Below are 109,824 nucleotides of genomic sequence, written 5' to 3'. Positions count from 1 at the left end.
TTTACCAAGGAGTTTTCCGTTTCGACTGCGCCGGAAGTGGGGCGAATTATAGACACATTAAATCGGCCGTCAACCCTTAATTACAGCTTTGTTGCAGAAGACTCACTTTTAGCCCGAAACCGCGGGATTCGGCGAGCAATGCCAGGCACGCGCAATAGCAATAGAAGCGCACCAACAGTTGCATAGATTACCCACTCCTTAAGGTCTGCCCGAACAATCCATAACATGTGCAGCAAACCCAGCCCGAGAACGCCATAAACCAGCCGATGCAATTTTTTCCAACGAGGCCCCAGGCGCCGCTGACTGTATCGATTGGACGTCAGCGCCAAGGCCAGTAAACCGATGAAACCCAAGCTGCCGACAATAATGTACGGACGCTTGCTCAACTCCACACCCAACTGCGACCAATCCAGGCCCAGGATGAACACCAGGTACGCGCTCACGTGCAGCACGACATAAGTGAAACACCACAACCCCAACTGCCGACGCACCGCGATCCATCCAGGCCAGCCACTGAGCTTTTGCAACGGCGTCATGCCCAAGGTGATCAATAGCAGCACCAGCGTGCCCAAACCCAATCGATCGACCAGCACTTTTCCCGGATCCGGCCCAAGGGCAGAACTCCAGGCTTGATAAAGCCAGAGCAACGGCCACACCGCCGCGACAGCGAACACAGCCGTTCGCCAAAGCGTAAAACGCATCAGTAGTTTTTCCTCAGGTCCATACCTGTATATAAAGAGGCGACCTGCCCTTCGTAGCCGTTGAACATTAGGGTCTCTCGCACATTGGGCTTGAATAGACCGCTCGGCAGCCGCCGCTCGCGCGCCTGGGTCCAGCGCGGATGATCCACACTCGGGTTAACGTTGGCATAAAAGCCGTACTCATCGGCGGCAATGCTCTGCCAGGTGGTTTTCGGCTGCTCGCTGACCAGACTGATGCGCACGATGGACTTCACACTTTTGAAGCCATACTTCCACGGTACGACGAGGCGCAATGGCGCGCCGTTCTGATTGGGCAACTCCCGCCCATACATCCCGACCGCAAGAATCGCCAGCGGATGCATGGCCTCGTCCAATCGAAGCCCTTCCACATAAGGCCAGTCGATCAACGCAAAGCCCGAGCGTTGCCCCGACATGCTCTTGGGATCCTGCAAGGTTTCAAAACGAATGTATTTGGCCTTGGAAGTGGGCTCGACCTGCGTCAGCAACGCCGATATCGGAAAACCGATCCAGGGGATGACCATTGACCAGGCCTCCACGCAACGCAGACGGTAGATACGCTCCTCCAACTGATAGGGCTTGATGAAGTCCTCCAACGCATAGCGCCCCGGCTTACCCACCTCCCCGTCCACCACCACGCTCCAGGGGGCGGTTTTCAGCGTGCCAGCATTCGCCGCAGGATCGCCCTTGTCGGCGCCGAACTCGTAGAAGTTGTTGTAGTGAGTCGCGTCGGTGTAAGGCGTGATTGCTTCATCTTCGACCTTGACCGCGCCCCATCGAGTCGCCGCCAGTTTTTGCGCCAGCCAGTCAGGCGCCGCACCCGGCTCGACGCCCGGGTAGCGTGCAAGATCGTCAGCACTCGCCCAGCCCGGCAGACTGCTGACCGCCATTGCTGTGGCAGCACCCGCCAACACGCGGCGACGAGAAAGATAGAGGGATTCAGGCGTGACGTCCGACTCGTGGCAGTCGGACGACTGAGGGAATTTGAATAACATGACAACTCCGCAGCATTGGAGGACTGATGCACCAATAGACTGCGGAGTATGGGGGAAATTACCTCATTCGGCTTTTTTGTGCCGACGAAGGTGTAACAAGTATTGCGCCGGCCCGGAGGCGGCGTAGGCGAGGAATACCAGCAGCAGAATACGCGGCGGATCACTGAACACCACCGCAAACACCAGCACCACGGCCAGGATCGCCACGAACGGTACGCGCCCTTTCAGGTCCAGCTCCTTGAAGCTGTTGTACTTGATGTTACTGACCATCAGCATGCCGGCCGCAGCCACCATCAGCGCAACCAGGAAGGACATCTTCGAACCTTGGATGCCGTAGTCGCTGAACGCCCAGACGATACCCGCAACCACACCCGCCGCCGCCGGGCTGGCGAGGCCGATGAAGTAGCGCTTGTCGGCGGTACCGACCTGAGTATTGAAACGCGCCAGACGCAAGGCCGCACCGGCGACATAAATGAAGGCGACCATCCAGCCGACCTTGCCCATGTCGCCCAATGCCCAGCCAAAAGCCAACAAGGCCGGCGCGACACCGAAGGCCACCATGTCTGACAAGGAGTCGTACTCGGCACCGAAGGCGCTCTGGGTATTGGTCATGCGCGCCACGCGGCCATCAAGCCCGTCGAGGACCATGGCGACAAAGATGGCGATTGCCGCGAAAGCAAAGTATTTGCTGGCGCCGGCAGCATCACCGGCACTCAAGGCGCTCTGTGCACTCATCGAGTTGATGATGGAGTAGAACCCTGCGAACAGGTTCGCAGTGGTGAACAGATTCGGCAGAAGATAGATACCACGATGCCGGACTTTTCGGCCTTCAGCGTCATGCCCTTCCTCGACGTGCTCATCGATGGGCAGCAGGCTTTCGGCGTCGGAAGCCTGGTTTGGCTCTTCGGGACGTTCGCTCATGGAGAGTACCTTGCAACGGTGTGGAAAGTTTGGACAGGTGTCTGCGACAACGGTTCGCGCCGCAAACGATGCAGCTTTATACCAGAACCAGTCAGCCAAACGAAAAAACGCGGCCTAAGCCGCGTTTTTCAGACAGGATCGTGACTTAGTTTTTGGCTTTGTCGACGATCTTGTTGGCACCGATCCACGGCATCATCGAACGCAGTTGCTCGCCGATGACTTCGATACCGTGCGCCGCGTTGTTGCGACGCTTGGCGGTCATCGATGGGTAGCCAGTAGCGCCTTCGCTGATGAACATCTTCGCGTATTCGCCGTCCTGGATGCGCTTCAGAGCGTTGCGCATGGCCTGGCGGGATTCAGCGTTGATGACTTCAGGGCCAGTCACGTACTCGCCGTATTCGGCGTTGTTGGAGATCGAGTAGTTCATGTTGGCGATACCGCCTTCGTACATGAGGTCAACGATCAGCTTCAGTTCGTGCAGGCACTCGAAGTAAGCCATTTCTGGCGCGTAGCCAGCTTCAACCAGGGTTTCGAAACCGGCTTTAACCAGTTCAACGGTACCGCCGCACAGAACGGCTTGTTCGCCGAACAGGTCGGTTTCAGTCTCGTCCTTGAAGGTGGTTTCGATGATGCCGGTACGACCGCCACCAACGCCAGCTGCGTAGGACAGCGCAACGTTCTTGGCATTGCCCGAGGCGTCCTGGTAGATAGCGATCAGGTCAGGGATACCGCCGCCCTTCACGAACTCGGAACGTACGGTGTGGCCTGGAGCCTTCGGCGCGATCATGATCACGTCGAGGTCAGCGCGCGGCACAACCTGGTTGTAGTGGATCGCGAAACCGTGGGAGAAGGCCAGGGTGGCGCCTTTCTTGATGTTCGGCTCGATTTCGTTCTTGTACAGGGAGGACTGGAACTCGTCCGGGGTCAGGATCATGACCAGGTCGGCAGCCGCGACAGCGGACGCAACGTCGGTCACTTTCAGGCCGTGAGCTTCAGCCTTGGCAACGGTGGCCGAGCCTTTACGCAGGCCAACGGTAACGTCAACGCCGGAGTCTTTCAGGTTGCACGCTTGAGCGTGGCCTTGGGAACCGTAACCGATGATGGCAACTTTCTTGCCCTGGATGATCGACAGGTCGCAGTCTTTATCGTAGAAAACTTTCATGAATTTCCCCTATATCAGGCCGTTCAGGCCGTTCGCTAATTTGGTTTAGATGCTGAGTACTTTGTCGCCGCGGGCAATGCCGGTCACGCCACTACGGACGGTTTCCAGAATCGATGCGGTGCCGATGGACTGAATGAAGCTGTCGAGCTTGTCGCTGGTACCGGTCAGTTGAACGGTATAAACGCTGGCGCTGACATCGACAATCTGTCCACGGTAAATATCGGTAGTGCGTTTGATCTCGGCGCGCTGGGCGCCGGTGGCCTTAACCTTGACCAGCATCAGTTCGCGTTCGATGTGAGCGCTCTCCGACAGGTCGACCAGCTTGACCACTTCGATCAGCTTGTTCAGGTTCTTGGTGATCTGCTCGATGATTTCATCATGACCCACGGTGGTCAGCGTCAGACGCGACAGAGTCGGGTCTTCGGTTGGCGCCACGGTCAGGCTTTCAATGTTGTAGTTGCGCTGCGAAAACAGCCCTACTACACGAGACAGAGCGCCGGGTTCGTTTTCCAGAAGCAAGGAAATAATGTGCCGCATGATTAAGTACGCTCCGTCTTGCTCAGCCACATATCGCGCATGGAGCCGTCTTTGATCTGCATCGGGTAGACGTGCTCGCTGGTGTCGACCGAAATATCGAGCACCACCAGGCGATCCTTCATGGCAAACGCTTCTTCCATCTTCGACTTCAAGTCTTTCGAGTCGGTGATGCGCATGCCGACGTGACCATAGGCCTCGGCCAGCTTGACGAAGTCAGGCAGCGACTCCATGTAAGAATGCGAGTGACGGCTGCCGTAGCTCATGTCCTGCCACTGGCGAACCATGCCCAGCACACCATTGTTCAGGATCACGATCTTGACCGGCAAACCGTACTGCAGGCAGGTCGACAGCTCCTGAATGTTCATCTGGATACTGCCTTCGCCGGTCACGCAGACAACGTCTGCATCCGGGAAGCTCAGGCTAATGCCCATGGCCGCCGGAAAACCGAAGCCCATGGTGCCCAGGCCGCCGGAGTTGATCCAACGGTTCGGTTTGTTGAACTTGTAGTACTGCGCGGCGAACATCTGGTGCTGGCCCACGTCGGACGCAACATACGCATCGCCCTTGGTCACTTCGCACAGGGTCTCGACCACGGTTTGCGGCTTGATGACGCTACCGTCGCCCTTGTCATAAGGGAACAGGCCACGGTCACCGCGCCACTCGTCGACTTGTTTCCACCAACTGGCAACCGCTTCCTTGTTCGGGGTCTCGCCGATTTCCTTGAGGATCGTGACCATTTCGGTCAGGACACTCTCCACCGGACCCACGATTGGCACGTCGGCCTTGATGGTCTTGGAGATCGATGCCGGGTCGATGTCGATGTGAATGATCTTGGCATTCGGGCAGAACTTCGCCGGGCCGTTGATCACACGGTCATCAAAACGCGCACCGACGGCGAGGATCACGTCGGCATGGTGCATGGTCAGGTTGGCGGTGTAGCTGCCGTGCATGCCGAGCATGCCGATGAACTGACGGTCAGTTCCCGGATAGGCGCCCAGGCCCATCAAGGTATTGGTCACTGGCAGGTTGAGCATTTGGGCCAGTTCGGTCAGCGGCGCGGAGCCACCACCGAGGATCACGCCGCCACCTGCGTACAACACAGGACGCTTGGCCGCCAGGAGCATTTCGGCTGCCTTGCGGATTTGCCCGGAGTGACCACGAACCGCTGGGCTGTAGGAACGCAGCTTGGCTTTTTTCGGGAAGATGTATTCGAACTTCTCGGCCGGGTTGGTCATGTCTTTCGGGATATCGACAACGACAGGACCAGGACGACCGGATTGCGCCAGGTAGAAGGCTTTCTTCATGACTTCCGGGATTTCCGACGCATGCTTGATCATGAAGCTGTGTTTCACGATCGGCCGGGAGATACCGATCATGTCGGTTTCCTGGAATGCATCGGTGCCGACCATGGTGCTGGGCACCTGACCGGAAATGATCACCATCGGAATGGAGTCCATGTAGGCCGTGGCGATACCGGTGATGGCGTTGGTTGCGCCCGGGCCGGAAGTCACCAGTACTACGCCGGCTTTACCGGTAGCACGGGCATAGCCGTCAGCCATATGGGTCGCAGCCTGCTCGTGACGAACCAGGATGTGAGTCACTTCCGGTTCTTTGAACAGGGCATCGTATACATGAAGGAGAGCACCACCCGGGTACCCGTAAATATATTTGACGCCTTCGTCACGCAAAAAGCGGACGAGCATCTCACCGCCAGATAAAAGCTCCACGTTGTTCACCTCTAAAACGCCAGAATACCGCCCACATCGGGGACGGGTCTTAATAGGTTTACTTCTCAGCAGAGCATGAGCGACGGTGGTCGCCGACTACGTCAGCACTGACTGAGCAAGTATTGGGAGCGTCCCAAGTGTTGCGGGACTTTCCCACCCAGCGCGAGGTAACGCGTTGCGGGTGTAACAGGTCGGCGCGGATATGCGCCTCATGATCTGCTGAGCGGGCCTGCTTCTGGCAGTCCCTCTACAGCGGACTTTGGATTCTTCTGTTTCGCCCTCTGCAAGTCAAGCTGTCAATGTGCCTAATTCGAACTAAGCACATGAGAACGCAAGAAAAAATCGCCAAACGCGAGGTCAGATCAGTTGGATTGCGCAGTTTTGGCAAGAAATTGGCATGCGAACGCAGCGCCAGCTGTCAGCAGAGGGGATTTTTGGGGAGACGAACGGTCACTGCCGGCCTGCACCGGCAGTGTTCGCATCAACGGGAGGCGCTGATGAGCAGGTCAAATTCTTTGAGCAGCACCTGCAGTTGACGATCCTTGCCGCCAAGGTTGCGACTGGCGAAGACCATTTCGGCCATCTCCTGAATCCCCGAGGCATTCGGCAGCGGCAGATCCTGCTCCAGAATCATCTTCATGCGGGGCAGGAAGATCCACTGCAGCCACTGCTCGAAGTCCAGGGTATCGACCGAGAACGGTTCGACACTGGACAAGGCCTCGGCGCTGGGCGAAACCTCGTCCCACCAGCCTTGGACACGCAATTCACGCTCGATCAACAGCAATTGATCGGCGATCTTCGGAAAACGGTCGTTCATCACAAGGTAACCTTGGCCTTCTGGCGGGCCTGGGCAGCACCAGCAGCATCACCCTGCTGCTCGCGAGCCTGGGCGATCAAACCCCACAGGCTCGCCTGCAGGTCAGGACGGCCGTTGGCCAGCGTCAGGCCACGACGGGCGAACTGCTCGGCCTGGGGCGCGTCGCCCTGAGCCATGCGCACTTGCGCCAGGCGGTAGAGCACCTGCGGTTCACGCGGGGCCACACGCTGGGCACGCTCAAGACTGGACGACGCCCCATTGAGGTCGCCGCCGGCCTGCTGCTGTTGTGCAGTCGTAAGCAACGCCAGGACCGGGCCATCCAGTTGCTCATCGGCGGACAACCCGCCACTTGCATTGCTGGCCGACGGGATGCCGCTTGGCGTCGACGGCATGCTGTAACTGGTGCTCGGGGTCAGTGGGCCGCTATCGACCGGACCCGGGGTAATCGGACCTGAGCTGATCGGACCCGGCGTGATCGGCTGGGTGCTGATCGGCGTCGACGTGGTCGCCCCTGCGCCAGGAATCATCACCACGACACCGCTATCGCCCTGGGGAATCGCCTGGGTCTGTGCCTGCGCGGGACGGGTCACCGTGGTTTTACGGAAGCCGCCATTGGCAGAGAGCCGCTCGCTGTTGGACACCGCGGTACCGGAGTCGACCACCGGAATCGAACCTTGCTGCACAGTGGAACAGCCGCTGAGCAACGCCAGGGCGGTCACCGTCATCGCTGGAATAAACCACTTGTTCACTTGAAACCCTCTTTGCTTAATTCATCCAGCCCTTGACCCAATCCATCACCGATTCGCCAGTGGCGGGCTCAGAGCCGCCGCAGGCGGTGCCGGGAGGCGGCTCGCTGCCGCGAATATACGGCATCTGCACCGCGCCCGGGCAACTCGCATCCGAGCCCTGCCCGGTCCGCGAATCGACCCAGGCCTGAACGATGTTGTCCGGCTGCGGCATATCCAGCGGCAACGGGTCGGCCTTGCGCATGAAACTGGTCCAGACCTGCAGCGCACCGGTGGCACCGGTGAACGGCGTCTTGCCATTGTCGTCACGCCCCAGCCACACCACCGCCAGCAGATCCTGGCTGAAGCCGGCGAACCAACTGTCCCGAGAATCGTTACTGGTACCGGTCTTGCCCGCCAGGGTCAGGGTCTTGGGCAGCACGTTATAAACCGAACTACCGGTGCCTTCACGCATAACCCGCTGCATGGCGCTCTGGATCAGATAGATGGACGCCGGGTCGAAACGCTGCTGAATCTGGAACGGATAACGCTTGAGCGGCTCACCTTCTGCAGTCAGCACGCTGCGAATCCCGCGCATCGGCGTATTGAAACCACCGTTGGCCAGGGTCTGGTACATGGTTGCCACTTCAATCGGGGTCAGCCCACCCGCACCCAGCAACATCGACGGGAACGCCGGGAACTCACGGGTGACACCCAGTCGACCGAGGGTCTTCAAGACGTTCGGCACACCCACTTCCAGACCCAGGCGCGCGGTCGAGAGGTTGTAGGAATGAGCCAGGCCCTGATACAGGAATACAGTGCCGTGGGAGCGGCGATCATAGTTCTGCGGCTTCCACACCTGCCCATCAGCGCCCTTCACCGAGAAGGCTTCGTCCGACAACCAGCTGGTCAAGGTGTACTGGCTCGGCTTCTCCAGTGCGGTCAGATACACCGCCGGCTTGATCAACGAGCCAATCGGCCGCACCGCATCCAGCGCCCGGTTGAACCCGGCAAAACCGGCCTGTCGGCTGCCAATCATCGCCTGGACTTCACCGGTTTCCGGATTGGTCACCACCATGGCCGCTTCAACTTCCTCGGAACCCTTGCGCCCGGCAAGACGCTTGAAGGTGTCGTTGACCGACGCCTCGGCCTTCATCTGCAGGATCGGATCGAAGCTGGTGAAGATCCGCAGCCCCTCTTCGGTCAAGTCTTCGTCGCGATAATCCTCGCGCAGTTGGCGCTTGACCAGATCAAGGAAGCCGGGGAACGAGCTGTCCGCCAGGCTGCCGCGCTTGGTCACGCCCAGTGGCATTTTCTTCGCCGCCGCGACCTGTTCGGCCGTGGCCACGCCTTGCTGCTCCAGCAGGTCGAGGACCAGGTTGCGCCGCTCAAGCGCGCGCTCCGGGTAGCGCCGCGGGTTGTAGTAGGACGGCCCCTTGACCATGCCCACCAGCAGCGCCACCTGATGCAGCTTGAGTTCGGACAATGGCTGGCTGAAGAAGAACTGGCTGGCGAGGCCGAAACCGTGCACCGCCCGCTGGCCATCCTGACCGACAAACACCTCGTTGAGGTAAGCCTCGAGGATTTCGCGCTTGTCGTAATGCAGCTCAAGCAGCAAGGCCATCATCGCTTCCGTCAGCTTGCGGCTGAGGCTGCGCTCGTTGGTCAGGTAGAAGTTCTTCACCAGTTGCTGGGTCAGGGTACTGCCGCCCTGGCGCATCTGTCCGGCCGAGGTGTTGACCCACACTGCCCGCGCAATCGATTTCGGTGATACGCCGAAGTGGCTGTAGAAATCGCGGTCTTCCACGGCCACCAGGGTTTCCAGGAGGAACGGTGGCACCTGATCGATCTTGATCAGGATCCGGTCCTCGAGGTTTTTCGGGTACAGGCCGCCGATCAGCAGGGGTTCAAGGCGTACCACCGAGAGCTTCGAGCCGTTGGTCGCCGTCAGCCCGGCTACGTAATCACCAGAGAAGCGCACGCGCACCGGTTGCGCCTGCTCCATGCCTTCATAGAACTGGAAGCCGCGGGTGTTCAAGTCGACGGTATTACCGTTGACCGAAGCCGCGCCAGGACCATTGGCCACGCTTTCACGGCGATAGCCCAGGGCATCGAGCTCGGTGAGAAAGTCGTCCTTGCTCAGCTTCTGTCCGACGAACAGTTCCAGCGGGCGGGCGTAAACCTTGGCCGGGATGGTCCAGCGCTTGCCGGAGAACTTCTCCTGCACCACGGCATCGAGATAAACGGCAAAGCCTGCCAGCACCACGAGGCCGACCAAACCGAGCTTCAGAGCCCAGCCTAGCCAAGGCCGCAGGCCATTGGAGGGACGTTTTTTTGCAGTACGGGGAGATCGGGTACGAGTCATGGCGGCGGATTATACGCACTTTATTCCTGATCAACATGAGCCCGGCGAGGTTTGCGTTGGCCCCGCATGCGGCCATAATGGCGCCCTTGAATTTTTCCAGACTCTGAAGGATCGCCCGTGAGCCAATCCCTGATCGCTGCCCTGCAAAACCCGGCCCTATACCCTCATCCGGTAGAGGGATTCCAGGTCATCGAGACGCACATCTCCTGGGTGCTGCTCACCGGCCCCTATGCTTATAAAGTGAAGAAGCCGGTGAATTTCGGCTTCCTCGACTTCACCGCCCTCGACGCCCGCGAGCATTTCTGTGGCGAAGAGTTGCGCCTCAACCAGCGCCTGACCCAGGACCTGTACCTGGAAGTGCTGCCGATCACCGGCAGTGTCGAGGCGCCACAACTCGGCGGCAACGGTCCGGTGCTCGACTATGCCCTGAAAATGCGCCAGTTCCCTCAGAGCCAGTTGCTCAGCACCTTGCAAGCCAACGGCGAATTGACCACCGCACACATCGATGCGATGGCCGAGCAAATCGCCCGCTTCCACCTCGAGGCGCCTCGTGTTCCCGCCGAACACGAAGCGGGAACCCCGGACAGCGTCATGGCGCCAGTGCGGCAAAATTTCGAACAGATTCGTCCATTCCTCAACGACAAGACCGATCTGCTGCAACTCGACGCCCTGCAAGCCTGGGCAGAAAGCAGCTTCGAGCGCCTGAAGCCGTTGCTGGCCCAGCGCAAGGCGGAAGGCTTCATTCGCGAATGCCACGGTGACATCCACTTGGGCAACGCCACCCTGATCGATGGCAACGTGGTGATTTTCGACTGCATCGAGTTCAACGAGCCGTTTCGCTTCACCGATGTCTACGCCGACACCGGCTTCCTCGCCATGGACCTGGAAGACCGAGGCCTGAAGAGCCTCGCTCGACGCTTCATGAGCCAGTACCTGGAACTGACCGGCGACTACCAGGGCCTGGAACTGCTGAATTTCTATAAAGCCTACCGTGCCCTGGTACGTGCCAAAGTCAGCCTGTTCAGCATGCCGGCGGAAGCCAGTGCCGTGCAGCGCGCCACTACCCTGCGCCAGTACCGCAACTACGCCAACCTGGCGGAAAGCTACAGCACCATTCCGTCGCGCTTCATGGCGATTACCCACGGTGTCTCTGCCGTTGGCAAAAGCCACGTCGCCATGCGCCTGGTTGAAGCCCTGGGTGCCATTCGCCTGCGCTCCGATGTCGAACGCAAGCGTTTGTTCGGCGTACAGCAAGTCGCCAACGAGCCACACGCTGGCATCTACAGTGCAGACGCCAGCGCCGCTACCTATGCGCACCTGCATGAAATCGCCGGGGTCATCCTGCACGCCGGTTTCCCGGTAGTGATCGATGCGACTTACCTGAAACGCGATCAACGCGACAGCGCTGCGCAAATCGCCGAGGCCAAGGGCGCGCCATTCCTGATCCTCGATTGCAATGCGCCGCAAGCGGTGATCGAGAGCTGGCTGGCCCAGCGCCGGGCCGAGCAGAACGATCCATCCGATGCCACGCTGGCCGTGATTGCCGACCAACAAGCCAACCGCGAGGCCCTGACGCCAGCAGAGATTCTCTGCAGCAAGCGCGTACAGACCAATGAAAGCGGAACCCTGGACACCGTCGTGGCGCAGATTCGCCAGCGCCTGCCGGGGCTGTAAGTTCGAGGAGCGGCGTGAGGTCGCGACAGACCTCACGCCCACCAGACAGTGGCACTATACTGGCGTCATAAAATCAACGGATGACGCCCCATGAGCCAGCCCAAACTGCTCGATACCCCCCTCTACGCCCTGCTGCACAAAGACGATATCGATGGATTTAACCGCGAACGTCCACCGCAAGGCCCCATCGACATGGTCGGCGGTGACTTCCGCGGCCTTGATCTACGCACATTGAACGCCGAAGGCATCGACTTTCGCGACGCCTACTTCCGCTCTGCCGATCTGCGCGGCATCGATTTTCGCGGCGCATCCCTTGAGGGCGCCAGCCTGGCTCATGCGCAAATCTCCGGTGCGTTTTTCCCGGCAGAACTTTCAGCCGACGAGATTCTCATGTCGATGAATTTCGGCACCCGCCTGCGCTACCGCACCCGCTAACCCCTTCCCCAAGCAGCGTCCGGCGCCACCCTAGTCGCCGGACCCATTGCATCTCACCGACGTCCTGCGCAGCACCATCTGGCACATCGCCTTAGAAGCATTTGCGTTCGATTCGCCCAAAGAACCACGCTTTTCCTGCTGACCGCTACACTCCTCAAAGGTCCGCCCCAACGCACTCTTCGCCCGTCGCAAGGAGGCTTGATGAATGACGAACTGCAACATCTGAAAAACCTTGGCAAGACATCTGCGCAATGGCTGCATGCCGTCGGCATTCACAGCGCCTCGGATTTGCGCCGTCTGGGGGCGGTGGATGCTTACAGGGCAGTACGCACGCGCGGATTTCGCGCGTCGAAGGTGCTGCTGTACGCCATTGAGGGTGCATTGATGGACGTGCACTGGAATGACATACCGGCCGAGCGCAAGGATGCCTTGAACAAACAACTTGAGGCTATTTCAGCGCGCCACAAGAACTGATCAAGGCTGCGGTTAATCGGGGCTTCCAGCGGTGATTCAAACAAACGTTTGGCGAAATCAAAAGAATTTTGAAAAGACTCGTTGACATGGAAATGAGAATCGTTATGATTATCACAACTGGTCGCGAGATCAGTCGATCTTCTGAAAGGCCCTTGGTTCGGACTCTCAGATTATCTCCTCATCAGGCTAATCACGGTTATTTGACCCGGCTCTTGCCGGGTCTTTTTTTGCCTGAAATTTGATCTGTACACTGATATCACTGGCGCATTTGCGCGCAATAGTCGGGGGCTGGCCGGGCAGCCGTGTACCACGCGTAATCCGCCGAACCAGAGTCGAGTACGTCGCCCTTCTGCGCCAGGATCAGCACCAGCGGCGCCTGTGCCCCGAGGTCCTGTACATGCAGAGGCACGCCAATATCCAGGCGAGCGTGATAGGCCCCGGCCAACAGCATCGCCGGGGCGGGTGCTGCCAGCAAGCGCTCGGCCATATGCCGATCACGCTGCTGCTGTACAGCGAGCATCGGGGCCATCTGGCTTTCGGGCAACATTGCGCAGTGCGACTGGCGAATTTGCGTCAATAACCTCTCGCTGACGGCGGGCGCAGTCGATCGCTCCCCCTCCATAACTGGCGGCTGACGGTAGATTTGTCCGATCTGGACCCTGGTCAGGTTGGCTGCCAGCAACGGATAAGGTTGCGTCAGGGCGTAGCGAATAATCGGTCCATAGAGGCTCCAGTCCCACCCTGACTGCCAGGCCAGCGCCTGCGGCAAGTCCTCCGGCCATTGCCGAGTGTCCGTTGCGTGCACGCCATCGACAGCGGCCTGTTGATCTTCAGTGAGCATTTCCAGCAGCAGGCTGCCTTGCGACCGTCGTTCAGCCAACGCCTGCAACAACCACAGTTGCACTTGATGATGCTCGGGATTGTCATGTTGCTCACCGACGATCACCCGGGGTGCGCCCGCCAGACGCTCGAGCAGTTCGTGCGCGCTCATTACCTGACCGCTGCGCAAATCGACAATCTCGCCGCCAGGCTGGTTCTCGACAGGCGCTATCACGCTTTGGCAAGCGGACAGCAGCAAACCCACGACAAATACGAATGCACGCATAAAATCACCTCAACGAGCAATGATCAGCGGATGCCCACGCTCCGGGTGCGCCTGCACCAACACATCCAGCCCGAACACCGCCTTGAGCGATTCGGGACGCAGCACTTGCTGCGGTGTATCCAGTGCATGGGGACGTCCGTTATCCAGGAGCAGAATGCGATCACAGTAGCGCGCCGCCAGATTCAGATCGTGCAGAATCACGAGCACGGCAGCACCGTGATCGGCAAAGGCACGCACCGCTTGCAGGGTCGTGTGCTGGTGTAGCGGGTCGAGCATTGAGGTCGGTTCATCCAGCAGTAACGTCTGCCCTGCCTCTCCAGGCCAAAGCTGCGCCAGCACTCGCGCCAGGTGCACCCGCTGACGCTCACCGCCCGACAACGCGGTGTAGCGGCGCCCCGTCAGATGCCCGACATCGGCAGCGTGCAAAGCCGCTGCAATGACTTCTTCATCCCTCTGGCGCCCGGTTTGGTGTGGCAAACGGCCCATGCCGACGACTTCTTCGACGCTGAAGGCGAAGTCCAGGGTCGAGGTCTGCGGCAGCACGGCCAGGCGCTGAGCCCGATGCGCCCCTTCCCACTCACCAATCTGCCGCTGATCCAGCAGGACCTTTCCCTGGTCGGCACGCAACTCGCCGCACAACGCGCCGAGCAAAGTACTTTTGCCGGCACCATTGGGCCCAAGCACCCCCAGGACCTCGCCTGGGCGTAATTCCAGGTTGAGATCGGCCAGGACAATCTTGCGCCCACGGCTGATCTGCAGATTTTCTACCCGAAGCATCAGGCGCGACCTCTGAGTAGTAAAAACAGAAAGAACGGTGCGCCGATAAAGGCGGTGACGATACCGATCGGCAACTCGGCCGGGGCCAGCGCCAAACGTGCCAGCAAATCGGCGAACAGCAGCAGACTGCCGCCAGCAAGAATCGAGGCTGGCAACAGCACCCGATGATCAGGCCCGGCCAGCAGGCGCACCAAGTGCGGCACCACCAACCCGACAAAACCGATCATCCCCGCCGCCGCAACGGCTGCCCCCACTCCCAGCGCCGTGCAGAACACGAGCTCACGCTTGAGCCGCTCGACGTTAATGCCCAAGTGGCTAGCCTCCGACTCGCCGAGCAACAGGGCGTTCAGCGCCTTCGCTCGACGCGGCAACCACAACGCCACCCCGGCAGTCACCAGCAGCAACGGCCACAGGCGCTCATAACTGGCGCCGTTCAGACTGCCGAGATTCCAGAAGGTCAAGGTGCGTAACGTGGCATCGTCCGCCAGGTACGTAAACAAACCCACCGCAGAGCCGGCCAGGGCCGTCAGGGCGATGCCTGCAAGCAACATCGTTGCAACGTTGGTCTGGCCGTTGCGCCGCCCCAATCGATAGACCAGCGCCGTCACTGCCAGGCCACCAAGGAAAGCACAGATCGACAGTAGATAGGGGCCGAGCGCCTCAGGCAGGCCACCCAACAACGAGCCACCGACAATCGCAATGGCTGCACCCAAGGCGGCGCCACTGGATACACCCACCAGACCGGGATCCGCCAGCGGGTTACGAAACAGCCCCTGCATGGCCACGCCGGAAAGCGCCAACACACCGCCGACCGCCAGCCCGAGCAAGGTGCGCGGCAGGCGAATCTGGCCAAGGATCAATTCCGCCTGCTCCAGGCCTTGAGCGGCAATCGGCAGACCCACCAGGCGCAAGGCCGCGCGCATCGTGTCCATCAGCGGTAGGCTGACCGGGCCGAGAGCCAGCGATAACCAGATCGCCAGCAACCACAGCAGGCTGAGCCCGATAAACAGCGAACGTGGTTTCACCAGAGTGGTCATTGAGTGGCGGCGGCCTTGACGGGCTCAGCCGGATAGAAGCCTGCAGACAGCTTGACCAGGCTCTGCGGCAGTCGCGGTCCAAGTCCACCAACCAACAATGTCGGATCCAGCTCCAGCACCCGCCCTGCCTTGGCCGCTGGCGTCGAGGCGAGGATCGGATTCTGTTTGAACAACGCCGCGCGCGCGGCATCGCCGGTCAGCGCCCGGTCGGAAAACACCAGCACATCCGGCGCCAAACCGGCCAGGGATTCGACGGAGAACGGCTTGTAGCCGCTATGGGTTGCCAGGTTATGACCACCCGCCTGCTGCAGTAGCCAATCGGCAGCGGTGTCCTTGCCAGCAATCAATGGCTTACCCCCGGCGTGACCCAGCAATAGCAGGACACCTGGGGCTTTCTGACGAGCCTGAGCCTGACTGACCCAGGCCTTGCGCTCCTCGAGTTGCTGTTGATAACGCTGGAACAGGGTCATGGCCTGCGCCTCGTTACCGAGCAAACGGCCCAAGTGCTTCAGGGTGTTTTCCAGGGTTGGCAGGTCCGCTTGCGCCGAGAACAACTCGACCTGAACTCCTGCGGTACGAATCTGCGATACCACGGGCGGCGGGCCCATTTCTTCGGTGCCGATCAGAATTTGCGGGCGCAAACTCAATACGCCTTCAGCCGAGAGTTGTCGTTGATAACCAATGCTCGGCAAGGCCTTAATCGATTCAGGGTGCTGGCTCGTAGTATCGACGCCCACCAGTTTAGATTCGCCGCCCAAGGCGCTGACCCATTCCGACAGCGCGCCCCCGGCACTGACCCAGCGTTGCGGCAATTCGGCGGCTGCGGCCACATGATTGACCAGAAGTCCGACACAGAGCGCAATAGCGCTGGTACTCAGGCGCATAACAGGGTTTCCTTTAAGGAGATTTCCCACACAATGACCGGCGTCGTTTGTACGCCCGGGCGAATCCGGCATTTGATAATTGTTAGCATTTGAACGTCAAGCACAGACACATTTGCTAACCAGCGCACTCGCCATTGGCCCACGCCTTCGGCACTTGAGGATAGACATGAAGTTTCTTTGCAGCAGCGCGGAACTGGCTGATACCAGCAGTCGCGGCTTTAAGATTGGCGAGAAGAACGTCTTCGCCGTGCGCCGTGAAGGACAGATCTACGCCTATGAAAACCGTTGTCCGCATCGCGGCATCAGCCTGGAGTGGCACCCGGACCAGTTCCTCGACGCCAGCGCCAGTCTGATCCAGTGCGCCAGCCACGGCGCACTGTTCCTGATCGAAAGCGGTGAATGCGTCGCGGGGCCTTGCGCTGGCCAATCACTTACGGCCCTGAAGTGCCGCGAAGACGCCGCCGGCATCTGGGTCCAACCCTAGACGTCGAGCAGCACCTGCAGGCGCCGGTCGACGCGAACCTCTTCGGCATTCAGGCTCACCCCGTACGCCAGCACTTCAACCCCTGCCGCCTTGGCCTCGCGCAGGGCTGCCGCATAACCCGGATCGATTTCCACGGCCGGTCGCACCGCCTCGATGCCAGTCAGGTTGACGCAATACAGTTGCACCGCGCGCACCCCGCTGCGGGCCAGGCAAGCCAATTCGCGCAGGTGCTTGGCCCCACGCTGAGTCACCGCATCCGGAAACGCTGCAATCGCTACGCCATCGAAGCCCAGTGTGACGCTTTTGACTTCAACGAACGCCGGCCCCTGCGGATAGTCGAGGCGAAAATCGATGCGACTGTTTTCCTGGCCGTAGGGCACTTCACGCTTGAGCCCGGTAAAGCCATCAAGTTCGCTGATCACCCCGGCCCTCAGGGCTTCCTCGATCAGGGTGTTGGCCCGTGCAGTATTGACGCAGGCCAGTCGCCCTTGCGGGGTTTCGCTGATTTCCCAGGTCCCGGGCAACTTGCGCTTGGGGTCGTTGGAGCGGCTGAACCAGACCTGCCCGCCCTCGACCATGCAATTGAACATCGAGCCGGTATTGGGGCAGTGAATGGTCATCATCTCGCCGCCAACGGTTTCGATATCGGCGAGAAAACGCTTGTAACGTCGGATCAACCGACCTTCTTCCAAGGGGGGATCGAAGCGCATCAGCCTTGCCAACTCCGCAGACCACGGGCAATCCGTTCCACCGCTTCGCGCAAGCGCGGCAGGCTCTGGGTATAGGCGAAGCGCACATGGTGTCCGGCCTGATACCGACCAAAATCCAGGCCCGGGGTGAAGGCAATGTGTTCGGTTTCCAGAAAGTGCCGGCAAAAGGCAAAAGCGTCGCCGCCAAAGGCACTGATGTCCGCATACAGGTAGAACGCGCCCTCCGGCTCCACGGCAATGCCAAAGCCCAGTTCGCGCAAGGCCGGCAGCAGGAAATCGCGACGCCGGCCGAATTCGGCGCGCCGCTCTTCCAGGATGCTCAGGGTCGCCGGCTCAAAGCAGGCCAATGCGGCCTGCTGGGCCATGCTCGGCGCGCTGATGTAGAGGTTCTGCGCCAGCTTCTCCAGTTCGCTGACCGCACCTTGCGGCGCCACCAGCCAACCAAGGCGCCAGCCGGTCATGCCGAAATACTTGGAAAAACTATTCAGGACAAAAGCACTGTCGTCGACTTCCAGCACGCTGGCCGCATCGGTGCCGTAGGTCAGGCCATGATAGATCTCGTCCACCACCAGATGGCCGTTACGGCCCTTGATCGCCGTGGACAGGCCGGCCAGTTCATCCCGGGTGAGGATGGTTCCGGTCGGGTTGGCTGGCGACGCCACCAGTGCGCCGACACTGTCGTGATCCCAGTAGCGCTCCACCAGGTCCGGAGTCAGTTGGTAACGCACGTCCGGACCGACCGGCACCAGTTGCGCCGCGCCTTCTACCAGCCGCAGGAAATGCCGATTGCACGGATAGCCCGGGTCAGCCAGCAGCCAGTGCTTGCCCGGATCCACCAGCAAGGCGCTGGCCAGCAACAGCGCGCCTGAGCCACCAGGGGTGATGAGAATGCGCTGCGGATCGATGTTCAGGCCGTAGCGCTGCTGGTAGAACCCGGAAATTGCTTCACGCAGCTCGGGAATGCCACGCGCCGCGGTGTAACGGGTTTTCCCCGCCGCGAGGGCGGCCTGACCGGCCTTGATGATCGGCTCGGCGGTGGTGAAGTCCGGCTCGCCGATTTCCAGGTGAATCACGTCGTGGCCGGCCGCCTGCAGCTCATTGGCGCGCGCCAGCAAAGCCATGACATGGAAAGGTTCGATAGCGCGGCTGCGCGCACTGTAGGGCTGAGCCATTAGCCTTCCTTCAACGGGGTAAAAGAAACGATTCTACCCAAGCACAGGAACGAGCGAGAACCTATTGCGGTCACAACACCAAGGTTCAGCGTCATGGAGCCCAAACGCAAGGCGCAGGATTGACTAAAATCATTATTTGATCAGGTCTCCAGAACCACCAGACCAGGCTTTGCAACCCTTTGCAAGGCTTGTGGACCGCAGCCTCGACATGAGGGAGTAGCGCGGCCGGATTTGATCTGGTAAGTTCGCCCGCTTGCAGTCGCAGGGCCGGCAGGTGTCGGTGATGGAGCAATCCTGCGCAATGGATTACAAGAGTAGAGGCGGTCCATTTCATGCCCACCCAAGCAAAGCAACAGCAGAATCAGGTAATCAGCGGCTTCGAACCTTACGTGCCGAAGGCTGGTGAAGAGTACATGGGCGCACCGATGCGCGCGCACTTCACCAAGATCCTGAACAAGTGGAAACAGGACTTGATGCAGGAAGTCGACCGTACCGTTGACCACATGAAAGATGAGGCAGCCAACTTCCCCGACCCGGCCGACCGTGCCAGCCAGGAAGAAGAATTCGCCCTTGAGCTGCGCGCCCGCGATCGCGAGCGCAAGTTGATCAAGAAGATCGACAAGACGCTGGAGCTGATCCAGAACGAAGAGTACGGCTGGTGCGAGTCCTGCGGCATCGAGATCGGCGTCAAGCGCCTCGAAGCCCGCCCAACTGCCGATCTGTGCATCGACTGCAAGACCCTGGCTGAAATCAAGGAAAAACAGGTCGGCAAGTAATTCTCGACTTGAATGAAGAACGGAGCGTGCGAACGCTCCGTTTTTGTTTCTGCCGTCCTGCAAACCCCGAAAAGTAGCTTCGCCGCCATGACCGCCAAAACCTCCCCCGCCTACATCGGACGCTTCGCCCCAACGCCCAGCGGCCATCTGCATTTCGGATCGCTGGTCGCGGCGCTGGCCTCCTACCTGGATGCTCGCTCGGTCGGCGGGCGCTGGCTGCTGCGCATGGAGGACCTCGATCCGCCGCGCGAAGAGCCTGGTGCGCAGGCGGCGATCCTCAAGGCCCTGGAAAGTTACGGCTTCGAGTGGGACGGTGAAATGATTCGCCAGAGCGATCGCCACGAGGCCTACGCCCAAGTCCTCGGTCGACTGTTCAACCTCGGACTGGCCTACGCCTGCACCTGCTCGCGCAAGCAACTGGAGCCCTACCACGGGATTTACCCGGGCTTGTGCCGCAACGCAGGGCATGCCTGCGAAGACGCGGCGATCCGCTTGCGCGTCCCGGAGCTGGAATACCATTTCATCGACCGCGTGCAGGGCGAATACCGCCAGCACCTGGCCCGTGAAGTGGGTGATTTTGTGATTCGCCGCCGCGACGGTCTCTATGCCTATCAACTGGCGGTGGTGCTCGACGATGCCTGGCAAGGCATCACCGACATCGTCCGTGGCGCCGACCTGCTCGACTCCACGCCCCGCCAGTTGTACCTGCAGGAGTTGCTCGGCTTGTCACAACCGCGTTACCTGCATCTGCCCCTGATCACCCAGCCGGATGGCAACAAACTGGGTAAATCCTATCGCTCACCGCCGTTGACCGAAGATCAGGCTACGCCTTTGTTACTCCGCGCCTTGCGCGCCCTGGGGCAGAAACCCGGCGTGGAACTAGCGGATGCCGCACCCGCCGAACTGCTCAAGTGGGGCACTGCCCATTGGGACGCCGGACTGATTCCTCGCACTCTGACCCTGCCCGAAGCGCAATTACGCTGACTAAGCTTGCAGGTTGGCGCCCATCCGTTACCATCGCCGCACGTTTTCGGGCACGCACACAATAAAGAGAGGCCGGGATGTACATCTATCGCTTGGTCCTGCTGCTGGTAGTGGGGATCTATCTATTCTCCCCCGCCATCATGGACTGGTGGATCGACGCCACTGGCGCCTGGTATCGCCCGTATCTGCTGTGGCTGATCCTGATCGTCGTGACCTTCATCCTGCAGAGCCAAAAAGATGCCGATGAGCTTTAGCCTGACCCAGATGATCCTGATCAGCGCCGCGTACCTGGCGGTGCTGTTCGGCGTCGCCTGGATCAGTGAACGCGGAATGATCCCGCGGGCGATCATTCGCCACCCGCTGACCTACACCCTGTCCCTGGGTGTCTACGCCAGCGCCTGGGCGTTCTACGGCACGGTCGGCCTGGCCTATCAATATGGCTACGGCTTTCTCTCCAGCTACCTCGGAGTGTCCGGCGCCTTCCTGCTCGCGCCGGTGCTGTTGTATCCGATCCTGAAGATCACCCGGACCTACCAGCTTTCATCTCTGGCCGACCTGTTTGCCTTTCGCTTTCGCAGCACCTGGGCCGGCGCACTGACCACCATCTTCATGCTGATCGGCGTCTTGCCGCTGCTGGCGCTGCAGATCCAGGCCGTGGCCGATTCGATCGGCATCCTGACCCGCGAACCGGTCCAGCATCGGGTGGCCCTGAGCTTCTGCGCGCTGATCACCCTGTTCACGATTTTCTTTGGCTCGCGGCACATTGCGACCCGGGAAAAACACGAAGGGCTGGTGTTCGCCATTGCCTTTGAATCGGTGATCAAGCTGATCGCCATCGGCGGCGTCGGCCTGTATGCCCTGTATGGCGTGTTCGACGGCCCGCAACAGCTGGAACTCTGGCTGCTGCAGAACCAGACCGCCCTCGCCGCCCTGCACACGCCACTGCAGGAAGGTCCATGGCGCACCTTGTTGCTGGTGTTCTTCGCCTCGGCCATCGTGATGCCGCACATGTATCACATGACCTTCACCGAAAACCTCAATCCGCGCTCCCTCGTCAGTGCAAGCTGGGGCCTGCCGCTGTTCCTTCTGCTAATGAGTCTGGCGGTTCCGCTGATTCTCTGGGCCGGTCTGAAACTGGGCGCCAGCACCAACCCCGAATACTTCACCCTCGGCATCGGCATTGCCGCCAACAGTAAGGCCCTGGCCTTGCTGGCCTACATCGGCGGCTTGTCTGCGGCCAGCGGCCTGATCATCGTCACCACCCTGGCGCTGTCCGGAATGGCCTTGAACCATCTGGTCCTGCCGCTGTACCAACCACCCGCCGAAGGCAACATCTACCGCTGGCTGAAATGGACCCGTCGAGCGCTGATCGTCGCGATCATCATGGCTGGCTACGGCTTCTACCTGATGCTCGGCGCCGAACAGGACCTGGCCAACCTCGGCATCGTCGCCTTTGTCGCGACCCTGCAATTCCTGCCGGGTGTGCTGTCCGTGTTGTATTGGCCGACAGCTAACCGCCGCGGCTTCATTGCGGGCTTGCTGGCGGGGATCCTGGTCTGGCTGGTGACCATGCTGTTGCCGCTGGTGGGCAATCTGCAAGGCTTCTATATTCCGCTGCTGAACATGATCTACGTGCTCGACGACACCAGTTGGCACATGGCGGCCATCGCCTCGCTGGCGGCCAACGTGCTGATGTTCACCCTGATCTCGCTGTTCACCAACGCCAGCAGTGAAGAAGCCAGCGCGGCCGAGGCGTGCGCGGTGGATAACGTGCGCCGTCCGCAACGACGCGAACTGCATGCCGCCTCGCCTCAGGAGTTCGCCACACAGCTGGCAAAACCACTGGGCGCAAAGGCGGCGCAAAAAGAAGTAGAGCAGGCACTGCGCGATCTCTACCTGCCGTTCGATGAGCGCCGTCCTTACGCCTTGCGCCGCCTGCGTGACCGGATCGAAGCCAACCTCTCCGGCCTGATGGGCCCCAGTGTCGCGCAGGACATGGTCGAAACCTTCCTGCCGTACAAGGCCGGCGGCGAAAACTACGTCACTGAAGACATTCACTTCATCGAAAGCCGTCTCGAGGACTATCACTCGCGCCTGACCGGCCTGGCCGCTGAACTCGACGCCCTGCGCCGATACCACCGCCAGACCCTGCAGGAACTGCCGATGGGTGTCTGTTCCCTGGCCAAGGATCAGGAGATCCTGATGTGGAACAAAGCCATGGAGGAACTGACCGGTATCGCCGCACAGCGAGTGGTCGGCTCGCGCCTGAGCACTCTGGGCGAGCCATGGAAGGAATTACTGCAAGGCTTCATTAATCTGCCCGATGAACACTTGCACAAACAGCACCTGACCCTCGAAGGCCAGACCCGCTGGCTCAACCTGCACAAGGCAGCCATTGACGAACCGCTGGCCCCGGGCAATAGCGGCCTGGTCCTGCTGGTGGAAGACCTGACCGAAACCCAGATGCTCGAAGACAAGCTGGTGCACTCCGAACGCTTGGCGAGTATTGGGCGCCTGGCCGCCGGGGTGGCTCACGAAATTGGCAACCCGATTACCGGCATCGCCTGTCTGGCGCAAAACCTGCGCGAAGAGCGCGAGGACGACGGCGAGCTGACCGAAATCAGCGGGCAGATTCTTGAGCAGACCAAACGCGTGTCACGCATCGTGCAATCGTTGATGAGTTTCGCCCACGCGGGCAGCCACCAGCACAACGACGAACCGGTGTGCCTGGCTGAGGTAGCCCAGGACGCGATTGGCCTGCTGGCCCTGAATCGACGCAATTTCGAAGTGCAATTCTATAACCTGTGCGATCCCGAGCATTGGGTCGATGGCGACCCACAGCGTCTGGCCCAAGTGCTGATCAACCTGCTGTCCAACGCCCGCGACGCATCGCCAGCCGGCAGTGCGGTACGGGTAAAAAGCGAAGCCAGCGAACACACGATCGATCTGATCGTCGAAGACGAAGGCAGCGGCATCCCCTCGAGCATCATGGACCGATTGTTCGAACCCTTCTTCACCACCAAGGATCCTGGCGAAGGCACCGGTCTGGGCCTTGCACTGGTCTATTCCATCGTTGAAGAGCATTATGGACAAATCACCATCGACAGCCCGGCTGACATTCAAAGCCAACGCGGCACCCGTATCCGGGTGACCTTACCGCGTCATGTCGAAGCGACGTCCGCTGTGAACTGAGACCGTCGAGAGAATTGAATCAATGCCGCACATTTTGATCGTCGAAGACGAAACCATTATCCGCTCCGCCTTGCGCCGCCTGCTGGAACGCAACCAGTACCAGGTCAGCGAAGCCGGTTCAGTGCAGGAAGCACAAGAACGCTTCAGCATTCCAACGTTCGACCTGATTGTCAGTGACCTGCGCCTGCCCGGCGCACCGGGAACCGAACTGATCAAGCTGAGCCAGGGCACGCCGGTGCTGATCATGACCAGCTATGCCAGCCTGCGCTCGGCGGTCGACTCGATGAAAATGGGCGCGGTGGACTACATCGCCAAACCCTTTGACCACGACGAAATGCTCCAGGCCGTTGCGCGAATCCTGCGCGACCGACAAACGGCGCAAAGCGTGGCCAGCGAACGTCCCGCCGGCAAGGCGAGCAATGGCAGTGACAAACCAGGGGTCGATAACAGCAATGGCGAAATCGGCATCATCGGCTCTTGCCCGCCGATGCAGGACCTGTACGGCAAAATTCGTAAAGTCGCGCCCACCGACTCCAATGTGCTGGTGCAGGGCGAGTCCGGCACCGGTAAAGAGCTGGTAGCCCGCGCGCTGCATAATCTGTCGCGACGCGCCAAGGCGCCGATGATTTCGGTGAACTGTGCGGCGATCCCGGAAAGTCTGATCGAGTCGGAGCTGTTCGGCCACGAAAAAGGCGCATTTACCGGCGCCAGTGCTGGCCGCGCCGGACTGGTGGAAGCGGCGGATGGAGGCACGCTGTTCCTTGACGAAATTGGCGAGCTGCCACTCGAGGCCCAGGCCCGACTGCTGCGCGTACTCCAGGAAGGCGAAATCCGTCGCGTGGGTTCGGTGCAGTCGCAAAAGGTCGACGTGCGCCTGATCGCTGCGACCCACCGTGACTTGAAGAGCCTGGCAAAAATCGGCCAGTTCCGTGAAGACTTGTATTATCGCCTGCACGTGATCGCCCTCAAGCTTCCAGCCTTGCGTGAGCGCGGCACGGACGTCAACGAGATCGCCAACGCCTTCCTCGCTCGTCAGAGCGCACGAATCAATCGCACCGACCTGAAGTTCGCCCCCGATGCCGAGCAGGCAATCCGTCACTACAGTTGGCCGGGTAACGTGCGCGAACTGGAAAACGCCGTCGAGCGTGCCGTAATTCTCTCCGAGAGCCCGGAAATTTCCGCCGACCTGCTGGGTATCGACATCGAACTCAGTGACCTGGAAGAAGACGAATTCATCGGCCTGGCCCCGCAACAGGGCAGCACCAGCAATGCCAGCCACGAACCGACCGAAGACCTTTCCCTGGAAGACTACTTCCAGCATTTCGTCCTCGAACATCAGGATCACATGACCGAAACCGAGCTTGCCCGCAAGCTGGGCGTCAGTCGCAAGTGCCTATGGGAACGCCGTCAGCGCCTGGGCATTCCTCGGCGAAAGACCGGGGTTACGAGCGAAAGCTGAACGTTACCTGCCAAATGTGTGGGTAACAGCTGAAATGGTGAAAAAACTGTTACCGCAGTTTTTTCCGTAACAAAAGCCGGGGTTTACGGTAACGAAACCCCGGCTTTTTTTTGCCCTAAAAAAGCCACCCACCCCGCCTAACCCCCTGTTTTACTGGGGATCGAAAAAGTTGGCACGGCTTCTGCTATATGTTTGGTACAAGAACAATAACAAGCAACGTACAAGACAATAAAAATAAGACGAATCGACTCACGCACAATAAAAACAAGACGGCGAGAGGCGCAGCTAACTGATTCTTTTGGAGAAGCGTTGTATTTGGGGCTTGCCCCGCGACCAGGCCGAGAACAACAAAAACTGCCCTAAGGCAGCGCCTGAACTGGTTGGATCGAGAGATCATTGCAACACAGCGATCAAAGCAATCCGTTTGCTCTTGGCTCCCGATTGGGAGGGTCATGAAGGGAAAACCTCGTGACATGGGCGTTACACAAAAACAAGAAGCCCGAAACCATAATAAAAATAGAGCACGCAACTACTTCTGGGGGAGCTTCGGCTCCCCTTGTAGTTTCTGCGGTTTACCTACAATTCCGGTCTCCCACTCCGCTCAAAGCTCGAAACCTGGCGCTTGCAGCTTGCTCCTACACCATCCCTCGACTAAATGCTAGAATCCCCGCCCATCATGCGGTCATTCTTCGTTTTGGCCGAACATTCCTTCAAACAGTGCATCCCATGCTGAAGAAGCTGTTCCAGTCATTCCGTTCTCCCGCGCGTCGTACGCAACACATTCGCAGCACGCCTGAAGTGCTCAACAGCGGCCAACATTCGCTGCAGCGGGCCCAGTTCAGCCGTTATGCGGTCAACATCGTCGAACGCCTGCAGAACGCCGGTTACCAGGCCTACCTGGTCGGCGGATGCGTGCGCGACATGTTGCTCAACATCACGCCCAAGGATTTCGACGTAGCCACCAGCGCCACGCCGGAACAGGTTCGCGCCGAGTTTCGCAATGCGCGAATCATTGGCCGACGCTTTAAATTGGTCCACATCCATTTTGGTCGCGAAATCATCGAAGTCGCGACCTTCCGTGCCAATCACCCGCAAAACGACGAAGAGGAAGACAGCAACCAGTCCTCGCGTAACGAAAGCGGGCGTATTCTGCGCGACAACGTCTACGGCACCCTGGAAGAGGACGCGCAACGCCGCGACTTCACCATTAATGCGTTGTATTACGATCCGGTCAGCGAACGCATTCTCGATTACGCCAATGGCGTGCACGACATCCGCAATCACCTGATCCGCCTGATTGGCGATCCGACCCAGCGTTACCAGGAAGACCCGGTGCGGATGCTGCGTGCCGTGCGTTTCGCTGCCAAGCTGAACTTCGGCATCGAAAAGCACACCGCCGCGCCGATCCGCGACCTGGCGCCCATGTTGCGGGAAATTCCTGCCGCTCGTCTGTTCGAAGAAGTGTTGAAGCTGTTCCTTTCCGGGCATGCCGCCGACACTTTCGAAATGCTGGTCGACTTGCAACTGTTCGATCCGCTGTTCCCGGCCAGCGCCGAAGCACTGGAACACAACCCGACCTACACCCACACCCTGATCAGCGAAGCACTGATCAACACCGACCTGCGGATCAAGCAGAACAAGCCGGTGACCCCGGCGTTCCTGTTCGCCGCCCTGCTGTGGCCGGCGCTGCCAGCCCGGGTTTTGCGTTTGCAGGATCGTGGCATGCCACCGATCCCAGCCATGCAGGAAGCCGCTCACGAGTTGATCGCCGAACAGTGCCAACGAATCGCCATTCCCAAGCGCTTCACCATGCCGATCCGCGAGATCTGGGACATGCAGGAGCGCCTGCCGCGCCGCAGCGGCAAACGCGCCGACCTGTTGCTGGACAACCCGCGTTTCCGTGCCGGCTACGACTTCCTGCTACTGCGTGAAAGCGCTGGCGAACAGACTGATGGCCTGGGCGAGTGGTGGACCGACTATCAGGACGCCAACGACAGCGAACGCCGCGACATGATTCGCGACCTCAGCGGCAAGGAAGACGGTGCTGGCGGCGGGCCACGCAAACGTCGTCGTACCAGTGGCGCCAAACGTAAACGTGCCGCCGGGGCACCGAGCGCGTCGGGCGAATAAGTTCATGGAACGTATCTACATCGGCATGGGCAGCAACCTGGCAGCCCCCGCTGAGCAACTGCGCAACGCCGTCGGCGCGTTGGCGCAGTTGCCTCGCACCACCCTGATCGGCGTCTCGGCGTTCTACCAGAGCGACTCCCTGCTGCCGGGCCAGCCCCGCTACACCAACGCCGTTGCAGCCCTGGACAGCGCTCTGGCGCCGCTGGAGTTGCTCGACGCGCTGCAGGCCATTGAAAACGACCAGGGCCGCGAACGCCTTGAGCGCTGGGGTCCACGCACGCTGGACCTGGATATCCTGCTGTTCGGCGACCAACTCATCGATGAACCTCGCCTCAAGGTCCCGCATTACCACATGCAGGAACGCGCGTTCGTGCTCTACCCCCTGGCCGAACTGGCCCCTGCGGAACTGCAACTGGCTGACGGGCGACTGTTACGCGACCTGCTGAACGCATGCCCGTTCGTCGGGTTGGAACGCTTGCCAGCGGTTTAAAAGGGCCCGGCCACCGAGGCCGTGGTCCCCTTCGCCCTGCTGAATCGCATCAGTAACGCCGGTAACACCTTCGCTGTCACCTGGCGGTAACACATCCAATTGACTTCCCGAGTTCTCCTCACGACTATAGGCGTCCCGCTGCCGCCAACACGGCACCAAAGGGCGCAATCCAGGCTTTTCAAGCACGACAAAAGAACGTGCGCCTGAGTAAATGAAGAATCACGCGCGTTACTCGCAGTAGTTTTCCAAGCGCCTGAACGAGGAACCATTTCATGCCAGCTATTACTCTCACCACCCTGCAGACCCTCAAGCAGAAAGGTGAAAAAATCACCATGCTGACCTGCTACGACGCCACTTTTGCCCACGCCTGCAATGAGGCCGGTGTTGAAGTGTTACTGGTGGGCGATTCCCTGGGCATGGTGCTGCAAGGTCATGACAGTACCCTGCCGGTCACCACCGCCGAGATGGCGTATCACGTCGCCTGCGTCAAACGCGGTAACAGCGACGCCCTGATCCTCGCCGACCTGCCATTCATGGCCAATGCCACCGTCGAACAAACCCTGATCAACAGCGCGACCCTGATGCAGGCAGGCGCACACATGGTCAAGGTTGAAGGCGCACTGTGGCTGGCCGAGTCGATTCGCCTGCTGGCCGAACGCGGCGTGCCGGTCTGCGCCCACATGGGCCTGACGCCTCAGGCGGTGAATATTCTGGGCGGCTACAAAGTTCAGGGCCGCAATGAAAACCAGGCCCGCCAGATGCGCGCCGATGCTATCGCCCTGGAGCAGGCCGGCGCCGCAATGTTGCTGCTCGAGTGCGTTCCGAGCGAACTGGCCCATGAAATCACCCAGGCGGTAAAGATCCCGGTGATTGGTATCGGTGCCGGTAATGCCACCGACGGCCAGGTGCTGGTCCTGCACGATATGCTCGGTCTGTCCCTGACCGGTCGCGCCCCCAAGTTCGTGAAGAACTTCATGGCTGGCCAGGAAAGCGTGCAAGCGGCTTTGAGCGCTTATGTCCGCGAAGTCAAAGCGGTGACCTTCCCGGGTGCTGAACACGGATTTTCCGCATGAACACCGTAAAGACCGTACGCGAACTGCGCGCAGCGGTAGCCCGCGCCCGCAGCGAAGGCAAGCGCATCGGCTTCGTGCCGACCATGGGCAACCTGCACAGCGGCCATATGGCCCTGGTGACCAAGGCCGCCCAACGGGTGGACTTCGTGGTCGCGAGTATTTTCGTCAATCCGCTGCAGTTTGGCGCCGGCGAAGACCTGGACAAGTACCCTCGGACCCTGGCGGCGGATCAGGAAAAACTCCTGCAAGCCGGTTGCCACTTGCTGTTCGCACCGAGTGCCGAGGAGATGTATCCCGATGGCATGGCCGGCCAGACCCGCGTCAGCGTTCCGCACTTGTCCGAAGGCCTGTGCGGCGCCAGTCGCCCTGGGCACTTCGAAGGCGTGGCGACCGTGGTCAGCAAGCTGTTCAATATGGTTCAGCCTGATCTGGCCGTGTTCGGCCAGAAAGACTTCCAGCAATTGGCCGTCATCCGCGCCCTGGTGCATGACCTGAACATGCCGATCCAGATCATCGGTGAACCGACTGTGCGCGCCGCCGATGGCCTCGCCTTGTCGTCACGCAATGGCTTCCTCGATGAAGAACAACGGGCAGTTGCGCCAGTGGTGTATCGCACCCTGAGCAACATTGCCGAGTCCATCCGCCAGGGATCACGCGACTTCCCTTCGCTGATCAACGAGCAGTTGCAACTTCTGGAAGGCGCGGGCCTGCGCCCTGACTATCTGGAAGTGCGCCACGCACGGACCCTGCGCCCGGCAACCGCGCAGGATCGTGATCTGGTGATTCTGGTGGCCGCGTTCCTCGGTACTACGCGGTTGATCGACAACCTGCACCTGAATCTCGACACCTCGGCCTGATCAGCTCCGGCTCCATGGGGGAGCCTCGCTCCCCCTTGAAGTTTGCCGCCCTCAATCGATCGCACCTGCGCCATATTGCCGCCTCCCTGACCTTCGGGCACACTGCCCGCCGCTCGATTTCGACCAGGGAAAACACTCATGCACGCCATCATGCTCAAAGCCAAGCTGCACCGCGCCGAAGTCACTCACGCCGTGCTCGACTATGAAGGCTCCTGCGCCATCGACGGCGAATGGCTGGACTTGTCCGGGATCCGTGAATACGAACAGATCCAGATTTATAACGTCGACAACGGCGAGCGCTTCACCACCTATGCCATTCGTGGCGAAGAAGGCTCGCGCATGATCTCGGTCAACGGAGCCGCCGCCCACAAGGCCAAGGTTGGTGACCGCGTGATCATTTGTGCCTACGCGCACTACAGCGAAGCCGAGTTGCTCAACTTCAAACCCCGCATGCTGTACATGGCACCGGGTAACGAGCTGAGCCATACCAGCAACGCCATTCCGGTGCAGGTCGCCTGATCCCACCCTAACTCTTCCGTTCGTCGGGCTATTTCTAACTTCAACGTTAAAAAAGAGCCGGAAACGGGTCAGACAAAGTCAAGACAGATCATTGCGCGGGGTTTACTGTATTCGCCCTGCGCAATGAAAGTGTGTCGGCGCAGCAGACCGGAATGCCCACCATGGCGCTCCGGGATTTTTGTGTTCAAAAGGCCGTTCAAGTAAGGAAACCCGCAGCGATGGCGTACTACCGCACCCCTCAAGACGTTACCGCTCTGCCAGCCTGGCAGGCGCTGAATGATCACCGCCAAGCCATGCAGGATTTCAGCATGCGCGAAGCGTTCAATGCCGACCCGCAGCGTTTCAACCAATTCACCCTAAGCAGCTGTGGTCTGTTCCTGGACTATTCGAAAAACCTGATCAGCGCTGAAACCCGCAACCTGCTGGTGGGCCTGGCGAATGAAGTCGGGCTGAAGGATGCAATCAAGGCGCTGTTCAGCGGCGAAATCGTCAACGCCTCCGAAGGCCGCCCGGCCCTGCATACCGCCCTGCGCCGCCCGGTGGGCGACAAGCTGCAGGTTAATGGCGTCAACGTGATGCCGGACGTGCACAAAGTGTTGAACCAGATCACTGACCTGGTCGGCCGCATCCATGACGGCCTGTGGCGTGGCTACACCGAAAAACCTATTACCGATGTGGTGAACATCGGCATCGGCGGTTCGTTCCTCGGCCCTGAACTGGTTTCCGAAGCGCTGCTGTCCTACGCCCAGAAGGGCGTGCGCTGCCATTACCTGGCGAACATCGATGGCAGTGAGTTCCACGAGCTGACCATGAAACTGCGCGCCGAGACCACACTGTTCATCGTCTCGTCGAAATCCTTCAACACCCTGGAAACCCTGAAGAATGCCCAGGCCGCTCGCGCCTGGTACCTGGCCCAGGGTGGCTCGGAAGCGGAGCTGTATCGCCACTTCATTGCGGTGTCGAGCAACAATGCCGCGGCAGTTGCCTTCGGTATCCGCGAAGAGAACATTTTCCCGATGTGGGACTGGGTCGGCGGCCGCTACTCACTGTGGTCAGCCATCGGCCTGCCAATTGCCCTGGCCATCGGCATGTCCAACTTCAAGGAACTGCTGTCGGGTGCCTACACCATGGACCAGCACTTCCAGAGCGCCCCTTTCGAGCAGAACATGCCGGTGCTGCTGGCCCTTCTCGGCGTGTGGTACGGCAACTTCTGGGGCGCGCAAAGTCACGCGATCCTGCCGTACGACCATTACCTGCGAAACATCACCAAGCACTTGCAACAACTGGACATGGAATCCAACGGCAAGAGCGTGCGCCAGGACGGTACCCCAGTGTCCACCGACACCGGTCCGGTGATCTGGGGTGGCGTGGGTTGCAACGGCCAGCATGCGTATCACCAACTGCTGCACCAGGGCACCCAACTGATCCCGGCCGATTTTATCGTGCCGATCGTCAGCTTCAACCCGGTTTCCGACCACCACCAGTGGCTGTACGCCAACTGCCTGTCACAAAGCCAGGCGCTGATGCTGGGCAAAACCCTCAGCGAAGCAGAGACCGAACTGCGCGACAAGGGCATGTCGGAAGAGCAGGTGCAGAAGCTGGCGGCGCACAAAGTGATTCCGGGCAACCGTCCGAGCAACACCCTGGTCGTCGAACGCATCAGCCCGCGTCGCCTCGGCGCACTGGTTGCGCTGTACGAACACAAAGTCTTCGTGCAGAGCGTGGTCTGGGGCATCAACGCCTTCGACCAGTGGGGCGTGGAGTTGGGCAAGGAACTGGGCAAAGGCGTCTACAATCGCCTTGTCGGCAGCGAAGAAGCACCGGCCGACGACGCATCCACCCAGGGCCTGATCAACTACTTCCGCGGGCGTCACCGCGGTTGATTTGACGGTAGTCCTGTAGCGAGTTTCAGGAGCTGGCAATGGCGCCAGCTCCTGCAACCACCCTGCTAACCAGGAGCCGTCATGTTCGATATCAGCACATTCCCCAAAGCCGACGCCGTACGCCGGGCCGCACAACTGAGCCAGGACGACTATCGGCGTCTGTACCGCGAATCCATCGAACACCCCAGTCAGTTCTGGGCCGAACAGGCCAATCGTTTCATAGACTTCAGTACCCCCTGGCAAACCGTCCAGCGCTACAACCTGAAGACCGGCGAAGCCAGTTGGTTCTCCGGCGCAAAGCTCAACGTCAGCTACAACTGCATCGACCGCCACCTCCCGCAACGCGCAACCCAGACCGCAATCATCTGGGAAGGCGACGATCCCGCCGACTCACTGCCTATCACTTATCAACAGTTGCATGATCACGTCTGCCGCCTGGCCAACGTGCTGAAAAGCCGTGGGGTGAAAAAAGGCGACCGGGTCTGCATCTACATGCCGATGATTGCCGAAGCCGCCTACGCCATGCTGGCCTGCTCGCGCATTGGCGCCGTGCATTCGGTGGTATTTGGCGGGTTTTCCCCGGATTCCCTGCGCGACCGCATCCTCGATGCCGATTGCCGCACCGTGATCACCGCCGATGAAGGGGTACGCGGCGGCAAAAAAATCCCGCTCAAGCACAACGTCGACCAGGCACTGCTCAGTTGCCCTGCGGTCAGCACCGTGCTGGTCGTCCAGCGCACCCAGGCCGAGATCAACCGGGTCGAGGGCCGCGACCTCTGTTATCACCAGGCCACTGCGGCAGCCAGTGCCCAGTGTCCGCCAGAGCCGATGGACGCCGAAGACCCGCTGTTTATCCTCTACACCTCCGGCAGCACCGGCAAACCCAAGGGCGTGTTGCACACCACTGCAGGCTACTTGCTGCAGGCGGCGATGACGTTCAAGTACGTGCTCGACTACCGTGACGGTGAAGTGTTCTGGTGCACCGCCGACGTCGGCTGGGTCACCGGTCACAGCTATATCGTCTACGGTCCCCTGGCCAACGGCGCCACCACCCTGATCTTCGAAGGCGTGCCTAACTACCCCAGCAGCTCACGCTTCTGGCAAGTAATCGACAAGCATCAGGTCAACATCTTCTACACCGCCCCGACTGCATTACGCGCATTGATGCGTGAAGGCGCCGCCCCCTTGCAGAACAGTTCACGCAGCAGCCTGCGGCTATTGGGCAGTGTCGGCGAGCCGATCAATCCGGAAGCCTGGGAGTGGTATTTCAATGTGGTGGGCGAGCAGCGCTGCCCCATCGTCGATACCTGGTGGCAAACCGAAACCGGCGGCATCATGATCAGCCCGTTGGTCAGCGCGCAACGGATCAAGCCCGGCTGCGCGACTCGGCCCATGTTCGGCGTGCAACCGGTGCTGCTCGATGAGCAAGGTAAGGAAATCAGCGGACCGGGCAGCGGCGTACTGGCGATCAAAGCCAGTTGGCCGGCCCAGATCCGCACGGTCTACGGTGATCCGCAACGGATGGTCGACACCTACTTCAAACTCTACCCTGGGTATTATTTCACCGGAGACGGTGCACGCCGCGACGAGGATGGTGATTACTGGATAACCGGGCGCATCGACGACGTGATGAATGTTTCCGGGCACCGCATCGGAACTGCCGAGGTCGAAAGCGCACTGGTGCTGCATGACAGCATCGCCGAGGCCGCCGTGGTCGGTTACCCCCACGACGTCAAGGGCCAGGGTATCTATGCCTTCGTCACCCCCATGAATGGCGTCGAGCCCGATGAGCCCCTGAAGCAACAATTGCTGGCACTGGTCAGTAAGGAAATCGGCAGCTTCGCCAAGCCGGATTTAATCCAGTGGACGCCAGCCTTGCCGAAAACCCGCTCAGGCAAGATCATGCGACGCATTCTGCGCAAGATTGCCTGTAATGAGCTGGACAGCCTCGGCGATACCTCGACCCTGGCTGATCCCAGCGTGGTCGAGGATCTGATCGACAAGCGCCTGAACCTGTAAACCGGCGCGGCCAGACACCGCGCCATGACGCCTGTTGTCGCTATCGAGTTGTCATGGAATTCATTCGTACCCGCATAGAAACCCAGATCATGAGCCTGACCGGCCTGTCCCTGGGCAAGCTCGATCTGGAAAACCCCAAGGGCGATCCCGGGCTGTTCGGCCCCGACTCGATCAGTTGGCAAGTCCATGGCGATTTCAGCAGCATGTTAATCGGCGGCATCAGCGCCCTGATGCTGCAAGCCCTGCACCCGCTGGCGCTGGCCGGGGTCTGGGATCATTCGAACTTTCGCCAGGACATGCTTGGACGCCTGCGCCGCACCGGACAATTCATTTCCGGCACCACCTTCGGCTCACGCCAGGATGCCGACTGGCTGATCGAAAAAGTCCGCACTATCCATCTGCAGGTGGTCGGCACCGCACCCGACGGCCGCACCTACGCCGCCAGCGACCCGGACTTGCTGACCTGGGTCCATGTGGCCGAAGTCAGCAGCTTTCTGGCGGCCCATCTGCGCTACCGCAACCCGCACCTCGCGCCCAGCGACCAGGACCGTTACTACGCGGAGATCGCCCTGATCGCCGAACGCCTGGGCGCCCGCGAAGTGCCTCGCTCGCGCCAGGAAATTGCTGATTACCTTGAGCGAATTCGCCCACAACTGCTGTGTGACGAACGTAGTCGCGAGGTGCTGCGCCTGCTGCTGAATGCACCCGCTCCCAGTCGCATGGCCAAACCTTTTGGCGGCTTGATGATGCAGGCCGGTATCGACCTGCTGCCCGACTGGGCCAGTGCCATGCTTGACGTCAGCCAGAGCGCGTTGCAACGCCAACTGATACGCGCCAGCGTCAGGCGCAGCACGCCGATGCTGCGCTGGGCGGTGCGCAATGGTTCGGTGCAGCGGGCCAGGCGCCGGATGGGTTTGTTGAAATGAATCTGTGCGCAATCCTGTTAAACTCGCGCGCCAAATTCCCAGCAAGGCGCGCACCATGTCTTCCTTGAACCAGGCGCTGCGCGCCGCACTCGATCATCGCCAGGACCTGCTTGCCGAGCTGCACCAGCAGGGCACCGACTGCTATCGCCTGTTTCATGGCAGCCAGGAAGGTGCCGGCGGCCTGACCGTCGACCGTTACGGCCCGCAATTGCTGGTACAGAGCTTCCACCAGACGCTGCAGCGCGAAGACCTGCTGGCGCTGCACGCCAGCATCAATCAACACCTGCAACTGGACACTTTACTGGTCTACAACGACCGTTCCCGGGGCAACTCGCGCATCGACCGTGAAGACAGCGTGTACCGCGCTGATGATGCCGCGCTCGCCGATCTGGTGGGCCATGAGTGGGGCCTGAACTACCGGGTCCGCGGCCGCCACGCCGGGCAGGATCCGCTGTTGTTCCTCGACCTGCGCAACGCCCGTGGCTGGGTCAAGGCGCACAGCAAGAACAAGAGCGTGCTCAACCTGTTTGCCTACACCTGTGGCGTCGGCCTCAGTGCCGCGGCCGGTGGCGCGCGGGAAGTGTGCAATCTGGACTTTGCCGAGGGTAACCTGGCAGTCGGCCGGGAAAATGGCCAGCTCAATCCGCAGTTGCCGGAAATGCAATTCGTGCAGTCCGACTACTTCCCGGCCATTCGCCAATTGGCCGGCCTGCCCATCAGCCAGCGCCGCGGGCAAAAGCTGCCGAGCTATCCACGTCTGGAGCAGCGTCAGTACGACCTGGTCCTGCTCGACCCGCCCGCCTGGGCAAAGAGTGCATTTGGCACCGTCGACCTGCTGCGCGACTACCAAAGCCTGTTGAAACCGGCCCTGCTGAGTACCGCCGAGAATGGCGTGCTAATCTGCTGCAACAACCTGGCGAAAGTCAGCATGGATGACTGGCGCGAGCAGGTGCTGCGCTGCGCGGAGAAAGCCGGTCGCCCGGTACGCGAGTGGCAAGCGCTGCCTCCTGCCGTTGATTTCCCCTCGATGGACCAGCAGCCACCGCTGAAAACCCTGATTTTGCAGCTCTAAGGCTTGTAGGAAGATTCCGAACAATCCTGATTGAGGTCATTGCTTCGGAACCAGAATCGCGTGCCATACTCCAAGGCACTTCCGATTCAGATAGATGAAGCCGCACATGTCCAAAGGATTGATTCGCGCCGTCGGCGCCTTGTTGACTGCTCTCGCCCTGTACAGCTTGCTGGGGTTTCTGATTTTGCCGGGCATCGCCCTGCGGATCGCCAATCAACAATTGGTCAATTACGCGGCGGTGCCGGCGAGCATCCAGCGCATCGAGCTCAATCCCTTCAGCCTGGAACTCACGGTGTGGGGCCTGAATATCGGCGAACCAGGCAAGGAGCACGTCGCTTTCGAGCGTCTCTATGCCGACCTGCAGATCGACAGCCTGTGGACCCACGCCCTGCACCTGGCCGATGTGCAACTGGACAAGCCGAAAACCGAGATCCTCTTCAGCAAGGACGGCAGCCTCAATCTCACTCAACTGTTCAAACTACCCGCCAGCGAACCCGCTCCCGCCGATCCGCAGGCCAAGCCGTTCCCGCTGCGCATCGATCGCATCAACCTGGCCGGCGGCAACCTGCATTTTCAGGATTTGCGTCCCAGCGAGCCCATCGAATTTCTATACGACAAGCTCAACTTCGAGCTGAAAAACCTCAGCACCCTGCCCGACGACAACGCCGAAATGAACCTGGTGGCCATCGGTCCCAACGGCGGTCAGATCGATTGGAGCGGTAAAGTCAGCCTGTTGCCCATTACCTCGGAAGGCACCCTGAAGGTCACCGAAGGCAAGATGAAAGCCTTTTGGCCCTACGTCCGCGACGCGGTGCCATTGGTGCTTGAAGACGGCACCGTCAGCCTCAGCACTGACTACAAACTGAATCTGAGCAAGGAAACCGAGTTGCTGCTGAACAACACCTCGGTGAGTATCGCGCCTTTTGCCATCAAGGCCCCGGATGGCCGGCCGCTGGCTCGCCTGGAGCGCCTGGACGTCAGCGAGACCACACTCGACCTGGCCAAGCAGCAAGTGATTGTTGGCAAGATCCGCAGCCAGAAACTTGAAACCTGGGCCGCCCGCGAAGCAGATGGTCAGCTCGACTGGCAAAAACTCTTCGCCAGCCAACCGGCCAAGCCAGCCGCCAAAAAGGAAACAGCCACGGCACCGGCGGCCGCCGACTCACCCAAGCCTGAGCCCGCTGCCCCGAGCAAACCCTGGCAAGTGCTGCTCAAGGACGTCGAACTGCGCAATTACCAGGTGCACCTGGCTGACCGCCAGGTAAAACCGGCCGTGGCCCTGGAACTCGGACCGCTGAACCTGGACCTGAAAAACTTCGACAGCCTCAACGGTTCGCCTTTCAGCCTCAAGCTCGACAGCGGCCTGGGCAAGCAGGGCAAGATCCTCGCCGAGGGCGAGGTCAACCTGGCACCGGTCAGCGCCAAACTCAACGTGCAGACCCGCGATATCGATCTGCGGGTGGCCCAGTCGTACATCAGTCCGTTCATTCTCCTGGAGCTGCGCTCCGGCATGCTCGGCAGCGACCTGGCCGTGAACCTGAAAAGCACCGAACCGCTGGCGTTCACCGTCACCGGCAAGGCCCAGGTCGATCAGTTGCACACGCTCGACACACTGAAGTCCCGAGATCTTCTCAAGTGGCAGAAGGTCATGGTCGAAGGACTGAATTATCAGCATGGCGACAGCCTGTCGATTGACCGGATAAACCTGCAACAGCCCTACGTGCGCTTCATGATCAACGATGATCGCACCACCAACATTGATGATTTGCTGATCCCGCAACCAGCCGATTCCGCCAGCAAGACAACCGCAACAACGCAACCGGCGGCTGGTAAAGACAAGCCATTGGGCATTCATATTGGCGCGATTGCGATCAACGACGGCTCGGCGAACTTCGCCGACTTCAGCCTGACGCCAAACTTCGCCACCGCCATCCAGCAACTCAACGGCCAGATCGGCACCATCGACAGTCGCCAGCAAAAACCCGCCAGCGTTGACGTCAAGGGTAAGGTCGACCGTTACGCTCCCGTGACCATCAAGGGCAGCGTCAATCCATTCGACCCGATGGCTGCGCTGGACATCGCCACCAGCTTCAAGCGGGTCGAATTGACGACCCTGACCCCCTATTCCGGCAAGTTCGCCGGCTATCGGATCCGCAAAGGCCGGCTCAATCTCGATCTGCACTACCTGATCACCAAAGGCCAGCTCAAGGCTGAAAACAAGGTGGTGGTGGAGCAACTTGAGCTGGGTGAGAAAGTCGACAGCCCGGACGCCGTCAGCCTGCCGCTGAAGCTTGCGGTGGCCTTGCTCAAGGATGTGGATGGCAAGATCTCCATTGAATTGCCGGTCACGGGTGATCTCAACAACCCGCAATTCAGTGTGATGCCAATCGTCTGGCAAACCTTGCGCAACCTGATCGTCAAGGCAGCGGCAGCGCCGTTCAAACTGATCGGTGGCCTGATTGCAGGTGGCGGCTCGGAAGATCTCGGCACCGTGGCCTTCGCCCCCGGTTCCAGTGACTTGAGCAAGGATGCGGAAGGCGCGCTGGTCAAGCTGGCGAATGCCCTCAAGGAACGCCCTGCCCTGCGCCTGGAAATCGAAGGCACCGCCGCACAAAGCAGCGACGGCCCGCTGATTGCCGAGCAGCGCCTGGAACGTGAATACCAGTACAACTACTACAAGATCCTCCAACGGCGCGGCGACAAGGTCCCGGCCCAGGCTTCGTTACTGGAAGTCCCGGAAAGCGAGAAAACCCCGCTACTTGAAGGCATCTACCGCACGCGCCTGAAAGCCCAGCCGCCGGCTGAATGGAAGGACCTGGGCAAGGAGGAACGGGCGGCAAAAATGCGTGAAGGCGTGATCAAATTCTGGGCGTCCAGTGACGTATTGTTGCGCCAATTGGGTCAGGACCGCGCCAGCAGTATCAAGGACTACCTGGTGGACAAAGGCCAACTGGCCGATGATCGTGTGTACTTCATCGACGCCAACCTCGGCCAGGCCGAAAGCGATGGCAAGGTCATCACGCCGATGCACCTGGACGCCGAATAAACTTTCCCGACCGCACAATAGAACGGGCCCCGACACTGTTGTCGGGGCCCGTGATGCCACATCCCTGTGGCCAGTTGCGTGAACTCTGGAGTTGCAGCAGACGGATAACCTGGCTCGCCTGCCGCCTCTTCTCCCAGTCCAGGCAAAAAGCCTTGCCGATTATTCGGCTTTCAGACCGTCAGCCGATACGGCTTTGACGCCCTTGATTTTTTTCGCGATTGCCACAGCGGTGGCTTTCTGCGAATCGGTCACAGCCGTGGTGGACGACAGCGATACCACCCCTTTGTTGGTTTCAACTTTGATGTCGGTGCCTGGAATGCCTTTTTCGGTGACCAGATCAGCTTTGACTTTGGTGGTGATCCAGGTATCGGAGGTGGCTTCCTTGGCTTCGGTCATTTCACCGGCAGCCAACACCATAGGCGACTGAGTGGTTTGCGAGGTCTGTGCAAAAGCCGCGTTAGCCATAGTCAGGGTCAGAGCGGTAGCAGTTGCAGCAGCGATAGCGAGCTTCTTCATACGGGTAACTCCTGTTTTTCAGAAAAACTGCTGTGTGTCATCTCAGCAGGGTTATCCCTAATGTTGCGAAGGCTGTGCCAACTTTCGAAAATTCAATAAATCCTTATAAATCATAAACTTATAAAGTTATGAAAAAAACCGGATCATGCAATTTGCATGACCCGGCCATTCTCGACTTGCAAGTTGCGGCTTTCAGACAAGGCCTAACGCCATGAAATGCCGCAAGTTTCTCTCAGTTACGGGATTCAGCTTTCGCTCGCGGTACAGCCTTTGGGCGAGAGCTCAACTGCGACCGAGGTTGCACAGTTCCATCCACCGCTTTCAGTACGTGACAGGGTGATGGTTTTGTTCAGGACCGGGCCGGGCGCATTGAGCAGTGTACAGCCAATATTGCCCACACCTGCCGCCGCCGTCCCGGTCGCTGTCAACGCGCAATGGCTGGTGGTCGGCTGCGCTCCGAGGCGTACCAGGGTCGGGTCGTCACCTTGATTGATGATGTCTTCGAACGGCACTTTCAGCGCAGCAATCTCGGCCAGGCCGGCCGTGACCTTGGCCCGGGCCTGATACTTGGAATACAGCGGCAGTGCGACAGTTGCCAGAATTCCGATGATCGCCACGACGATCAGCAACTCGATCAGGGTGAATCCCTTTTGTCTTTGCATGACTCCTGCTCCTTGGATGAGGCGAAGCAAATGCTCCGCGCACTGCTCAGCACAGCCCATGCCAAGACCGGCAGGCCTTGCTGACGAAGGCTTCGGGCAATTGGCCCTGTTCACGGAGGGCCTGATAAAGCGTACAAACCGACATTTTTTGTCACCGCAACAGCACCCACTGCCCTCGTTCCCTTGGATAGGCTTGCGCACCCTCAGCCAATCAAGGATTGATTCATGGCGCGCAAATCAATTAAGGCCTGCGTCTACAGATGGGAAGGCGTAGACACCACAGGTGCCTCGGTCAGCGGCGAATTGAGCGGACAAACCCCTGCCCTGATCAAGGCCCGCTTACGCCAGCAAGGCATAACACCCCGAACAGTACGAAAAAAAACCACGCCGCTGTTTCACCTGCGCGATCGGATCGAGGCTCACGACATCACACTTTTCACCCGCCAACTGGCGACCATGATTAAGGCCGGCGTGCCCTTGCTGCAGGCATTCGCGATCATTGGCGAAGGTTTCGCCAACCCACATATGCGCAGTCTGGTGCAATCTCTGAAGCAGGATGTGTCCGGGGGCAGCAGTTTCGCTGCGTCGTTACGCCGACAACCGCGATACTTCGACGAGCTGTACTGCAACCTGATCGACGCCGGCGAGCAGGCAGGCGCCCTGGATAGCCTTTTGGAGCGAGTGGCGATTCACCGCGAGCGCCAGGAACATCTCAAGGCGCGGATCAGCAAAGCCATTACCTACCCATTGGCCGTGGTGGTGGTAGCGATCCTGGTCACTGGCATTTTGCTGGTCAATGTGGTGCCGCAGTTCGAGTCAATGTTTGCCGGATTCGACGCTGAACTTCCCGGGTTCACCCTGCTGGTGATCGGTCTTTCCGAGTTCATGCAGCGCTGGTACTGGCTACTGTTGGGTGGATTGTGCGGCGCCCTGCTGACGGGGCGCTTTATCTACCGCCGCTCACCTGCACTAAGCGACTGGCTGCAGGCACAATGCTTGAAGCTGCCGCTGATTGGTGGCCTGCTGCAGAAATCGGCCGTCACCCGCTATGCTCGCACCCTGTCGATCACGTTCGCCGCGGGCGTGCCGCTGCTGGAGGCGCTGATCGCGGTCGCTGGCGCCACCGGTAACGTCGTGTACAAACGCGCCGTGCTGCGCATTCGTCAGGAGGTTGCCACGGGCATGCAACTCCACGCGGCAATGCGAGCCAGCGGGGTGTTTCCGCACATGGCCGTACAAATGACCGCCATCGGTGAAGAATCCGGTGCATTGGACGATATGCTCGAGAAAGTCGCGAGCTACTATGAAACGCAGGTCGACACGCGGGTTGATCAACTCACCAGTCTGCTGGAGCCGCTGATCATGGTCATACTCGGCGTGATGGTGGGTGGCCTGGTGGTCGCCCTGTACCTGCCCATTTTCCAACTTGGCTCAGCGATCTGAACATGCCCTTGAGTGAATTCCTGACTGTCTACCCGCTGGCCTTTATCCTTTTTGCCCTGGTCCTTGGACTGGTGATTGGCAGCTTTCTTAATGTGCTGGTCTGGCGTCTGCCGAAAATGCTCGAGCGCGACTGGCGCCAGCAGGCCCTTGAAGTACTGGGCCTTCCCGGGGATGCAGCAGGCCCCATCTACAACCTGATGCTGCCCCAGTCCCATTGCCCGCACTGCGCGCATCCACTGCGTGCCCGGGACAACATTCCGCTGCTCAGTTATCTGTGCCTGCGCGGTCGCTGTGCACACTGTCGAGCGCCAATCAGCGCACGTTATCCGCTGGTCGAACTGGCCTGCTGCCTGGTGTCCGGATTCGTCGCCTGGGACTTCGGCTTTGGCTGGCAGGCTGGCGCCATGCTGCTGTTGAGCTGGGGCTTGTTGGCGTTGTGTCTGATCGATGCCGATCACCAACTGCTGCCGGACGTGCTGGTCCTGCCGCTGCTATGGCTGGGATTGATCATCAACGCGGGCGAACTTTTCGTGCCCCTCCCGGACGCCCTGTGGGGCGCCGTTGCGGGTTACCTGAGCCTGTGGACGGTGTACTGGCTGTTCAAGTTGCTCACCGGCAAGGAAGGTATCGGCCACGGTGATTTCAAGCTCCTGGCGCTGCTGGGGGCCTGGGGCGGTTGGCAGATCCTGCCCTTGACGATCCTGCTGGCGTCGCTGGTGGGTGCGGTGCTCGGGCTGATCTGGCTAAGGCTGAACAAGGTGAATGCGGCAACGCCGATCCCGTTTGGCCCCTATCTGGCAATTGCCGGCTGGATTGCTCTGCTCTGGGGTGGTCAAATAACCGACTTCTATTGGCATTTTGTCGGCTTGAAATGAATACCCCTGTGGAAAAACCCTGGATTCTTGGCCTCACCGGCGGTATCGGTAGCGGCAAAAGCGCGGCAGCGCAGCACTTCATCAACCTCGGTATCCATGCGGTCGACGCCGATCACGCCGCACGCTGGGTCGTCGAGCCCGGGCGCCCGGCGCTGGCGCAGATTGCCGAACATTTCGGCGCCCAGGTATTGCAGGCAAACGGACAGTTGGATCGGGCGGCGCTGCGCCAATTGATCTTCGAGATCCCCGACGAGCGTCGCTGGCTGGAAAAACTCCTGCACCCTTTGATCGCCGAGGAAATCGCCGCCCACCTGGCCCGCGCGCAGTCGCCCTACGCCATTCTGGTGTCGCCCTTGCTCATCGAGTCCGGGCAGCATGCGATAACTCAACGGGTACTGGTAATCGATGCCCCGCAGCAGTTACAGATCGAACGTACCCTGCAGCGCGACCAGACCAGCGAGCAGCAGGTTCAGGCGATTCTCAAGGTCCAGGCCAGTCGCGAAGAACGTATCCGTCATGCCGACGATGTGCTGGTCAACGACCGTGACCTCGCCTGGCTGCATAGCGAAGTCGAACGTCTTCATCACTTTTACCTAACTTTGCGTGGAGGCCAGTCATGAGCCAACCCCTGACCGTCGAATGCCCAACCTGCGGCGCACCTGTCGAATGGACGGCCAGCAACATCAATCGGCCCTTTTGCTCCGACCGCTGCAAGCTCATCGATCTCGGGGCCTGGGCCGCGGAGGAGCACAAGATCCCGGTCAGCCCGGATGCCGAGGACGACCTCTTCAGCGACGACCTCGAACCCCGCCACTAAGGGCGTATGAACGGATAATCCTCAGCGTCATCGAGGTTCTCGGCGAGAAACTGTAACTCGTCGGCCAAGTCCTCGACACTGCGCACCGCCTTGCTCTGCTGCACCACGGCACTGAGCAAGGCGCGCAGGCTCAACCCCGGCTCGAACCCGGCACCCTCAGCCGCCGCCAGGCTGTCGCTCACCTCTTGTCGCGCCCACTGATAAACGCTCATGCCGATGCTCCCCACGGTTTTTTCGGAGCATAGGTTTGGCTGCCGTGGCAGCCCTTGATCAGGATCAAGCCTTGTCATCATCCTTCCACGGCGCCGACAGGTATCGCGTGCGGTTAAAAGTTTCCAGCCATTCAGGACAGAACACCACCAGCGCGCTGATGACCATGCCGTTGATAAAGGCCTCGGGGAAGATGATCAGCCACAGATAACCGACAAAATCCTCCAGCCATTCCGGCATGGCGAAACGTTCGTCGAGCCACAACACCCCCAGCCCCACCAGCAGGCACAACAGGGCCGACAGGGCTGCGGCAAAGAAGCCTGAACAGAAGATATAAACGAACGGGTTTCGCGGCTGAGCGCGCTCGACCAGGATCGCACAGCCCTCGGTGACCAGCACCGGCAGGACAATCAGCAATGCGCCATTGACGCCCATCGCCGCCAAGTCCTGGCGCCCCAGCAGCACCAGGCCGATTTGCGCCACCAGGCCACCGACCAGCGCCAATGGCCAGTCCAGCAGTAAGGTAACGGCCGTCATGCCAATGAAGTGATAGGACACTCCGGTATCGAAGTCGCGGCGCACCAGCCACAGCATGAACAGGGCAAACACGGTGCCGAACAGCAGGTGCTGGCGCCGACTGTCACTGAACAACTCGACCCAGGGCGCGCGGATCATGGCCCAAAGCAGCACCGGCACGTAGATCAGCCAACCGACCACCAGGGTTTCCGTCGACAGCAACTGGGCAGTGATCATGCTTCAGCCAACTGGACTGCAGTGCAAACGTTCACATCGGACTCCTTGCCACCCCTCAGAGCACCTGAGTCTACACCCGCCTTGTGCCCCTCAGGCCCAATGCCGGGAATCCTCCATGACCGCTTCATGTTCGGCGAACAATTTGGGCAGCTCGATCTTCAGAAAATCCACCCAGGTGCGCACCTTGGCATCGAGGAAATGCCGAGACGGGTACAGGGCGTAGACATTGCGTTCGCGCGCACGACAATTCGGCAGCAGGCGCACCAGGGTGCCGTCACTCAAGGGGCGCGTCGCGGTATAGAACGGCAGCAGGCTGATGCCCATGCCCGCCTCGGAGGCCTTGACCATCGACTCGGCGACGTTGCACTGGAAGGTGCGGGTCGGGCTGATGGTGTACTCGTCGTGTCCGTCCTGCAGTTGCCATTGATCGCTGTACAACGGATCGACCATACGCAAGCAGCGATGCTCATTCAGTGCCGACGGGTGCTGGGGGATTCCGTGGCGTTCCAGATAGGCCGGTGCAGCGCAAGGCACGCTGTAGATCTGCCCGAGGGTTTGCGCAACCCGCTGCGAATCCTCCAGTTCGTAAGCGATGGAAATCACCACATCGTGCCCTTCCTCCAGCGGATCAGGATTACGCTGCGACAGGGTCAGCTCGAACACCACGTCCGGGTAACGCTCGCAATAGCGGGCAATCAACGGCGTGATCAGCACACCAAGGCCATTCATGCTGTGCACCCGCAGGCGCCCGCTGGGCTTTTGATGGGCGCCGCGAGCTTCCTCTGTCGCTTCTTGCATATCCTCGAGTATTTGCCGGCTGCGCTGCAGGAAGCGCTCACCGGCCTCAGTCAGACTGAGCCGGCGGGTGGTGCGCTGTAACAGCCGCGCTTGCAGATGTTGCTCCAGATCCGCGACCAGGCGCGAGACTTGTGCAGTGGATAAGTCGAGCGCATCGGCGGCGGCAGTGAAGCTGGCGCAATCCACCACGCGGACGAACACCCGCATGCTGTTGAGTAAATCCACGGCCCCTCCCAGGGTTAAGACTGTTACGTTTCCTGTAAGACTGCATCAGGCTTTCGCCTCTTTATCGGCGGCTGGCGACGATCGAAAATGACTCCATCGAATTCAATTCAGGAGCACATCACGATGAAAGCCTTGCTCAGCCTGTTCCTCACGGTGGTCGCCACTTCGGCCCTGGCCGCCGGTAATGAACCCGCCACCACGCCCTATGATCCGGCACGGCCGCTGGACATTGCCCGGGTGATATCCATCAGCGATACCTCCAACGCCTGCGGCGTAGTGCCCTCCACCATGGTATACGTCGACCCTCAAGGCCAGACCCACCGGGTAACTTATCAGGTCATGGGCACCTGCAGCGGCGCATGACAGGGTCCAGGTGTCGCTGAGCCCATGTCAACGTTATTACCTTCAACGTAACGCAGGGTTCCGGTCAGAAACGTTGCGCTTAGCGAGCTGGATTTTTGTCGACGCGCCCTTGGACTTCAGGCTCCGCACGCCCCACACCCAGCAGGAAGTGCGTGAGCATGCCGAAAATCAGCCCCCAGAATGCCGCAGACAAGCCAAACAGCGACATGCCCGAGGCGGTGGCCAGAAAGGTCACCAACGCCGCCTCGCGGTCGTTCGGCACCGCCATGGCGCCGGCCAGTGCGCCGGCAATCGCAGCGAACAAGGCCAAACCGGCCAGTGCCGCGATCAGCTCTTTGGGAAAGGCGGAGAACAGCGAAACCAGAGTCGCGCCGAAGATCCCCAGTAGCAGATAACACAGCCCTCCTACGACACCGGCCACATAGCGCTTGCGCGGATCCTCGTGAGCCTCGCGTCCCGTGCAGATGGCCGCGGTAATCGCCGCCAGGTTCAGACCGTGACAGCCAAACGGTGCAAGCAAGGCCGAGCCCAACGCACTGCTGGCAATGATCGGACTGGCCGGAGTCGAATAGCCGCTGGCACGCAACACCGCCATGCCCGGCACGAATTGTCCGGTCAGCGCCACCATCACCAAGGGCAAGGCGATGTTCAGGGTTGCACTCAAGCTGAACTGTGGGGTGATCCAGACCGGCGTGGCGAAACCGATCACCAAGGCATCGCGGTGCAAGTCACCGCTGATAAAGGCAATCGAACAGCCCACCAGCAGCACCATCAACACCGCATAGCGCGGCAGCATCCGCTTGCACAGCAGGTAGGTGGCAAACATCGCCAGCACCAGCAAAGGCTTGCCTTGCAGCGAGACAAACAAACCGGTGCCGAAGCTGAACAGAATCCCCGCCAACATGGCCGCAGCAATCGCCCCGGGCAGTTTGCTGATGATCCGGTCGAAGGCGCCTGAAATCCCGATCAGCAGGATAATCAGGCTACTGACCAGATACGCCCCCACCGCCTCTGGCATCGAGATGCCTGGCAAGAGTGCCACCAGCAAAGCCGAACCCGGCGCCGACCAGGCAATGATCACCGGCACCCGATAACGCAGGCTCAAGCCGATTCCCAGCAGCGCGCTGCCAATGGAAATCGCCCAGACCCAGGATGAGAGCACTTCCCGAGACAGATGCGCGGCGTTTGCCGCCTGGAAAATAATCACCAGCGGACCGGCATAGGAAATCACCGTGGCGATAAATCCGGCGACCGCTGCCGACAGGGAAAAGTCTCGCAATAGCGCTCTCATGGTTCAGGCACCGCTCGCTGATAGGTTGGCTGTCATGCCTTGGGCAGTACGCCGGCTGCTGATGGCAAATACCGTCATCGCCAGCGCCGCGACTGCTCCCGGCAAGGCAAATGCCATGAAGTTGAGGGGTAGCGGCAAATTGATGCCCAACAAGGCGCCCCCCAACAATGGACCGACAATCGCCCCGTTGCGCCCGATTCCCGACGCCCAGCCCAGACCGGTGGAACGAATGGTCATTGAATAGAACTGCGCGGCGCAGGCATACAGGAGGATTTGTGAACCAATGGTGGTCGCACCGGCAATGGCAATCAACAGGTACAACAGCGGCATCGGGCTGTTGAAGCCCAGCAGGGTAATTGAGACCGCAGCTACCGCGAAAAACACCGCCAGCACCCGTGGCAGATTGAGTTTGTCACCGAGCACACCGCCACCCACCGCGCCGAAGATCGCTCCAAAATTCAGCACCAGCAGAAACGACAGACTTGAACCAAGGCTGTATCCGGCATTGGCCATCAGTTTCGGCAACCAGGAACTCAGGGCGTAGACCATCAACAGGCAGCAGAAAAACGCCAGCCAGAGCATCAGCGTGCGCAGCGCCCGGCCCTCACGGAACAGTTGCAGGACCGGGGTCCCGTTGCCCTTCACTTCATTCATTTGCAGCTCGTCATTGGCTTGCGCGACGCAGGACGGATCAATCCGTTGCAGCACCTTGCGCGCATCTTCAGTACGGCCTTGGCGCAACATAAAGCCTACCGATTCCGGCAGGAAGTACATGATCAGGGGCAACAGCAACAACGGCAGGATCGCCACGTAAAACACCGACTGCCAGCCGAAACTGGGGATCAGCACGATGCCGAGCCCGGCCGACAGCATACCGCCCACCGAATAGCCGCTGAACATGATTGCCACCAACGTACTGCGGATTTTTTTTGGCGCGTACTCGTTCATCAGTGCCACTACGTTGGGCATGACGCCGCCAATGCCTAGCCCGGCGATAAAGCGACAGATGCCAAACTCGGTGGGGTTGCGCGCGAAGCCGTTGAGCACGGTAAAGCCACTGAACAGGATGACGCACAGGGTGATAGCTTTCTTGCGCCCGATGCGGTCCGACAGAGGGCCGAAAAACAGCGCCCCGAACATCATCCCGAACAGGGCATAACTGCCCAGCGCACCGGCCTGCAACGGGCTTAGCCCCCACTCTTTCATCAGCATCGGCAGCACCACGCCATAGATGACCAGGTCATAGCCATCGAAGATGATGATCAGGGCACACCAGAACAGCACCATCCAGTGAAAACGATTAAAACGAGCGTTATCGATAACCTCATGTACGTCGATCGTGCGCATGGCAGCTGTCTCTTGTTGTTGTTTTTTTAAGAGCGTCGGTTGCACGGCAAGCGTGCGTGATGCCGAGGGTAGAGCCACCGAAAGCTGCGCAATATCCGCTTTGCGCAGATCGTTATCCGTTTAATGCAAAGCCGTCACGCATAGAAACCGGGGAATGGCAACTAGCAGAACTGATAGCACGCTGGTCAGAAACTTCGTCCAACCGCGCTGAAAGCGACTAGAACTCCTCATTGACTGAAGGAGCAGTTTTTTCAACTTGTTAGGTCACAGGTTTCGAGTGGTTCATGACAATGAGTGGAGCCAGGCCGCCCCCCCCATGGACGATCAGCCATCCTTACAGCAGGGATACGCCATGTCTCGCTACCATCGACTGACCACACTCCTACCCTGCGCCGCAGCGCTACCCGCCACGCTCCTGATGCTCGGTAGCCCCACGACACAAGCGGCCTGTACGCTCAACTCCGCCCCCGGTGACAGCGCCTACACCTGCGACAGCGGTACCAGCGGCCCGCTGAATGACTCCAGCGGTGACAACACCCTGATCTTCCCGGCCAACGGGACCGGTGTGATCAATGGCAATGTCACGTTCGGTGCCGGTGCCGATCAGGTATTGATGAACTCCGGCACAATCAACGGTGCCCTGGATCAGGGCGATGGCGTCGACCGCCTGCAGATCAATCGCGGACAGATGGGGGCGGTGTTCCAGGGCAATGGCATCGACGACTTCGTCATGAACGGCGGACAGATTCTGTCGCTGGCCCAAGGGGATGGCCGCGACACTTTTCTAATGACCGCCGGCACCATCGTCGGCGCCTTCGAGGATGGTGACGTGGCAGAGATGACCGGTGGCACCATCGGTCGTGTGGATATGAAGCTCGACAACAATATTTTCAACATGTCTGGCGGCAGCATTCTTGGCAACCTGGTCACCGCCTTTGGCAGGGATACCATTATCGTCTCCGGTGGCAGCATTGGCGGCAACATCAGCACCAGCGGCGGCGATGACAGCATCACGGTAACGGGCGGCGTGATTAGCGGACAGATTCGCGCCAGTGCAGGCAATGACAACCTCATCTGGCTCAATGGCGGTCAGATCGAATCCGCCATCCTGATGGGCGACGGCGACGACACCGCGCTGCTCGGCAACCTCGTTGAAAACCTGCTGGCTTCCACGCCGTCGGTGGATGGCGGCCTGGGTAATGACCGCCTGACCTTCGATAACACTCGCTCGGCGGTTCCCGGGCGCTATGTCGGCTGGGAATCGGTGAGCCTGGAAAACCACTCGCACTTTACCCTGGCCGGAAATTTTTTCCTCGGTGACAGCGCCAGCGCAACAGGGGTGTTTTCCATCGATGGCAGCAGCACCCTGGCCGTCAACCAAGGCGCCATTCGCCCCTACACGGCGGGCCAACTGGTCACACTGAACAATGCCGGGGTCATCGACATGACCACGGGCAGCAGCGCTGCCAGCGATTCCCTGACCGTCCACGGCAACTACGTTGGCAACAATGGCCAACTGCTCCTGCAAACCGTGCTCGGCACCGACAATTCAGCCAGTGACAAGCTCGTGGTGTCCCAAGGCACCATCAGCGGCAACACCCAGCTGGGCGTGACCAATCTCGGCGGCCTGGGGGGACTGACCCGACAGAACGGGATCGAAGTGGTGCAGGCGCAGAACGGCGCAACCAGCAGCAGCGCCGCCTTCGCCCTGAAGGGTTCATTGTCGGCGGGCGCTTACCAGTACTACCTGTTCAAGGGCGGCGTCACCGCCGGATCGGAGAACAACTGGTACCTGCGCTCGTCGGTGGTCGCAGTGCCACCGCTGACCGTACCGCCGGTGGTGCCGCCACCGGTAGTAATACCGCCAGCCCCACCGCCAATCATCCAGCCTGTACCCGTAGTGGATGTGGATGAACCGGCCGTCGAGCCACCCACTGCGCAACCCGTCGCACCGCCCGAGCCAGTGCCTGCTGCACCTGTGACAACCGTGGCCCAGGCCTCACCGACCCCGGCTGCCACCACCCCACCCATTCCTGTCGCCGTGGCTGGCGCCGAGCCGATTCCTTTGTATCGCCTGGAAGTACCGGTTTACTCAGTGGTGATTCCGGCAGCGCAATTGCTGACCTTGCAAGCACTGGGCACGTTTCACGAGCGCCAGGGTGAACAAAGCCTGTTAACCGAGACCGGCACGACTCCGGCTGGCTGGGGCCGGGTGTATGGCAGCGACCTGCAGAAAAGCTGGTCGGGCACCGCCTCGCCAAGCTTCGACGGTTCGCTGCAAGGCTTCCAGATCGGTCATGACCTATATGCCTCGCAGACCAGTGGCGGACTGTTGCAGCGGTTCGGTTTTTTCGTCGGCCAAAGCCATCTGCAAGGTGATGTCGATGGTTTTGCCGAGGGCTTCCAGAGCCGGCGCTCAGGTCGAGTGAAACTTGATAGTGATCAAGTGGGTGGCTACTGGACCTTGATTGATCCCACGGGCTGGTACCTCGACGCAGTGGCCATGTGGTCACGCCTGGACGGTGACAATCGCTCCGATCGCGGGGTGAAAATGGACACCGAAGGCCATGCCGTCGCGCTCTCGGTGGAAGCCGGTTACCCGATTCCCGTGGCGCAAGACTGGGTAGTCGAACCCCAGGTGCAGGTGATCAACCAGCGTATCGACCTGGACAAGCAGAACGACGGTATTTCCGAGGTGAAATTCGACTCACAGGATTACTGGACCGGCCGCCTAGGCGCGCGGCTCAAGGGCCGCTACATGGCTGGGGACATCCCGCTGGAACCCTACCTTCGAGCCAACCTGTGGAAGACTTTTGGCGGGTATGACACGGTGACCTATGATGATGTCGACCGAATCAAGACCGAGCATAAATCCACTTCCGCAGACTTGGGCGTGGGCCTGGTAGCTAAGCTGTCGCCCAGTGTCAGCACCTACATAAGCGCCAACTACTTGAGCAATCTGGACAGCAATGATCTGGATGGAGTCTCCGGTACTCTGGGTGTTCGCATTAGCTGGTAGCCGTGCCGAGCCTCATCAATGCATCGCAGTATCGCCCGTCAGCCGCCCGCTGACGGGCTTTTGAAAAGTTTGTGCCTGCACGACAAACTGTTTCTTTGCGGTCGCAATTGAACGCTAAGCTTGGCCTATGGATGACTCAGATTATTTACGCCTGCTGACCATCGCGGCCGAGCAAGCCAACGCGTTCCTCTCCAATGCCCGCAAATGGGAGCGTGAGCGTTGGGTATGCCAACGCCTGCTGCAAGGTTTGAATATCCCCTACCGCGCCGACGAGTTCAGTCCGGCGGGCGAACCACCGGATGTGCTGTTTCGCGAAGCCAACTTTGAAGTGTTCTTTGTGCTCGACGAAGGCCGCCGCCTCAACGACGAGTGGCGCGATGAATTGCAGCGTCGGCGCAGTGCGTTCTCACTCAGCCAGTTGGTACGCCGCGAAGCCAAGCCAAAACGCATTCCGGCCAATGAGTTTCTGATGCGACTGGCGCCGACCCTGCGCAAAAAGGCGCACAACTACAAAGAACGCGGTATGGACCTGGGTGAACTGGACATCATTGCCTTCGCCAGCCTGAAACGCGAAGTGCTGGACCTCAACAGTCATTTTCCGCCGCCCACCGAGTATTTGCGTCAGGGCTGGCGTTCACTGTCGCTGGTCGGCCCGACGTTCGCCCGCGTGCTGTTTGCCCATCCCGATGCACCGGATTTTCTGCGCAGCAACCTGGGGCGCAGCATTGTCTTCGATGTCGGGATCAGCCTGTAGCCCACAGCAGGATGGCGCTCTCGCCAGACGAATGTTACAAAAGCGCAATCATTCCCCCGGATGACATGCACCGTTCAACGCCCGCAGACAAAACGCTGTAACGTCTGCGCATTCAGCAACGTCTATCCCTGACGAGGCCTTTATGACCAGCCGCCTGAACCCCGAAGACCAGAAGCATGTCGAAGCTTACCTGCAACTGTCCCAACACCGAGTCGAGCGCCGGCCCTTTCGGCCGTGGATGCTCCTGGTGCTGGTGCTGGCGGTGACCATTGGCCTGGGCCTGTTGAGCCGACTTATCAGTTACCTGACGCTATGAGCTGCCTGGCGCTCGCTCGGGTAAATGCACCGATTTCCTTTAGCCTTGCGAGATATCCCCATGACTCATCGTATTGTCATCGTTGGCGGCGGCGCCGGCGGTCTGGAGTTGGCTACCCGTCTGGGTAAGACTCTGGGCAAGCGTGGCACAGCCAGTGTAATGCTGGTCGACGCCAACCTGACCCATATCTGGAAGCCGCTGCTGCACGAAGTGGCCGCTGGATCCCTGAACTCTTCCGAAGACGAACTCAATTATGTCGCCCAGGCCAAATGGAACCACTTCGAGTTTCAGCTGGGGCGTATGAGCGGGCTCGATCGTGCGGGGAAGAAAATCCAGTTGGCCGCCACCTACGACGAAAACGGCCTGGAACTGGTACCCGCCCGCGAAGTGCCGTACGACTCGCTGGTAATCTCGGTGGGCAGCACCACCAATGATTTCGGCACCTTGGGCGCCGCCCAGCACTGCCTGTTCCTCGACACTCGTAAACAGGCCGAGCGTTTCCACCAGCAGTTGCTCAACCACTATTTGCGCGCCCACGCCGGTCAGAACGACGAGGTCGAGCAAATCAGTGTGGCCATTGTCGGCGCGGGTGCCACCGGGGTCGAGCTGGCCGCCGAGTTGCACAACGCCGCCCATGAGCTGGCCGCTTACGGTCTCGACCGGATCAAGCCGGAAAACATGCACATCACCCTGATCGAAGCTGGGCCGCGGGTGCTACCTGCGCTGCCGGAGCGTATCGGCGGCCCTGTGCATAAAACCCTGGAAAAACTCGGGGTGAATGTCATGACTAACGCCGCAGTCAGCGAAGTCACGGCCGACAGCCTGATCACCGCCGATGGCAAGACCATCAACGCCAGCCTGAAAGTCTGGGCGGCCGGTATACGCGCGCCGGGCTTCCTCAAGGACATCGATGGCTTGGAAACAAACCGGATCAATCAGCTCCAGGTGCTGCCGACCCTGCAAACCACCCGTGACGAGAATATTTTCGCCTTCGGTGACTGCGCGGCCTGCCCGCAGCCCGGCACCGATCGCAATGTCCCGCCCCGCGCCCAGGCCGCGCACCAGCAAGCGTCGCTGCTGGCCAAGTCGCTCAAACTGCGCATCGAGGGCAAGCCCTTGCCGAGCTACAAGTACACCGACTACGGCTCGCTGATCTCGCTGTCGCGTTTTTCGGCTGTGGGTAACTTGATGGGCAACCTGACCGGGACCGTCATGCTCGAGGGCTGGCTGGCGCGGATGTTCTACGTGTCGCTGTACCGCATGCACCAGGTGGCGCTGTACGGGCCTTTCCGTACGGCCATGTTGATGCTGGGCAGCAAGATTGGTCGGGGCACCGAGCCTCGGCTTAAGCTGCACTAAGGTCCCAGGGCCTCTTCGCTGGCGCCCGCTTGCGGCTTGCCAGCGAAGCTTCTCATGGACGCCACAAAAATCCGGAACAAAAAAAATCCCCGTATCTTTCGATACGAGGATTTTTAATATGGTCGGGGTAAGGGGATTCGAACTCCTGACATCCTGCTCCCAAAGCAGGCGCGCTACCGGACTGCGCTATACCCCGGTAAAAAAAAGGCACCCTTGAAGGCGCCTTCTTCGATCAGCGCTTTTGGCCTCTGATCTTAAGATTCGATCCCAGCCTAGACTGGTTTCAAAAATGGTGGGTCGTGTGGGATTCGAACCTACGACCAATTGGTTAAAAGCCAACTGCTCTACCAACTGAGCTAACGACCCAAAAATGGTCGGGGTAAGGGGATTCGAACTCCTGACATCCTGCTCCCAAAGCAGGCGCGCTACCGGACTGCGCTATACCCCGGTTTGAAATTGGCTCCGTGACCAGGACTCGAACCTGGGACCCAATGATTAACAGTCATTTGCTCTACCGACTGAGCTATCACGGAACTACACATTTCAATTACAACATTTGAAGCTTTGTTACATCCTCTTTGGCTTCTCCGTATCGCTACGTTGTTGCCTCTGAGGCGCGCTATTCTACAATCTTAAAAACCCCTGTCAACCCCTAAATTTGCTTTTAAGACAATGATTTGCGACTTCTTTCAGATTCCTTCCTGGGGAGGAGAAACCCTTGGGGTGACATACTGCGGGGCGCACTTTACAAGCCTTTTCCTTACAGTTCAACACCCTAAGAAAAAAAAGGCCCCGCAATGCGGGGCCTGTTCATTTACTGCACAACGAACGCTCAGTTGAAGACGATTTCGTCGTTGGCCACGGTGGCCTTCACGCTGCTGCCGGGTATAAAGCTGCCGGACAGGATCAACTGCGCCAACGGGTTTTCGATCCAACGCTGGATCGCTCGTTTGAGCGGCCGTGCGCCATAGACCGGGTCGTAACCCACCGCAATCAACTTATCCAGCGCCTCGCTGCTCAACTCCAGCGTCAACTCACGCTCAGCCAGACGACTGCGCAGACGACCCAATTGGATCTCCGTGATGCCGGCAATCTGATCACGAGCCAGCGGCTCGAAGATCACCACTTCGTCGATCCGGTTGATAAACTCCGGACGGAAGTGCGTCGACACCGCATCCATCACCGCCGCACGTTGCGCGTCACGATCACCGACCAGTTCCTGGATCTGCACCGATCCCAGGTTGGAGGTCATTACAATCACCGTATTGCGGAAGTCCACAGTGCGGCCGTGACTATCAGTCAGGCGACCGTCTTCCAACACTTGCAACAACACGTTGAACACGTCCGGATGCGCCTTTTCGACCTCATCCAGGAGGATCACCGAATAAGGCTTGCGACGCACCGCCTCGGTCAGGTAACCACCTTCTTCATAACCGACATACCCTGGTGGTGCACCGATCAAGCGCGCCACGGAATGTTTCTCCATGAACTCGGACATGTCGATGCGCACCATCGCCTCTTCGGTATCAAAGAGGAACTCGGCCAGCGCCTTGCACAACTCGGTCTTACCCACACCGGTCGGGCCGAGGAACATGAACGAACCGCTAGGCCGGTTCGGGTCGGACAACCCGGCGCGGGAACGCCGTACCGCGTTAGCAACCGCCACCACGGCCTCGTTCTGGCCGATCACTCGTTGGTGCAACAGGCTTTCCATCTTCAGCAGCTTGTCGCGCTCACCTTCGAGCATTTTCGACACCGGGATGCCGGTCCATTTCGACACGACTTCGGCAATCTCTTCTTCCGTCACCTTGCTGCGCAGCAACTGGTTCTCACTCTTGCCGTGCTGGTCGACCATTTGCAGGCTGCGCTCCAGGTCCGGGATCACTCCGTACTGCAACTCGGCCATGCGATTCAGGTCACCTTTGCGGCGAGCAGTTTCCAGCTCCTGGCGCGACTGCTCGATTTTCTGCTGGATCTGCGCAGAACCCTGCACTTCCGCTTTCTCCGAGGTCCAGATTTCCTCCAGGTCGGAATACTCGCGCTCCAGCCGGACAATCTCTTCCTGGAGTTTTTCCAGGCGCTTGATCGCCGCTTCGTCATCTTCTTTCTTCAGGGCCTGGGATTCGACCTTGAGTTGAATCAGGCGCCGCTCCAGGCGATCCAGCACTTCGGGCTTGGAGTCGATTTCCATGCGAATGCGGCTGGCCGCTTCGTCGATCAGGTCGATGGCCTTGTCCGGTAACTGCCGGTCAGTGATGTAGCGATGGCTCAACTTGGCCGCCGCAATGATCGCACCGTCTGTGATCGCCACCTTGTGGTGAACCTCGTAACGCTCTTTCAGGCCACGCAGGATAGCGATGGTGTCTTCCTCGCTCGGCTCATCCACCAGCACTTTCTGGAAGCGCCGCTCGAGAGCCGCGTCCTTCTCTATATATTGGCGGTACTCGTTGAGCGTGGTCGCGCCGACGCAATGCAACTCACCCCGGGCCAGGGCCGGCTTGAGCATGTTACCGGCATCCATAGAGCCTTCGCCCTTACCGGCGCCGACCATGGTGTGCAGCTCATCGATAAACAGGATGATCTGCCCTTCCTGCTTCGACAGTTCGTTAAGTAGGCCTTTGAGGCGCTCCTCGAACTCACCGCGATACTTGGCACCGGCGATCAGCGCGCCCATATCCAGCGACAGCAGGCGCTTACCTTTGAGGCCGTCCGGCACTTCACCATTGATGATGCGCTGGGCCAGGCCTTCGGCAATCGCGGTTTTACCCACGCCGGGCTCACCGATCAACACCGGGTTGTTCTTGGTCCGGCGTTGCAGGACCTGAATGGTGCGGCGAATTTCATCGTCACGGCCAATCACCGGATCGAGCTTGCCGTCCTCGGCGCGCTTGGTCAGGTCGACGGTGTATTTATCCAGCGCCTGGCGCGACTCTTCGGCGTTCGGGTCATTCACCGCTTCGCCGCCACGCAGGTTATTGATCGCATTTTCCAGGGCCTTCTTGCTCACGCCCTGGCCCAGCAACAACTTGCCGAGCTTGCTGTTCTCGTCCATGGCGGCCAGCAGCACCAGCTCACTGGAAATGAACTGGTCACCTTTCTGCTGGGCCAGGCGATCGGCCTGGTTAAGCAGGCGCGCCAAGTCCTGCGACATGTTCACGTCGCCGGTGGGATTCTGGATTTTTGGCAATTGGTCGAGCTCTTTGCTCAACGCCGTGCGCAGGCTGTTGACGTCGAAGCCTACTTGCATCAGCAATGGCTTGATCGAGCCGCCCTGCTGTTCAAGCAGCGCTTGCATCAGGTGCGCAGGCTCGATGCCCGGATGATCGAGGCCAACGGCCAGGGATTGGGCATCGGATAAGGCTAACTGTAATTTACTGGTTAAACGATCTATACGCATGAGTCACCTTCCTTTTGAGCAGGCCGGAGCGATGGACACACCTAAATAGAGAAGCCTGCCAGATACCCCACTAGATGCGGTCGATTCTGGAAGATTCAAGGCAACCGGCGTTGATGCAGGTCAGAAGAGTCTAGCGTTCGAGCCAGATAAGAGAGGCGAATCGACCGGTGCGAGGCGCACGTCGGTAGGAAAAGAAGCGCGGATCGGTCACGGTGCAGAATCCGCCGCCGTAAACCGCCGTGATGCCGCGGGCAGCCAGGCGCACACGCGCCAACTGATAGATGTCGGCCAGGTACTTGCCGGCGTTGTGGCTCGGGACGAAAGCCTGTTCGGATTGCGGATGCTGCGCCATAAAGGCTTCACGCACTTCGGCGCCGACCTCAAAGGCTTGCGGGCCAATGGCCGGGCCGAGCCAGGCCAGCACGTTCGACGGCTCCGCGGCCAGACAGTCGAGGGTCGCTTCCAGCACACCGGCCGCCAGCCCTCGCCAACCGGCGTGGGCTGCAGCCACGCGGCTGCCGGCGCGGTCACAGAACAACACCGGCAGGCAGTCCGCAGTCATCGCCGCGCAGGCGATGCCTGGCGTATCCGTCCAACTGGCGTCGGCGGTGGCCACCACTGCCGGATCGGCATGCGCCACGGCAATGCCATGCACTTGCTGTAACCAGGCGGGCTGGATGGCGAAATGATCGGTGAGACGACGGCGATTCTCGGCGACGTGTGCCGGGTTGTCGTCAACGTGATCGCCGAGATTGAGGCTGTCGAACGGCGCCAGACTGACGCCGCCCGCACGGGTGGTGACACAGGCTTTGACCCCGTCCGGCGCGGGCCAGTCAGGAATCAGCCAGTCACTCATCCGATGAACGCCTCGCGGTCTTGCTTGAGCAGGGTCAGCAGCCAGACGAAATCTTCCGGCAATGGCGATTCCCAGCTCATGCGCTGACCGGTGGTCGGATGATCCAGTTCCAGGAAACGCGCATGCAGCGCCTGACGCGGGAAATGCTTCAGCGATTCGACCATGGTCACACTGGCGGCCGGCGGAATGCGGAAACGACCGCCGTAGGCCGGGTCGCCGACCAACGGGAAGTTGATGTGGGCCATGTGCACGCGAATCTGGTGGGTGCGGCCGGTTTCCAGCTTGACCCGCACATGGGTGTGGGAGCGGAAACGCTCGAGCACGCGATAGTGGCTGACCGCCTGCTTACCACCTTCCATCACCGCCATGCGCTGGCGTTGCTGGCCGTGGCGACCGATCGGGGCATTGATCTTGCCTCCGGCCGTCACTACGCCGATCACGATGCATTCGTAGATCCGGCTGACACTGCGGCTCTGCAACTGGGTAACCAGTTGCGTCTGCGCCTGGATCGTTTTGGCCACCACCATCAGACCGGTGGTGTCCTTGTCCAGGCGGTGGACAATGCCGGCACGCGGGACATTAATAATGTCCGGCACGTGGTGCAGCAAGGCATTGAGCAAGGTGCCATCGGCGTGCCCGGCGGCAGGATGCACCACCAGCCCGGCAGGCTTGTTGATCACCAGGATGTCGTCATCTTCATAGACGATGTCCAGGGCGATGTCCTGGGCGACCCATTCTCCCTGGGCTTCCTGCTCGGCAGTCAACTCGAGGATGGAGCCACCATAGACCATGTCTCGCGGGCGGATGACCGCTCCATCCACAGTCAGGCGGCCGTCTTTGATCCAGGCGGAAAGGCGCGAGCGCGAGTGCTCAGCGAATAATTGTGCGGCGACTTGATCGAGGCGTTGGCCGCCCAATTCGGACGGCACCTCTGCGCGAAGTTCAATTTTATCGGACATGCTCAGACTAGGCGTCGGCACAGCCTTTGGTTTCGGCTGCGCGCTTGTGGTTAAATACGGCGTCTTTTGCCCCGAGGCTTTCCAACGGGGTGCTCATCATAACAGGACGGCCCCGCCCAAGACAGCGGCCGTCATAGGGACGCAAGCCGCCATGCAAGTGAAACACCTGCTGCTGATCGCCATCCTCGCATTGACCGCTGCTTGCTCGTCGAAGGAAGTCGTAGACGAAAACCTCAGCGAAGTCGAGCTGTACCAGCAGGCTCAGACCGACCTGGACAATAATAGCTACACTGCGGCCACAGCCAAGCTGAAGGCTCTGGAGTCGCGTTATCCGTTCGGTCGCTATGCGGACCAGGCCCAGCTTGAACTGATTTATGCGAACTACAAGAACGCCGAGCCAGAAGCTGCCAAGTCGGCTGCCGAGCGCTTCATTCGCCTGCACCCACAACACCCGAACGTCGATTACGCCTATTACCTCAAGGGCCTGACTTCGTTCGATCAGGACGTTGGCCTGCTGGCGCGCTTCCTGCCGCTGGACATGACCAAGCGTGACCCGGGTGCTGCACGTGACTCGTACAACGAATTCGCCCAGCTCACCAGCCGCTATCCCAATAGCCGCTACGCGCCTGACGCCAAGCAGCGGATGATTTACCTGCGCAACCTGCTGGCTTCCTACGAAATCCACGTCGCCCACTACTACCTGACTCGCCAGGCCTATGTGGCAGCGGCCAACCGTGGTCGTTATGTGGTGGAAAACTTCCAGGAAACCCCATCGGTCGGCGACGGCCTGGCTGTGATGGTTGAGGCCTACCAGCGCTTGCATCTGGACGAATTGGCCAGCACCAGCCTGGAAACCCTCAAGCTGAACTACCCGAATCACCCAGGCCTGGTCGACGGCCAGTTTGTCCCGACCGTCGCCGAAGCCGACAACCGCTCTTGGCTGAGCAAGGCGACCCTGGGCCTGATCGAGTCCCGCCCACCGCTGCCACCGGGTGAGACTCGCGCCAACCAGGACATCATGAAGCAGTACCAGGATGCCAAGGACGCCATTCCCGCCGAGCTCAAGCCGAAGGACAGCGACGCGGTCGAAGAAGAAGAGCATGAAGCGGCAGGCTCCAACGATGACCGCTCCTGGTTCAGCTACATGACGTTCGGCGTGTTCGACTGATACCGCCGTCACGTAAAAGGGAGACTTTCGAGTCTCCCTTTTTTATTTCCGCTGTTTTACTGGACTGTGCGCTGGGTCAGTCCTTGGCTACACTGCGCAATTAATCGTCGGAAAGCCGCTCACCATGCTTCGTTTACTGTTCTGGATTGCCCTGATTGCTGCTGCGGTATGGTTCTGGCGCAAATTCAAGCGCCCCGCCAACACCCACTCTCACACGCCCGGCGAGCAAAGCGCCGCACCGATGGTGCGTTGCGCCCATTGTGGCGTGCATTTGCCACGCGATCGCGCGCTGAGCCTGCAACAACAGTGGTACTGCAGCCAGGCGCACCTGGAACAGGGGCCAGGCACCCGCAACTCTTGAAAGGACCGAAGCGTCACCCAGACACTGCCACGGCAGGTGACTGACAAGGAGCATCATTCAGCCCGAGGCGGTTGTTCAACCTTGGGCCCTCAGACGTTAGCCCAAGGATGGACACAACGTTGAAGAACTCCCGGCAAAGCTTGCCCTCTCTCCCCATGCACCGACGCCTGCTCGGTGACTCGCTGCCCATGCACAGCTTGCGCAAGCAAATCGTGCAACTGGCTCGCAGCCAAGCCCCCGTTTACATCAGCGGTGAATCCGGCAGCGGCAAGGAGTTGGTTGCACGCCTGATTCATGAGCAAGGCCCACGCACCCGACAGCGTTTTGTCCCGGTCAACTGCGGGGCCATTCCGACGGAGCTGATGGAAAGCGAGTTTTTCGGCCATTGCAAAGGCAGCTTCAGCGGCGCCGTCGAAGATAAACCCGGGCTATTTCACGCCGCCAACGCCGGCACTTTGTTTCTGGACGAGGTCGCTGATTTACCGGCGAACATGCAGGTCAAGTTGCTCAGGGCCATTCAGGAGAAAGCGGTACGGCGCATTGGCGAGCAGCATGAAACGGCCATCGACACGCGAATACTCTGCGCCACCCACAAAAGCCTGGAGACAGAAGTGCTTGCCGGGCGCTTTCGCCAGGATTTGTATTACCGCTTGAATGTCATCGAGTTACGCGTGCCCTCGCTTCGCGAGCGCAGAGAGGATATCGAGGTGCTTGCACACCAAGTCCTGCAGCGACTGGCCCGGGACACTGGCCTGCCCACTGCGCAGCTGCAACCCCAAGCGCTGAAAGCGCTCAAGGACTATCGCTTCCCGGGCAATGTCCGCGAGCTGGAAAACATCCTCGAACGGGCGTATACGCTCTGTGAAAATACCCGGATTGAAGCCAGTGACTTACGCATGACGCACAGTCATTGCCCAGCAGAAAATCCAGACTTGGATGTGAGCAAAATCGATAATCTGCAGCACTATCTGGAGTCCATAGAGCGTCAGGTGTTACTCCTGACTCTCGAAGAAACCCGCTGGAATCGCACCGCGGCGGCCCAGCGCTTGAGTCTGTCGTTTCGCTCGATGCGTTATCGCCTGAAAAAACTGGGCCTGGATTGAGCCGCCGACTCAGATCCGTCCGGTCGGTGCGTAGGGCGCAGGATCTATCACCGGCTCGCGCCCCAGCAGCACATCGGCAAACAGCTGGCAGGAGGCCGGAGCCAGAACCAGGCCATTACGGTAATGTCCGCAGTTGAGCCACAGCCCCGCAAAGCCAGGCACTTCACCGATGTAAGGCACGCCCTCCGGTGAGCCCGGGCGCAATCCTGCCCAATGCCCGACCACTTCGGCCTCCGCCAGCGCCGGAATCAACTCCACCGCCGAGGCCTTGAGGCTTTGCAGTGCCTCGGCTGTCGGTGTCTTGTCGAAGCCTTGGTGCTCCAGAGTGCTGCCGATCAGAATATGCCCGTCACGACGGGGAATTGCATAACGGCCCTTGGCCAGAACCATGCTTGGCAGAAAATCCGCCGCGCACTTGTAGAGAATCATCTGGCCCTTGACCGGCTCGACGGGTAACTCCAGGCCCAGGGTCTTGAGCAAATCGCCACTCCAGGCACCAGCCGTCAGCACCACCTGTTCGGCATAAATCGCGCCCTGCGAACTTTCAACACCCAGCACCTTGTCGCCTTCACGGATAAATCCGCTGACTTCGCATTGCTCATGCAAAGTGACATTAGGCAATGCCAACAGGGCCGCCTTGAGGGATTTCACCAAACGCGGATTGCGCACGTTGGCAACGTCGGCCATGTAAATCGCCCGGGAAAACCCACCCCCCAATGCCGGCACTGCGTCATGGGTAGCGGAGATATCCACAGAACTCAGCGGACGATTTTCCCGTTTGGCCCACGCCAACGCCTCGACCTCATCCTCCAGATCCAGCCAATACAAACCCGTGGTGTGGACCTCGGGATCGATACCGGTTGTCGCAAACAAGTGCTCGCCCAGTTGCGGGTAAAAATCCTGGGACCAGTGGGCCAGCGCAGTCACCGCCTGGCTATAGCGCCATGGATAAAGCGGCGAGACGATGCCGCCTCCCGCCCACGACGACTCCTGCCCCACACTCGAGCGATCCAGCAAGGACACACTCTTGACGTGCGGAGCCAGATTGAACGCGGTCAGCAGGCCAATCACCCCGCCACCGACAATCACCACGTGCTGTTGCTCGGTCATCATCTGATCCAACAATAAGGAAGACAGCGAGCGCAAACCGCGCCCAGGAAAAAGAACTCAGCGTCCCCAGCAATCTTTACTGGTCACGTCCGCCGCCGCATTGATCATACTCATTGCGCCAGTACTGCTCAGGGTTAGATCGCCACACTTGTCAGCGGCCATGCTGGAGTCGGCTTTGCGCGCCGCCGTCAGCAGGAAAGTCTGGTCAGACAGGGTCGCAACGATGCTGTAGTGCTCATTACCAGCACTCAGACCCGTGGCGTTGGTGTAGACATTATTTTTCGAATGAAACCGCTCGAGCAGTTGCGCCTGCTCGGTCAACAGGGCGGCAGCCTCGGTGCGATGGCTCTTCTTCACGTATTCGGTGAGCAACGGAGCGGCTATGGTCACCACAATCCCGATGATCGCAATCACAATCATGATTTCGATCAGGGTAAAACCTCGGTTGGATCTACGCATTGCTTCAACTCTCACTTACTGAATTTGGCGCCACATGATTCGCCGGCCCTGAATATCGGCCTGACCATCGGATTCGGAGGCGAGCATCTTACCGCCGATCGCAGCGCATTCGCTTGATTTGCCTTCGGTAATACGCCAACAGGCATGGATGCTTTCCAGCACGCTACGCGAGCGCCCTGCTATGCCGACAGCGGTTACCCGGTGAAGGGTCACCGGCGTCTTCGGCGGCACATTGACTGCCTGCTTGCTGACGCCGAGGTGCTGTACGCCGAAAAAACCGTTGCCCGCCGCCATCCAGGTGACGCCGGAATGGGCATTGAATCCGGCACTGGCAACGACTGAAGACTCAGCTGGCGGTGCGCACTGAATGCTATTTATGCACTCCGCCAACTGCAAACCGCCCCCCGATACCGCATTCTCTCCGATACGCAAGGCGGCTTCAGCGTCCTGGAACGACTGATTGCGCGACACTACACCCCCGGCCATTTTCTCCTGGAGCGTGGCACTCTGCATCGAAGACAAGCCGATCAGACTCAACAGCAGCAGGAATACCAGGCTCATCAGCAACGCCATACCGCGTTGCCGGCGCCTCCCCTGCAATGCCAGCTTCATCGCCATTCCTCGCTACAACAGTCGGTTGCGCAGTGCGGCAACCACATGAAAGGTTTGCTCGCTCACGCGTTGGGCTGGATCAAACAAGGTCAGGCTCAAGCGCACACTGCGTATTCGCGCAGGATCATCAGGGTTGTTGCTGTAGCTGGAGACTGCAACGTCAGTCGCGCTTGCTGCCATGCCGAAGCTGACCTCGAAATCTCTGACGTTACTGACCAGGGCGGCCGGCGTATTGCTTGAAGTCATCCGAATCTCGTTACGGAAAAACTGGTAGCTCAACTGCCGAACAGAAAATGCGACCTCACCCTCCCCTGCAATGCGGTGCTTGCTGTAGGCCGTCGCGTAGGTTTTACAGTCCGACACCACCGTCCAGGTGGGCGTACCGCCCTGATTCCCCACATTCGCTGTCACCAAGGTCAAATTGCGCGCAGCATTATCCCAACTGACCGGCATCCTGCGGTGGACACTGAATGCAGCCCCCTCACTGGCATCGGCGATCTCCTCCAGACAACCAAACATCCCCACCATACGAATGTCCTGGATCATTTTGCTCAGGGCAAAGCGCGCATCCTCCTGCATGCTCGCCGCCGCACGCTGGCTGAGATGGGTACTTTTCGCCGCGATGAAAACCTGCGCCACGCCCAGCACCAGCATCAAACTGATGGCCAGCGCTAACATCAGCTCGATCAGACTAAATCCCCGGCTCAAACGTCTCATGGCGTGGCAGCCGCAGTACGGCTACTGACTTCGAGAATGCGGCGACTGTTGCCAGCACCCGCTGCGCGCGAGTCATCCCACTCGATACGGATGCTATACATCTGCTCGCCCTGCCTGACCCGGCCAGTGGCGCTGGCTCCGCCGAAGCTTTCGATATTGGCGGTGAAGTCACGCAGGTCCTGATCCAGTACGCCGGTGCTGGCACGAATGCGGTCCAGCATGTCGTAGGCAATGAAACTGGCCTGAGTGGTCATCAGCGAGCTATCGGTGTACTTCAGCGCATTGAGCTGAACGGCCGCAGCCCCCAATAGACCCGCACTCAGAATCAATAGCGCCACCAGCACTTCAATCAAAGTCATGCCGTCCTGTGCATGCATAGCTTTCGTCCCTGGGTTGCGTCCACGTCATTGCGAAAGGTCAGTCACGAGGTTAGTGGCCGTCGCGCATTGCTGCCCGGCACAGGAACAACCAGCAATACATTCACTGACCTTCGAGCCATGAAACCTTTTGCAAGATGATCGATCGAGCGCTTGTGCGATCAGCATCTAGGGTTAGCCACCACAGCAATGGAAACGCCCTCCAGGGAAGGAGACCGCATGGTGCAAAAAGGCTTTGGCCTGATCGAAATGCTGACGGTGCTGGCCATCACGGCTATCGCCCTGCAGCTCGCCGGCCCTGTATTCGCCGAGTACACACAATCGCAACGCCGGGAAAATGCTGCCAACGTCTTGGCCAGCGGCTTGCGCAGCGCACGCACCGAAGCCCTGATGCGTAATCAAGCGGTGGTGGTGCATGCCTTGAATGATGATTGGGGCCAGGGTTGGCGGGTCATTCTGGATGTCAGCGGGCGTGGTCATCTTGATCCCGACAATCCGTTGCTGCTGCAACGCCAGACGGGGGTACCGGTGAAGATCGCGGGCAATCAACCGGTGAGGCGCCACGTGCGATTCAGCAGCCTCGGTGAACCGCTGTTTCCCGGGGGAGGATTTCAGGCGGGAACACTATTCATCTGCGCATCGCGCGCAGCGATCACCCATCATCAAGTCGTGCTGTCGAAAACCGGGCGTGTCAGCCTGCGGCACGACAAGGCGGAGCACGCCTTGTGTGCATCAGGCAATACCTCAGGGCAAGGTACGAACGCGCAGTTCCTTGGGCATCGAGAACGTAATGTTTTCCTCACGACCCGCCAGCTCATCAGCGCCCGTCGCGCCCCAGGCGTGCAACTGCTCGATCACGCCACGCACCAGCACTTCCGGGGCCGACGCACCGGCCGTGATGCCGATCCGCTGGACGCCATCGAACCAGCTGCGTTGCATGTCCTCGGCGCCATCGATCAGGTAGGCCGGGGTCGCCATGCGCTCAGCCAGCTCACGTAGACGGTTGGAGTTGGAGCTGTTCGGGCTGCCGACCACCAACACCACGTCACACTCATCAGCCAGTTGCTTGACGGCATCCTGGCGGTTTTGCGTGGCGTAGCAGATGTCATCCTTGCGCGGACCGCCAATGGCCGGAAAGCGTGTGCGCAGGGCGTCGATCACCCGACTGGTGTCATCCATCGACAAAGTGGTCTGCGTGACGAATGCAAGCCTGTCCGGGTTGTGCACTTGCAGCGCAGCCACGTCTTTTTCGTCTTCGACCAGGTAGATCGCGCCACCATTGCTGGCGTCGTACTGCCCCATGGTGCCTTCGACTTCCGGGTGACCGGCGTGGCCGATCAGGATGCATTCACGCCCGTCACGGCTGTAGCGCGCAACCTCGATATGCACCTTGGTCACCAATGGGCAGGTGGCATCGAACACTTTCAGGCCGCGACCTGCGGCTTCGCTGCGAACCGCCTGGGACACACCATGAGCACTGAAAATCACGATGACGTCATCCGGCACCTGATCCAGTTCCTCGACGAAAATCGCTCCCCGTGCACGCAAATCTTCAACCACGAACTTGTTGTGTACCACTTCGTGGCGCACGTAGATCGGCGGCCCGAAGACCTCCAGGGCGCGGTTGACGATTTCGATTGCCCGGTCAACACCGGCGCAGAAGCCACGGGGATTGGCGAGTTTGATTTGCATGTGTGCCTCGTGTCTTGCGCGCAAAAACAATGAAAAACGACTTTAAAGCGCTTTAACGGAAATGATTTCCACGTCAAAGGTCAAGGTCTTGCCAGCCAACGGGTGATTGAAATCGATGGTCACTTGCGCGTCATCGAACTCTTTCACTACACCTGGCAACTCAGTATTGGCCGCGTCGTTGAAGATCACCAGCAAGCCCGGCGACAGGTCCATGTCCTGGAACTGCGAGCGCGGGATGATCTGCACGTTTTGCGGGTTGGGCTGGCCAAAGGCACGCTCAGGCTCGATGCTCAGTGTGCGCTTGTCGCCGGCCTTGAAACCGAAAAGTGCCGCTTCGAAGCCCGGCAGCAAGTTGCCATCACCCACCTTGAAAGTCGCCGGAGCCTTGTCGAAAGTGCTGTCGACCGTATCGCCGTTCTCCAGGCGCAATGCGAAATGCAAAGTGACTTCCGTGTTCTGACCGATACGTTGCTCGATCAATACCTGTTCAGTCATGTACGGCTTCTCCGGTTTTCTTGGTTTTGAACATATCCAGCGCGAGCATCACCGCACCAACGGTGATGGCACTGTCGGCAAAGTTAAACGCCGGGAAATACCAGCGGTTCTGCCAGTGCACCAGAATGAAATCGATCACATGCCCCAGGGCAATGCGGTCGTAAAGATTGCCCAGCGCACCACCGAGCACCAAAGCCAGCGCAACCGCCAGCCAGGTGTCGTTGCGCCCCAGGCGCTTGAGCCAGACCACCAGCACGCCACTGACCACGATCGCAATCAGAGCAAACAGCCAGCGCTGCCAGCCGGAGCTGTCAGCCAGGAAGCTGAAGGCGGCGCCGGTGTTGTAGGCCAGGGTCCAGCTGAAATAATCGGGAATGACCACGATTTGCTGGTACATGGTTAGCGAGCCTTCGAAGTAGAACTTGCTGGCCTGGTCGATGACCAGGACCAGCAAGCTCAACCAGAGCCAGCCCAACCGTCCGAAACGGCCAGTGGCATCAGGCATAGTGGCGAACCTCGCCAGTGCCACTGATGTTATCGACGCAACGACCGCAGATTTCCGGATGCTCCGGATTCACACCAACGTCTTCACGGCAGTGCCAGCAACGGGCGCACTTGGCGTGGCTCGATTTCACCACCTGCAGCTTCAGACCGCTGACTTCGGTGACCACGGCATCGGCCGGAGCTTGCACCAGTGGGGCGACGGTCGCGGTCGAGGTGATCAGCACGAAGCGCAGTTCATTGCTCAATTTAGCCAGGTCGGCGCTCAGCGCTTCTTCGGCGAACAAGGTCACTTCGGCTTGGAGGTTGCCACCCACCGCCTTGGCTGCGCGCTGGATTTCCATTTCCTTGTTCACGGCAACCTTGACCGCCATGATCCGATCCCAATAGGCACGATCCAACTCGAAACCTTCCGGCAGCTCGCTCAAGCCTTCATACCAGGTGTTAAGCATCACCGATTCATTACGCTCGCCCGGCAGGTATTGCCACAACTCGTCGGCGGTGAAGGCCAGGATCGGCGCGATCCAGCGCACCAGCGCTTCGCTGATGTGGAACAGCGCGGTCTGCGCCGAGCGGCGAGCCTTGCTGTTGGCGCCGGTGGTGTACTGACGGTCCTTGATGATGTCGAGGTAGAAACCACCCAACTCCTGCACGCAGAAGTTGTGGATCTTCGAGTAGACGTTCCAGAAACGGTACTCGCCGTAGTGCTCTTGCAGTTCACGTTGCAGCAGCAGGGTACGATCCACGGCCCAACGGTCCAGCGCGAGCATCTCTTCAGCTGGCAGGATATCGGTAGCTGGGTTGAAACCGCTCAGGTTGGACAGCAGGAAGCGCGCGGTATTACGGATGCGCCGGTAGGCATCCGCACTGCGTTGCAGGATCTGCTCGGAAACCGCCATCTCGCCCGAGTAGTCGGTGGAGGCTACCCACAGGCGCATGATGTCGGCGCCCAGGGTGTCGTTGACCTTTTGCGGCGCAATTACGTTGCCCAGGGACTTGGACATCTTGCGGCCGGACTCGTCGACGGTAAAGCCGTGGGTCAGCAACTCGCGATACGGTGCGTGGTTGTCGATGGCGCAACCGGTCAGCAGCGACGAGTGGAACCAACCGCGGTGCTGGTCAGAACCTTCGAGGTACAGGTCGGCACGCGGGCCGGTCTCGTGACCCATCGGGTGCGAACCGCGCAGCACGTGCCAGTGCGTGGTACCCGAGTCGAACCAGACGTCCAGGGTGTCGCTGATCTTGTCGTACTGTGGCGCTTCGTCGCCCAGCAGCTCGGCAGCATCCATCTTGAACCAGGCTTCGATGCCTTCGACCTCAACGCGCTTGGCGACTTCTTCCATCAGCTCGACGGTACGCGGGTGCAGCTCGCCGCTTTCCTTGTTCAGGAAGAACGGGATCGGCACGCCCCAGTTACGCTGGCGGGAGATGCACCAGTCCGGACGGTTGGCAATCATCGAGTGCAGGCGCGCCTGGCCCCAGGCCGGGACGAACTTGGTCTCTTCGATGGCCTTGATCGAGCGCTGGCGCAGGGTGTCGCCGGAGGTCGGCTGCTTGTCCATACCGATGAACCACTGCGCGGTGGCGCGGTAGATCAGCGGGGTCTTGTGGCGCCAGCAGTGCATGTAGCTGTGTTCGATGATGGTGGTGTGCAGCAGCGCACCGACTTCGGTCAGCTTATCGACGATAGCCGGGTTGGCTTTCCAGATGAACTGGCCGCCGAAGAACTCCAGCGAAGGTGCGTACACGCCATTGCTCTGGACCGGATTGAGGATGTCGTCGTTGACCATGCCGTATTTCTTGCAGGTCACGAAGTCGTCAACGCCATAAGCTGGAGCGGAGTGAACCACGCCGGTGCCGGCGCCCAGTTCGACGTAGTCGGCCAGATACACCGGCGACAGACGATCGTAGAACGGATGACGGAAATTGATCAGTTCCAGCGCCGAACCAGTGGCAGTGGCAATCACCGAGCCTTGCAGCGAATAGCGCGCCAGGCACGACTCTACCAGCTCTTCAGCCAGCACCAGCAGCTTGTCGCCGGCATCAACCAGGGCGTAGGTGAACTCCGGGTGCACGTTCAGCGCCTGGTTGGCCGGGATGGTCCACGGGGTGGTGGTCCAGATCACGATGGAAGCCGGCTTGGTCAGCGAAGGCAGACCGAACGCTGCGGCCAGCTTGGCCTCGTCGGCGATCGGGAAGGCGACGTCGATGGTCGAGGACTTCTTGTTCTCGTACTCGACTTCCGCTTCGGCCAATGCCGAGCCGCAGTCGAAGCACCAGTTCACTGGCTTGAGGCCCTTGAACACGAAGCCACCCTTGACGATTTCCGCCAGGGCGCGGATTTCGCCGGCCTCGTTCTTGAAGTCCATGGTTTTGTACGGGTTGGCGAAATCGCCCAACACGCCGAGACGGATGAATTCGGATTTCTGCCCTTCAATCTGCTCGGTGGCGTAGGCACGGCACAGTTCGCGGGTTTTGTCCGCGCCCAGGTTCTTGCCGTGGGTCACTTCGACTTTATGCTCGATCGGCAGGCCATGGCAGTCCCAGCCCGGGACATAAGGCGCGTCGAAGCCCGCCAGGGTCTTCGAGCGGATGATCATGTCCTTGAGAATCTTGTTCAGTGCGTGACCGATATGAATGGTGCCGTTGGCGTACGGAGGGCCGTCGTGCAATACGAACTTCGGACGATCCTTGCCAATCTCGCGCAACTTTCCGTACAGGCCAATGCTGTCCCAGCGCTGCAGAATCTGCGGTTCGCGCTGAGGCAGGCCGGCCTTCATTGGGAAGGCGGTGTCCGGAAGGTTAAGCGTGGCTTTATAGTCGGTCATTTAAGGCTCTTAATTAGCGATTGGCGCTAGGTGCGGCTAATGCACGGGCGGCGGCGACATCCGCGTTGATCGCCGTTTTCAGTGCCTCCAGAGAGGCAAAACGCTGCTCTTCGCGCAGCTTCTGGTGGAAAACCACCGTCAAACGCCGGTCATACAGATCGCCGGCAAAATCTAGAAGATGAACTTCAAGGTGGGCCTTGCCATCACCTTGGACCGTAGGCCGTACGCCGATATTGGCGACGCCGGGCCAGGTCTTGCCGTCGATCTGCACATCGACCAGGTAAACCCCGGTGAACGGCACGCGACGACGCTTGAGTTGAATATTGGCAGTGGGTGTACCCAGTTGCCGGGCCAGTTTCTGCCCATGCAGCACACGCCCGGCGATTCGGTACGGGCGCCCAAGCAGGCGTTCAGCCAAGGCAAAGTCGGCAGCGGCCAAGGCGTTACGCACCTGGGTGCTGCTGACTCGAATACCGTCCAGTTCGACGGTTTGCGCCGCTTCAACGGTGAAACCGTGAACCTGACCGGCCTGCAGCAGGAAATCGAAATCGCCCAATCGGTCGCAGCCGAAGCGGAAGTCGTCACCGACCTCCAGGTGCTTGACGCCGAGGCCGTCCACCAGAATGGTGTCGACGAACTCACTCGCGCTCAGCTTGCTCAGGCGTTGATTGAACGCCAGGCACAACACCCGGTCGACCCCCTCGTCTGCCAGCAACTGCAATTTGTCGCGCAACCGGGCCAGGCGTGCCGGTGCAGTGTCGGGGGCAAAGAATTCCCGCGGCTGCGGTTCGAAAATCACCACGCAGCTGGGTACGCCCAACTCAAGCGCACGTTCACGCAGCCGACCCAGGATAGCCTGGTGACCACGGTGAACACCGTCAAAGTTGCCAATAGTGGCGACGCAGCCCCGATGCTGGGGGCGCAGATTGTGGAGGCCTCGAACCAGCTGCATAACGCGCTTCTTGCTCATAAAGTGGTCGATTATAACCACACCCGGCGGCCGACGACAGGCAACACCGTACCCCAAAATGATTGAACCGACAAAAACCCCGCCTCGACGCTGATCAGCACCTCAACTCAGCGCCTTGCGATTGAAGTCCCGCAGGCGGAAACCGAGCGCTGCCAGCATGCCGAAATAGGCCACGATCCCCGCAGCCACCAGCAGACCCAGGCGCAGGAATCGCTCAAGCATATGCCCGTCGCTCCAGGGTGGCATGAAGTGCATCAGCCCGAGCAATACCGCAGACATCACGGCGACCGCCAGTACCAGCTTGAAGCCGAACACTGCCCAGCCCGGTTGTGGCTGATACATCTTTTGTTTACGCAACTGATAGAACAGCAGGCCCGCGTTCAGACAGGCGCCCGCACTGATGGCCAATGCCAGGCCTGCGTGCTTGAACGGGCCGATCAAGGCCAGGTTGAACAACTGGGTCACCACCAGGGTAAAAATCGCGATTTTCACCGGCGTCCGGATGTTTTGTTGTGCATAAAAGCCTGGAGCCAGCACCTTGATCAGAATGATCCCCAGCAGACCAACCGAATAAGCCACCAGAGCACGCTGGGTCATCGAGGCATCGAAGGCGCTGAACTGCCCATACTGGAACAGCGACACCGTCAGGGGTTCGGCGAGGATTCCCAGCGCCAGCGCACACGGCAGCACCAGCACAAAGCACAGACGCAGGCCCCAATCGAGAATCCGCGAGTACTCGTGACGATCCTGATTGGCATAGGTCTTGGCCAGTGTTGGCAGCAAAATGGTGCCCAACGCCACGCCGAGCACACCCGACGGCAGCTCCATCAGGCGGTCTGCGTAGTACATCCAGGACACGGAGCCCGCTACGAGGAACGAGGCAAAAATGGTGTTGATGATCAGCGAAATCTGACTGACCGAGACCCCAAGGATTGCCGGCAGCATTTGCTTCATGACCCGCCAGACACCGGTGTCACGTAGGTTCAGACGGGGCAGCACCAGCATGCCGATCTTTTTCAAGTGCGGCAGTTGATAGAGCAACTGCGCGAGGCCGCCGGCCAATACCGCCCAACCCAGCGCCATCACCGGCGGATCGAAATACGGGGTCAAGAACAGAGCAAAAATGATCATGCTGACGTTCAGCAACGTCGGCACGAATGCGGGCACCGAAAAGCGGTTGTAGGTATTGAGGATCGCCCCGGCCAGCGATGACAGCGAAATAAGCAATATATAAGGAAAGGTCACCCGCAACAGACTCGAGGTCAGCTCGAATTTCTCCGGGGTCGTGGTAAAGCCGGGCGCAGTAGCCCAGATCACCCAGGGCGCCGCGATCATCCCCAGCACGGTGACCAGCGCCAGCACCAGGGTGAGCAACCCCGACACATAGGCAACGAAAGTGCGCGTCGCCTCCTCGCCCTGCTGGTTTTTATATTCAGCCAGGATCGGGACAAATGCTTGGGAAAAAGCGCCCTCGGCAAAGATCCGCCGCAGCAGATTGGGCAGCTTGAAGGCAATGAAGAAAGCGTCCGTGGCCATGCCGGCGCCAAAGATGCGGGCGACAAGGGTGTCACGGACAAATCCCAGAACCCGGGAAATCATCGTGATAGAGCTGACGGCGGCCAACGACTTGAGCAGATTCATTAAAGAGTTCTTGTCTGTCGATAAACAGCAGGCGAACAATGCGCCCACTTATGCGATACTCCGCGCCGCAACAGCACAGAGCCAAAGCTCGCGAGTTTACAGGTCGTACGCTGGAATGAAATATACCGGCGCTTTATACCTACCACTTAGCGGAACGTCTCAACCGCCCTTGACAAGACTTCAACTCATCGGCATGATTCGCGGCCTATTTTGTTTGCTATTTCCCAAAAAGTCTTTCGAGGAGCTCGACGGTGGCCAACACACCTTCCGCCAAAAAACGTGCAAAACAGGCTGAGAAGCGTCGCAGCCACAACGCCAGCCTGCGTTCCATGGTTCGTACCTACATCAAGAATGTAGTTAAAGCCATCGACGCCAAAGACGCTGCTAAAGCGCAAGCTGCTTACGTTCTGGCTGTGCCTGTTATCGACCGCATGGCCGATAAAGGCATCATCCACAAGAACAAAGCTGCTCGTCATAAGAGCCGCCTGAATGGCCACGTAAAGGCTCTGAACGTTGCCGCTGCTGCCTAAGCGACACGCTCACTAAAAAACCGACCTCAGGGTCGGTTTTTTATTGCCTGCGATTTGTGTGGGAGCGAGCCTGCTCACGAAAGCGACTTAACACTCAACGATTATGTTCGCCGACATTCAGCAATCGTCGAAACGCCGCCCGGAGCCGACCCACCCCCACACCTGAACCTCTGCCAGGTTACTGGGCGCTAGGCCACGGCAAAATCGGAATCGCCGTCACCGCATTCTGCGGACTACCCTCGATCAGGCGATCGCTGTAGACCAGGTACACCAGCGTGTTGCGCTTCTTATCGAGGAACCGCACCACCTGCATGGTCTTGAACACCAGCGAGGTGCGCTCCTTGAACACCTCATCCCCATCCTTGAGCTCACCCTTGAAACTGATTGGCCCCACCTGACGACAGGCAATGGAAGCCTCCGCCCGATCCTCGGCCAACCCCAGCCCACCCTTCACCCCGCCAGTCTTGGCGCGCGACAGGTAGCAGGTCACCCCATCGACCTTGGGATCATCAAAGGCCTCGACAACGATACGATCGTTTGGCCCGACAAACTTGAACACTGTCGACACCTGGCCAATCTCTTCCGCCGACGCCAGCAACGGCAGCGCCAACAACAAACCCATCAACCCACTTGCCATGCGCATGCGACTTCCCCCCACATCAGACCAGAATCAGGTTGTCGCGATGAACCAGCTCCGGCTCAGCCATGTACCCCAACAAACCGACAATCGACTCAGAGGACTGACCAATAATCTTCTGCGCCTCAAGCGCACTGTAGTTGGCCAGGCCACGGGCAATCTCACGCCCATCCGGCGCGACACACACCACCATCTCACCGCGACGGAAGCTGCCCTGAACCAGCTTGACCCCGACCGGCAGAAGACTCTTGTTACCCTCAGACAATGCCGAGACCGCTCCAGCATCCAGGACCAGGGTGCCACGGGTCTGAAGATGCCCGGCCAACCATTGCTTGCGCGCCGCCAGCATGCCGCGCTCAGGCGACAACAGCGTACCGATTCGCTCGCCCGACTTCAGACGATCCAGCACCCGCTCCAGGCGACCACCGACGATGATCGTATGCGCCCCCGAACGCGCTGCCAGCCGCGCCGCACGCAGCTTGGTCTGCATTCCGCCACGCCCCAGCGCACCACCGGTACCGCCAGCAACCGCATCCAGCGCCGGATCATCGGCACGCGCTTCGTAAATCAGTTGAGCATCAGGATTGTTTCGCGGATCAGCGTCGAACATGCCGTCACGATCCGTGAGGATCACCAGCAAATCAGCCTCGACCAGGTTGGCCACCAGCGCCGCCAGGGTGTCGTTGTCGCCAAAACGAATTTCATCCGTGACCACAGTGTCATTCTCGTTGATCACCGGAATCACCTTGAGCTCCACCAGCGCACGCAAGGTACTGCGGGCATTGAGGTAGCGCTTACGGTCGGACAAATCGTCATGGGTCAGCAGAATCTGCGCAGTATGACGACCATGCTCGGCAAAGCTCGACTCCCAGGCTTGCACCAGCCCCATCTGACCGATTGCAGCAGCCGCCTGGAGCTCGTGCATCGCACTGGGTCGAGCGGTCCAGCCCAAGCGACTCATGCCAGCCGCCACCGCCCCGGAGGACACCAGCACCAGCTCGACACCCGCCTCATGCAGGGCCACCATCTGCTCAACCCAGACACCCATCGCCGCGCGATCCAGCCCCTTGCCGTCAGCCGTCAGCAAAGCGCTGCCGATCTTCACGACCCAACGCTGCGCACCTGTCACCTTGCTCCGCATCATCTTCAACCTTAGCTTGAGGGCAGCACGACCCAGCGCTGCCCGTGACGTTATTCGTGGTTATTCGTGACCAACAATCGATTTCCAGATACCAAAACGCCGCTCGATTGAGCGGCGCTTCAGTTTATCGCAACGAGTCAGTCACGCACGTAAATGATTTCCGGACCGTCTTCGTCATCCACATCTTCTTCGTCCCAATCATCGTCGCCGATGTCGTGGACCGACTTCACGCCACTGCGACGCAGAGCGCGCTGATCATCCAGCGCCTGCAACTGAGCACGCGCTTCATCTTCGATGCGCTGATCGAGCTCCGCCAGCTCTTCGCGGTAGGCCGGGTCATTGGCCAGGCGATCGGCACGATCTTCCAGGTAGCGCATGATGTCGCGCGTCAGACGCTCGGTACCTTCTTTGGCGATCGCCGAGATCACATAGACCGGACCAGTCCACTCCAGGCGCTCAACGATTTCCTTGACCCGCTCCTCGTGCTCTTCTTCGAGAATCTGGTCGCACTTGTTCAGCACCAGCCAACGATCACGCTCAGCTAGTGACGGGCTGAACTTGGTCAATTCACTGACGATCACTTCAGCCGCATCGGCAGCACTGGTTTCATCCAGTGGCGCCATGTCAACGAGGTGCAGCAGTAGACGGGTACGGGACAAGTGCTTGAGGAAACGAATCCCCAGGCCGGCGCCGTCGGAAGCACCTTCGATCAGACCCGGAATGTCCGCCACCACGAAGCTTTTCCAGCGATCGACACTGACCACACCGAGGTTCGGCACCAGCGTGGTGAACGGGTAGTCGGCAACTTTCGGCTTGGCGGCCGACACCGAGCGGATAAAGGTACTCTTGCCGGCGTTCGGCAAGCCCAGTAGACCCACGTCTGCCAACACCTTCATTTCCAGCTTGAGGTCACGCTGCTCGCCCGGCTTGCCCGGCGTCGTCTGGCGCGGCGCACGGTTGGTACTGGATTTGAAACGGGTGTTGCCCAGACCGTGCCAGCCACCATGCGCAACCATCAGTTTCTGGCCAGCCTTGGTCAGGTCACCAATGACCTCCTGGGTGGCCGAGTCGATCACCGTGGTACCTACCGGCACGCGCAGGATCAGATCCTCACCCTTCTTGCCGGTGCAGTCAGTGCTGCCACCGTTCGAACCGCGCTCGGCGTCGAAATGACGGGTGTAGCGATAGTCGACCAGGGTGTTCAGGTTTTCGTCGGCGACCATGTAGACCGAACCACCATCACCACCATCACCGCCGTTTGGACCACCGTTTTCGATGAACTTTTCGCGACGGAAACTCATGCAGCCATTGCCGCCGTCACCAGCCTTTACTCGAATGGATACTTCATCAACAAACTTCATAACAAAACGCCTCTCGCCATACGGACGAGCCGAAAAAAACAAGACATAAGACTCTTGCAAAGATGAGCGCAGCGACCTCAAGCACAACCGCGAATCCAGCTGCTTTCACTCATCACAAACAGCTTTGCAAGAGACTCACCCCACAAACGAAAAAGCCCCGTCGCGAGACAGGGCTTTTCCAGCGATCGCGCAATTAAGCTGCGACTACGCTCACGTAACGGCGGTTGAACGCGCCCTTTACTTCGAACTTGATCACGCCTTCGATTTTAGCGAAGAGGGTGTGATCCTTACCCATGCCAACGCCGTAGCCAGCGTGGAATTGGGTGCCGCGCTGACGCACGATGATGTTGCCCGGAATGATTTTCTGGCCGCCATACATCTTCACGCCAAGGCGTTTGGCTTCTGAGTCGCGACCGTTACGGGTACTACCACCAGCTTTTTTGTGTGCCATGAGTCAATTCTCCTAGTGAGGAATTAGGCTGAAATTAAGCCTGAATACCGGTGATTTTGATCTCGGTGTACCACTGGCGGTGGCCCATACGCTTCATGTGGTGCTTACGACGACGGAACTTGATGATGCGGACTTTATCGTGACGACCTTGGGAGATCACTTCAGCCACAACGGTAGCGCCAGCAACAACTGGAGCGCCGATGTTCACGTCATCGCCATTGGCGACCAACAGAACGCGATCAAAGGTAACGGATTCGCCAGTAGCGACTTCCAGTTTTTCGATCTTCAGGTATTCACCTGGGGCGACCTTGTATTGCTTGCCACCAGTAACAATTACTGCGTACGACATGGTATTTCTCCGATAATCCTGCTCACCCAGCTCTTTATAAGAAGAGGTATTGGCTGGCATGGCTGCATGGGATGGACGTCCCGAATGCAATTGCGTAAGGCAGGTGCTGCCCAGGAAGTTCAGGGTGCGCGATTGTACGCAAGCCACGAGCGCCTTGCAAGGGGCCGTCCATCGCGCCTTGACACCTGCTGGCGTGGGTCCTAGCATGCCGCGCAACCCTTATGGAGCAACTGTCGCTGATGCAACCCCAAGCTTTCTACCGCGCGGTGGCGGACGATTTTAGCGCCGTCGACGGCATCATCAAGAAGCAGCTGACTTCCCGAGTGCCGCTGGTATCGAAAATCGGCGACTACATCACTTCGGCTGGCGGCAAGCGCCTGCGTCCGTTACTCGTGCTGCTATGCGGCAAGGCCCTGGGTCGCGAAGGCGACGACATGCGCCTGCTGGCCGCCACTATCGAGTTCCTGCACACCGCTACCCTGCTGCATGACGACGTGGTCGACATGTCGGGCATGCGCCGTGGCCGCTCGACGGCCAACGCCATGTGGGGCAATGCCCCAAGCGTGCTGGTAGGTGACTTCCTCTACTCGCGCTCGTTCGAGATGATGGTTGAACTGGGCTCGATGCCGGTGATGAAGATTCTCTCGCAAGCCACGCGGATCATTGCTGAAGGCGAAGTACTGCAACTGTCCAAGGTTCGCGACGCCAGCACCACCGAAGAAACCTATATGGAAGTCATCCGCGGCAAAACCGCGATGCTCTTCGAAGCCTCGACCCACAGCGCGGCTGCACTGGCCGGCGCCACCGCCGAGCAGAGCGAAGCCCTGCGCACCTTTGGCGACCACCTGGGCGTCGCGTTCCAACTGGTCGACGACCTGCTGGACTACCGTGGCGACGCTGAAACCCTGGGCAAGAACGTCGGCGACGACCTGGCCGAAGGCAAACCGACCCTGCCACTGATCTACACCATGCGTGAAGGCACACCGGAGCAAGCGGCCCTGGTGCGCAAGGCGATCCAGAAAGGCGGCATCGAAGACCTGGAAAGCATCCGCGCTGCCGTGGAAGCCTCGGGCTCGCTGGAGTACACCGCACAATTGGCCCGTGATTACGTGGCTCGGGCAATCAAGTGCCTGGACGCGCTGCCTGCCAGTGAGTACCGCGATGCCCTGGTCGAACTGAGCGAGTTTGCGGTCGCCCGTACGCACTGATAACACTGCAGCCCCCTGCTCGCGATAGCGTTTCTTCGGCCAACGATGTGTTGCCTGATATTCCGCTATCGCGAGCAGGCTCGCTCCTACAGTTACATCCCCAGCGCCACCCCACTCTTGCCTAAAACCCTATACAATGTGCGCCCTTTAATGATCCTAATCTCAAGGAGCTTTAGTGAGCACGTTGCCACCCTGCCCGAAATGCAATTCCGAATACACCTACGAAGACGGCGCCCAGCTGATCTGCCCGGAGTGCGCCCACGAGTGGTCCGCCAACGGCGAAGCCGAGGCGGCGTCCGATGAAACCGTGAAAAAGGATTCGGTCGGCAATGTCCTGCAAGATGGCGACACCATCACTGTGATCAAGGACCTCAAGGTCAAGGGCACTTCGCTGGTGGTCAAGGTCGGCACCAAGGTCAAGAACATCCGTCTGTGCGACGGCGATCACGACATCGACTGCAAGATCGACGGTATCGGCCCGATGAAACTCAAATCCGAGTTCGTCCGCAAAGTCTGAGCCTGCTGCATGCCATTGCGTACCTGGTGCGCGATGGCACTCCCCGCTCCACGCCCAATCATGGCAAAACGCTAGCCGTTTTGATCCTCAGCAATGCCCCGTACAAAAACCGCAGAAACTGCCAATAGGCACTTGCTATTAATTGAATAAGAATTATTCTCATCAAACCACTGACATGGAGATGAGCATCATGACTTACTTGATCGATGCATGGCTGGACCGCCCGCACCCTTACCTCAGAATCCTGCATCGGGAAACCGGAGAAGTCTGCGCGGTACTGGAGGAAGAAGCCTTGAGTGAACTGCAGGATCAGGGTGACCTGGACCTCAATGGCCTGAGCTCAAGCGAGCCGGTTGTGCTCAAGGAACTAGTGCGCAACCTGTTCCTGTTCTGCTACGCCCGAGCCTTGCGCCCGGCGCACGAGCTGACCCACAAGATCGAAATATGAGTCACATAAAACCCTGTAGGAGCTGGCTTGCCAGCGATGCGGTTCAGACTTGAAACCGTGCAAATGCAATCGCGAGCAGGCTCGCACCTACAGGGTCAGGCATTACAGAACGTCCAGCAGCTCGACGTCGAACACCAGAACGCTGTGCGGCGGGATGCTGCCAACGCCTTGAGCGCCGTAGGCCAGTTCGCTCGGCACGTACAGGCGCCATTTGCTACCGGCGTTCATCAGTTGCAGGGCCTCGGTCCAGCCGGCGATCACGCCACCTACCGGGAATTCCGCAGGCTGACCACGATCGTAGGAGCTGTCGAACACAGTGCCGTCGATCAGAGTGCCGTGGTAGTGAGTACGCACGGTGTCTTCACGCGATGGCTTGGCGCCTTCACCGGCGGTCAGCACTTCGAATTGCAGGCCGGAAGCCAGAGTGGTGATGCCGTCACGCTTGGCGTTTTCAGCCAGGAATGCCAGGCCTGCACCGGCAGCCGCTTCGGCTTTGGCGGCCGCTTCGGCTTGCATGATTTCGCGGATGACCTGGAAGCTGGCGGACATGGCTTCCTGGCTAACGCGGCTTTCCTTGCCGGCGAAAGCGTCGGTCAGACCGGCCAGGATCGCGTCCAGGCTAACGCCCGGTGGCGGGTTGTCGCGCAGTTGGTCGCCCAGCTGACGGCCAATGCCGTAGCTGACGCGGGTTTCGTCGGTGGACAGATTTACTTCGGACATGACACTGCTCCGCTGTGCGGACGGCCCGAGACAATGCCGTGCGTGCACAGCGCATCCCGGAACGCCCGGAACCAAAAGGGCGAGCAGACTAGCACAGAAGCCGTTGCCGTGATCAGGGCGCGACTTGTATCAGACCGAACGAAAAGCGATGGGCACCTTGAGGCTTTCCTCGTCGCTCTGGACCAGGCCACACATCTCGTCATGCACCAGGGTGTGAACCAGGTTGAACGGCAGGACTGGAAAACTCTGCAGCGTTTCCCTTGCATGCTCCACCGAGCGTATTTTCATCATCTGCCCATGGGCATCGCTCAGAGGAACGGCCGCACCGTGCATGCGCGCCTCAAGCAAGTAGATCCCGCCCTCCATGGAAATCAGGTTCAGCTCATCGACCTTCCCGGCGATGGCATAGGCGTTCAACTCTTGCAGATTCATGAGCACAGCCCTCGCAATGGCGAACCTGGACCCTTACAGGGATAGGCTTCGGCACGTAAAAGCACAAGCCATAAACGCCGCCGCCCGTCCGTTTCACAACGGGCGGGCGGCGAGGTGCTGCGATGCGGACGGCAATCAGTGCTTGGTCAGCTTGTCCAGGTAACCCATGGCGAACGCGGAGATGACGAAGGTCATGTGAATGATCACGTACCACTTCAAATGCTCGGGATCGACGTTCTTGGCGTCCATGAAAATGCGCAGCAGGTGGATCGAGGAGATCGCCACGATCGAAGCTGCGACTTTCATCTTCAGCGAAGAAGAATCCATGGTTCCCAGCCAGTTGAGCTTCTCCTTGGTTTCGTCGATGTCCAGTTGCGACACGAAGTTCTCGTATCCGGAGATCATCACCATCACCAGCAGGCCGCCTACCAGCGCCATGTCGATCAGCGACAACAGCACCAGGATCAAGTCCGACTCGGCCATCGAGAACACGTTGGGGATAACGTGGAAGACTTCCTGAAAGAACTTCAGGGCCAGGGCCAGCAGGCCCAGGGACAGGCCGAAGTAGATCGGCGCAAGCAACCAGCGCGAGGCGTACATTGCGTTTTCGATAAAGCGTTCCATTGAATCTCACACCAGGGCTGGAAATGGCGGCGAGTATATCAGCCGCTCAAACCACCATAAACCGCAGCCCCTCATCACTCGACGCTCTGCTGGAGGGTTTTCTGCTAGTGTCCAATGGGTTGGCACCCGCGTGCGCCGTAAAGGAATGCTGGAAATGGATGTGCGATTGTCCCTGACAACTTTCGGCCTTTGCCTCGTGGCACTCCTGACTGGCTGCTCGCCTGGCGAGGACAAACCACCCGCCCAAAGCCTGGAAGACAAAACTGCACAGTTCGAGAAGTCGCTGGATGCGATAACCGACCCCAAGCTCAAGGACGCTATTTCCAATCTTGGCGGCTCGCTACTGCTGCTTGAGCGGGCCCAGCAGAAGCTCGCCGTCAAGCCGGTCGACACCGAGTACGGCGACGATGCCATGGCGCTGCTCAGGCATTACGCCAGCCCCCAGGCACTGGTCGATACCTATATCAATGGTCTGTTCGTGTTACGCAAGGACTCAAACTCCGACTACCTGACGGACCTGCAGCCAGTCTTCCCCTTCAATTTCAACATGCCCGCCGAGTTCCCTTTTCCCCATGGCCTGGAATGGCAATCGGTGTCATTAAGCAACAAGAAAGTCATCGCGTTTCAACCTGAATGGTCGGAAAACGATCCCGGCATCCAACTGAGCCCTTCCAGCTCCAACCTGACCGCTCCGGATGACCTGACGGTCGCCTACCCCTTCATTGAAGGCCTGGAGGTCGCCAACAGCAGCCAGCCGCAACCACAGAGGTTGCAGGGCAAAGTCGAAGTCATTGCCCCGCACAAAGTCGTGACCTTCAACCTGACAAGAAAAGACGCCGGGAAAACACGTACCGAAGACAACATCAGCGTCACCCTGCTGGCCCTGGAGAACAACTACGCCGAAATAAAAATGCGTAACAGCGCCGCGCTGGCGCCGGAGGTTAGCGATACCCCTCTTAACCCGCTGATCGTCCAGGCCAAAGATGAAACCGGGCAATTTCTCGCACGCGCCGGCTCGATCAATCAAGACGCAGCGCAAATCGCCTTCTACGAAAAACAGCTGGCCGAGATGCAGCAGCAGTCCGCCTGGAGCGACGCACTGGAGAAGCAACTCAATGACCAGTTGCAGACGTTTGAGGGCCAACAGCATGACCACTACACCAAGGTCTACTTCAACGGTTCTATCGATGCGCTGGAAGTCAATGTCCTCGACTTTTCGGCGGTGACGGTGACGCGCAAGGACCTCGATTTGCCCGTACGGCGCTTCGACCGTAATACCCGCGACAAAACCATTCAGAGCCTTGACCTTCCGGTGGTGGTCTATGACGACCAGGCCAGCCGCTGGCTCAAGGGCGCCAACCTGGAAGCGGAGCAACTGAAAAACAGCATTCGCATCAGGCAATCGGTAGAAGACGCCACCGCAGCGCGAATCGAGTTTGAGCACCCGAAAAGCTTCAACGACGAACTGCTTGGTAACGCCTTCAACCCAGGTGATACACCTCTGACCTTCTTCACCGAAGGCGAAAACGGTCAGCGTGGCGAGCCCATCGAACTGCCCTCCCAAGCCTACGAAATTGATCCGCTGCGCGCGACCGTCACCTACGACCTGACCTTATTCCCGGATACGCCCGCCTACGCCGTTGGCTCGATGCCTCTGTTTCTTGCCGACATCGAAAAAAACACCCTCGACGTTGGCAAGCTGCCCAAGGGCCTCGAAATCCGGGGCAATGCCCTGCTGGTTGAGCAAAAGGTATTTCCTGCGCAGGACTGGCGCTTCTTCGCCACGGACGAGAGCGGGAATTATCTGAAGGAGATACTCACAGTCAGCCACGACGCCGGCACAGACGGACAGGCACTGCTGGACGTGCATTATTTCTATGGTCGGCCGACGCGACTGGAAAGTTACCGACGCACCGACCTGCAGACGATCGAATATGGATTCGAGGTCAAGCTCGATAAAGCCACGAACCCCGATTCCACAGAGTGAATCTAGTGCCTGGGGCCCAAATCGAAGCGCTCCGGAGTGCGTCGTCCGCCGTTGATTTCCCGCAGTTGGGCCTGTAGGTGAAGGCTCCATATTTGGGGATCATCGGCCAGTTGATAGCCATGCATCGTCAGGCTCTCAACAATGGTGTCGAGGATCGATTCGGCCACGAAGGGACCATGAAACGGGCCCTGAGCCTTGATGGCTGAAGGCTGCTCGCCCGCCATTCCTGCGGCAAACAGCAGCGTCCACATACCGGTGTCGCCGGCGAGCGGACGCACGCTGCATTCAATTCGGGTAACCAGGCCCAGACATTGCCGGGTCAGGCAGAGGTTGCGCGACATGGCGGCGACCCTCGGTAGCTCCGGTGTTCAGCCTCCAAGAGAAGACTGGCTCGATCCAGTGATGACTGTCGATGTCCTTGGACTGAGCATAGAAGAAAAGTCGAATCAGCAAGTTGAGCGCGTTCAAGCAGGCGCCGAATGGTCGTTGCTGTTTTTTTGACGTCACCTGATCGGCAAAAAAGACTGCTATTTCTGGCACACGGCTAGAGGGCGTGCCGAGGGAGGGAACGCAGGCGCCGGATCATCGACGCCTGCGGGTCAGACCTGAATCAGGCTGGTTTGGCGGCTGTCAGCGCCTCCTGGGCCAGCTCCTTTTCCGCTTCCTTCAAATCATCTTCACTGATCATTTCCGCGATCACTCGCAGGCGCTCCACGACCCGTGCGTTAACGCTGCCTTCCGGGAACTGCCCTTCTTCATCCGGCTCACCGGCGGGCTCGCCCACTAGCAGGCTTAGCGCTTCATCCGCCTGACGCACCGCGTACACGTGGAACTGCCCGGCACGCACGGCCGCCAGAACCTTTTCATCGAGCATCAGCGTGGCAACGTTTGCCTGTGGAATGATCGCCCCCTGCTCCCCGGTCAACCCGCGCGCCTCACAGAGACGGAAGAAGCCTTCGATTTTCTCGTTGACCCCGCCCACCGCCTGCACCTCACCGAACTGATTGATCGAACCAGTGATGGCGAAACATTGCTTGAGCGGCGTTTTCGACAGCGCCGAAATCAAGGTGCACGCTTCACCCAGCGAAGCACTGTCGCCGTCGACGTAACCGTAGGACTGCTCCAGCGCAATACTCGCCGAGATGGCCAGCGGAAACTCCTGGGCGTAACGACTGCCCAGGTAACCGGTAAGGATCATCACACCCTTGGAGTGAATCGGCTGCCCGAGGTTGACCTCACGTTCAATGTCGACGATGCCGCTGCCGCCCGGGTAGACCGTGGCGGAAATCCGCGCCGGCACACCAAAGGCCGAGTCGCCCACTTCCAGCACCGTCAAGCCGTTGCACTTGCCCACGGCCGCACCGGCAGTATCGATCAGGATGATCCCGGCCAGCATGTCATCGAGAATCCGCGCCGAGACCCGGCCGGTGCGCGTGGCCTTGGCCTTGAGCGCCCGCTCGATATGACCGGCATCGGTCATTTCGTCGCCCGCCAGGTGGCGAATGAAATCCGCCTCGCTGACCAGCTGGAACAGGTCGCCGATACGCGCCGACAAACGCCCCTGGTGTTCGGCAAGCCGAGCACTATAGGTCGCCAGGCGCGCCACCGCATCGGCGGTCAGCGGTGCCATGCCCTCTTCTGATGTCCGCGTCTTGAGCAACTGGGCGAACTGCTCCAGGCTTTCGTCGACCATTGGAATGTCTTCGTCGAAGTCCACCAGCACGCGGAACATCTCCTGGAAGTCCGGATCCAGGTCTTGCAGGGTGTAGTACAGCTGGCGGGCGCCGATGATGATGACCTTGACCTGCAGCGGTATGTGCTGCGGGGTCAGAGTCACGGTGGCCAGGCGACCCAGCTCACCGAGCGGCGATTCCATTTTCAGCTTGCGCGATTGCAGGGCACGCTTGAGTGCATCCCACACGAACGGCTCGCCGAGCATTTTTTCCGCTTCCAGGATCAGGAAGCCACCGTTGGCACGATGCAACGCCCCCGGACGCAACTGCCGATAGGTGGTGTAGAGCGCTCCCTGATCGGTGCTGTACTCGATGCGGCCGAACAGGTTCTCGTAAGTCGGGTGCGGCTCGAACACCACCGGTGCGCCACCACTGGCCGAATGCCCGACTACCAGGCTCGGCGCGTATTGCTCTTCGAGCATCTTGCGGGCAACCGCGTCGGTTTTGCTGTCGTCGACCAACTGCTCGACCACGGTTTTCAGCAGGTACACCTGCATGGCTTGCAGGTAACCGCAGACCGCGGCGTTCTCTGCGTACTTTTCTGACAGGGGTGCAAGCAACGGTTGCAGGGCTAGGGTGATGGTTTCTTCGTTGAGATGACGCATCTGGTTGCTGGATTCACGCTTCCACTGCGGCAGGCTGGCCAGTTCTTCGTTGAGCCGCTCCTCCAGGCCCGAGATGTCGTCGTGGAAACGTTCACGCACCGCTTCCGGCAACTGCGCGAACTCGGCTTCGTCCAGCGCCTTGCCTTCGCTCATTGGAGTGAAGGCGATGTTGCTGCTGTCACGATAGAGCGCAACTTCCTTCTCCAGCGCCAGGCGCTCGATCACGTCCAGTGCTCGGTCATAACGCTGGTTGAAGGCGCGGTCGATGGCGCTTTTCTTTTGCTGGTAGGACGGATGCTCGAACACCGCTGGAAAAGTTGCCAGCAGGTTGTCGATCAGACCGTTGATGTCAGCGATAAATGCACCGGCAGTGCCGGATGGAAGTTCCAGGGCACGTGGCTCCCGGGGCTCATCGAAGTTGTTGACATAGACCCAGTCCGCCGGGGTCTGCAGGCGCTTGCCTTCGGCCTTCAGGTAGCGTTTGACGAACGAGAATCGGCCGGTGCCGGGTTCACCCATGACAAACACGTTGTAACCGGGGCGTGGCATGGCCACGCCGAACTGCAAGGCCTCGACCGCACGTTCCTGGCCGAGCACACCGCGAAAAGGCTCCAGATCATTGGTGGTAGAGAAGCTGAACTGTTCAGCGGAAAACGGACGGGTCAGCGCTTCTGGCGCTAGACGCAAGCTGGCAGCAACAGGATCAGGCATCGGGCTTCCTTACTTCAGGCGGGGCAGTGGAAAGCATTCTGGCGCTGCCTGTACCTGACTGGCAAGGCGCGTCATGGTAAAAGCATAGCCAAGGGCCTAGCCTCGCTCGGACGCAGGCTAAATCAATGGATTTTCGCAATATTTAGCAAAAATCCACGGAACCTGCGGAACGCGCCTAAACTCCAAACTGCGCGGCTGGACTAATAACCGGCCCACTGATGCCAAATTGGCCTCAGACCTCCTGTCCATTGGTACGCACAAAAGAGAACAAAGCTATGAAACGGATTCTTCTTGGTACTCTCTTCACCGTTGCATCCCTCAACGCCATGGCCCAGGCGCCAGGCGGTCCGGATTGCGGTTGGGGCAACATGCTGTTCGAAGGACAGCGTGGCACCCCGGCGCACTTCCTCGCTTCCACCACCAACGGCACCTCCGGTAACGCCACCTTCGGCATGACCTCCGGTACCAACGGCTGCGCGACCAATGCCGCGCTGACCTATGGCGGCAAGTCCTGGTTCGCCATGAACGGCATGATGAACGAACTGTCGGAAGACATGGCCAAGGGTCAGGGCGAAGCACTGACCACCTACGCCGTGGTTCTGGGCGTCGCACCAGAAGACCGTGCGCACTTCGCCGCCGTGACTCACGAGCACTTCCAGCAGATCTTCAGCAAGGCTGACGTCACTGCCGAAGACGTGCATACCAATACCCTGGCCGTGCTCAAGGGCGATGCTCGCCTGGCCAAATACGCCACCCCGGCTTAAGCTCGACCCCGCCCGCCCTGTCACCGGGGCGGGTTTTATTTTTTTGACCTGACTGTATTCGGTCTTTATTTTTTCGACTCAAGTTGCCCACCATGCTCAAACGCCTTGCCTGTCTGGCGCTGTTTGTCTGCGCCCCGCTGTCCGCCGCGCCTCATGTCGACAACCAACGTTTGCAGCAACTGGCCAACGACCCGTTCTGGATTTCCCTGGGTCACTACGAAACCGCCAAGCTGGGCGGTTGGCGCAGTTACATCAGTGACAAGAAATTCTTCCTCGCCGCTGACGGTGCCGAACACCCCGATGCCGAACTCGCGGCCACGGTCCAGGCGCTGTATGCGCCGGCCAACCTGGGCCAACAACACGCCCAATGCGTCTATCCGGCGCGCACTCGCTGGCTGCAGGCACAACTGAAGCTGGACGACTTACCGGCAGTCGACTGCAGCGAATTCAAGCAATGGTTCAAGGACGTCTCGCCCCACAGTGCGGTGATGATTTTCCCGGCGGCCTACCTCAATAGCCCCTCATCGATGTTCGGCCACACGCTGCTGCGGATCGATCAGGCCGATGTGCAGAGCGACAACACCGCGCTACTTAGCTACGCGATCAACTTCGGCGCCTACATCGAAGGTTCGGACAACAGCATTCTCTATGCCTGGAAAGGCTTGATGGGCGGTTATCCCGGCCTGTTCGCGCTGGTGCCCTACCAGGAGAAACTCTCGGAGTACCGCAGCCTGGAAAACCGCGACCTCTGGGAGTACCGACTGAACCTGACCCAGGTCGAGACCGAACGCATGGTCGAGCACGTCTGGGAACTCAAGCAGATCCAGTTCGACTATTTCTTCTTCGATGAAAACTGCTCTTATCGTCTGCTGGAGCTGCTGCAAGTGGCTCGGCCAGGCCTGAAATTGACCGAGCAATTCCCGCTGACCGCGATTCCCACCGACACCGTCAAAGCCGTCAAGGACGCTGGGCTTGTCGAGAAGATTGATTACCGGCCGTCTCGGGAGCGGGAGTTGTTGAGTCGCGCCGAGCCCCTGTCCGACGCCGAGCAGCAGTGGGTACTGAACATCAGTGCCGACCAGAAACAACTGCAGGCCCCCGCTTTCACGGCCCTGCCACGGGATCGCCAGGCCCTGATCATCGATGCCGCCTATCGCCTCGAACGCTACCGTGCCAACGGTCAGGAACGCGACCCCGCGCGGGCGCAGCGCAGCTTCGAGTTGCTGCGGGCAATCAATCGCAACCCGGCACCGGAACTGTCAATCGAACGTCCGGGACTGCCGGAAGAGGGTCATGAGTCGCGCACCTGGCAAGCCGGCATCGGCACCCGCGGCGACCAGGCCTTCGGCGAGTACGGCCTGCGCATGGCCTACCACGACCTGAATGACAACGCCGAGAGCTTCCCGCTGGGTGCGCAGATTGAAATCCTGCAAATGAAACTGCGCCAGTACGAAGGCAACCAATGGCAGTTGCAACAGCTGGACCTGGCGACCATTCGCTCCCTGACCCCGCGCAACGAACTGCTGCAACCCTGGTCGTGGCAGGTGACTGGCGGCCTTGAAAGGGTGCCGGGCAAGCACGATGACGAAACCCTGGTCAGCCACGTCAACGGCGGTGCCGGTGGTACCTGGCAACTGGGTGAAGATGTATTGGGTTTTGCCCTGGGCACCGTGCGGGTCGAGCACAACAATGATTTCGCCGAGTTCATCTCGCCCGCCGCTGGCTTCAACACCGGCGTGCTGTGGCGCAACCCGCTGGGTAATCTGAGCCTGGAGGCCAAGGGCGACTATTTCACCAATGGTGAGGTGCGCCGTAGCTTGAGTCTGAATCAGCAGTGGGAACTGTCGCGCAACCTGGGCCTGCGCCTGAGTGCCCAACGCGAATTCAGCCACATCGCCTCGGCCGAGAACGAGGTGATGCTGGAATTGAAGTGGTATCACTACTGACGCTGAACGCTTCCTCCACCTGGCTTTTGCGGTAGATCACAGAATCGACATCCGCCGCGAAACCCTTGCAGGAGCTGGCTTGTCGGGCCGCCGCATCGCAGCGAAGGCAGTGGGTCAGCCACCAATGATGGTGGATTTATGCGCCCCATCGCTGGCAAGCGAGCCCCTACAGGCGTTTGAGATCCATCGTTCAACACGCCCATCACACGTCTTTCACAATCACCTCACAAGCCCAATCGTAGTCTTCGGCCATTAGCCGCAAAAGCGGTTCGGGAGTCGACGATGTGGCGTTGTTTCGCAGTGCTTAGTGTCCTGATGCTGATTGGCGGATGTCAGTCCACCCATGAAGAGCTGCTCGCCAAAGGTTATCCACCGGCCTTCGCCGACGGCTTCGACGACGGTTGCAGCAGCGGTCGGCAGGCTGCCGGGGCCATCAACGGGACATTTCGCAAAGACGTCCCGCGCTATCTGGAAGATGCCCGCTACGCCGAAGGCTGGAGCGATGGCTTTCACCAATGCCAGGCCATGCGCGAAAGCCAGGATCGCGAGTCGTATCAAAGCCGGCATCTGGATGAACGCGAACGCGCCTGGCAGCAAGAGAAGGATCGGGACACCGCGCGAGCTTATCGCTCGCAGTAGGTCGCTTTCGGATAACCCGCGAAACTAAAAGCCTGCCAGCATGGCCTAAACCCCATACAGGGAGAACCGCCATGAGCCGTGCTTTCGTCAATGAAGATAACGCCGCCGCGCAAGCGGACCAGCCCGTTGAGCGCCAGGTCAGCTCGCAGCCCAATTACGTGACACCCGCCGGCTTGGCGCTGCTGCAGGACAAAGTCGCCGAGCTGCAACAGCTGCACAGCGCTCAGTCGGCCCTTGGTGAGCAGGCCGACAAACAGCGCCTGGCCGATCTCGAGCGCGACCTGCGCTACTACAATCAGCGCCTGCAGAGCGCCCTGCCCGTGCCGCCGGCCACCTCGACAAAAAAGGTGCAGATAGGCAGCTGGGTCACTTACGCCGACGCACAGAACACCGAGCGTCGCGTGCAATTGGTCGGCGAAGATCAGGCCGCAGCCGCCAAAGGCCTGATCAACTGGAGTTCGCCGCTGGGACGTGCGCTGCTGGGAGCACAACTGAATGACGAAGTGCTCTGGCAGCGACCCGCCGGCGATCAGTTGATCGAGGTGATTCGCATCGAGGCGAGTTAGACCACGCCTTGCGCCAGCATGGCATCGGCGACTTTGACGAAGCCGGCGATGTTCGCGCCCTTGACGTAGTTGATCCGGCCATTCTCCTCGCCGTAATGCACACAGGCGTGGTGGATCGACTGCATGATGTTGTGCAACTTGCTGTCAACCTCTCCGGCAGTCCACAGCAGGCGCATGGCGTTCTGCGACATTTCCAGGCCGCTGACCGCAACGCCGCCGGCGTTCGAGGCCTTGCCCGGTGCGAACAGGATCCCGGCCTCAATGAAGATATCCACAGCCGCGAGGGTCGTCGGCATGTTGGCGCCTTCTGCCACGCAGATGCAGCCGTTGCGCAGTAGCGTGCGCGCAGCCTCGGCATCCAGCTCATTTTGAGTGGCACACGGCAGTGCGATGTCGCACGGCAGATCCCACGGGCATTGGCCAGCACGGAATTCCAGGCCAAAACGGCTGGCCAATTCACTGATCCGGCCACGCTGGACGTTTTTCAGTTCCAGCAACGCCTGCCATTGCTCCTCGGTGAGTCCCGCTTCGCAGTACAGCGTGCCTTCGGAGTCGGAAAGCGAAATCACTTGGCCGCCCAGGTCCATGACCTTACGCGCCGCATACTGCGCCACGTTGCCGGACCCGGAGATCGCCACACGCTTGCCCTGGACCTTTTCGCCACTGCGCTTGAGCATTTCTTCGGCAAAGTAGACGCAGCCAAAACCGGTGGCTTCCGGACGAATCAGGCTGCCGCCGTAGCTCATGCCCTTGCCGGTCAGCACGCTGGTGAACTGATTGCTCAGACGCTTGTACTGACCGAACAGGAAGCCGATTTCACGGGCACCGACACCGATATCGCCGGCTGGTACATCCACGTCCGCACCGATGTGCCGATACAGCTCGCTCATGAAGGCCTGGCAGAAGCGCATGACTTCCGCGTCGCTTTTGCCTTTGGGATCGAAGTCCGAACCACCTTTGCCGCCGCCCATGGGCAACGAGGTGAGGGAGTTCTTGAAGGTTTGCTCGAAGGCGAGGAATTTCAGCACGCCGAGGTTGACCGACGGATGGAAGCGCAGGCCACCCTTGTACGGGCCGATGGCGCTGTTCATCTGGATGCGGAAGCCGCGATTGACCTGCACGACGCCATGATCGTCGACCCAGGAAACCCGGAACACCACCGCCCGCTCCGGCTCACAGATGCGCTCCAGGATACCGGAGGTCAGATAGTGCGGATTGGCCTCAAGAAAAGGCCACAGGCTACGCAGGACTTCCTCCACAGCCTGATGGAATTCAGGCTGGTCAGGGTCGCGTTTTTTCAGGCGCGCAAGGAAGGATTCGACGGATTCGATCATGGAAAAGTCTCGGCAAATTTATTGTCGTTGGAGAGATTGAGCCGGACTGTAACAAACGAAAGTGGCACTGTAACAGCGCAAAATGTCGCATTGATGAAATTAAATGGTGCACAGGATATAAATTAACCGCATTTTTTGAGTTTTATGCACCAGAAAAGAGATTCTCAGTCTGAATTCTGCACCATCCAATACACCCTTATCGCGGACAAGCCCGCTCCCACAACGGGAAATGGAGTTGGACTGTGGGAGCGGGCTTGCCCGCGATCAACTCACTGCCGTCTCAACTGAAATCCGCCAAAAAAAAGGAGCCCGAAGGCTCCGTTCTGCTTAGCAAACCAACCAGAAATCAGGCCAGTTTCTTGTGACGCACTCGGTGCGGTTGGGCTGCAGCTTCGCCCAGACGCTTTTTACGGTCCGCCTCGTACTCGGTGTAGTTACCTTCGAAGAACACCGCTTGCGAGTCGTCTTCGTAGGCCAGGATGTGCGTCGCCACGCGGTCCAGGAACCACCGATCGTGAGAGATCACAATGGCGGCGCCCGGGAAGTCCAGCAGGGCTTCTTCCAGGGAACGCAGGGTTTCGACGTCGAGGTCGTTGGACGGTTCGTCGAGCAGCAGCACGTTGCCGCCCTCTTTCAAGGTCAGAGCCAGGTGCAAGCGACCACGCTCACCACCGGACAGGTCCTTGACGAACTTCTGCTGATCGCCGCCCTTGAAGTTGAAACGACCGACGTAGGTACGCGACGGGATTTCATAGCTGCCGATACGGATCTGGTCGGAACCGTCGGAGATTTGCTGGAATACGGTCTTGCTGCCATCCAGGTCTTCGCGGCTCTGATCCACACAGGCCAGTTGCACGGTTTCACCGACTTCGATGCTGCCCGAGTCCGGTGTCTCCTTGCCCATCAGCATGCGGAACAGCGTGGATTTACCCGCCCCGTTACCACCAATTACGCCGACGATGGCACCTTTAGGCATGGAGAACGACAGGTTGTCGATCAGCACGCGGTCGCCATAGCCCTTGGTGACGTTCTTGAATTCGATGACCTTGTCACCCAGGCGCGGACCGGCCGGGATGTAGATCTCGTTGGTTTCGCTGCGCTTCTGGAATTCCTGCGATTGCATCTCTTCGAAGCGTTGCAGACGAGCCTTGGATTTCGACTGGCGGGCCTTGGCGCCTTTGCGCACCCACTCCAGCTCTTCCTTCATGGCTTTTTCGTGAGCCGACTGCTGCTTGGATTCAGCCGCCAGACGGTCGGACTTGGCTTCCAGCCAACCCGAGTAGTTGCCTTCGTAAGGAATGCCCGCGCCGCGGTCGAGTTCCAGGATCCAGCCAGCAACGTTGTCGAGGAAGTAACGGTCGTGCGTGATCGCGACCACAGTGCCCGGGAAGTCGTGCAGGAAATGCTCCAGCCAGGCCACGGAGTCGGCGTCCAGGTGGTTGGTCGGCTCGTCGAGCAGCAGCATGTCCGGGGCGGACAGCAGCAGGCGGCACAGGGCCACACGACGCTTCTCGCCACCGGACAGGTGTTCGACTTTGGCGTCCCAGGCTGGCAGACGCAGCGCATCGGCGGCGACTTCCAGCTGGCGCTCCAGGTTGTGACCGTCGCCAGCTTGCAGGATGGCTTCAAGCTTGGCCTGCTCTGCCGCCAGCTTGTCGAAATCAGCGTCCGGTTCGGCGTAGGCCGCGTAGACCTCATCCAGGCGCGCCTGAGCGTCCTTGATCACGCTGACCGCTTCTTCGACCACTTCACGCACAGTCTTGGTCGGATCGAGAATCGGTTCCTGCGGCAAATAACCGATGTTCAGTTCCGGCATCGGGCGCGCTTCGCCCTCGAACTCAGTGTCGACGCCAGCCATGATTTTCAGCAGCGTGGACTTACCCGAACCGTTGAGGCCGAGTACGCCGATCTTCGCGCCAGGGAAGAACGACAGAGAAATATTTTTGAGGATTTCCCGCTTCGGCGGAACAACTTTGCCCAGCCGATGCATGGTGAAGACGTATTGAGCCAAAATGTGCACCTAGCGTCAGTAACGATTGAATAAAGCGGGTCAAGCCCGTGCAGGCCATGCGCGGCGCGGGCATGGACCGGGGTCAATGCCTGCTTGCGGTAAAAAAGCCTGAATTTCTGGGGCTGGAACGCCCTGCGTAACCGGCAAAGCTACCTCAATGCAGCATACCCGTCCAGCCGCGCAGGGCTGGCACTTTGCCACAACTCAAGGCATGCTAGCCGCCCTACGGGCGTCAGGCTTATAGTGCACGTCGCGCCAGTCCAGCCACACCGCAGGATTAGAGATTGTCCAATGCCACCCCGCCATTCTTCCCGCGCGTGCAAAACACTGTGAGCGGATCGCCCCTGCGCGGTTCCCTGAAGGGCGCGCTGGCGATGCTGGTATTGCTATTGCTCGGATTGTTGTTCTGGCAGTTGCTGGATCAACTGCGCGAAACCCAGAAAAACCAACGCCAGTACACCATCGATTACACCGCTGATCTGGCGGCGCAGGTCAGCTTGAACATGGCGCTGAATGCGCAGATTGCCCTGAATCTGCTACCAATCGTCGAACAACCTCAATCCGCCGACCAACAGCAACTCCTGCTGCGCAAGCTTCAGCAGTCTTTGCCGGATGTGCTCAGCGTGGCCCTGCTCAGCCCCTCGGGCAAGGTGCTCGGCGACAGCGCCGCTGACAGCAGCGACGCCGCTTATCTGAGTGAGCTGGTACAGCGCAGTCGCGCCCAGGCGCACTACTTCAGCAACGCCAATGACGGCTCAGTGGTGCATCTGTTGCTACACCAGGCCAGCGGTAACACGCGCGGCTATTGGGCGCTGCGCCTGCGACCGACGTTTTTCTCGTCGTTGACCAAGCAAGGCGACATGGCGATACGCCCGCTGTGGCTTGTGGAAAACCACATCACCCAGCAAATCATCAGTCGCGACGACCTGCTGCCTGCTGCACAGCCAAGCCGGCTGACTGCCGAAGACCAGACCAATACGGTGTTGACGGTCCCCTTGAGCAGTAGTGACTGGCAACTGCGCGGCCTGTTCGACCGGCAACGGGTCATCGAACAGTTGCTGCCAGCCTTTGTTGGCAAATGCCTGCTGGGGCTGGCCCTCTCCCTGGTGCCCTTCATCGCCTTGCTGAATATGCGCCGCCGGCAACGTCAGCTACTCGAGGGTCGCCGACGCTACCAGGATATTTTCGACGGCACCGGCGTGGCGCTGTGCGTGATGGATCTTTCGGGCCTCAGGAGCGCTTTCGAAAGAGCCCGCCTGCAGAATCTCGAGCAATTGCGTGCCTGCCTGGATAACTCCGCGCAACGCCAGCAACTGTTGCAGGAGCTACGCATTACCGAGGTCAATCAGGTCGCTCTGCACCTGCTCGGCGTCCAGTCGAGCGAGCACGCCTGGAAATTGCTGATCGAAGGCACTCCGCTGGATGACAACAGCATCGGCAACCTCCTGCTCGAGGCCGTGTTTACACAACAGAGCACCCTCGAAACCGAGATCAAGCTCAAGGATCGCGACGGCCGTGAACAGCATCTGTGGCTGGTGGTGCGCTTGCCCCATGAGCAGCATGATTTCCGCGCGGTGATCCTGAGCATCAATGACATCACCAGCCGTAAGCTGGTCGAACTGTCGCTGCTGGAACGCGAAGGCTTCTGGTCCGATGTGGTGCGCACGGTGCCTGATCATCTTTATGTACAGGACGTGATCAGCCAGCGGATGATTTTCAGCAACCATCATCTGGGCCAGACCCTCGGCTACAACAAGACCGAGCTGCACCAGATGGGTGAGTATTTCTGGGAAATCCTCCTGCATCCCGAGGATGCCGAGCTTTACCATCGCATGCGCCAGGAGCAGCGCCAGACCGGTTATCGGCAACTGATGCAATGTCAGCTGCGTTTTCGCCACCGTGACGGCAAATGGCGTTGCTTCGACATCCGCGAACAGGCATTGGCCCGCGACCCGCACGAGCAGGTCACGCGCATCATCGGCGTGGCCAAGGACGTGACCGACCAGATCGCCGCCAGCGAATCCTTGCGCGACAGCGAGCAGCGCTACCGCATGCTCGCCGAAAGCATCAGTGACGTGATCATCTCCACCAACAGCAGGCTCTCGCTCAACTACGTCAGCCCCTCGGCGCAGGCCGTGCTCGGCTATGACGCTGACTGGATTTTCCATAACGGCTGGCAGTCGATCGTCGCCAATCCGCAACAACTGACCGGCATCTACAGCCTCATGGACCGGGTCAGCAAAGCCCTGAACAATCCGGAGCAACTGGCGCAATTACGCAGCCAGGTGCAGACCCAACTTTTCCTGTTCGATTGTCTGCGCGCCGACGGCCGCAAGATCCCTATCGAGCTGCGGCTGGTGCTGGTGTGGGACGACGCCGGAACCTTTGAAGGCGTACTGGGCGTCGGTCGCGATATCAGCCAACAGCGGCGCGCCGAAAAAGACCTGCGCATGGCCGCCACGGTGTTTGAACACTCAACGTCGGCGATCCTCATCACCGACCCAGCCGGCTATATCGTCCAAGCCAACGAGGCCTTCAGTCGCGTCAGTGGCTACGAGGTTGCCCAGGTCCTCGACCAATTGCCGAACATGCTCACCGTCGACGAACAACAGGAAGCCCACCTGCGTTATGTGCTCAAGCAATTGCACCAGCACAACACCTGGGAGGGCGAAGTCTGGCTCAAGCGGCGCAGTGGCGAACACTATCCGGCCTGGGTCGGTATCACGGCAGTGCTCGACGACGAGGGCGACCTCGCCAGCTATGTGTGCTTCTTCAGTGACATCAGCGAACGCAAGGCCAGCGAGCAACGGATTCACCGGCTCGCCTACTACGATGCCCTGACTCACCTGCCCAATCGCACGCTGTTCCAGGATCGCCTGCACACCGCCTTGCAAACGGCGCAGCGGCAGAAGTCCTGGGTGGTGCTGATGTTCCTCGACCTCGACCGCTTCAAACCGATCAATGACTCGCTGGGGCATGCCGCCGGCGATCGAATGCTCAAGGACATGGCCACTCGCCTGCTTGGATGTGTCGACGACGATGACACGGTAGCCCGCATGGGTGGCGACGAGTTCACCCTGTTGCTGCAACCGCGCGCCACCCGTGAACAAGCCCTGAACCGGGCGATAAACGTGGCTGAGCAAATATTGGCCAGCCTGGTCAGGCCCTTCGTCCTCGAAGCCCGCGAATTCTTCGTTACCGCCAGCATTGGCATTGCCCTGAGCCCGCAGGACGGCAACGAGCTCAGCCAGCTGATGAAGAACGCCGACACGGCGATGTACCACGCCAAGGAGCGCGGCAAGAACAACTTCCAGTTCTACCAGGCCGACATGAACGCCAGCGCCCTAGAACGCCTGGAGCTGGAAAGCGACCTGCGCCATGCTCTCGAGCAGAATGAATTCGTCCTGTACTACCAGCCGCAATTCAGCGGCGACGGCAAACGCCTGACCGGCACCGAGGCCTTGCTGCGCTGGCGCCACCCGCGACGCGGACTGGTGCCGCCAGGGGATTTCATTCCGGTGCTGGAAGAGTTGGGGCTGGTGGTGGATGTCGGCGACTGGGTCATCAGCGAGGCCTGCCGTCAACTCAAGACCTGGCACCAGGCCGGTGTGCGCGTGCCAAAGGTCTCGGTGAACATTTCTACCCGGCAGTTCTCCGATGGTCAGCTCGGCAACCGCATCGCCAATATCCTCAGGGACATCGGCCTGCCGCCGGCCTGCCTGGAACTGGAATTGACCGAAAGCATCCTGATGCGCGAAGTCAGCGAGGCCATGCAGATCCTCGCTGGCCTGAAAAACCTCGGCCTGAGTATCGCGGTCGACGACTTCGGCACCGGCTACTCCTCGCTCAACTACCTCAAGCAGTTCCCGATCGACGTGCTGAAAATCGACCGCACCTTCGTCGATGGCCTGCCGTCCGGCGAGCAGGACGCGCAAATTGCCCGGGCAATCATTGCCATGGCCCACAGCCTGAACCTGGCGGTGATCGCTGAAGGCGTGGAAACCCACGAACAACTGGAGTTTCTGCGCGAGCACGATTGCGATGAAGTGCAGGGGTATCTGTTCGGGCGGCCAATGCCGGCCGCGCGCTTCGAGGCGCAGTTCAGCAATGATGCGCTCTTCGTTTTCGAGTAAACGCTGCTCAATCCCCCCTGTGGGAGCGGGTTTGCCCGCGATGACGACAGCACAATCACCGCCGATCCCGGCATGAACGCCACTTGTCTGCGACTTGATGTCCTTTCATATGCCAGACAAAAGCCATTGAGTTAGAATGCCTCCCTTTTCCGCCCCCCCGATCCTTGAGGACCGCCATGTTCAGCCGTGATTTGACTATTGCCAAGTACGACGCCGATCTTTTTGCCGCCATGGAGCAAGAAGCTCAGCGCCAGGAAGAACACATCGAGCTGATCGCTTCGGAAAACTACACCAGCCCAGCGGTCATGGAAGCTCAGGGCTCGGTTCTGACCAACAAGTACGCCGAAGGCTATCCGGGCAAGCGCTACTACGGCGGTTGCGAGTACGTCGACGTCGTTGAGCAACTGGCTATCGACCGTGCCAAAGAACTGTTCGGTGCCGATTACGCCAACGTTCAACCGCACGCCGGTTCCCAAGCCAACAGCGCCGTTTACCTGGCCCTGCTGTCGGCTGGCGACACCATCCTGGGCATGAGCCTGGCCCACGGCGGTCACCTGACCCACGGCGCCAGCGTTTCCTCCTCCGGCAAGCTGTACAACGCCATCCAGTACGGCATCGACGCCAACGGCCTGATCGACTACGACGAAGTCGAGCGCCTGGCCGTCGAGCACAAGCCAAAAATGATCGTCGCCGGTTTCTCTGCCTACTCGCAGATCCTCGACTTCCCACGCTTCCGCGAAATCGCCGACAAAGTGGGCGCCTACCTGTTCGTCGACATGGCCCACGTGGCCGGTCTGGTCGCCGCTGGCGTCTACCCGAACCCGGTGCCATTCGCTGACGTCGTGACCACCACCACCCACAAGACCCTGCGCGGTCCACGTGGTGGCCTGATCCTGGCCAAAGCCAACGCCGACATCGAGAAAAAGCTGAACTCCGCAGTATTCCCGGGCGCCCAGGGTGGCCCGCTGGAGCACGTGATCGCCGCCAAGGCAATCTGCTTCAAAGAAGCGCTGCAGCCTGAGTTCAAGGCCTACCAGCAACAAGTGGTGAAAAACGCCCAGGCCATGGCCGGCGTATTCATCGAGCGCGGTTTCGACGTGGTTTCCGGCGGTACTGAAAACCACCTGTTCCTGCTGTCGCTGATCAAGCAGGAAATCTCCGGTAAAGACGCCGACGCCGCTCTGGGCAAAGCGTTCATCACCGTGAATAAGAACTCGGTACCAAACGACCCACGCTCCCCGTTCGTCACCTCCGGCCTGCGCTTCGGCACCCCGGCTGTAACCACTCGTGGCTTCAAGGAAGCAGAGTGCAAGGAACTGGCAGGCTGGATTTGCGACATCCTGGCTGACCTGAACAACGAAGCGGTGATCGATGCCGTACGTGAGAAGGTCAAGGCTATCTGCAAAAAGCTGCCGGTGTACGGCGCTTAATCAGCCCGCTAAAACCGCAGTCATAAAAAAACCGGCACCTGTGCCGGTTTTTTTATGCTTGTTATTCTCAACAAAAAATCGAAAACAGCTCAAGACCAGCACTACGCAGGCGGACTTAAAATAAAGGGCTCACCCTAGCAGCGCATTCATTCAATCTGCAGCAATCCGCGCAAACCCGTCACGAATTTTCCCTTCCGGCAGATCATCGGCAATGAACACGATCACGCTTTCACGGGATTCGTCCTCAGCCCATTCGGTATCCCAATCGAAGCCATACAGCTTCAATACCCCTTGGAACACCAGGCGTCGTGGCTCACCGCGGATACTTAATACACCCTTGTAACGCAGCAGTTGCTTGCCGTGCTCCTCCAGCAGCTCATTCATGAACTCACTGAGTTTGTCGATATCCAGCGCCTTGTCGCTGCGCAACACCAGGCTGCTGATGCGATCGATGGACGGCGCCTTGCTCACCGGACGCAAACTCACCCCGCCGCCCAGGTCGGCGTTGAGGTTGAAGCCACGAACATCCAGCAGTTCGGCCAGATCAATCCGTCCATGCTCGACCACACGAATCGGTGCGCGACGATTGATCCGGGCCAGACGCTCGCTCAAGGCAGTGAAGGTCGCCTCATCCACCAGGTCGCGCTTGCTTACCAACAGCCGATCGGCAAACCCGATTTGTGCCTGGGCAATGGTCTGGCTCAGATGCACATCGGCGTGGGCCGCATCGACCAGAGTGATGATGCCGTCGAGCAAATAGCGCTCGCGCAACTCTTCATCAATGAAAAAGGTTTGCGCCACCGGTGCCGGGTCGGCCAGGCCGGTGCATTCGATCACCAGGCGGTCGAAGGCGATTTCGCCACTGTCCAGCCGCTCCAGCAGCAGGTACAGGGCTTTGGTCAGATCGGTGTGGATGGTGCAACAGACGCAGCCGTTAGACAGCGTCATCACTTGTACCGGCTCGTCGCCCAACAACTGGGTATCAATACCGGCGTCACTGAATTCGTTTTCGATCACGGCGATTTTCAGCCCGTGCTCGGCTTTGAGCAGGTGACGCAGCAAGGTGGTCTTGCCGGCACCGAGGAAGCCACTGAGGATCGTGACCGGAATGGGAGAGGACAAAATTGATCTCCTGTTTCACAAAACTAATGAACAACACAAAACAAATGTGGGAGCGAGCCTGCTCGCGAAAGGGCCATCAGCTCCAACCAGGATGCTGACTGATACACCGCTTTCGCGAGCTGGCTCGCTCCCACAGGGGGACTGCACCAACCCAAGTCTGTCAGATCAACAGCACTTGGGCCCACCCTTACCGCCGTATCGAGCTTCCTGGCGCTCACGGAAGAACGCCTCGTAGCTCATCACCGGCTTGTCCGGGTGCTTGGTCTGCATATGCTCGACATAATTGTCGTAGTCGGGCATGCCGACCATCAGGCGCGCGGCCTGACCGAGGTACTTACCGAGGCGACTGAGGTCATTGAACACGCTGCAATCCTCTCTTACGCATCCGGCAGAGCCTGGTATGGCGATTCTTTATCCGTGCGCTCTTTGCTGCCCCAGGCGGAAATACCGACCTTGAGTGCGAAGTACAGGATGCTGAAAACCACAAACAGGAACAGCGCGGTCAGCGTGGCGTTGGTGTAGGCGTTGAAAATCACGTGTTGCATCTGCGCGATATCCTTGGCCGGAGCGAGGATCTGACCATTGGCCAGGGCATCGCTGTATTTTTTCGCCAGCGACAGGAAGCCAATCGCCGGGTTGGCATCGAACAGCTTGATGAAGCCTGCGGTGGTGGTGCAGATCAGCAGCCATACCGCCGGCACCAGGGTGACCCAAATGTAGCGTTGGCGCTTCATTTTGATCAGGACCACGGTAGCGAGCATCAGCGCGATACCGGCGAGCATCTGGTTGGAGATGCCGAACAGCGGCCACAAGGTGTTGATACCACCCAGCGGATCGATCACACCTTGATAGAGCAGCCAACCCCACATGGCCACACAGCCGGCAGTTGCGATCAGGTTGGCAGTCCACGATTCGGTGCGCTTGAGCGCTGGCACGAACGAGCCCAACAGGTCCTGCAGCATGAAACGACCGGCACGGGTACCAGCGTCGACCGCGGTGAGGATGAACAGCGCCTCGAACAGAATTGCGAAGTGGTACCAGAACGCCATGGTATTTTCACCCGGCAGGACACTGTGCAGGATCTGCGCGATACCCACCGCCAGGGTCGGGGCACCACCGGCGCGCGCCAGGATGGTGGTCTCGCCGATGTCGTGGGCCACCGCCTGCAGCGCTTCAGGAGTAATTGCAAAACCCCAGCTGCTGACGGTCTGCGCCACCGACACCACATCACTGCCAACCACAGCCGCAGGGCTGTTCATGGCGAAGTACACGCCTGGCTCGATCACCGACGCGGCGACCATAGCCATGATGGCCACGAAGGACTCCATCAGCATGCCGCCGTAACCGATGTAGCGGGCGTTGGTTTCGTTATCCAGCAGTTTCGGCGTAGTACCGGAAGAAATCAGCGCGTGGAATCCGGAGACCGCGCCGCAGGCAATGGTGATGAACAGGAACGGGAACAGACCGCCTTTCCAGACTGGACCGGTACCGTCGATGAACTGCGTCAGCGCCGGCATTTTCAGTTCCGGCATGGTCACCAGAATGCCGATGGCCAGGGCAATGATCGTACCGATCTTGAGGAAGGTCGACAGGTAGTCACGCGGGGCGAGGATCAGCCAGACCGGCAGCACCGCTGCCACGAAACCGTAGCCGATCAGCATCCAGGTGATCTGGATCCCGGTGAAGGTGAACGCCTTGGCCCATACCGGGTCGGCGGCAATCTGCCCGCCTAGCCAAATGGAACCCAGCAGCAGCAACACGCCGATCACCGAAATTTCGCCAATGCGACCCGGGCGGATGTAGCGCATGTAAATACCCATGAACATCGCGATCGGGATGGTCGCCATCACCGTAAAGATGCCCCACGGGCTTTCGGCCAGCGCCTTGACCACGATCAGCGCCAGCACCGCGAGGATGATGATCATGATCAGGAAGCAGCCAAACAGCGCAATGGTCCCGGGGATGCGGCCCATTTCTTCACGGACCATGTCACCCAGGGAGCGGCCGTTGCGCCGAGTGGACAGGAACAGAACCATGAAGTCCTGAACCGCACCCGCCAGCACCACGCCAGCGATCAGCCACAAAGTGCCGGGCAAATAGCCCATCTGCGCTGCCAGCACAGGCCCGACCAACGGACCGGCACCCGCGATCGCGGCGAAGTGGTGACCGAAAAGTATGTGTTTGTTGGTTGGCACATAGTCCAGACCATCGTTGTTGAGCACTGCGGGGGTGGCCCGCCGTGGATCGAGTTGCATCACGTTGTTGGCGATGAACAGACTGTAGTAACGATACGCGACCAGATAGATGGCCACTGCCGCGACCACAATCCACAAGGCGTTGATCGCCTCGCCCCGACGCAATGCTACTACTCCGAGGGCGCACGCCCCGACGATTGCCAGCACCAGCCAGGGTATGTGGCGGAGCGGGCTATTATTATTTTTCATTATTTTTTATTCCAGCCAGGTGGACTTGAGAGAAAGCCACCCCGAGTTTAGCGCTGATTACGGCAAAGACCATACTCGACATTGGTCTAGAGCCTCGCGTTGGCTGCCAGCGCCGGTCTATAGTCAGCCCAATCGCAGAGGAACTGCAGCATGAGCCCCCATTCCGGTAATCGCCGTCGCTTTAGAAGAATTGGTTTCGATGCCAGGACCGAACTCAGCCAGGGCAACCTGCGCTGGCCGGCCAAACTGATCGACTTGTCGCTCAAGGGCTTGCTGGTCGAATGCCCGGCCGCCTGGACCGGTGACAGGGCAAAAATGTTCTCGGTCGACATCCACCTGGATGCTGAGACCGAGATTCGCATGGATGTCCAACTGACTCATGAGGAACACGGTCAGCTGGGCTTTGTCTGTCGCTATATCAGCCTGGAGTCTGTCAGCACACTGCGACGCCTGATGGAGCTTAACCTTGGCGATCAAGAAGAGCTGGAGCGCGAGCTGGGTGCGCTGATCGAAACCTGAAGGCGCGGTTTATTCGAACAGTGCATCCAGCGCCTGCTCCAGACGGCTGACAGCAATGATCTTCAGCCCGGCAGGTGCTTCCTTGGGCGCGTTGCCCTTGGGCACGATGGCGCGCTTGAAGCCGTGTTTTGCCGCTTCCTTCAAGCGCTCCTGGCCACTGGGCACCGGGCGCACTTCACCGGACAGACCCACCTCACCAAACACCAGCAGGTCATGGGGTAGCGGCCGGTTACGCAGACTCGACATGACCGCGGCCATCAAGGCCAGGTCGGAAGCTGTTTCCAGGACCTTGACCCCGCCAACCACGTTAAGGAACACGTCCTGGTCGTGAGTCGGAATTCCACCATGGCGATGCAAGACCGCCAGGAGCATGGCCAGGCGATTCTGATCCAGGCCCAGTGTCACTCGACGCGGGTTGGCCAGATGGCTGTCGTCCACCAATGCCTGGACCTCCACCAGCATCGGACGAGTACCTTCCCAAGTGGCCATTACCACGCTGCCAGGTACTTCTTCCTGAGCGCGGGTCAGAAAAATTGCCGAAGGGTTGGAAACTTCTTTCAGGCCCTTGTCGGTCATCCCGAAGACACCCAGTTCGTTCACCGCACCGAAACGGTTCTTTACTGCGCGCAGCAGGCGCAAGCGGCCATCGGACTCGCCCTCGAAATACAGCACGGTATCCACCATGTGCTCCAACACTCTGGGACCGGCCAGTGCGCCCTCCTTGGTCACGTGGCCGACCAGGAAAATCGCCGTGCCACTCTGTTTCGCATAACGCACCAACAGTGCCGCACTTTCGCGAACCTGGGACACGCCACCCGGCGCCGACTGCAACTGCTCGGTAAAAATGGTCTGGATCGAGTCGATCACCATCACCTTGGGTTTCTCCACCCGCGCCGTGGCAATAATGGTTTCGATGCAGGTTTCAGTCATGACCCGCAATTGATCCTGAGGCAAGCCCAGGCGCCGGGCGCGCATGGCGACCTGTTGCTGGGATTCCTCGCCCGTGACGTAGAGCGCCGGCATGCGGATCGCCAGATTGCACAGGGTTTGCAGAAGAATGGTCGACTTGCCGATGCCCGGGTCACCGCCGATCAAGACCACCGAGCCATCGACCAGGCCGCCGCCAAGCACGCGGTCGAGTTCGCCGGACGCGGTGGAAAAACGCGGAATTTCTTCGACGCTGACTTCCGCCAGGGTTTTGATCTGCGCTTGCTGACCTGCCCAACCGGTACGCCCGCTGGGAGCCGCCGCCCCACCGCTTTCCACCATGGTTTCGGTGAGGGTGTTCCAGGCCCCGCACTCGCCACATTGGCCAGCCCATTTGGGAAAGGTCGCGCCGCACTCGGTGCAGCCATACATGCGTTTCGCCTTGGCCATCTGAACTCCTGGAAAAAGCGTGATGATAACTCAGCGGGCCAGCTTCGGAGGGCTTGACTTGATAGTTGCGCCGCAAACCTGATGTTTAATACAGAGATCCCCTATGGGAAATCTAAACAGCCCGCTTTCTCTTGTTGTAATAGGACTGATACATAGATAACTTGACGCACAAGTTAGAGTTAAAACACTAACAGGACTTCAAGCTCATGTTTCATAAATCTATTGGCAGTAAACGGTCATCAAATATTACTTTCCATCGCCATTTAGACCGCCCACGAAATCACCCACACTTTGAATGGATACAGTTCCACCTCTATGGAATGCACCTGAAAATTTCCGTACTGCGTCGTCAGCCAGATGAACGACTCGCCGATAAATTAGTTATTCATTGAAAACTTTTCACCCTGCGCAGGGTCGACCAAGAGGCGCGGAGGCAGCTATCAACGACGAGCAAGACTCGTCTGGCTGAATTACACTGCCTTCACCAACCTCATCTGTAACAAGGAATAACCTATGGGCGTGATAAGTGAGTTCAAGGCCTTCGCGGTCAAGGGAAATGTGGTCGACATGGCCGTGGGTATCATCATCGGCGCGGCGTTCGGCAAGATCGTGACCTCGTTTGTCGGTGACGTGATCATGCCGCCCATCGGCCTGCTGATCGGTGGGGTGGACTTCGGGGACTTGGCCGTCACCCTCAAAGCGGCGCAGGGCGATGTCCCGGCCGTCGTGCTGGCCTATGGCAAATTCATCCAGAGCATCATCGACTTTGTGATCGTCGCCTTTGCCATTTTCATGGGGGTAAAAGCCATCAATCGCCTGAAACGTGAAGAGGCCGCGGCGCCAAGCCTGCCACCGGTTCCGACCAAGGAAGAGGAATTGCTGGGTGAAATCCGCGACCTGTTGAAAGCGCAGAACAACAAGCCGTGAAGCAGTGATTGCAATCGAAGACGGCGCCAACAGGCGCCGTCTTCATTACCAATAGTTTTCCACCGCCACCTGACCGGGCCGGCGGCTCAGGCTCAACTGCAGGCCTCGTTGCTTGAGCAGCTTACGCATGTCATCGATCATTTGCGGATTGCCGCAAAGCATGATCCGTGAATGCTCGGGCGTGATATCCAGGCCCGCCGCTCGCTCCAACTCGCCACTTTCAATCAGTGAGGTGATACGTCCATTCAATGCTCCCGGGTGCTGTTCGCGCGTCACTGTGGCAACAAACTGCAGTTTATGGGCGTGCTCCGCCAGGTACTCCCGGTCTTTCAACTCGCTGATCAGCGCCCGGTACGCCAGCTCTCGTGCTTCACGCACGCTGTACACAAGAATGATCCGCTCAAAGCGCTCCCACACCTCGAAATCCTGCAGGATCGACAGAAAGGGCGCCACGCCGGTACCGGTAGAGAGCATCCACAGGTCCCGGCCATCGACGAATCGATCAAGGGTCAGGTAGCCAAATGCCTGACGCTCGACCAGTAACTCGTCACCTTGCTTCAAGCGGCTGAGCTCGCTGGTAAACTCACCGCCCGGCACCACAATGGAAAAGAAATCGAGGAACTCGTCGTGCGGCGCGGACACCATGGAATAGGCCCGCCAGACCGTACTGCCATCCGCCTTGGTCACGCCCAGGCGCGCAAACTGGCCAGCTCGAAAGCGAAAGCCCGGATCGCGGGTGGTGCGCAACGTAAACAAGCTGGGAGTGAGGGGTTGCACGTCAAGCAGAGTCTGACGGCTGAACTTCTCTTCGCTGGCGCTCATGGGAGGCTCCGTGGATCAGGAAGCACCAGTGTCCCGCAAAGCGACGGGCAGGAACACCGCCTATTTGTAGTGGTATAGGCTCTGTGCCGCAGAAAAAAGCTGCCCAGCAAGTTAAACATTAAGTTTATAGCGACCCTTAAAAGAACAACAAATCAAGCAACTTGGACAACGCTTTTCACTTATCAAATGACGACAATCATGCAAGATGATTAATACCTTCGCTGTCCACCTTATAACTCTCACCACACTTGGTATGTTTCTCAATAACAAAAAAATCCCACCGATTCCCTAGGACATATCCTACACTCGAAAATGCTGGTTTTCGGACGTAGCCAGCCTGCTAATTGATGTATTAGGGAGTGTGAGTAATGGAAATCTGGAAGAAAGTGCAGTTGAAACAGTTAGCATCAGCATCAAAACTCGAAATTGCATACAGCATCGCCCTCCAGTTCTTCAACAATCTTGGGTACGAATACTGTGCTTTTTCAATGACTTCACATGCGCCCGCAACACATTTAAATCCTGTACACCTGAACAACTACCCCCACGATTGGAATATCCAGTACGAACAGAATCACTACAGTTCGATCGACCCAATAGTGGCTCATTGCAATCGTTCAACGCTACCCATCCTGTGGGATAGCCATTCGTTCGCCACGACACCGGAGCTATGGCACGCATTAGAAGATCAGGGCCTGCAACATGGCTGGTCGCAACCGGTGCATGAGCCCAGGGGGGCTGCCGTGGGCATGCTCAGCGTGGCTCGCAGTCATTGCCGGGTCACTGCCTTCGAACTCTATGAACAACTCGGGTACTCGGTATTTATCTGTCAGAAGCTACAGACACTGGCACTTCAACTGACACCAGGCACTCATCCCGAGTGCAATAACCAGACCCATCTGTCGCCCCGGGAAATCGAAGTCCTGAAATGGTCGGCGTATGGCAAGACTGCGTCAGACGTGGCCACCATCCTCAGCCTGAGCGAACGCACGGTGAACTTCCACGTCAACAGTGCCATCAAGAAAATGGGCGTGGCCAACAAGATGTCCGCCGTGGTTGCGGCGGTAAAATCGAGGATGATCTGAATTCACAATCGCCTGCGCAGACGACCACCGCGGGTCACCGAGGAAAACCAACAAGTAATCCAATGCAAAAAAACGTACCATTTGCCTGATTCGAGTGGGGATGCCAGCACCACGCAGCGCCATCCACTCAACCGCGCCCGCCCGTTTCCAGCGGGTGGACGCGGACACCCGATGAATTCCTGCCGTTGATTATCCAGAGTCCTCACCCGATGCCCCTGCTCGAAAGCCCTTTTGCCGAACTCGATCTGATCCGCCAACCGGAACAGCCAAACGAACCGTTGCAGGCCTTCGATGCTGCCGATGAGTACTTGCTCAACCATCTGGCTGAGCAACAGCCAGGCGCACACACACGGGTACTGGTGCTGAATGACAGCTTTGGTGCATTGGCAGCCAGCCTGGCCGGCAAGGTCGCCCTCACCAGCAGCGGTGACTCCTTCCTGGCGGCCCTGGCCCTGGAAAAGAACCTGGTGCGTAATGGCCTGCCCTTCGACGCTGTCCGCGTAGTACCTGCCAGCGCAGCGCTATCAGGCCCGTTTGACCGTGTGCTGATCCGCGTGCCAAAAACCCTGGCGCTGCTGGAAGAGCAATTGATCCGACTGCAAGGCCAATTGGCGCCGGGCGCTCAGGTGATCGCCGCAGCCATGATCAAGCATTTGCCGCGGGCGGCCGGCGAGTTGCTGGAGCGCTACATCGGCCCGATGCACGCCTCACTGGCCGTGAAGAAAGCCCGGCTGTTGATCGCCTGCGCCGATGACAGGCCCGCCACCGCCTCGCCCTACCCGACCCGCTACCGCCTGGACGAGCCGGCCATTGAGTTGGTCAATCACGCCAACGTGTTCTGCCGTGAAGGCCTGGATATCGGCACCCGGGCGTTTCTTCCGCACCTGCCGAAGAACCTCGGCCAGGCCCGGGTCGCGGACCTGGGTTGCGGAAACGGTGTGCTGGCAATCGCCAGTGCCCTGAGCAACCCCGATGCGCACTACACCCTGGTGGACGAATCGTTCATGGCCGTGCAATCCGCCAGCGAGAACTGGCAAGCGGCACTGGGTGATCGCCCGATGAGCGCGCGGGCAGGCGACGGCCTGGCCGGGCAGGAAGCGCAATCGCTGGACGTGGTGCTGTGCAATCCACCGTTCCACCAGCAGCAGGTGGTGGGAGACTTCCTCGCCTGGCGAATGTTCCAGCAGGCCCGCGAAGCATTGGTGGTGGGTGGATCGCTGTACATCGTCGGTAACCGCCACCTGGGCTACCACAGCAAGCTGGCGCGCTTGTTCCGCGGTGTCGAACAGGTCGCGGCCACACCCAAGTTCGTGATCCTCAAAGCGCGCAAGTAGGGCAAAAAAACCCTCCAGCGGAGGGTTGAAAGCCATGCCGCAAGGCACGGGATGGGATGTTCAGTGCTCAGTGAGTGCTCAGGCCTGCCGCATTCATGAACAGGCGCATCAGGCTGGCGACGACAAACAGCGCCAGCACGCTGCCGATCCAGATCCCGGCCAGCCAGCCAAGTCGCTGCCACAGCGGTTTCTTTTCAGCGTCTTCGATTTCCTGCAGAGAATGTTTATCTGCCATTGCCGGATCCTCGGTGTGCTGGCGGTGCCGTCCCGCAGGACAGCACCGCCTTCAAGCATTTAGTGATAGCCGTCTTCGTGGGTCACCTTGCCGCGGAACACGTAGTAGCTCCAGAAGGTGTAGCCCAGGATGAACGGAATGATGAACAGCGTGCCCACCAGCATGAAGCCCTGGCTTTGCGGCGGCGCTGCGGCATCCCAGATCGAGATCGACGGCGGAATAATGTTCGGCCACAGGCTGATCCCCAGCCCGCTGTAACCCAGGAAGATCAGCACCAGGGTCAACAGAAACGGCGTGTAGTGAGCATTACGTGCCACCGCCCGGAGCAACCCGTAAAGGGTCACCAGCACCAGGATCGGCACCGGCAGGAACCAGAACAGGTTCGGCAGGGTGAACCAGCGCGCGGCAATCTCGGCATGGGCAAGCGGCGTCCACAGACTGACCACTCCTATCACCGCCAACAGGACGAATGCCAAGGGACGAGCCAGGTCGTGCATCTGCTCCTGCAATTTGCCTTCGGTCTTCATGATCAGCCAGGTGCA

General features: G+C 59.6%; 100 protein-coding genes, 4 tRNA genes and 3 pseudogenes (1 of these 107 only partly in view). 48 read left to right on the top strand and 59 right to left on the bottom strand.

Annotation, left to right across the window (positions count from 1 at the left end; all coding sequences use genetic code 11):
- Nucleotides 1-80: 80 nt before the first annotated feature.
- The 9 genes from msrQ to mrcB all read right to left on the bottom strand — a co-directional run bounded on the left by msrQ (nt 81) and on the right by mrcB (nt 9,968).
- Nucleotides 81-701 carry a protein-methionine-sulfoxide reductase heme-binding subunit MsrQ gene (gene msrQ, locus NR126_RS14965; RefSeq protein ID WP_105755835.1) on the bottom strand — a complete coding sequence of 207 codons (621 nt, stop codon included), beginning with the start codon at nt 699-701 and terminating at the stop codon, nt 81-83.
- Complete coding sequence (msrP, locus tag NR126_RS14960; protein ID WP_105755836.1) at nt 701-1,714, bottom strand: protein-methionine-sulfoxide reductase catalytic subunit MsrP; 1,014 nt, start codon at nt 1,712-1,714, stop codon at nt 701-703. Before msrP ends, msrQ begins: the two co-directional genes overlap by 1 nt.
- Nucleotides 1,715-1,777: 63 nt before the next feature.
- Entirely contained in the window at nt 1,778-2,635 is an 858-nt protein-coding gene (gene pssA / locus NR126_RS14955) for a CDP-diacylglycerol--serine O-phosphatidyltransferase (protein ID WP_027617907.1), read from the bottom strand.
- Between the two features lie 145 nt (nt 2,636-2,780).
- A complete protein-coding gene (ilvC, locus tag NR126_RS14950; RefSeq protein WP_007909969.1) occupies nt 2,781-3,797 on the bottom strand; it encodes a ketol-acid reductoisomerase in 1,017 nt (338 codons plus the stop codon).
- A 45-nt stretch (nt 3,798-3,842) separates the two neighbouring features.
- The gene (gene ilvN, locus NR126_RS14945; RefSeq protein WP_003205610.1) at nt 3,843-4,334 is read right to left on the bottom strand and encodes an acetolactate synthase small subunit; all 492 of its coding nucleotides are present in this window, start codon (nt 4,332-4,334) and stop codon (nt 3,843-3,845) included.
- Between the two features lie 2 nt (nt 4,335-4,336).
- A complete protein-coding gene (locus tag NR126_RS14940) occupies nt 4,337-6,061 on the bottom strand; it encodes an acetolactate synthase 3 large subunit (RefSeq protein WP_027617906.1) in 1,725 nt (574 codons plus the stop codon).
- Between the two features lie 481 nt (nt 6,062-6,542).
- Nucleotides 6,543-6,878 (bottom strand): YqcC family protein, encoded by a 336-nt coding sequence (locus NR126_RS14935; protein WP_027617905.1) that lies wholly within the window; start codon nt 6,876-6,878, stop codon nt 6,543-6,545.
- Nucleotides 6,878-7,627 carry a tetratricopeptide repeat protein gene (locus NR126_RS14930; protein WP_027617904.1) on the bottom strand — a complete coding sequence of 250 codons (750 nt, stop codon included), beginning with the start codon at nt 7,625-7,627 and terminating at the stop codon, nt 6,878-6,880. The genes NR126_RS14935 and NR126_RS14930 overlap by 1 nt, the downstream gene beginning before the upstream one ends.
- 16 nt (nt 7,628-7,643) lie before the next feature.
- Nucleotides 7,644-9,968: a penicillin-binding protein 1B gene (mrcB, locus tag NR126_RS14925; protein ID WP_027617903.1), complete on the bottom strand. Its 2,325-nt coding sequence runs from the start codon at nt 9,966-9,968 to the stop codon at nt 7,644-7,646.
- 117 nt (nt 9,969-10,085) lie between these two features.
- Here mrcB and NR126_RS14920 point away from each other — a divergent pair, with 117 nt between their 5' ends.
- The 3 genes from NR126_RS14920 to NR126_RS14910 all read left to right on the top strand — a co-directional run bounded on the left by NR126_RS14920 (nt 10,086) and on the right by NR126_RS14910 (nt 12,551).
- Nucleotides 10,086-11,642 carry a bifunctional aminoglycoside phosphotransferase/ATP-binding protein gene (locus NR126_RS14920; RefSeq protein ID WP_027617902.1) on the top strand — a complete coding sequence of 519 codons (1,557 nt, stop codon included), beginning with the start codon at nt 10,086-10,088 and terminating at the stop codon, nt 11,640-11,642.
- Nucleotides 11,643-11,732: 90 nt separating this feature from the next.
- On the top strand, nt 11,733-12,077 hold the full coding sequence (locus tag NR126_RS14915; protein WP_027617901.1) for a pentapeptide repeat-containing protein: 345 nt from the start codon (nt 11,733-11,735) through the stop codon (nt 12,075-12,077).
- Between the two features lie 201 nt (nt 12,078-12,278).
- Complete coding sequence (locus NR126_RS14910) at nt 12,279-12,551, top strand: TfoX/Sxy family protein (RefSeq protein WP_016773175.1); 273 nt, start codon at nt 12,279-12,281, stop codon at nt 12,549-12,551.
- A gap of 256 nt (nt 12,552-12,807) precedes the next feature.
- Here the strand turns inward: NR126_RS14910 and NR126_RS14905 are convergent, their stop codons facing one another.
- The 4 genes from NR126_RS14905 to NR126_RS14890 are packed head-to-tail and all read right to left on the bottom strand — an operon-like array spanning nt 12,808 to nt 16,354.
- Nucleotides 12,808-13,656: a ChaN family lipoprotein gene (locus NR126_RS14905; RefSeq protein ID WP_027617900.1), complete on the bottom strand. Its 849-nt coding sequence runs from the start codon at nt 13,654-13,656 to the stop codon at nt 12,808-12,810.
- Between the two features lie 9 nt (nt 13,657-13,665).
- Nucleotides 13,666-14,433, bottom strand: a complete 768-nt coding sequence (locus tag NR126_RS14900) for a heme ABC transporter ATP-binding protein (RefSeq protein ID WP_027617899.1) — start codon at nt 14,431-14,433, stop codon at nt 13,666-13,668.
- The gene (locus tag NR126_RS14895) at nt 14,433-15,416 is read right to left on the bottom strand and encodes an iron ABC transporter permease (RefSeq protein ID WP_177433281.1); all 984 of its coding nucleotides are present in this window, start codon (nt 15,414-15,416) and stop codon (nt 14,433-14,435) included. Before NR126_RS14895 ends, NR126_RS14900 begins: the two co-directional genes overlap by 1 nt.
- Nucleotides 15,417-15,466: 50 nt before the next feature.
- The gene (locus NR126_RS14890; protein WP_105755839.1) at nt 15,467-16,354 is read right to left on the bottom strand and encodes a hemin ABC transporter substrate-binding protein; all 888 of its coding nucleotides are present in this window, start codon (nt 16,352-16,354) and stop codon (nt 15,467-15,469) included.
- A gap of 166 nt (nt 16,355-16,520) precedes the next feature.
- Between NR126_RS14890 and NR126_RS14885 the strand changes: the two genes are divergently transcribed.
- Entirely contained in the window at nt 16,521-16,838 is a 318-nt protein-coding gene (locus tag NR126_RS14885) for a Rieske (2Fe-2S) protein (protein ID WP_027617896.1), read from the top strand.
- Here NR126_RS14885 and sfsA read toward each other — a convergent pair.
- Together sfsA and NR126_RS14875 are read right to left on the bottom strand one after the other, a co-directional pair.
- Complete coding sequence (gene sfsA / locus NR126_RS14880) at nt 16,835-17,548, bottom strand: DNA/RNA nuclease SfsA (RefSeq protein WP_027617895.1); 714 nt, start codon at nt 17,546-17,548, stop codon at nt 16,835-16,837. The genes NR126_RS14885 and sfsA overlap by 4 nt on opposite strands.
- Nucleotides 17,548-18,720, bottom strand: coding sequence for a pyridoxal phosphate-dependent aminotransferase (locus NR126_RS14875; protein WP_105755840.1), 1,173 nt, complete (start codon nt 18,718-18,720; stop codon nt 17,548-17,550). The genes sfsA and NR126_RS14875 overlap by 1 nt, the downstream gene beginning before the upstream one ends.
- Before the next feature lie 332 nt (nt 18,721-19,052).
- On the opposite strand from NR126_RS14875, the gene dksA reads away from it, so the two are divergent.
- The 15 genes from dksA to NR126_RS14800 all read left to right on the top strand — a co-directional run bounded on the left by dksA (nt 19,053) and on the right by NR126_RS14800 (nt 39,146).
- A complete protein-coding gene (gene dksA / locus NR126_RS14870) occupies nt 19,053-19,496 on the top strand; it encodes an RNA polymerase-binding protein DksA (protein ID WP_027617893.1) in 444 nt (147 codons plus the stop codon).
- 87 nt (nt 19,497-19,583) lie between these two features.
- A complete protein-coding gene (gene gluQRS, locus NR126_RS14865; protein WP_256830518.1) occupies nt 19,584-20,480 on the top strand; it encodes a tRNA glutamyl-Q(34) synthetase GluQRS in 897 nt (298 codons plus the stop codon).
- Between the two features lie 77 nt (nt 20,481-20,557).
- Complete coding sequence (locus tag NR126_RS14860; RefSeq protein ID WP_003176118.1) at nt 20,558-20,734, top strand: hypothetical protein; 177 nt, start codon at nt 20,558-20,560, stop codon at nt 20,732-20,734.
- Entirely contained in the window at nt 20,718-23,672 is a 2,955-nt protein-coding gene (locus tag NR126_RS14855; protein ID WP_027617891.1) for a sensor histidine kinase, read from the top strand. Before NR126_RS14860 ends, NR126_RS14855 begins: the two co-directional genes overlap by 17 nt.
- 22 nt (nt 23,673-23,694) lie before the next feature.
- Nucleotides 23,695-25,131, top strand: coding sequence for a sigma-54 dependent transcriptional regulator (locus NR126_RS14850; protein WP_256830516.1), 1,437 nt, complete (start codon nt 23,695-23,697; stop codon nt 25,129-25,131).
- A gap of 726 nt (nt 25,132-25,857) precedes the next feature.
- Nucleotides 25,858-27,261, top strand: a complete 1,404-nt coding sequence (locus tag NR126_RS14845) for a polynucleotide adenylyltransferase PcnB (RefSeq protein WP_027617889.1) — start codon at nt 25,858-25,860, stop codon at nt 27,259-27,261.
- A 4-nt stretch (nt 27,262-27,265) separates the two neighbouring features.
- The gene (gene folK / locus NR126_RS14840; protein ID WP_027617888.1) at nt 27,266-27,751 is read left to right on the top strand and encodes a 2-amino-4-hydroxy-6-hydroxymethyldihydropteridine diphosphokinase; all 486 of its coding nucleotides are present in this window, start codon (nt 27,266-27,268) and stop codon (nt 27,749-27,751) included.
- Nucleotides 27,752-28,023: 272 nt separating this feature from the next.
- A complete protein-coding gene (gene panB, locus NR126_RS14835; RefSeq protein ID WP_027617887.1) occupies nt 28,024-28,824 on the top strand; it encodes a 3-methyl-2-oxobutanoate hydroxymethyltransferase in 801 nt (266 codons plus the stop codon).
- On the top strand, nt 28,821-29,681 hold the full coding sequence (panC, locus tag NR126_RS14830; RefSeq protein ID WP_027617886.1) for a pantoate--beta-alanine ligase: 861 nt from the start codon (nt 28,821-28,823) through the stop codon (nt 29,679-29,681). The genes panB and panC overlap by 4 nt, the downstream gene beginning before the upstream one ends.
- Before the next feature lie 138 nt (nt 29,682-29,819).
- Nucleotides 29,820-30,200, top strand: coding sequence for an aspartate 1-decarboxylase (gene panD / locus NR126_RS14825; RefSeq protein WP_003228271.1), 381 nt, complete (start codon nt 29,820-29,822; stop codon nt 30,198-30,200).
- Between the two features lie 218 nt (nt 30,201-30,418).
- Entirely contained in the window at nt 30,419-32,083 is a 1,665-nt protein-coding gene (pgi, locus tag NR126_RS14820; RefSeq protein WP_027617885.1) for a glucose-6-phosphate isomerase, read from the top strand.
- A gap of 81 nt (nt 32,084-32,164) precedes the next feature.
- Entirely contained in the window at nt 32,165-34,102 is a 1,938-nt protein-coding gene (acs, locus tag NR126_RS14815; RefSeq protein ID WP_105755844.1) for an acetate--CoA ligase, read from the top strand.
- 53 nt (nt 34,103-34,155) lie between these two features.
- Nucleotides 34,156-35,028, top strand: coding sequence for an oxygenase MpaB family protein (locus tag NR126_RS14810; RefSeq protein WP_256830515.1), 873 nt, complete (start codon nt 34,156-34,158; stop codon nt 35,026-35,028).
- 55 nt (nt 35,029-35,083) lie between these two features.
- The gene (locus NR126_RS14805) at nt 35,084-36,100 is read left to right on the top strand and encodes a class I SAM-dependent rRNA methyltransferase (protein WP_027617882.1); all 1,017 of its coding nucleotides are present in this window, start codon (nt 35,084-35,086) and stop codon (nt 36,098-36,100) included.
- Nucleotides 36,101-36,194: 94 nt separating this feature from the next.
- On the top strand, nt 36,195-39,146 hold the full coding sequence (locus NR126_RS14800) for a DUF748 domain-containing protein (RefSeq protein WP_256830514.1): 2,952 nt from the start codon (nt 36,195-36,197) through the stop codon (nt 39,144-39,146).
- 159 nt (nt 39,147-39,305) lie between these two features.
- On the opposite strand, the gene NR126_RS14795 is transcribed toward NR126_RS14800, so the two are convergent.
- Nucleotides 39,306-39,662 carry a BON domain-containing protein gene (locus NR126_RS14795; RefSeq protein ID WP_027617880.1) on the bottom strand — a complete coding sequence of 119 codons (357 nt, stop codon included), beginning with the start codon at nt 39,660-39,662 and terminating at the stop codon, nt 39,306-39,308.
- A 245-nt stretch (nt 39,663-39,907) separates the two neighbouring features.
- Complete coding sequence (locus NR126_RS14790; RefSeq protein WP_027617879.1) at nt 39,908-40,324, bottom strand: pilin; 417 nt, start codon at nt 40,322-40,324, stop codon at nt 39,908-39,910.
- 225 nt (nt 40,325-40,549) lie between these two features.
- Here NR126_RS14790 and NR126_RS14785 point away from each other — a divergent pair, with 225 nt between their 5' ends.
- Genes NR126_RS14785 through yacG form a run of 4 tightly spaced genes read left to right on the top strand, consistent with a single transcriptional unit; the run spans nt 40,550 to nt 43,459 of the window.
- A complete protein-coding gene (locus NR126_RS14785) occupies nt 40,550-41,767 on the top strand; it encodes a type II secretion system F family protein (RefSeq protein ID WP_105755846.1) in 1,218 nt (405 codons plus the stop codon).
- A gap of 2 nt (nt 41,768-41,769) precedes the next feature.
- Complete coding sequence (locus tag NR126_RS14780) at nt 41,770-42,642, top strand: A24 family peptidase (RefSeq protein WP_256830510.1); 873 nt, start codon at nt 41,770-41,772, stop codon at nt 42,640-42,642.
- Nucleotides 42,639-43,262, top strand: coding sequence for a dephospho-CoA kinase (gene coaE, locus NR126_RS14775; RefSeq protein ID WP_105755848.1), 624 nt, complete (start codon nt 42,639-42,641; stop codon nt 43,260-43,262). The genes NR126_RS14780 and coaE overlap by 4 nt, the downstream gene beginning before the upstream one ends.
- A complete protein-coding gene (gene yacG / locus NR126_RS14770) occupies nt 43,259-43,459 on the top strand; it encodes a DNA gyrase inhibitor YacG (protein ID WP_027617875.1) in 201 nt (66 codons plus the stop codon). The genes coaE and yacG overlap by 4 nt, the downstream gene beginning before the upstream one ends.
- Here the strand turns inward: yacG and NR126_RS14765 are convergent.
- The 3 genes from NR126_RS14765 to NR126_RS14755 form a co-directional block, all read right to left on the bottom strand.
- Nucleotides 43,456-43,671 (bottom strand): hypothetical protein, encoded by a 216-nt coding sequence (locus NR126_RS14765; protein WP_027617874.1) that lies wholly within the window; start codon nt 43,669-43,671, stop codon nt 43,456-43,458. The two genes, yacG and NR126_RS14765, sit on opposite strands and share 4 nt — an antisense overlap.
- A 64-nt stretch (nt 43,672-43,735) precedes the next feature.
- Nucleotides 43,736-44,422, bottom strand: coding sequence for an energy-coupling factor ABC transporter permease (locus NR126_RS14760; RefSeq protein WP_027617873.1), 687 nt, complete (start codon nt 44,420-44,422; stop codon nt 43,736-43,738).
- Between the two features lie 90 nt (nt 44,423-44,512).
- On the bottom strand, nt 44,513-45,445 hold the full coding sequence (locus tag NR126_RS14755; RefSeq protein WP_027617872.1) for a LysR family transcriptional regulator: 933 nt from the start codon (nt 45,443-45,445) through the stop codon (nt 44,513-44,515).
- 123 nt (nt 45,446-45,568) lie between these two features.
- Between NR126_RS14755 and NR126_RS14750 the strand changes: the two genes are divergently transcribed.
- On the top strand, nt 45,569-45,808 hold the full coding sequence (locus tag NR126_RS14750; protein WP_256830509.1) for a DUF2790 domain-containing protein: 240 nt from the start codon (nt 45,569-45,571) through the stop codon (nt 45,806-45,808).
- Nucleotides 45,809-45,887: 79 nt separating this feature from the next.
- Here NR126_RS14750 and NR126_RS14745 read toward each other — a convergent pair whose 3' ends face one another.
- Nucleotides 45,888-47,099 carry a benzoate/H(+) symporter BenE family transporter gene (locus NR126_RS14745; protein ID WP_256830508.1) on the bottom strand — a complete coding sequence of 404 codons (1,212 nt, stop codon included), beginning with the start codon at nt 47,097-47,099 and terminating at the stop codon, nt 45,888-45,890.
- 3 nt (nt 47,100-47,102) lie between these two features.
- Nucleotides 47,103-48,446, bottom strand: coding sequence for an aromatic acid/H+ symport family MFS transporter (locus tag NR126_RS14740; RefSeq protein ID WP_027617869.1), 1,344 nt, complete (start codon nt 48,444-48,446; stop codon nt 47,103-47,105).
- A gap of 418 nt (nt 48,447-48,864) precedes the next feature.
- Between NR126_RS14740 and NR126_RS14735 the strand changes: the two genes are divergently transcribed.
- The 4 genes from NR126_RS14735 to NR126_RS14720 all read left to right on the top strand — a co-directional run bounded on the left by NR126_RS14735 (nt 48,865) and on the right by NR126_RS14720 (nt 53,894).
- Complete coding sequence (locus NR126_RS14735; RefSeq protein WP_256830523.1) at nt 48,865-51,465, top strand: autotransporter outer membrane beta-barrel domain-containing protein; 2,601 nt, start codon at nt 48,865-48,867, stop codon at nt 51,463-51,465.
- Between the two features lie 127 nt (nt 51,466-51,592).
- Entirely contained in the window at nt 51,593-52,219 is a 627-nt protein-coding gene (locus tag NR126_RS14730) for a DUF1780 domain-containing protein (RefSeq protein WP_027617867.1), read from the top strand.
- A gap of 142 nt (nt 52,220-52,361) precedes the next feature.
- Nucleotides 52,362-52,535: a DUF3094 family protein gene (locus NR126_RS14725; RefSeq protein ID WP_033866070.1), complete on the top strand. Its 174-nt coding sequence runs from the start codon at nt 52,362-52,364 to the stop codon at nt 52,533-52,535.
- A gap of 60 nt (nt 52,536-52,595) precedes the next feature.
- Nucleotides 52,596-53,894: an NAD(P)/FAD-dependent oxidoreductase gene (locus NR126_RS14720; RefSeq protein WP_027617866.1), complete on the top strand. Its 1,299-nt coding sequence runs from the start codon at nt 52,596-52,598 to the stop codon at nt 53,892-53,894.
- Between the two features lie 119 nt (nt 53,895-54,013).
- Here the strand turns inward: NR126_RS14720 and NR126_RS14715 are convergent.
- From NR126_RS14715 to rluD, 7 genes are all read right to left on the bottom strand, one after another.
- A tRNA-Pro gene (locus tag NR126_RS14715) sits at nt 54,014-54,090 on the bottom strand.
- Between the two features lie 94 nt (nt 54,091-54,184).
- Nucleotides 54,185-54,260, bottom strand: a tRNA-Lys gene (locus tag NR126_RS14710).
- A 5-nt stretch (nt 54,261-54,265) separates the two neighbouring features.
- A tRNA-Pro gene (locus NR126_RS14705) sits at nt 54,266-54,342 on the bottom strand.
- 9 nt (nt 54,343-54,351) lie between these two features.
- Nucleotides 54,352-54,427 (bottom strand) — tRNA-Asn (locus tag NR126_RS14700).
- A gap of 299 nt (nt 54,428-54,726) precedes the next feature.
- Nucleotides 54,727-57,291 carry an ATP-dependent chaperone ClpB gene (gene clpB, locus NR126_RS14695; protein ID WP_256830507.1) on the bottom strand — a complete coding sequence of 855 codons (2,565 nt, stop codon included), beginning with the start codon at nt 57,289-57,291 and terminating at the stop codon, nt 54,727-54,729.
- A gap of 130 nt (nt 57,292-57,421) precedes the next feature.
- Nucleotides 57,422-58,147 (bottom strand): peptidoglycan editing factor PgeF, encoded by a 726-nt coding sequence (pgeF, locus tag NR126_RS14690; protein ID WP_027617864.1) that lies wholly within the window; start codon nt 58,145-58,147, stop codon nt 57,422-57,424.
- A complete protein-coding gene (gene rluD / locus NR126_RS14685) occupies nt 58,144-59,106 on the bottom strand; it encodes a 23S rRNA pseudouridine(1911/1915/1917) synthase RluD (RefSeq protein WP_027617863.1) in 963 nt (320 codons plus the stop codon). Before rluD ends, pgeF begins: the two co-directional genes overlap by 4 nt.
- Nucleotides 59,107-59,257: 151 nt before the next feature.
- On the opposite strand from rluD, the gene NR126_RS14680 reads away from it, so the two are divergent.
- From NR126_RS14680 to NR126_RS14670, 3 genes and pseudogenes are all read left to right on the top strand, one after another.
- Complete coding sequence (locus NR126_RS14680; RefSeq protein WP_256830504.1) at nt 59,258-60,274, top strand: outer membrane protein assembly factor BamD; 1,017 nt, start codon at nt 59,258-59,260, stop codon at nt 60,272-60,274.
- 124 nt (nt 60,275-60,398) lie between these two features.
- Nucleotides 60,399-60,635: a PP0621 family protein gene (locus tag NR126_RS14675; RefSeq protein WP_027617861.1), complete on the top strand. Its 237-nt coding sequence runs from the start codon at nt 60,399-60,401 to the stop codon at nt 60,633-60,635.
- 158 nt (nt 60,636-60,793) lie between these two features.
- Nucleotides 60,794-61,738: pseudogene (locus NR126_RS14670) on the top strand (sigma-54 interaction domain-containing protein); the annotation flags it as partial.
- 9 nt (nt 61,739-61,747) lie between these two features.
- On the opposite strand, the gene thiO reads toward NR126_RS14670, so the two are convergent.
- The 5 genes and pseudogenes from thiO to pilV all read right to left on the bottom strand — a co-directional run bounded on the left by thiO (nt 61,748) and on the right by pilV (nt 65,013).
- Nucleotides 61,748-62,848: a glycine oxidase ThiO gene (gene thiO / locus NR126_RS14665; protein ID WP_027617860.1), complete on the bottom strand. Its 1,101-nt coding sequence runs from the start codon at nt 62,846-62,848 to the stop codon at nt 61,748-61,750.
- A 57-nt stretch (nt 62,849-62,905) separates the two neighbouring features.
- Nucleotides 62,906-63,307, bottom strand: a complete 402-nt coding sequence (locus tag NR126_RS14660; RefSeq protein WP_105754463.1) for a type IV pilin protein — start codon at nt 63,305-63,307, stop codon at nt 62,906-62,908.
- 141 nt (nt 63,308-63,448) lie between these two features.
- Nucleotides 63,449-63,919: pseudogene (locus tag NR126_RS14655) on the bottom strand (PilX N-terminal domain-containing pilus assembly protein); the annotation flags it as partial.
- Between the two features lie 12 nt (nt 63,920-63,931).
- Nucleotides 63,932-64,636: a PilW family protein gene (locus tag NR126_RS14650; protein WP_256830502.1), complete on the bottom strand. Its 705-nt coding sequence runs from the start codon at nt 64,634-64,636 to the stop codon at nt 63,932-63,934.
- The gene (gene pilV / locus NR126_RS14645) at nt 64,633-65,013 is read right to left on the bottom strand and encodes a type IV pilus modification protein PilV (RefSeq protein WP_027617857.1); all 381 of its coding nucleotides are present in this window, start codon (nt 65,011-65,013) and stop codon (nt 64,633-64,635) included. The genes NR126_RS14650 and pilV overlap by 4 nt, the downstream gene beginning before the upstream one ends.
- Nucleotides 65,014-65,202: 189 nt before the next feature.
- On the opposite strand from pilV, the pseudogene NR126_RS14640 reads away from it, so the two are divergent.
- A pseudogene (locus NR126_RS14640) lies at nt 65,203-65,640 on the top strand (GspH/FimT family pseudopilin); the annotation flags it as partial.
- A gap of 117 nt (nt 65,641-65,757) precedes the next feature.
- Here the strand turns inward: NR126_RS14640 and ispH are convergent.
- The 6 genes from ispH to murJ form a co-directional block, all read right to left on the bottom strand.
- The gene (gene ispH / locus NR126_RS14635) at nt 65,758-66,705 is read right to left on the bottom strand and encodes a 4-hydroxy-3-methylbut-2-enyl diphosphate reductase (protein ID WP_027617855.1); all 948 of its coding nucleotides are present in this window, start codon (nt 66,703-66,705) and stop codon (nt 65,758-65,760) included.
- A 42-nt stretch (nt 66,706-66,747) separates the two neighbouring features.
- On the bottom strand, nt 66,748-67,200 hold the full coding sequence (fkpB, locus tag NR126_RS14630; protein WP_027617854.1) for an FKBP-type peptidyl-prolyl cis-trans isomerase: 453 nt from the start codon (nt 67,198-67,200) through the stop codon (nt 66,748-66,750).
- Entirely contained in the window at nt 67,193-67,705 is a 513-nt protein-coding gene (gene lspA, locus NR126_RS14625) for a signal peptidase II (protein ID WP_256830501.1), read from the bottom strand. Before lspA ends, fkpB begins: the two co-directional genes overlap by 8 nt.
- On the bottom strand, nt 67,698-70,529 hold the full coding sequence (gene ileS, locus NR126_RS14620; RefSeq protein WP_027617852.1) for an isoleucine--tRNA ligase: 2,832 nt from the start codon (nt 70,527-70,529) through the stop codon (nt 67,698-67,700). Before ileS ends, lspA begins: the two co-directional genes overlap by 8 nt.
- 13 nt (nt 70,530-70,542) lie before the next feature.
- A complete protein-coding gene (ribF, locus tag NR126_RS14615) occupies nt 70,543-71,481 on the bottom strand; it encodes a bifunctional riboflavin kinase/FAD synthetase (RefSeq protein WP_027617851.1) in 939 nt (312 codons plus the stop codon).
- Between the two features lie 120 nt (nt 71,482-71,601).
- Nucleotides 71,602-73,140: a murein biosynthesis integral membrane protein MurJ gene (gene murJ, locus NR126_RS14610; protein WP_027617850.1), complete on the bottom strand. Its 1,539-nt coding sequence runs from the start codon at nt 73,138-73,140 to the stop codon at nt 71,602-71,604.
- 251 nt (nt 73,141-73,391) lie between these two features.
- Between murJ and rpsT the strand changes: the two genes are divergently transcribed.
- Entirely contained in the window at nt 73,392-73,670 is a 279-nt protein-coding gene (gene rpsT, locus NR126_RS14605) for a 30S ribosomal protein S20 (protein ID WP_007901883.1), read from the top strand.
- Between the two features lie 178 nt (nt 73,671-73,848).
- Here rpsT and NR126_RS14600 read toward each other — a convergent pair whose 3' ends face one another.
- From NR126_RS14600 to rplU, 5 genes are all read right to left on the bottom strand, one after another.
- Nucleotides 73,849-74,313 (bottom strand): CreA family protein, encoded by a 465-nt coding sequence (locus tag NR126_RS14600; RefSeq protein WP_027617849.1) that lies wholly within the window; start codon nt 74,311-74,313, stop codon nt 73,849-73,851.
- Between the two features lie 16 nt (nt 74,314-74,329).
- A complete protein-coding gene (gene proB, locus NR126_RS14595) occupies nt 74,330-75,448 on the bottom strand; it encodes a glutamate 5-kinase (RefSeq protein WP_027617848.1) in 1,119 nt (372 codons plus the stop codon).
- A 137-nt stretch (nt 75,449-75,585) separates the two neighbouring features.
- Entirely contained in the window at nt 75,586-76,809 is a 1,224-nt protein-coding gene (gene cgtA / locus NR126_RS14590; RefSeq protein ID WP_027617847.1) for an Obg family GTPase CgtA, read from the bottom strand.
- A gap of 193 nt (nt 76,810-77,002) precedes the next feature.
- Complete coding sequence (gene rpmA / locus NR126_RS14585; protein ID WP_003176049.1) at nt 77,003-77,260, bottom strand: 50S ribosomal protein L27; 258 nt, start codon at nt 77,258-77,260, stop codon at nt 77,003-77,005.
- Nucleotides 77,261-77,294: 34 nt separating this feature from the next.
- On the bottom strand, nt 77,295-77,609 hold the full coding sequence (rplU, locus tag NR126_RS14580; protein WP_007950961.1) for a 50S ribosomal protein L21: 315 nt from the start codon (nt 77,607-77,609) through the stop codon (nt 77,295-77,297).
- A 239-nt stretch (nt 77,610-77,848) separates the two neighbouring features.
- Between rplU and NR126_RS14575 the strand changes: the two genes are divergently transcribed.
- The 3 genes from NR126_RS14575 (at nt 77,849) to NR126_RS14565 (ending at nt 79,782) form a co-directional block, all read left to right on the top strand.
- Nucleotides 77,849-78,817, top strand: a complete 969-nt coding sequence (locus NR126_RS14575) for a polyprenyl synthetase family protein (protein ID WP_027617846.1) — start codon at nt 77,849-77,851, stop codon at nt 78,815-78,817.
- Between the two features lie 175 nt (nt 78,818-78,992).
- Nucleotides 78,993-79,334, top strand: a complete 342-nt coding sequence (locus tag NR126_RS14570) for a zinc ribbon domain-containing protein YjdM (protein WP_027617845.1) — start codon at nt 78,993-78,995, stop codon at nt 79,332-79,334.
- 190 nt (nt 79,335-79,524) lie between these two features.
- Complete coding sequence (locus NR126_RS14565; protein ID WP_027617844.1) at nt 79,525-79,782, top strand: hypothetical protein; 258 nt, start codon at nt 79,525-79,527, stop codon at nt 79,780-79,782.
- 102 nt (nt 79,783-79,884) lie between these two features.
- On the opposite strand, the gene NR126_RS14560 is transcribed toward NR126_RS14565, so the two are convergent.
- From NR126_RS14560 to NR126_RS14550, 3 genes are all read right to left on the bottom strand, one after another.
- The gene (locus NR126_RS14560) at nt 79,885-80,502 is read right to left on the bottom strand and encodes an FKBP-type peptidyl-prolyl cis-trans isomerase (RefSeq protein WP_027617843.1); all 618 of its coding nucleotides are present in this window, start codon (nt 80,500-80,502) and stop codon (nt 79,885-79,887) included.
- A 129-nt stretch (nt 80,503-80,631) separates the two neighbouring features.
- Nucleotides 80,632-80,934 (bottom strand): DUF6482 family protein, encoded by a 303-nt coding sequence (locus NR126_RS14555; RefSeq protein ID WP_027617842.1) that lies wholly within the window; start codon nt 80,932-80,934, stop codon nt 80,632-80,634.
- 135 nt (nt 80,935-81,069) lie between these two features.
- The gene (locus tag NR126_RS14550) at nt 81,070-81,558 is read right to left on the bottom strand and encodes a TIGR00645 family protein (RefSeq protein ID WP_027617841.1); all 489 of its coding nucleotides are present in this window, start codon (nt 81,556-81,558) and stop codon (nt 81,070-81,072) included.
- A gap of 154 nt (nt 81,559-81,712) precedes the next feature.
- On the opposite strand from NR126_RS14550, the gene NR126_RS14545 reads away from it, so the two are divergent.
- On the top strand, nt 81,713-83,545 hold the full coding sequence (locus NR126_RS14545) for a hypothetical protein (protein WP_027617840.1): 1,833 nt from the start codon (nt 81,713-81,715) through the stop codon (nt 83,543-83,545).
- 2 nt (nt 83,546-83,547) lie between these two features.
- On the opposite strand, the gene NR126_RS14540 is transcribed toward NR126_RS14545, so the two are convergent.
- Nucleotides 83,548-83,886, bottom strand: a complete 339-nt coding sequence (locus NR126_RS14540; RefSeq protein ID WP_027617839.1) for a hypothetical protein — start codon at nt 83,884-83,886, stop codon at nt 83,548-83,550.
- Between NR126_RS14540 and NR126_RS14535 the strand changes: the two genes are divergently transcribed.
- Entirely contained in the window at nt 83,885-84,046 is a 162-nt protein-coding gene (locus NR126_RS14535) for a hypothetical protein (RefSeq protein ID WP_155953788.1), read from the top strand. The two genes, NR126_RS14540 and NR126_RS14535, sit on opposite strands and share 2 nt — an antisense overlap.
- 109 nt (nt 84,047-84,155) lie before the next feature.
- Here NR126_RS14535 and NR126_RS14530 read toward each other — a convergent pair whose 3' ends face one another.
- Nucleotides 84,156-86,594 (bottom strand): Lon protease family protein, encoded by a 2,439-nt coding sequence (locus NR126_RS14530; protein WP_027617838.1) that lies wholly within the window; start codon nt 86,592-86,594, stop codon nt 84,156-84,158.
- A gap of 275 nt (nt 86,595-86,869) precedes the next feature.
- Here NR126_RS14530 and NR126_RS14525 point away from each other — a divergent pair, with 275 nt between their 5' ends.
- From NR126_RS14525 to NR126_RS14510, 4 genes are all read left to right on the top strand, one after another.
- Nucleotides 86,870-87,358, top strand: coding sequence for a DUF3015 domain-containing protein (locus NR126_RS14525; protein WP_027617837.1), 489 nt, complete (start codon nt 86,870-86,872; stop codon nt 87,356-87,358).
- Nucleotides 87,359-87,450: 92 nt separating this feature from the next.
- On the top strand, nt 87,451-89,304 hold the full coding sequence (locus NR126_RS14520) for a DUF4105 domain-containing protein (RefSeq protein WP_027617836.1): 1,854 nt from the start codon (nt 87,451-87,453) through the stop codon (nt 89,302-89,304).
- A 282-nt stretch (nt 89,305-89,586) separates the two neighbouring features.
- A complete protein-coding gene (locus tag NR126_RS14515) occupies nt 89,587-89,943 on the top strand; it encodes a hypothetical protein (protein ID WP_027617835.1) in 357 nt (118 codons plus the stop codon).
- Between the two features lie 71 nt (nt 89,944-90,014).
- The gene (locus NR126_RS14510; protein WP_027617834.1) at nt 90,015-90,509 is read left to right on the top strand and encodes a GreA/GreB family elongation factor; all 495 of its coding nucleotides are present in this window, start codon (nt 90,015-90,017) and stop codon (nt 90,507-90,509) included.
- Here NR126_RS14510 and gdhA read toward each other — a convergent pair.
- Both gdhA and ettA read right to left on the bottom strand, forming a co-directional pair.
- The gene (gene gdhA, locus NR126_RS14505; protein ID WP_027617833.1) at nt 90,506-91,843 is read right to left on the bottom strand and encodes an NADP-specific glutamate dehydrogenase; all 1,338 of its coding nucleotides are present in this window, start codon (nt 91,841-91,843) and stop codon (nt 90,506-90,508) included. The two genes, NR126_RS14510 and gdhA, sit on opposite strands and share 4 nt — an antisense overlap.
- A gap of 346 nt (nt 91,844-92,189) precedes the next feature.
- Complete coding sequence (ettA, locus tag NR126_RS14500) at nt 92,190-93,854, bottom strand: energy-dependent translational throttle protein EttA (protein ID WP_027617832.1); 1,665 nt, start codon at nt 93,852-93,854, stop codon at nt 92,190-92,192.
- A 284-nt stretch (nt 93,855-94,138) separates the two neighbouring features.
- Between ettA and NR126_RS14495 the strand changes: the two genes are divergently transcribed.
- Both NR126_RS14495 and glyA read left to right on the top strand, forming a co-directional pair.
- A complete protein-coding gene (locus NR126_RS14495) occupies nt 94,139-97,987 on the top strand; it encodes an EAL domain-containing protein (protein ID WP_372826515.1) in 3,849 nt (1,282 codons plus the stop codon).
- Between the two features lie 176 nt (nt 97,988-98,163).
- Nucleotides 98,164-99,417, top strand: a complete 1,254-nt coding sequence (gene glyA, locus NR126_RS14490) for a serine hydroxymethyltransferase (RefSeq protein WP_027617830.1) — start codon at nt 98,164-98,166, stop codon at nt 99,415-99,417.
- Nucleotides 99,418-99,567: 150 nt separating this feature from the next.
- Here the strand turns inward: glyA and yjiA are convergent, their stop codons facing one another.
- The 3 genes from yjiA to NR126_RS14475 form a co-directional block, all read right to left on the bottom strand.
- Nucleotides 99,568-100,539, bottom strand: coding sequence for a GTPase (yjiA, locus tag NR126_RS14485; RefSeq protein ID WP_027617829.1), 972 nt, complete (start codon nt 100,537-100,539; stop codon nt 99,568-99,570).
- A gap of 165 nt (nt 100,540-100,704) precedes the next feature.
- Nucleotides 100,705-100,902: a YbdD/YjiX family protein gene (locus tag NR126_RS14480; RefSeq protein ID WP_007937254.1), complete on the bottom strand. Its 198-nt coding sequence runs from the start codon at nt 100,900-100,902 to the stop codon at nt 100,705-100,707.
- Between the two features lie 14 nt (nt 100,903-100,916).
- Entirely contained in the window at nt 100,917-102,983 is a 2,067-nt protein-coding gene (locus NR126_RS14475; RefSeq protein ID WP_027617828.1) for a carbon starvation CstA family protein, read from the bottom strand.
- 150 nt (nt 102,984-103,133) lie between these two features.
- Between NR126_RS14475 and NR126_RS14470 the strand changes: the two genes are divergently transcribed.
- Nucleotides 103,134-103,502 carry a PilZ domain-containing protein gene (locus NR126_RS14470; protein ID WP_027617827.1) on the top strand — a complete coding sequence of 123 codons (369 nt, stop codon included), beginning with the start codon at nt 103,134-103,136 and terminating at the stop codon, nt 103,500-103,502.
- A gap of 9 nt (nt 103,503-103,511) precedes the next feature.
- On the opposite strand, the gene radA is transcribed toward NR126_RS14470, so the two are convergent.
- Entirely contained in the window at nt 103,512-104,879 is a 1,368-nt protein-coding gene (gene radA / locus NR126_RS14465) for a DNA repair protein RadA (protein ID WP_027617826.1), read from the bottom strand.
- 513 nt (nt 104,880-105,392) lie between these two features.
- On the opposite strand from radA, the gene mscL reads away from it, so the two are divergent.
- Nucleotides 105,393-105,806 carry a large-conductance mechanosensitive channel protein MscL gene (mscL, locus tag NR126_RS14460; protein WP_027617825.1) on the top strand — a complete coding sequence of 138 codons (414 nt, stop codon included), beginning with the start codon at nt 105,393-105,395 and terminating at the stop codon, nt 105,804-105,806.
- A 45-nt stretch (nt 105,807-105,851) separates the two neighbouring features.
- Here mscL and NR126_RS14455 read toward each other — a convergent pair whose 3' ends face one another.
- Nucleotides 105,852-106,628, bottom strand: a complete 777-nt coding sequence (locus NR126_RS14455; protein WP_027617824.1) for a ferredoxin--NADP reductase — start codon at nt 106,626-106,628, stop codon at nt 105,852-105,854.
- A 368-nt stretch (nt 106,629-106,996) separates the two neighbouring features.
- Here NR126_RS14455 and NR126_RS14450 point away from each other — a divergent pair, with 368 nt between their 5' ends.
- Both NR126_RS14450 and NR126_RS14445 read left to right on the top strand, forming a co-directional pair.
- A complete protein-coding gene (locus NR126_RS14450) occupies nt 106,997-107,713 on the top strand; it encodes an autoinducer binding domain-containing protein (protein WP_256830498.1) in 717 nt (238 codons plus the stop codon).
- A 209-nt stretch (nt 107,714-107,922) separates the two neighbouring features.
- Complete coding sequence (locus NR126_RS14445; RefSeq protein ID WP_027617822.1) at nt 107,923-109,047, top strand: methyltransferase; 1,125 nt, start codon at nt 107,923-107,925, stop codon at nt 109,045-109,047.
- 67 nt (nt 109,048-109,114) lie between these two features.
- Here the strand turns inward: NR126_RS14445 and NR126_RS14440 are convergent, their stop codons facing one another.
- Both NR126_RS14440 and cydB read right to left on the bottom strand, forming a co-directional pair.
- Nucleotides 109,115-109,282, bottom strand: coding sequence for a DUF2474 domain-containing protein (locus NR126_RS14440; protein ID WP_081786310.1), 168 nt, complete (start codon nt 109,280-109,282; stop codon nt 109,115-109,117).
- A gap of 59 nt (nt 109,283-109,341) precedes the next feature.
- Nucleotides 109,342-109,824, bottom strand: the 3' end of a protein-coding gene (gene cydB, locus NR126_RS14435) for a cytochrome d ubiquinol oxidase subunit II (protein WP_027617821.1). It continues 525 nt past the right edge of the window; the window shows 483 of its 1,008 coding nt (coding positions 526-1,008); its start codon lies off the right edge, out of view; it ends in the stop codon at nt 109,342-109,344.

The sequence above is a fragment of the Pseudomonas sp. Pse1 genome (genome assembly GCF_024519635.1).
Taxonomy (GTDB): domain Bacteria; phylum Pseudomonadota; class Gammaproteobacteria; order Pseudomonadales; family Pseudomonadaceae; genus Aquipseudomonas.
This window is presented reverse-complemented; position numbering and strand designations above follow the sequence as displayed.

Coding starts and splice junctions, on each gene's coding strand:
- NR126_RS14560 (WP_027617843.1), bottom strand. CDS start 80,502: ATGTCCGAAGTAAATCTGTCCACCGACGAAACCCGCGTCAGCTACGGC.
- mrcB (WP_027617903.1), bottom strand. CDS start 9,968: ATGACTCGTACCCGATCTCCCCGTACTGCAAAAAAACGTCCCTCCAAT.
- NR126_RS14805 (WP_027617882.1), top strand. CDS start 35,084: ATGTCTTCCTTGAACCAGGCGCTGCGCGCCGCACTCGATCATCGCCAG.
- NR126_RS14550 (WP_027617841.1), bottom strand. CDS start 81,558: ATGGAACGCTTTATCGAAAACGCAATGTACGCCTCGCGCTGGTTGCTT.
- NR126_RS14470 (WP_027617827.1), top strand. CDS start 103,134: ATGAGCCCCCATTCCGGTAATCGCCGTCGCTTTAGAAGAATTGGTTTC.
- NR126_RS14515 (WP_027617835.1), top strand. CDS start 89,587: ATGTGGCGTTGTTTCGCAGTGCTTAGTGTCCTGATGCTGATTGGCGGA.
- panB (WP_027617887.1), top strand. CDS start 28,024: ATGCCAGCTATTACTCTCACCACCCTGCAGACCCTCAAGCAGAAAGGT.
- NR126_RS14900 (WP_027617899.1), bottom strand. CDS start 14,433: ATGCTTCGGGTAGAAAATCTGCAGATCAGCCGTGGGCGCAAGATTGTC.
- murJ (WP_027617850.1), bottom strand. CDS start 73,140: ATGAATCTGCTCAAGTCGTTGGCCGCCGTCAGCTCTATCACGATGATT.
- NR126_RS14890 (WP_105755839.1), bottom strand. CDS start 16,354: ATGCGCCTGAGTACCAGCGCTATTGCGCTCTGTGTCGGACTTCTGGTC.
- gdhA (WP_027617833.1), bottom strand. CDS start 91,843: ATGATCGAATCCGTCGAATCCTTCCTTGCGCGCCTGAAAAAACGCGAC.
- NR126_RS14720 (WP_027617866.1), top strand. CDS start 52,596: ATGACTCATCGTATTGTCATCGTTGGCGGCGGCGCCGGCGGTCTGGAG.
- NR126_RS14740 (WP_027617869.1), bottom strand. CDS start 48,446: ATGCGCACGATCGACGTACATGAGGTTATCGATAACGCTCGTTTTAAT.
- NR126_RS14545 (WP_027617840.1), top strand. CDS start 81,713: ATGGATGTGCGATTGTCCCTGACAACTTTCGGCCTTTGCCTCGTGGCA.
- NR126_RS14680 (WP_256830504.1), top strand. CDS start 59,258: ATGCAAGTGAAACACCTGCTGCTGATCGCCATCCTCGCATTGACCGCT.
- NR126_RS14935 (WP_027617905.1), bottom strand. CDS start 6,878: ATGAACGACCGTTTTCCGAAGATCGCCGATCAATTGCTGTTGATCGAG.
- NR126_RS14915 (WP_027617901.1), top strand. CDS start 11,733: ATGAGCCAGCCCAAACTGCTCGATACCCCCCTCTACGCCCTGCTGCAC.
- cgtA (WP_027617847.1), bottom strand. CDS start 76,809: ATGAAGTTTGTTGATGAAGTATCCATTCGAGTAAAGGCTGGTGACGGC.
- coaE (WP_105755848.1), top strand. CDS start 42,639: ATGAATACCCCTGTGGAAAAACCCTGGATTCTTGGCCTCACCGGCGGT.
- NR126_RS14800 (WP_256830514.1), top strand. CDS start 36,195: ATGAAGCCGCACATGTCCAAAGGATTGATTCGCGCCGTCGGCGCCTTG.
- yacG (WP_027617875.1), top strand. CDS start 43,259: ATGAGCCAACCCCTGACCGTCGAATGCCCAACCTGCGGCGCACCTGTC.
- NR126_RS14530 (WP_027617838.1), bottom strand. CDS start 86,594: ATGCCTGATCCTGTTGCTGCCAGCTTGCGTCTAGCGCCAGAAGCGCTG.
- NR126_RS14660 (WP_105754463.1), bottom strand. CDS start 63,307: ATGCGTAGATCCAACCGAGGTTTTACCCTGATCGAAATCATGATTGTG.
- NR126_RS14735 (WP_256830523.1), top strand. CDS start 48,865: ATGCTCGGTAGCCCCACGACACAAGCGGCCTGTACGCTCAACTCCGCC.
- NR126_RS14765 (WP_027617874.1), bottom strand. CDS start 43,671: ATGAGCGTTTATCAGTGGGCGCGACAAGAGGTGAGCGACAGCCTGGCG.
- pgeF (WP_027617864.1), bottom strand. CDS start 58,147: ATGAGTGACTGGCTGATTCCTGACTGGCCCGCGCCGGACGGGGTCAAA.
- NR126_RS14445 (WP_027617822.1), top strand. CDS start 107,923: ATGCCCCTGCTCGAAAGCCCTTTTGCCGAACTCGATCTGATCCGCCAA.
- ribF (WP_027617851.1), bottom strand. CDS start 71,481: ATGCAGCTGGTTCGAGGCCTCCACAATCTGCGCCCCCAGCATCGGGGC.
- NR126_RS14600 (WP_027617849.1), bottom strand. CDS start 74,313: ATGCGCATGGCAAGTGGGTTGATGGGTTTGTTGTTGGCGCTGCCGTTG.
- pgi (WP_027617885.1), top strand. CDS start 30,419: ATGGCGTACTACCGCACCCCTCAAGACGTTACCGCTCTGCCAGCCTGG.
- NR126_RS14850 (WP_256830516.1), top strand. CDS start 23,695: ATGCCGCACATTTTGATCGTCGAAGACGAAACCATTATCCGCTCCGCC.
- mscL (WP_027617825.1), top strand. CDS start 105,393: ATGGGCGTGATAAGTGAGTTCAAGGCCTTCGCGGTCAAGGGAAATGTG.
- glyA (WP_027617830.1), top strand. CDS start 98,164: ATGTTCAGCCGTGATTTGACTATTGCCAAGTACGACGCCGATCTTTTT.
- NR126_RS14750 (WP_256830509.1), top strand. CDS start 45,569: ATGAAAGCCTTGCTCAGCCTGTTCCTCACGGTGGTCGCCACTTCGGCC.
- NR126_RS14845 (WP_027617889.1), top strand. CDS start 25,858: ATGCTGAAGAAGCTGTTCCAGTCATTCCGTTCTCCCGCGCGTCGTACG.
- NR126_RS14450 (WP_256830498.1), top strand. CDS start 106,997: ATGGAAATCTGGAAGAAAGTGCAGTTGAAACAGTTAGCATCAGCATCA.
- NR126_RS14855 (WP_027617891.1), top strand. CDS start 20,718: ATGCCGATGAGCTTTAGCCTGACCCAGATGATCCTGATCAGCGCCGCG.
- NR126_RS14475 (WP_027617828.1), bottom strand. CDS start 102,983: ATGAAAAATAATAATAGCCCGCTCCGCCACATACCCTGGCTGGTGCTG.
- NR126_RS14540 (WP_027617839.1), bottom strand. CDS start 83,886: ATGTCGCGCAACCTCTGCCTGACCCGGCAATGTCTGGGCCTGGTTACC.
- NR126_RS14675 (WP_027617861.1), top strand. CDS start 60,399: ATGCTTCGTTTACTGTTCTGGATTGCCCTGATTGCTGCTGCGGTATGG.
- dksA (WP_027617893.1), top strand. CDS start 19,053: ATGCCCACCCAAGCAAAGCAACAGCAGAATCAGGTAATCAGCGGCTTC.
- proB (WP_027617848.1), bottom strand. CDS start 75,448: ATGCGGAGCAAGGTGACAGGTGCGCAGCGTTGGGTCGTGAAGATCGGC.
- NR126_RS14725 (WP_033866070.1), top strand. CDS start 52,362: ATGACCAGCCGCCTGAACCCCGAAGACCAGAAGCATGTCGAAGCTTAC.
- NR126_RS14780 (WP_256830510.1), top strand. CDS start 41,770: ATGCCCTTGAGTGAATTCCTGACTGTCTACCCGCTGGCCTTTATCCTT.
- NR126_RS14520 (WP_027617836.1), top strand. CDS start 87,451: ATGCTCAAACGCCTTGCCTGTCTGGCGCTGTTTGTCTGCGCCCCGCTG.
- NR126_RS14440 (WP_081786310.1), bottom strand. CDS start 109,282: ATGGCAGATAAACATTCTCTGCAGGAAATCGAAGACGCTGAAAAGAAA.
- rpmA (WP_003176049.1), bottom strand. CDS start 77,260: ATGGCACACAAAAAAGCTGGTGGTAGTACCCGTAACGGTCGCGACTCA.
- NR126_RS14730 (WP_027617867.1), top strand. CDS start 51,593: ATGGATGACTCAGATTATTTACGCCTGCTGACCATCGCGGCCGAGCAA.
- panC (WP_027617886.1), top strand. CDS start 28,821: ATGAACACCGTAAAGACCGTACGCGAACTGCGCGCAGCGGTAGCCCGC.
- msrQ (WP_105755835.1), bottom strand. CDS start 701: ATGCGTTTTACGCTTTGGCGAACGGCTGTGTTCGCTGTCGCGGCGGTG.
- NR126_RS14885 (WP_027617896.1), top strand. CDS start 16,521: ATGAAGTTTCTTTGCAGCAGCGCGGAACTGGCTGATACCAGCAGTCGC.
- NR126_RS14745 (WP_256830508.1), bottom strand. CDS start 47,099: ATGAGAGCGCTATTGCGAGACTTTTCCCTGTCGGCAGCGGTCGCCGGA.
- NR126_RS14905 (WP_027617900.1), bottom strand. CDS start 13,656: ATGCGTGCATTCGTATTTGTCGTGGGTTTGCTGCTGTCCGCTTGCCAA.
- NR126_RS14510 (WP_027617834.1), top strand. CDS start 90,015: ATGAGCCGTGCTTTCGTCAATGAAGATAACGCCGCCGCGCAAGCGGAC.
- ispH (WP_027617855.1), bottom strand. CDS start 66,705: ATGCAAATCAAACTCGCCAATCCCCGTGGCTTCTGCGCCGGTGTTGAC.
- thiO (WP_027617860.1), bottom strand. CDS start 62,848: ATGACCGAGCAACAGCACGTGGTGATTGTCGGTGGCGGGGTGATTGGC.
- pssA (WP_027617907.1), bottom strand. CDS start 2,635: ATGAGCGAACGTCCCGAAGAGCCAAACCAGGCTTCCGACGCCGAAAGC.
- NR126_RS14795 (WP_027617880.1), bottom strand. CDS start 39,662: ATGAAGAAGCTCGCTATCGCTGCTGCAACTGCTACCGCTCTGACCCTG.
- NR126_RS14565 (WP_027617844.1), top strand. CDS start 79,525: ATGACTTACTTGATCGATGCATGGCTGGACCGCCCGCACCCTTACCTC.
- NR126_RS14760 (WP_027617873.1), bottom strand. CDS start 44,422: ATGATCACTGCCCAGTTGCTGTCGACGGAAACCCTGGTGGTCGGTTGG.
- NR126_RS14555 (WP_027617842.1), bottom strand. CDS start 80,934: ATGAATCTGCAAGAGTTGAACGCCTATGCCATCGCCGGGAAGGTCGAT.
- acs (WP_105755844.1), top strand. CDS start 32,165: ATGTTCGATATCAGCACATTCCCCAAAGCCGACGCCGTACGCCGGGCC.
- NR126_RS14790 (WP_027617879.1), bottom strand. CDS start 40,324: ATGCAAAGACAAAAGGGATTCACCCTGATCGAGTTGCTGATCGTCGTG.
- NR126_RS14650 (WP_256830502.1), bottom strand. CDS start 64,636: ATGAGACGTTTGAGCCGGGGATTTAGTCTGATCGAGCTGATGTTAGCG.
- NR126_RS14910 (WP_016773175.1), top strand. CDS start 12,279: ATGAATGACGAACTGCAACATCTGAAAAACCTTGGCAAGACATCTGCG.
- NR126_RS14810 (WP_256830515.1), top strand. CDS start 34,156: ATGGAATTCATTCGTACCCGCATAGAAACCCAGATCATGAGCCTGACC.
- folK (WP_027617888.1), top strand. CDS start 27,266: ATGGAACGTATCTACATCGGCATGGGCAGCAACCTGGCAGCCCCCGCT.
- fkpB (WP_027617854.1), bottom strand. CDS start 67,200: ATGACTGAACAGGTATTGATCGAGCAACGTATCGGTCAGAACACGGAA.
- NR126_RS14875 (WP_105755840.1), bottom strand. CDS start 18,720: ATGGCTCAGCCCTACAGTGCGCGCAGCCGCGCTATCGAACCTTTCCAT.
- NR126_RS14575 (WP_027617846.1), top strand. CDS start 77,849: ATGCAACCCCAAGCTTTCTACCGCGCGGTGGCGGACGATTTTAGCGCC.
- ileS (WP_027617852.1), bottom strand. CDS start 70,529: ATGACCGACTATAAAGCCACGCTTAACCTTCCGGACACCGCCTTCCCA.
- msrP (WP_105755836.1), bottom strand. CDS start 1,714: ATGTTATTCAAATTCCCTCAGTCGTCCGACTGCCACGAGTCGGACGTC.
- panD (WP_003228271.1), top strand. CDS start 29,820: ATGCACGCCATCATGCTCAAAGCCAAGCTGCACCGCGCCGAAGTCACT.
- clpB (WP_256830507.1), bottom strand. CDS start 57,291: ATGCGTATAGATCGTTTAACCAGTAAATTACAGTTAGCCTTATCCGAT.
- radA (WP_027617826.1), bottom strand. CDS start 104,879: ATGGCCAAGGCGAAACGCATGTATGGCTGCACCGAGTGCGGCGCGACC.
- NR126_RS14525 (WP_027617837.1), top strand. CDS start 86,870: ATGAAACGGATTCTTCTTGGTACTCTCTTCACCGTTGCATCCCTCAAC.
- rplU (WP_007950961.1), bottom strand. CDS start 77,609: ATGTCGTACGCAGTAATTGTTACTGGTGGCAAGCAATACAAGGTCGCC.
- NR126_RS14455 (WP_027617824.1), bottom strand. CDS start 106,628: ATGAGCGCCAGCGAAGAGAAGTTCAGCCGTCAGACTCTGCTTGACGTG.
- NR126_RS14785 (WP_105755846.1), top strand. CDS start 40,550: ATGGCGCGCAAATCAATTAAGGCCTGCGTCTACAGATGGGAAGGCGTA.
- NR126_RS14535 (WP_155953788.1), top strand. CDS start 83,885: ATGGCGGCGACCCTCGGTAGCTCCGGTGTTCAGCCTCCAAGAGAAGAC.
- rluD (WP_027617863.1), bottom strand. CDS start 59,106: ATGTCCGATAAAATTGAACTTCGCGCAGAGGTGCCGTCCGAATTGGGC.
- lspA (WP_256830501.1), bottom strand. CDS start 67,705: ATGCCTGATGCCACTGGCCGTTTCGGACGGTTGGGCTGGCTCTGGTTG.
- ilvC (WP_007909969.1), bottom strand. CDS start 3,797: ATGAAAGTTTTCTACGATAAAGACTGCGACCTGTCGATCATCCAGGGC.
- gluQRS (WP_256830518.1), top strand. CDS start 19,584: ATGACCGCCAAAACCTCCCCCGCCTACATCGGACGCTTCGCCCCAACG.
- ilvN (WP_003205610.1), bottom strand. CDS start 4,334: ATGCGGCACATTATTTCCTTGCTTCTGGAAAACGAACCCGGCGCTCTG.
- sfsA (WP_027617895.1), bottom strand. CDS start 17,548: ATGCGCTTCGATCCCCCCTTGGAAGAAGGTCGGTTGATCCGACGTTAC.
- pilV (WP_027617857.1), bottom strand. CDS start 65,013: ATGCATGCACAGGACGGCATGACTTTGATTGAAGTGCTGGTGGCGCTA.
- NR126_RS14860 (WP_003176118.1), top strand. CDS start 20,558: ATGTACATCTATCGCTTGGTCCTGCTGCTGGTAGTGGGGATCTATCTA.